The organism is Nonomuraea sp. NPDC054003 (assembly GCF_055585125.1).
The window spans coordinates 112,439-198,734 of record NZ_JBVJKR010000017.1 but is presented as its reverse complement, the minus strand read 5'-3'; the positions used below and the strand labels follow the sequence as shown (position 1 = coordinate 198,734).

77 protein-coding genes (1 of these 77 only partly in view) are annotated in these 86,296 nt (G+C 71.7%); 49 read left to right on the top strand and 28 right to left on the bottom strand.

Annotated features, from left to right (window positions below):
• The first annotated feature begins 381 nt into the window (after positions 1-381).
• From ACZ6YG_RS36740 to ACZ6YG_RS36730, 3 genes are all read left to right on the top strand, one after another.
• Positions 382-2,412, top strand: a complete 2,031-nt coding sequence (locus ACZ6YG_RS36740) for a hypothetical protein (RefSeq protein WP_466020516.1) — start codon at positions 382-384, stop codon at positions 2,410-2,412.
• Between the two features lie 89 nt (positions 2,413-2,501).
• Positions 2,502-3,398 (top strand): glycosyltransferase family 2 protein, encoded by an 897-nt coding sequence (locus tag ACZ6YG_RS36735; RefSeq protein ID WP_148037069.1) that lies wholly within the window; start codon positions 2,502-2,504, stop codon positions 3,396-3,398.
• 2 nt (positions 3,399-3,400) lie between these two features.
• Entirely contained in the window at positions 3,401-4,459 is a 1,059-nt protein-coding gene (locus ACZ6YG_RS36730; RefSeq protein ID WP_364225659.1) for a glycosyltransferase family 4 protein, read from the top strand.
• Here the strand turns inward: ACZ6YG_RS36730 and ACZ6YG_RS36725 are convergent.
• The 3 genes from ACZ6YG_RS36725 to ACZ6YG_RS36715 are packed head-to-tail and all read right to left on the bottom strand — an operon-like array spanning position 4,363 to position 7,530.
• Complete coding sequence (locus ACZ6YG_RS36725; RefSeq protein WP_271276907.1) at positions 4,363-5,319, bottom strand: lysylphosphatidylglycerol synthase transmembrane domain-containing protein; 957 nt, start codon at positions 5,317-5,319, stop codon at positions 4,363-4,365. The two genes, ACZ6YG_RS36730 and ACZ6YG_RS36725, sit on opposite strands and share 97 nt — an antisense overlap.
• Positions 5,320-5,356: 37 nt before the next feature.
• The gene (locus ACZ6YG_RS36720) at positions 5,357-6,418 is read right to left on the bottom strand and encodes a TFIIB-type zinc ribbon-containing protein (RefSeq protein WP_466020515.1); all 1,062 of its coding nucleotides are present in this window, start codon (positions 6,416-6,418) and stop codon (positions 5,357-5,359) included.
• A 50-nt stretch (positions 6,419-6,468) separates the two neighbouring features.
• On the bottom strand, positions 6,469-7,530 hold the full coding sequence (locus ACZ6YG_RS36715; protein WP_148037073.1) for an SPFH domain-containing protein: 1,062 nt from the start codon (positions 7,528-7,530) through the stop codon (positions 6,469-6,471).
• Between the two features lie 94 nt (positions 7,531-7,624).
• Between ACZ6YG_RS36715 and ACZ6YG_RS36710 the strand changes: the two genes are divergently transcribed.
• From ACZ6YG_RS36710 to ACZ6YG_RS36680, 7 genes are all read left to right on the top strand, one after another.
• Complete coding sequence (locus ACZ6YG_RS36710) at positions 7,625-8,452, top strand: class I SAM-dependent methyltransferase (protein ID WP_466020514.1); 828 nt, start codon at positions 7,625-7,627, stop codon at positions 8,450-8,452.
• A gap of 59 nt (positions 8,453-8,511) precedes the next feature.
• Positions 8,512-9,390: a lysylphosphatidylglycerol synthase domain-containing protein gene (locus ACZ6YG_RS36705; protein WP_148037075.1), complete on the top strand. Its 879-nt coding sequence runs from the start codon at positions 8,512-8,514 to the stop codon at positions 9,388-9,390.
• A 93-nt stretch (positions 9,391-9,483) separates the two neighbouring features.
• Entirely contained in the window at positions 9,484-10,602 is a 1,119-nt protein-coding gene (locus ACZ6YG_RS36700; RefSeq protein ID WP_148037076.1) for a glycosyltransferase family 4 protein, read from the top strand.
• Between the two features lie 35 nt (positions 10,603-10,637).
• Positions 10,638-11,717, top strand: coding sequence for a mannose-1-phosphate guanylyltransferase (gene manB / locus ACZ6YG_RS36695; RefSeq protein WP_246639343.1), 1,080 nt, complete (start codon positions 10,638-10,640; stop codon positions 11,715-11,717).
• A 145-nt stretch (positions 11,718-11,862) separates the two neighbouring features.
• Positions 11,863-12,759: a DNA-3-methyladenine glycosylase family protein gene (locus ACZ6YG_RS36690; RefSeq protein WP_466020513.1), complete on the top strand. Its 897-nt coding sequence runs from the start codon at positions 11,863-11,865 to the stop codon at positions 12,757-12,759.
• A gap of 59 nt (positions 12,760-12,818) precedes the next feature.
• Complete coding sequence (locus tag ACZ6YG_RS36685; RefSeq protein ID WP_466020512.1) at positions 12,819-15,377, top strand: bifunctional FO biosynthesis protein CofGH; 2,559 nt, start codon at positions 12,819-12,821, stop codon at positions 15,375-15,377.
• An 82-nt stretch (positions 15,378-15,459) separates the two neighbouring features.
• Positions 15,460-17,208 carry a substrate-binding and VWA domain-containing protein gene (locus tag ACZ6YG_RS36680; RefSeq protein ID WP_466020511.1) on the top strand — a complete coding sequence of 583 codons (1,749 nt, stop codon included), beginning with the start codon at positions 15,460-15,462 and terminating at the stop codon, positions 17,206-17,208.
• Positions 17,209-17,253: 45 nt separating this feature from the next.
• Here ACZ6YG_RS36680 and ACZ6YG_RS36675 read toward each other — a convergent pair whose 3' ends face one another.
• From ACZ6YG_RS36675 to cofD, 3 genes are all read right to left on the bottom strand, one after another.
• A complete protein-coding gene (locus ACZ6YG_RS36675; RefSeq protein ID WP_271276899.1) occupies positions 17,254-17,988 on the bottom strand; it encodes a lytic polysaccharide monooxygenase in 735 nt (244 codons plus the stop codon).
• Between the two features lie 125 nt (positions 17,989-18,113).
• Positions 18,114-19,406, bottom strand: a complete 1,293-nt coding sequence (locus ACZ6YG_RS36670; protein ID WP_271276898.1) for a coenzyme F420-0:L-glutamate ligase — start codon at positions 19,404-19,406, stop codon at positions 18,114-18,116.
• Positions 19,403-20,341, bottom strand: coding sequence for a 2-phospho-L-lactate transferase (gene cofD, locus ACZ6YG_RS36665; protein WP_148037082.1), 939 nt, complete (start codon positions 20,339-20,341; stop codon positions 19,403-19,405). Before cofD ends, ACZ6YG_RS36670 begins: the two co-directional genes overlap by 4 nt.
• Before the next feature lie 159 nt (positions 20,342-20,500).
• Between cofD and ACZ6YG_RS36660 the strand changes: the two genes are divergently transcribed.
• The 4 genes from ACZ6YG_RS36660 (at position 20,501) to ACZ6YG_RS36645 (ending at position 28,064) form a co-directional block, all read left to right on the top strand.
• Complete coding sequence (locus tag ACZ6YG_RS36660; protein ID WP_466020510.1) at positions 20,501-22,690, top strand: hypothetical protein; 2,190 nt, start codon at positions 20,501-20,503, stop codon at positions 22,688-22,690.
• A 318-nt stretch (positions 22,691-23,008) separates the two neighbouring features.
• The gene (locus ACZ6YG_RS36655; protein WP_185088496.1) at positions 23,009-23,269 is read left to right on the top strand and encodes a WhiB family transcriptional regulator; all 261 of its coding nucleotides are present in this window, start codon (positions 23,009-23,011) and stop codon (positions 23,267-23,269) included.
• Between the two features lie 114 nt (positions 23,270-23,383).
• Entirely contained in the window at positions 23,384-26,701 is a 3,318-nt protein-coding gene (locus tag ACZ6YG_RS36650; RefSeq protein WP_466020509.1) for a glycosyltransferase family 2 protein, read from the top strand.
• Positions 26,702-26,759: 58 nt separating this feature from the next.
• On the top strand, positions 26,760-28,064 hold the full coding sequence (locus ACZ6YG_RS36645; RefSeq protein WP_466020508.1) for a DUF5719 family protein: 1,305 nt from the start codon (positions 26,760-26,762) through the stop codon (positions 28,062-28,064).
• A gap of 13 nt (positions 28,065-28,077) precedes the next feature.
• On the opposite strand, the gene ACZ6YG_RS36640 is transcribed toward ACZ6YG_RS36645, so the two are convergent.
• Positions 28,078-28,518, bottom strand: coding sequence for a metallopeptidase family protein (locus ACZ6YG_RS36640; RefSeq protein ID WP_261808834.1), 441 nt, complete (start codon positions 28,516-28,518; stop codon positions 28,078-28,080).
• Between the two features lie 149 nt (positions 28,519-28,667).
• On the opposite strand from ACZ6YG_RS36640, the gene ACZ6YG_RS36635 reads away from it, so the two are divergent.
• The 5 genes from ACZ6YG_RS36635 to ACZ6YG_RS36615 are packed head-to-tail and all read left to right on the top strand — an operon-like array spanning position 28,668 to position 32,667.
• A complete protein-coding gene (locus ACZ6YG_RS36635; protein WP_148034239.1) occupies positions 28,668-29,036 on the top strand; it encodes a DUF3499 domain-containing protein in 369 nt (122 codons plus the stop codon).
• Positions 29,037-29,077: 41 nt separating this feature from the next.
• Positions 29,078-30,427 (top strand): phosphomannomutase/phosphoglucomutase, encoded by a 1,350-nt coding sequence (locus tag ACZ6YG_RS36630; RefSeq protein WP_148034238.1) that lies wholly within the window; start codon positions 29,078-29,080, stop codon positions 30,425-30,427.
• A complete protein-coding gene (locus ACZ6YG_RS36625; protein WP_219543568.1) occupies positions 30,424-30,591 on the top strand; it encodes a Trm112 family protein in 168 nt (55 codons plus the stop codon). The genes ACZ6YG_RS36630 and ACZ6YG_RS36625 overlap by 4 nt, the downstream gene beginning before the upstream one ends.
• Positions 30,588-31,694, top strand: a complete 1,107-nt coding sequence (locus tag ACZ6YG_RS36620; RefSeq protein ID WP_364225701.1) for an SIS domain-containing protein — start codon at positions 30,588-30,590, stop codon at positions 31,692-31,694. The genes ACZ6YG_RS36625 and ACZ6YG_RS36620 overlap by 4 nt, the downstream gene beginning before the upstream one ends.
• A gap of 46 nt (positions 31,695-31,740) precedes the next feature.
• Positions 31,741-32,667, top strand: coding sequence for a cation diffusion facilitator family transporter (locus ACZ6YG_RS36615; protein WP_271276688.1), 927 nt, complete (start codon positions 31,741-31,743; stop codon positions 32,665-32,667).
• A gap of 4 nt (positions 32,668-32,671) precedes the next feature.
• On the opposite strand, the gene ACZ6YG_RS36610 is transcribed toward ACZ6YG_RS36615, so the two are convergent.
• Both ACZ6YG_RS36610 and ACZ6YG_RS36605 read right to left on the bottom strand, forming a co-directional pair.
• Positions 32,672-33,142, bottom strand: a complete 471-nt coding sequence (locus ACZ6YG_RS36610; RefSeq protein ID WP_466020507.1) for a GerMN domain-containing protein — start codon at positions 33,140-33,142, stop codon at positions 32,672-32,674.
• The gene (locus tag ACZ6YG_RS36605) at positions 33,139-33,498 is read right to left on the bottom strand and encodes a MerR family transcriptional regulator (protein WP_271276690.1); all 360 of its coding nucleotides are present in this window, start codon (positions 33,496-33,498) and stop codon (positions 33,139-33,141) included. The genes ACZ6YG_RS36610 and ACZ6YG_RS36605 overlap by 4 nt, the downstream gene beginning before the upstream one ends.
• A gap of 102 nt (positions 33,499-33,600) precedes the next feature.
• Between ACZ6YG_RS36605 and ahcY the strand changes: the two genes are divergently transcribed.
• Entirely contained in the window at positions 33,601-35,028 is a 1,428-nt protein-coding gene (gene ahcY, locus ACZ6YG_RS36600) for an adenosylhomocysteinase (RefSeq protein WP_364225709.1), read from the top strand.
• Between the two features lie 67 nt (positions 35,029-35,095).
• A complete protein-coding gene (locus tag ACZ6YG_RS36595) occupies positions 35,096-36,331 on the top strand; it encodes an adenosylhomocysteinase (protein WP_148034231.1) in 1,236 nt (411 codons plus the stop codon).
• A gap of 2 nt (positions 36,332-36,333) precedes the next feature.
• Here the strand turns inward: ACZ6YG_RS36595 and ACZ6YG_RS36590 are convergent, their stop codons facing one another.
• Complete coding sequence (locus ACZ6YG_RS36590; protein WP_466020506.1) at positions 36,334-36,969, bottom strand: DUF305 domain-containing protein; 636 nt, start codon at positions 36,967-36,969, stop codon at positions 36,334-36,336.
• 221 nt (positions 36,970-37,190) lie between these two features.
• Here ACZ6YG_RS36590 and ACZ6YG_RS36585 point away from each other — a divergent pair, with 221 nt between their 5' ends.
• Both ACZ6YG_RS36585 and ACZ6YG_RS36580 read left to right on the top strand, forming a co-directional pair.
• The gene (locus tag ACZ6YG_RS36585; RefSeq protein WP_271276712.1) at positions 37,191-38,528 is read left to right on the top strand and encodes an LVIVD repeat-containing protein; all 1,338 of its coding nucleotides are present in this window, start codon (positions 37,191-37,193) and stop codon (positions 38,526-38,528) included.
• A gap of 80 nt (positions 38,529-38,608) precedes the next feature.
• Positions 38,609-39,997 (top strand): LVIVD repeat-containing protein, encoded by a 1,389-nt coding sequence (locus ACZ6YG_RS36580; protein WP_466020505.1) that lies wholly within the window; start codon positions 38,609-38,611, stop codon positions 39,995-39,997.
• Positions 39,998-40,048: 51 nt separating this feature from the next.
• On the opposite strand, the gene ACZ6YG_RS36575 is transcribed toward ACZ6YG_RS36580, so the two are convergent.
• On the bottom strand, positions 40,049-40,957 hold the full coding sequence (locus tag ACZ6YG_RS36575) for an RDD family protein (protein WP_466020504.1): 909 nt from the start codon (positions 40,955-40,957) through the stop codon (positions 40,049-40,051).
• A 51-nt stretch (positions 40,958-41,008) separates the two neighbouring features.
• On the opposite strand from ACZ6YG_RS36575, the gene ACZ6YG_RS36570 reads away from it, so the two are divergent.
• Positions 41,009-42,001: a stage II sporulation protein M gene (locus ACZ6YG_RS36570; RefSeq protein WP_148034926.1), complete on the top strand. Its 993-nt coding sequence runs from the start codon at positions 41,009-41,011 to the stop codon at positions 41,999-42,001.
• Here the strand turns inward: ACZ6YG_RS36570 and ACZ6YG_RS36565 are convergent.
• The 5 genes from ACZ6YG_RS36565 to ACZ6YG_RS36545 all read right to left on the bottom strand — a co-directional run bounded on the left by ACZ6YG_RS36565 (position 41,998) and on the right by ACZ6YG_RS36545 (position 47,563).
• Positions 41,998-43,374, bottom strand: coding sequence for a DUF58 domain-containing protein (locus ACZ6YG_RS36565; protein WP_466020503.1), 1,377 nt, complete (start codon positions 43,372-43,374; stop codon positions 41,998-42,000). The two genes, ACZ6YG_RS36570 and ACZ6YG_RS36565, sit on opposite strands and share 4 nt — an antisense overlap.
• Before the next feature lie 10 nt (positions 43,375-43,384).
• Positions 43,385-44,365 carry an AAA family ATPase gene (locus ACZ6YG_RS36560; RefSeq protein WP_148034225.1) on the bottom strand — a complete coding sequence of 327 codons (981 nt, stop codon included), beginning with the start codon at positions 44,363-44,365 and terminating at the stop codon, positions 43,385-43,387.
• A complete protein-coding gene (locus ACZ6YG_RS36555) occupies positions 44,355-45,569 on the bottom strand; it encodes a DUF4350 domain-containing protein (protein ID WP_148034224.1) in 1,215 nt (404 codons plus the stop codon). Before ACZ6YG_RS36555 ends, ACZ6YG_RS36560 begins: the two co-directional genes overlap by 11 nt.
• 117 nt (positions 45,570-45,686) lie before the next feature.
• Positions 45,687-46,304: a DUF4129 domain-containing protein gene (locus ACZ6YG_RS36550; RefSeq protein ID WP_466020502.1), complete on the bottom strand. Its 618-nt coding sequence runs from the start codon at positions 46,302-46,304 to the stop codon at positions 45,687-45,689.
• A complete protein-coding gene (locus ACZ6YG_RS36545) occupies positions 46,301-47,563 on the bottom strand; it encodes a DUF3824 domain-containing protein (RefSeq protein ID WP_466020501.1) in 1,263 nt (420 codons plus the stop codon). Before ACZ6YG_RS36545 ends, ACZ6YG_RS36550 begins: the two co-directional genes overlap by 4 nt.
• A 267-nt stretch (positions 47,564-47,830) precedes the next feature.
• On the opposite strand from ACZ6YG_RS36545, the gene mtrA reads away from it, so the two are divergent.
• The 6 genes from mtrA to ACZ6YG_RS36515 all read left to right on the top strand — a co-directional run bounded on the left by mtrA (position 47,831) and on the right by ACZ6YG_RS36515 (position 55,845).
• Positions 47,831-48,508, top strand: coding sequence for an MtrAB system response regulator MtrA (gene mtrA, locus ACZ6YG_RS36540; protein ID WP_090763607.1), 678 nt, complete (start codon positions 47,831-47,833; stop codon positions 48,506-48,508).
• A gap of 19 nt (positions 48,509-48,527) precedes the next feature.
• Positions 48,528-50,264: an MtrAB system histidine kinase MtrB gene (gene mtrB, locus ACZ6YG_RS36535; protein WP_466020500.1), complete on the top strand. Its 1,737-nt coding sequence runs from the start codon at positions 48,528-48,530 to the stop codon at positions 50,262-50,264.
• Positions 50,251-52,014: an LpqB family beta-propeller domain-containing protein gene (locus ACZ6YG_RS36530; RefSeq protein WP_148034220.1), complete on the top strand. Its 1,764-nt coding sequence runs from the start codon at positions 50,251-50,253 to the stop codon at positions 52,012-52,014. Before mtrB ends, ACZ6YG_RS36530 begins: the two co-directional genes overlap by 14 nt.
• A gap of 897 nt (positions 52,015-52,911) precedes the next feature.
• Positions 52,912-53,703 (top strand): phosphoribosyltransferase family protein, encoded by a 792-nt coding sequence (locus tag ACZ6YG_RS36525; RefSeq protein ID WP_466020499.1) that lies wholly within the window; start codon positions 52,912-52,914, stop codon positions 53,701-53,703.
• A 608-nt stretch (positions 53,704-54,311) separates the two neighbouring features.
• Positions 54,312-54,974: a ribosome hibernation-promoting factor, HPF/YfiA family gene (gene hpf / locus ACZ6YG_RS36520; RefSeq protein WP_148034219.1), complete on the top strand. Its 663-nt coding sequence runs from the start codon at positions 54,312-54,314 to the stop codon at positions 54,972-54,974.
• A 172-nt stretch (positions 54,975-55,146) separates the two neighbouring features.
• Positions 55,147-55,845 carry a response regulator gene (locus ACZ6YG_RS36515; protein ID WP_148034218.1) on the top strand — a complete coding sequence of 233 codons (699 nt, stop codon included), beginning with the start codon at positions 55,147-55,149 and terminating at the stop codon, positions 55,843-55,845.
• A gap of 224 nt (positions 55,846-56,069) precedes the next feature.
• Here the strand turns inward: ACZ6YG_RS36515 and ACZ6YG_RS36510 are convergent, their stop codons facing one another.
• On the bottom strand, positions 56,070-57,284 hold the full coding sequence (locus ACZ6YG_RS36510; RefSeq protein ID WP_466020498.1) for a winged helix-turn-helix domain-containing protein: 1,215 nt from the start codon (positions 57,282-57,284) through the stop codon (positions 56,070-56,072).
• A gap of 173 nt (positions 57,285-57,457) precedes the next feature.
• Complete coding sequence (locus tag ACZ6YG_RS36505) at positions 57,458-57,718, bottom strand: HGxxPAAW family protein (protein WP_148034216.1); 261 nt, start codon at positions 57,716-57,718, stop codon at positions 57,458-57,460.
• Between the two features lie 224 nt (positions 57,719-57,942).
• Here ACZ6YG_RS36505 and secA point away from each other — a divergent pair, with 224 nt between their 5' ends.
• Entirely contained in the window at positions 57,943-60,738 is a 2,796-nt protein-coding gene (gene secA / locus ACZ6YG_RS36500; protein ID WP_219543558.1) for a preprotein translocase subunit SecA, read from the top strand.
• Positions 60,739-60,831: 93 nt separating this feature from the next.
• Here the strand turns inward: secA and ACZ6YG_RS36495 are convergent, their stop codons facing one another.
• The 3 genes from ACZ6YG_RS36495 to ACZ6YG_RS36485 form a co-directional block, all read right to left on the bottom strand.
• Entirely contained in the window at positions 60,832-61,209 is a 378-nt protein-coding gene (locus tag ACZ6YG_RS36495; protein ID WP_148034214.1) for an Rv3235 family protein, read from the bottom strand.
• Between the two features lie 181 nt (positions 61,210-61,390).
• The gene (locus ACZ6YG_RS36490; RefSeq protein WP_466020497.1) at positions 61,391-62,719 is read right to left on the bottom strand and encodes a PTS transporter subunit EIIC; all 1,329 of its coding nucleotides are present in this window, start codon (positions 62,717-62,719) and stop codon (positions 61,391-61,393) included.
• Between the two features lie 24 nt (positions 62,720-62,743).
• On the bottom strand, positions 62,744-63,484 hold the full coding sequence (locus ACZ6YG_RS36485) for a GntR family transcriptional regulator (protein ID WP_219543557.1): 741 nt from the start codon (positions 63,482-63,484) through the stop codon (positions 62,744-62,746).
• Between the two features lie 136 nt (positions 63,485-63,620).
• Between ACZ6YG_RS36485 and ACZ6YG_RS36480 the strand changes: the two genes are divergently transcribed.
• The 9 genes from ACZ6YG_RS36480 (at position 63,621) to ACZ6YG_RS36440 (ending at position 69,764) form a co-directional block, all read left to right on the top strand.
• Positions 63,621-64,643, top strand: coding sequence for an SIS domain-containing protein (locus tag ACZ6YG_RS36480; RefSeq protein WP_378525255.1), 1,023 nt, complete (start codon positions 63,621-63,623; stop codon positions 64,641-64,643).
• A gap of 50 nt (positions 64,644-64,693) precedes the next feature.
• Positions 64,694-64,930 (top strand): PTS sugar transporter subunit IIB, encoded by a 237-nt coding sequence (locus ACZ6YG_RS36475; RefSeq protein WP_148034210.1) that lies wholly within the window; start codon positions 64,694-64,696, stop codon positions 64,928-64,930.
• Between the two features lie 11 nt (positions 64,931-64,941).
• On the top strand, positions 64,942-65,388 hold the full coding sequence (locus ACZ6YG_RS36470) for a PTS sugar transporter subunit IIA (RefSeq protein ID WP_466020496.1): 447 nt from the start codon (positions 64,942-64,944) through the stop codon (positions 65,386-65,388).
• 47 nt (positions 65,389-65,435) lie between these two features.
• Complete coding sequence (locus ACZ6YG_RS36465) at positions 65,436-65,696, top strand: HPr family phosphocarrier protein (RefSeq protein WP_148034208.1); 261 nt, start codon at positions 65,436-65,438, stop codon at positions 65,694-65,696.
• 69 nt (positions 65,697-65,765) lie between these two features.
• Positions 65,766-67,088 carry a beta-N-acetylhexosaminidase gene (gene nagZ, locus ACZ6YG_RS36460; RefSeq protein ID WP_466020495.1) on the top strand — a complete coding sequence of 441 codons (1,323 nt, stop codon included), beginning with the start codon at positions 65,766-65,768 and terminating at the stop codon, positions 67,086-67,088.
• Positions 67,089-67,142: 54 nt separating this feature from the next.
• The gene (locus ACZ6YG_RS36455) at positions 67,143-67,790 is read left to right on the top strand and encodes an HAD family hydrolase (protein WP_271276704.1); all 648 of its coding nucleotides are present in this window, start codon (positions 67,143-67,145) and stop codon (positions 67,788-67,790) included.
• 31 nt (positions 67,791-67,821) lie between these two features.
• Positions 67,822-68,346, top strand: a complete 525-nt coding sequence (locus tag ACZ6YG_RS36450) for a DUF6912 family protein (RefSeq protein ID WP_148034206.1) — start codon at positions 67,822-67,824, stop codon at positions 68,344-68,346.
• A 1-nt stretch (position 68,347) separates the two neighbouring features.
• Entirely contained in the window at positions 68,348-68,974 is a 627-nt protein-coding gene (locus ACZ6YG_RS36445; protein ID WP_148034205.1) for an HAD family hydrolase, read from the top strand.
• Positions 68,975-69,056: 82 nt separating this feature from the next.
• Positions 69,057-69,764 carry an HAD family hydrolase gene (locus tag ACZ6YG_RS36440; RefSeq protein WP_148034924.1) on the top strand — a complete coding sequence of 236 codons (708 nt, stop codon included), beginning with the start codon at positions 69,057-69,059 and terminating at the stop codon, positions 69,762-69,764.
• A gap of 37 nt (positions 69,765-69,801) precedes the next feature.
• Here the strand turns inward: ACZ6YG_RS36440 and ACZ6YG_RS36435 are convergent, their stop codons facing one another.
• Positions 69,802-71,388, bottom strand: a complete 1,587-nt coding sequence (locus ACZ6YG_RS36435; protein WP_466020494.1) for a penicillin-binding transpeptidase domain-containing protein — start codon at positions 71,386-71,388, stop codon at positions 69,802-69,804.
• A 107-nt stretch (positions 71,389-71,495) separates the two neighbouring features.
• On the opposite strand from ACZ6YG_RS36435, the gene ACZ6YG_RS36430 reads away from it, so the two are divergent.
• Genes ACZ6YG_RS36430 through ACZ6YG_RS36420 form a run of 3 tightly spaced genes read left to right on the top strand, consistent with a single transcriptional unit; the run spans position 71,496 to position 75,287 of the window.
• Positions 71,496-72,413: a LysR family transcriptional regulator gene (locus ACZ6YG_RS36430; protein ID WP_148034203.1), complete on the top strand. Its 918-nt coding sequence runs from the start codon at positions 71,496-71,498 to the stop codon at positions 72,411-72,413.
• On the top strand, positions 72,410-73,267 hold the full coding sequence (locus tag ACZ6YG_RS36425; RefSeq protein ID WP_466020493.1) for a serine hydrolase: 858 nt from the start codon (positions 72,410-72,412) through the stop codon (positions 73,265-73,267). Before ACZ6YG_RS36430 ends, ACZ6YG_RS36425 begins: the two co-directional genes overlap by 4 nt.
• A 58-nt stretch (positions 73,268-73,325) precedes the next feature.
• Complete coding sequence (locus ACZ6YG_RS36420) at positions 73,326-75,287, top strand: acetoacetate--CoA ligase (protein WP_466020492.1); 1,962 nt, start codon at positions 73,326-73,328, stop codon at positions 75,285-75,287.
• On the opposite strand, the gene ACZ6YG_RS36415 is transcribed toward ACZ6YG_RS36420, so the two are convergent.
• Positions 75,277-75,834 carry an NADPH-dependent FMN reductase gene (locus ACZ6YG_RS36415; RefSeq protein ID WP_364225760.1) on the bottom strand — a complete coding sequence of 186 codons (558 nt, stop codon included), beginning with the start codon at positions 75,832-75,834 and terminating at the stop codon, positions 75,277-75,279. The two genes, ACZ6YG_RS36420 and ACZ6YG_RS36415, sit on opposite strands and share 11 nt — an antisense overlap.
• A gap of 10 nt (positions 75,835-75,844) precedes the next feature.
• On the bottom strand, positions 75,845-76,741 hold the full coding sequence (locus tag ACZ6YG_RS36410) for an NADP-dependent oxidoreductase (protein WP_271276707.1): 897 nt from the start codon (positions 76,739-76,741) through the stop codon (positions 75,845-75,847).
• A gap of 105 nt (positions 76,742-76,846) precedes the next feature.
• Here ACZ6YG_RS36410 and ACZ6YG_RS36405 point away from each other — a divergent pair, with 105 nt between their 5' ends.
• Positions 76,847-77,794, top strand: coding sequence for an AraC family transcriptional regulator (locus ACZ6YG_RS36405; protein ID WP_148034199.1), 948 nt, complete (start codon positions 76,847-76,849; stop codon positions 77,792-77,794).
• Between the two features lie 108 nt (positions 77,795-77,902).
• Positions 77,903-78,532 carry a GNAT family N-acetyltransferase gene (locus ACZ6YG_RS36400; protein ID WP_148034198.1) on the top strand — a complete coding sequence of 210 codons (630 nt, stop codon included), beginning with the start codon at positions 77,903-77,905 and terminating at the stop codon, positions 78,530-78,532.
• A 3-nt stretch (positions 78,533-78,535) separates the two neighbouring features.
• Here ACZ6YG_RS36400 and ACZ6YG_RS36395 read toward each other — a convergent pair whose 3' ends face one another.
• The 4 genes from ACZ6YG_RS36395 to ACZ6YG_RS36380 form a co-directional block, all read right to left on the bottom strand.
• Entirely contained in the window at positions 78,536-80,017 is a 1,482-nt protein-coding gene (locus ACZ6YG_RS36395; protein WP_148034197.1) for an NADH-quinone oxidoreductase subunit NuoF family protein, read from the bottom strand.
• Between the two features lie 28 nt (positions 80,018-80,045).
• Complete coding sequence (locus ACZ6YG_RS36390) at positions 80,046-80,825, bottom strand: hypothetical protein (RefSeq protein WP_148034196.1); 780 nt, start codon at positions 80,823-80,825, stop codon at positions 80,046-80,048.
• 77 nt (positions 80,826-80,902) lie between these two features.
• Complete coding sequence (locus tag ACZ6YG_RS36385; RefSeq protein ID WP_466020491.1) at positions 80,903-82,351, bottom strand: DUF1996 domain-containing protein; 1,449 nt, start codon at positions 82,349-82,351, stop codon at positions 80,903-80,905.
• The gene (locus tag ACZ6YG_RS36380; RefSeq protein ID WP_261808830.1) at positions 82,348-82,980 is read right to left on the bottom strand and encodes a DUF4142 domain-containing protein; all 633 of its coding nucleotides are present in this window, start codon (positions 82,978-82,980) and stop codon (positions 82,348-82,350) included. The genes ACZ6YG_RS36385 and ACZ6YG_RS36380 overlap by 4 nt, the downstream gene beginning before the upstream one ends.
• 120 nt (positions 82,981-83,100) lie before the next feature.
• Between ACZ6YG_RS36380 and ACZ6YG_RS36375 the strand changes: the two genes are divergently transcribed.
• The 4 genes from ACZ6YG_RS36375 to ACZ6YG_RS36360 form a co-directional block, all read left to right on the top strand.
• The gene (locus ACZ6YG_RS36375; protein WP_246639336.1) at positions 83,101-83,655 is read left to right on the top strand and encodes a sigma-70 family RNA polymerase sigma factor; all 555 of its coding nucleotides are present in this window, start codon (positions 83,101-83,103) and stop codon (positions 83,653-83,655) included.
• A complete protein-coding gene (locus tag ACZ6YG_RS36370; RefSeq protein ID WP_148034194.1) occupies positions 83,655-83,852 on the top strand; it encodes a zf-HC2 domain-containing protein in 198 nt (65 codons plus the stop codon). The genes ACZ6YG_RS36375 and ACZ6YG_RS36370 overlap by 1 nt, the downstream gene beginning before the upstream one ends.
• Before the next feature lie 83 nt (positions 83,853-83,935).
• Complete coding sequence (locus tag ACZ6YG_RS36365; RefSeq protein WP_466020490.1) at positions 83,936-84,199, top strand: hypothetical protein; 264 nt, start codon at positions 83,936-83,938, stop codon at positions 84,197-84,199.
• 24 nt (positions 84,200-84,223) lie between these two features.
• Positions 84,224-86,296: the 5' end (the start) of an NAD-glutamate dehydrogenase gene (locus ACZ6YG_RS36360; RefSeq protein ID WP_466020489.1), read on the top strand. The gene runs 2,799 nt beyond the window's last position; the window shows 2,073 of its 4,872 coding nt (coding positions 1-2,073); its start codon is at positions 84,224-84,226; the stop codon falls past the right edge of the window.

The following is an 86,296-nucleotide window of genomic DNA, read 5'->3' as shown; positions in this document are numbered from 1 at the left end:
CGGAGTGGCCGCCCTCATGTCACATCGATCTTCCCTTACGGGCGCCAAGGTGACGAACGGGTTCAAACCCGTACACCACTCCCGTGGACGCTAACGGGTCTCCTTCTTCTGTTTTCTGCCGTAGTAGGTGGGGTGGACACTCAAAAAGCCTTTTGGGGAAACCCCTCGGGCTGGGCGCCGATAGCAAGCCTTCGGCCTGCCCGACCCGCCGTGAGTGGGGTGAACCCGTGACTCGTCCCTTTGGTCTTGGCTTTCGTCATCGTGTGCTGGGGGTCGGGGTTGGTGTGATCATGATTGACGTGTTCTCGGCGCTGCCTGGCGTGCCGTCGGCGTGAGGTTGGATACGCTCGCTCACCGATGGGAATCGCCTGGTTGGACCCGATGCGGAGGCCGCCGGCGGGCCGGGTGCTCGCGGCGCTCTCGGTGCTGCCCGCGCTGGCCGTGGCCGGGTGGCTGCTGGCCGCGCTGCCGCTGCTCGCGTTCGGCGTCTACCGGCCGGTGGTGGCGATCCCGCTCGGGCTGGCCATGGCGGGGCTGCTGTGCTGGGCGGGCACGCGCGGGCTGGTCAGCGTGGCGGAGGACGCCGACGGACACGGGCCGGTCGACACCGTGCGGGCCACGGTGGGGCAGGTGGCCGCTGCTGTGGCGGTCGCTGTGGGGGCCGGGGTGTTCAACGGGGTCATGCACGGTGAGCAGCTCGCCGTCCGGCGTGACCCGTCCACCTACGCGCAGTACGCGATCTGGCTGGCGCGGGAGGGGTCGCTGCCGATCCCCGCGCGGCCGGAGGCGTTCGGCGGGGCCGACCCGTCGCTGATCTTCGAGAGCGTCGGCTTCTACGCCGTCGGCGACTCCGTGGTGCCGCAGTTCATGCCGGGCGCGCCGATGCTGTTCGCGCTCGGGGAGTGGCTCGGCGGGCTGTTCCTGGCCCCGGTCGTGCTGGGGGCGCTGGCGGTGCTCGCCGTGGCCGGGCTGGCGGCCCGGCTGGCCGGCGGGCGCTGGGCCCCGGTGGCGGCGCTGGCGTTCGCCTGCTGCATGCCGATCATCTACACCTCGCGCGCCACCTTCAGCGAGATCCCGTCGATGCTCCTGCTGCTCGGCGGGCTGGCGCTGGTGCACGACGCCCTGTACGGGCACGGGCGGCGGATCGGGGCGGCGCTGGGCGGGCTGACGCTCGGGCTGGCCGTGCTGGTGCGGGTGGACGGCCTGCGTGACGTGCTGCCCGTGCTGGCGTTCGCCGGCCTGCTCGTCGCGATGGGCCGCCGGTCGCCCGGCCGCCACGGAGGGCTGGGGCCGCCGCTGCTGGCCGGGCTCGCCGCCGGGGCGGGCCTCGGCCTGGCCGCCGGTTACGGACTGTCGCGGCCCTACCTGACGTACCTGTCCAGCTCGATGCGGCCGCTGCTGCTGATCTGCGCCGCCGTCCTGGTGCTGACGCTCGCCGGTACGGTGGCCGCCCCGCTGCTGGCCAGGCTCAGACCGCCGGGCTGGCTGCCGGCGGCGGGGGCGACGCTGGTGGCGCTGACCATGGCCGGGCTGGCGGTGCGGCCCTGGCTGGTGACCGTGCGCAGGGTCCCCGACAACGTCGACGACCGGCTCACCGCCACCTTCATCGAGCAGATCCAGAAGGCCAACGGCCTGCCGATCGACGGCACCCGCCTGTACTTCGAGCACACCCTGCACTGGGTGGCGTGGTACGTGGGCGTCCCGGCGCTCGTGCTCGCCACGCTGGCCGCGGCCGTGCTGACGCACCGGCTGCTGCGCGGCCGCGGCCTGCCATGGCTGCTGCCGCTGGCGGTCATCGGCTGGGCCACGCTCACCACGCTGCTCCGCCCGGCGATCACCCCCGACCACCCGTGGGCCGCGCGCCGCCTGGTGCCGGTGGTGATCCCCGGCGTGATCCTGCTGGCCGTGTGGGGGGCGGAGCGGCTGCGCGAGCGGGCGGGAGAGGGCAGGTGGCGCGGCTGGGTCGTGCCGGTCTGCGCGCTGCTCCTGGTCGTGCCGCCGGCCGTGACCTCGATCGGCACCGCGTTCACGCCCGTCGGGCGGGGCGAGGCGGCCGCGGTCGCCGCCATGTGCGCGCGCATCCCGCCGGACGCCTCGGTGCTCATCGCCGAACGGGTCACCGCCGACCGGTACACGCAGGTCGTCCGCGGCGCCTGCGGCGTCCCGGCCGCGGAGGTGCGCCAGGTGGAGGGCGACACCGCGCCGGAGTCCGACGTGCGCCGCCTGGTCGAGCAGGTGCGGGCCGCCGGGCGCACCCCGGTCGTGCTGGCCGCCGAGGAGGGGCAGGTGGCTCCGTACGGTCCGGTCACGCAGCTGATCGGGCTGGTCACCCGGCAGGACGAGCGGTCGCTCACCGAGGCGCCCGACGGCACCTGGTCACTGCGGATCAACGTGTGGATGGCCCTGCCTTGACCTGTGATGTGCACTCGGCCACGGACCGGGCAGAGTACCCTCGTCCCACGTGAGAACGCTCCGAGCCCCCGCAGCAAGGTGGACCCGCCGTGGATGAGGAAACCCCGTACGTCACCATCGTCCTGCCCTGTTACAACGAGCAGGACCATGTCATCGACGAGGTCGACCGCATCACCAAGGCGATGGACTCGAGCGGCTACACCTACGAGCTGGTCGCCGTCGACGACTGCTCGACCGACGAGACGCTGGCCAGGCTCAAGGAGGCCGCGCCGCTCTACCCCCACCTGCGCATCCGGGCCTTCCACCGCAACGGCGGCTCCGGCACCGTGCGCAGGATCGGCACGCAGGAGGCCAGGGGCGAGATCGTCGTCTGGACCGACGCCGACATGACCTACCCCAACGAGCGCATCCCCGAGCTGGTGCAGATCCTCGACAAGGACCCGACGATCGACCAGGTCGTCGGGGCGCGCACCAGCGAGGAGGGGTCCCACAAGCTGCTGCGGGTGCCCGCCAAGTGGGTGATCCGCAAGGTCGCCGAGATGCTCGCCGGGCAGAAGATCCCCGACCTCAACTCGGGGCTGCGGGCCTTCCGCAAGTCGGTGGCCAAGCCCTACCTGCGGCTGCTGCCGCCCGGGTTCTCCTGCGTCACGACGATCACGCTGTCGTTCCTGTCCAACCAGCACGACGTCTACTACCTGCCGATCGGCTACGCCAAGCGGGCGGGCAAGTCGAAGTTCAGCTTCGTCTCCGACGCCTACCGCTACATCCTGCAGGTGCTGCGGATGATCATGTACTTCAACCCGCTCAAGGTGCTCATGCCGCCGGCGCTCTGGCTGGTCGGCATCGGGCTCGTGAAGGGCGCGTGGGACATGATCCAGCACCCGTTCTACTTCCCGGCCAACACCGTGATGATCTTCCTGTCCGGGATGCTGATCGGTTCGGTGGCGCTGCTGGCCGACCTGATCGTGCGGTCGCGGGGAGACTGAGCGTGCGCGTCGCGATCGTCGGCCCCACCTACCCCTACAAGGGCGGCGGGGCGCAGCACACCACCGAGCTGGCGCACCGGCTGGCCGCGCTCGGCCACGACGTGGTCATCGAGTCCTGGCGGGCGCAGTACCCGTCGTTCCTCTACCCGGGGCAGCAGACGATCGACGCGCCGGAAGGCGTCCCGTACCCGAAGGTGCTGCGCGAGCTCGACTGGCGCAGGCCCGATGGGTGGGTGGCCGCCGGGCGGCGACTGCGCGCCGCCGACCTGGTGGTCCTGGCCGTGCTCAGCCCGGTGCAGGTGCCGCCCTACCTGGCGATCCTGGCCGGGCTGCGGGGCCGGGCCCGGACGGTCGCGCTCTGCCACAACGTGCTGCCGCACGAGCGCAAGCCGTACGACCGGCCGCTGATGAAGGCGTTGCTCAGGCGGGCGGGGGTGGTGCTCACCCACTCCGAGCAGCAGGCGGGGGTGGCCCGCGAGCTGACCACCAGGCCGGTGCGGGTGGCCGCGCTGCCGCCGCACCTGCCGTCCACCCACGGCGCCCGGTCCGACCGGGTGCACCGGCGGCTGCTGTTCTTCGGCATCGTGCGCCCGTACAAGGGGCTCGACCTGCTGCTGCGGGCGCTGCCCGCGGGGGTGTCGCTGACCGTGGCCGGGGAGTTCTGGGGCGGGCTCGACGAGACGAAGGCGCTGGTCGGCGAACTGGGCCTGGCCGACCGGGTGGACCTGAGGCCCGGCTACGTCGCGGCCGAGGACGTGCCGGCACTGTTCGCCGGGGCCGACGCGCTGGTGCTGCCCTACCGCAGCGCCACCGCCAGCCAGAACGTGTGGCTCGCGCACGAGCACGGCGTGCCGGTGATCGCCACCCGGGTGGGGGCGCTCGCCGACCATGTCACCGACGGCGTCGACGGGCTGCTCGTGGAGCCGGGCAGCGCCGGCGCGCTCCGCGACGCGATCGAGCGGTTCTACGCCTCGGGGGAGCCCGAGAGGTTGCGGTCGGGGGTCAAGGCCGTCGACCCCGACCCGTTCTGGGCCTCGTACACCGCCACCCTGCTCGGCTGACGGCCCAGCAGGAACGCCAGCCCGGCGGCCGTCACGTCGGCGAGCGTGAACACCAGCCGCGACACCACCGCCACCGCGAGCGCAGGGCCGGTGCCGAGGATCGGGTGGAGCACCAGCACCAGCGCGCCCTCCCGCACGCCCACCCCGGCCGGCACCAGGAACGCGAGCAGCCCGGTCGACCAGGCGAACGCGTAGGCGCCGGTCGCGATCACGTACAGGTCCCAGCGGCCCGCGAGCATCCACGTGTGGAGCCCGTACACGAGCCAGCCGAGCACCGTCCAGGCGGCCGCGACCAGGACCGTGCGGCCGGGCAGCACGGAGTCGAGCGTGTCGCGGCGGGCCAGCCGCAGCGCCAGGTTGAGCCCCCAGGTGAGGATCTTCGGATGCATGCAGACGGCGATCACCGGCAGCAGGAGCAGCAGGTACCACGCCTGCCGCACCACCTCCTGGGTGGCCAGCGTGGCGGCGGCGATCGCGATGCCGACCCCCAGGTTGATCACCAGCGCCAGCGAGATGCACGCGAACGTGCGGCGCGGCGGGCTGCCGTGGTCGCGGCCCAGGTCCATCATCGCCGCGTACGCCCAGATCGCGCCGGGGATGTACTTGCCCATCTGGCCCACGAACATGATGCGCCCCGCGGTCCGCACCGGCAGCGGCGAGCCCAGCCCGGCCAGCACCTGCCGCCAGGCGAGCAGCATGCAGAACTGGCCGAGCAGCACGGCGGCGAACGCGCCGGCGACCCCCCACAGCGGGATCTCGGCGACCGCCGCCGTGGTGTCGGCCCAGTTGGCCGCCAGGCCGTAGCCCAGGAACCCGAGCGCGACCAGCGCGAGGACGATGCGCAGCAGGCGGCGGAACATCACGCAAGGGTACGGTGTCCGCCCAGGTGAAAGCCAGTTACCGCATCACGAACAGCGAGACGACGAGCGCGACCAGCGCCACCGCCGCCAGCACCGCCATGGTGATCTTCACGGCGCTGTACGGGCGATCGCCCTGCACCTCGCCGCCCACCCCGTTGACCAGCACCTGGTACGGCCTGCCTCCGTACAGGTAGGAGCCGACCCAGACCGGCAGCAGCACCAGCTTGAACGTGACGTCCGCGTAGCGGGTGTCGACGCTGTGCAGGCGCTGCACGTCGCCGCCGATGTCGCGCTTGCAGTCGGCGGCGATCACCTCGGCCATCTTGCCCTTGGCGTTCTCCAGGCCCGCCTCGGGTCCGGCGTCGTAGCGGAGGCTGTGGTGGCCGGCGACGAAGCCGGGCTCGAACGCCACCGCGCGCTCCAGCGGCCACGGCTCCAGCGCGTCCAGCCGCTCCCTCGGCACCCGGGCGGTGGCCGAGACCAGCACGTCGTCGAACGCCCTGGTCACCGAGCCGCTGGCCGGGTACCAGCGGGTCTTGCGCACCCGGCGGGTCTTGGTCTGGCCGTTGTCCGTATAGGTCTCGGTGACCCAGTAGTGGACGCCGCGCTGGCCGGAGTAGTGGGAGAAGGTGCTCGCGTCGAACGTCCAGTGGGGCAGGTAGGTGCTCTTCATCGACTCCGCCTCGGTGACCTTCTTGAGGCGGTTCGGGGCGAACCAGCGGGACCTGGTCCACGTGCGGAGCGCGTCGCGGGCGGCTCCCTTGTCGAGCGCGAACGGCAGCACGGCCTCCGGCGCGATCTCGTCGCCGGTGCTGCCCGCGACCAGCGCGGTGCCGCAGAACTGGCAGTCCTTGGAGATCGCGTCGCTCTCGGTGCGGGCGCCGCACCCCGGGCAGGTGAACTGGTTCGGCGCGATGGCCTGGACGCGGGGCTTGGCCAGGAACGCGTCGTAGGAGTGCTCGCGGACGTGCCGGGTGGGGGCGGCGATCGGCTGCTCGTGGCCGCAGTACGGGCAGCGCAGCACGCTGGTGCCGGGCGCGTACTGGACGCTCGCGCCGCAGCCCCCGCAGGGGTGGGTGGTGGGGGTGAGCGAGGTCATCGCGGGTCTTTCCGTACGGGGCGCCGGGGCGGTGAGGCCGAGGGAGCCGGTCAGGACGGCGGGAGCGGCGGCGGGGTGTTGTGCAGCAGGGCCGCCAGTTCGGGGACGTCGCGGGCGGGCGCCCACTGGGCCATGCCGGCCCGCCACACCAGCGCGTCGAGGGTGAGCCCGGCGGCGGCCAGGCCGGCCTCGTCGAACGGGCCGCGCCGCTCGCCGCCGACCCCGAGGAACCACTGGTGCTGCTGAGGGAGCGGCGGCGGCTGCTGGGCGGGCTGGCTCAGGGAGGCCGCCATCTGCTGGCCGGCCGCGATGCCCATGCCGAGGCCCATGCCCTCGCCGGCGCCGCCCGCGTTCTCCAGCGCGTTGGCCGCCTGGAACCTCGTGTACTGGCCCAGGTCGCCGGCCAGGCCCATCTGGGTGCGCTTGTCCAGCGCCTTCTCCACCTCGGGCGGGAACGAGATGTTCTCGAAGGAGAAGTTCGGGATCGACAGCCCCACGGTGGACAGGTCGGCGGAGAGGATGTCGGCCAGCTTCTGCCCCATCGCGTGCTGGTCGGCGGCCAGGTCCAGCACCGGCACCTGCGCCGCGCCGAGCGCCCCCGCCAGCCGGCCGACGATCATCTGCCGCAGGTAGCCCTCGACCTCCTCGGTGCGGAAGCGCTGGTCGGTGCCTGCCAGCTCGCGCAGCAGGCTCATCGGCTCGGTGACCTGGACCGAGTAGGAGCCGAACGCCCGCAGCCGCACCGGGCCGAACTCCGGGTCGCGCAGCATGATCGGGTTCTGCGTGCCCCACTTGAAGTCGGTGAACCGCCGGGTGCTGACGAAGTACACCTCGGCCTTGAACGGCGAGTCGAAGCCGTACTTCCAGCCCTTGAGCGTGGACAGGACGGGCAGGTTGCGCGTCTGCAGCGTGAACGTGCCGGGCGGGAACGCGTCGGCGATGTGGCCCTCGTTGACGAACACCGCCACCTGGGACTCGCGGACCACCAGCTTGGCGCCCATCTTGATCTCGTTGTCGTGCCGGGGGAAGCGCCACACGATCGTGTCACGGCTGTCGTCGAGCCATTCGATGATGTCGATGAATTCGCCGCGGATCATGTCCAGAAAAGCCATAGAGCACCCGCTTATTGGTGGTTCGCACTGGCGGGCACCGTACCAAAGCCGGATCGACTGATGGTCGCGGCGGGCGCGGGTACTGTTGGGCGTCGTGGGGAAGCAACGGGTCGCGCAGCTGGCCTACTCCGAGTTCCAGGCGGCGATGCTCGACGAGGAGAAGCGCCGGCGCAAGGCCGCGAAGATCATCGCGGTGCTGGAGCACTTCCACGGGCCGCTCGGCGGGCTGACCGTGGGCGACGTCGGCTGCTCGGCCGGGTTCATCGCCGACGAGCTGGCCGCGGCGGGGGCCAAGCACACGCTCGGCGTCGACATCGACGTGCCCGGGCTGCGCAGGGCGGCCGACCGGTTCGGCGAGCGGGTGGCGTTCGTCTGCGGCGACGGCACGGCGCTGCCGTTCCCCGACGGGTCGATCGACGTGCTGGTCTTCAACCACATCTACGAGCACGTGGTCGACCCCGACGCGGTGGTGGCCGAGATGCGCCGGGTGCTCTCCGACGAGGGCGTGCTCTACCTCGGGCTGGGCAACCGGCTGGGCGTCATGGAGCCGCACTACAAGCTGCCGTTCCTGTCCTACCTGCCGCCCTCGCTCGCCGACCGCTACGTGCGCGCGTCCGGGCGGGCCGACCACTACTACGAGCGGTTCCGCACCCGGCGCGGGCTGCGCAGGATGCTGCGCGCCTTCCACGTGTGGGACTACACGTTGCCCGTGCTCGCGACGCCGGAGCGGTTCGCGGGCGGCGAGCTGTTCTCCGGCGTCCCGGGCCGTGTGGCGCGCGCTCTCCTGGCCCGCACCCCCCGGGCGGCGCTCCGGCTGCTGCTTCCCCTCGTTCCCACGTACCTCTGGGTCGCGACCAAGACCCCGCGCCCGCCCGCGGGCCCCGCGCTCCCGCAGCCCCCCGAACGGGTCCGGCCGCTGTGACGGACGTCCCCCGGTCCGAGGCGTCGCCGTCCCTTCCGTCCGGTGGAGAGCCGCGTGCCGTGCCCGCCAGGCGGTGGGGGTGGCGGACGGCCGTGCGGGGCGGGTTCCTCGTCGTGGCGCTGGGGTTCGGGGCCTGGGCGGTGGCGTCGCGGTGGGAGGAGGTCGCCGCCGGGTTCCGGCAGCTGACGCCGGGCATGGTCGGAGCCTCGCTGGCCGCCGTGGTGGCGGCGCTGCTGGGCGCCATGCTGACGTGGCGGACGCTGCTGGCCGACCTGGGGTCGCGGCTTCCCGTACGGAGCGCGGCCAAGGTGTTCTTCGTGGGCCAGCTCGGCAAGTACATCCCGGGAGCCGTGTGGCCGATGCTCGCGCAGATGGAGATGGGCCGCGACCTCGGGGTGCCGCGGGCCAGGAGCGCGGCGGCGTTCTTCCTGATGATGCCGGTCCAGCTCGCAAGCGGGCTGCTGGTGGCGTTCGCCACGCTGGGCTGGGACCGGTTCGGATGGCTGCTGCTCCTGGTGCCGGCGCTGCTCGTGCTGCTGGAGCCCAAGGTGATCAACGCGGTGATCGGCTACGGGCTGCGCAGGCTGAAGCGGCCGCCGCTGGAGCGGCCGCTCACCCGTAAGGGGATGCTCGCCGCGCTCGGCTGGGCGTTCGCGGGCTGGGCCTGTTACGGGATCCACCTCTACTTCGTCGCCCCGCAGGGCGGGGTGGTCTTCGCCGTCGGGGCGTTCGCGCTGTCGTGGTGCCTGGGCATCATGACGTTCGTGGTGCCCGCAGGGGCGGGAGTCAGGGAGGTGGCCATGGTGGCGGCGCTGGCGCCGGTGATGCCCGCCGGACCGGCCATCGCGGTCGCGCTCAGCTCCCGCGTGGTGATCGTGCTGGGTGACCTGATCTGCGCCGGTGTGGCCGGATTGTCAGCGCGGCGTTCCTCCGTGTGATTTGGCGCACGTTTTGGGGGACGCTGGTCATAAGGTGGAAGAAGAGGGGGGCCGCCGGGTCCCACGTTGATCTTGAGGGGAGAAGATCACGTAATGCCTCGAGTGCTCGTCGACGCGGCGGCGGTTCCCGCCGACCGCGGCGCACTGATCAGATATGTCGACGGCTTGGTGGCGGCGCTCGACCGGGCGGGCGCCGACCTGGCGGTGGTCTGTCAGCGGGCCGACGCCGCCCGCTACAGACGCCTCGCCCCGTCCGCGCGCGTCCTCCCCGGTCCCGTCTCGATCACGAATCGCGCGGCCAGGCTCACCTGGGAGCAGACCGGACTGCCGCTGCTCGCCCGCCAGGCCGGGGCCGACGTGATCCACGCCCCCTACTACTCCATCCCGCTCCGCTCGGGCCTGCCGACCGTGGTGACGGTGCACGACGTCACCTGGTTCACCGAGCCCGAGCAGTACAGCCCGGCCAAGGCCTCGTTCTTCCGCTCCGCGACGCGTACCGCCGTGCGCCACGCCAACCGGGTGATCGTGCCGTCCAAGGCGACCAGGGACGAGCTCGTGCGCGTCCTCCACGCCGACCCGACCCGCATCGACGTCGCCTACCACGGGGTCGACCAGAGCCAGTTCCACCCGCCCTCCGAGGAGGAGACCAGGCGGGCGGCCAGCCGGTGCGGGCTGCACGGGCAGCCGTACGTCGCGTTCCTGGGCGCGCTGGAGCCGCGCAAGAACGTGCCCAACCTGATCCGCGGCTTCGCCACGGCGGTCAAGGACCTGGAGACGCCGCCGGCCCTGGTGCTCGGCGGCGGGGTGCACGAGGACGACGTCGACGCGGCCTGCCGCGAGGTGGAGGCCACGGTCAAGGTGGTACGGCCGGGCTTCCTGGGCGCGCCGGACCTGGCGGGGTTCCTCGGCGGCGCGCTCGTGGTGGCGTTCCCGTCGCGGGGCGAGGGGTTCGGGCTCCCGGTGCTGGAGGCGATGGCCTGCGGGGCCCCGGTGCTCACCACCCACCGCACGTCACTGCCGGAGGTCGGCGGCGACGCCGTCGCCTACACCGAGCCCGACGCCGGCAGCATCGCCGCGGGGCTCGCCGACCTGCTGGCCTCGCCCGAGAGGAGGAGGCGGCTCAGCGAGGCGGGGCTGCGGAGGGCACGCGAGTTCACCTGGGAAGCTTCGGCCGAGGCACACCTGTGCGCCTTCCAACGCGCGACGGAATAGTTCGGTAACCTCCCACAACTATGGAGAGCAGCTCTTTGCCAGACCTCGAGGCGATACTCCTGGTCGGAGGCCGTGGCACGCGCCTGCACCCGTTGACTCTCGGCACGCCGAAGCCGCTGCTGCCGACGGCGGGGGTGCCGTTCCTGGCCCACCAGCTGGCGCGCGCCCGCGCGTTCGGGGTGCGCCGGATCGTCTTCGCGACGTCTTACAAGGCGGCGATGTTCGAGCCGGTCTTCGGCGACGGGTCGGCGCTGGGGCTCTCCCTGGAGTACATGACGGAGGAGACCCCGCTCGGCACCGGCGGCGCGATCCGCAACGCGGCCCAGGCGCTCGGCTCGGGGCCATCGGATCCGGTCCTGGTGCTCAACGGCGACATTCTGTCGGGTCACGACATCGGCGAGCAGGTGCGCCTCCACCTGGCGCGCCAGGCCGCTGTAACGCTCCATTTGACGGAGGTGGAAGATCCGGCCCGGTTCGGTTGCGTGCCCACCGACGACGAGGGGCGGGTGACGGCGTTCCTGGAGAAGACGCCCAACCCGGTGACGAACCGGATCAACGCCGGCTGTTACGTGTTCACCCGGTCGGTCATCGACGAGATCCCGCGCGACGAGGTGGTGTCGGTGGAGCGCGAGACGTTCCCCGCCCTGATCGAGTCGGGGCGGCCCGTGCTCGGTTACGCCACCCGCACCTACTGGCTGGACGTCGGCACGCCGGCCGCGTTCGTGCAGGGGTCGCGTGACCTGGTGCTCGGCCGGCTGGAGTCGCCCGCGATGCCGGGGGCCACGGGCGAGTTCCTGGCGCTGCCGGGCTCGTCGGTCTCGCCGGAGGCCAAGGTGCAGGGCGGCACGTCCGTCTGCGAAGGCGCGGTGGTCGGCGCGGGCGCCACGGTGACCGGCTCGGTGCTGTGCGAGGAGTCCGTGGTGGAGCCCGGCGCCGTCGTCACCGACTCGGTCCTGGGCCGGGGCGCGCGGGTCCGCGGCGGCGCGGTGGTGCGCGACGCGGTGATCGGCGACGGCGCCGTCGTGGGGCCGGGCAACGAGCTGCTGGCCGGGGTGCGCGTCTGGCCCGGGGTGGAGCTGCCGGAGCGCGCGATCCGCTACTCCAGCGACGAGTGACCGGCCGTGCGCCTTCGTACGGAGGGTGAACGGGTGCGGGAGGGACGGGCCGTACGCCTTCGTACGGATGAGCTGGTGCGGGAGTGACCGGCCGTACGCCTTCGTGCTGGTGCGCTGAGCTGCGGGGGCACGGCAGACTGGACGGGTGAGGGAGCGTAGCTGGGTTCCGGACGGGCCGCTGGACGTGGGCCTGGCGCTGGCGCCGCACAAGCGGGGCGGCGGCGACCCGGCCTGGCGGCAGACGCCCGACGGCGCGATCTGGCGCACCTGCCGCACCCCCGGAGGGATCGCCACGCTGCGGGTGTCGGTGGCGGGCGGGCAGGTGCGCGGGCAGGCCTGGGGGCCGGGGGCCGAGTGGATGCTCGACGGGCTGCCGGCGCTGCTCGGCGCCGACGACGACGTCTCCGGGTTCGAGGCCAGGCACGAGATCCTGCGCGAGGCGGTGCGCAGGCACGCGGGGTTGCGGATCGGCAGGACGGGCCGGGTCATGGAGGCCCTGGTGCCCGCGGTGCTGGAGCAGAAGGTCGTCGGCCAGGAAGCCTGGCGGGCGTGGCGGTGGCTGCTGGGTCGCTACGGCGAGCCCGCGCCGGGGCCGGCCCCGGAGGGCATGCGGGTGGCGCCGGAGCCGTCGGTGTGGCGCGAGATCCCGGCCTGGCACTGGCATCGGTCGGGCGCGGAGACCGTGCGCGCGAAGACGATCGCGACCGCCGCCTGGCACGCCGCCAAGCTGGAGGCGGCGGCCACCAGCGAGGAGCTGGACCGGCTGCTGCGGGCGCTGCCGGGCATCGGGGTGTGGACGTCGGCGGAGGTGCGCCAGCGGGTCTTCGGCGACCCCGACGCGATCAGCGTCGGCGACTTCCACCTCGCCAAGATCGTGGGGTACGCGCTGACGGGGGAGAAGACCGACGACCCGGGCATGCTGCGCCTGCTGGAGCCGTATCTCGGCCATCGCCACCGGGCCGGTCTGTTCATCACGCTGACCGGCCGCCGCCCGCCGGCCCGCGGCCCCCGGATGGCCGCCAGGGACTACCGGTCGTTCTGACCGCGGTTCTGCGGTACCGGGCGTCCGCTTTGCGAAGTTCCTCTGAGTAAGGTCTGCCTATGACCGTTGTCAGTGATTCGGCCCTTCGCCGCGCTCTCGCCCGCGCCCGTGACGGCAAGGCGCTCGACCTCACCGAGGCCGTCGTGCTGCTGCACGCGCGGGGTGAGCATCTCGACGCCCTGCTCGGGCACGCCTCCCGGGTACGGGACGCGGGCCTGGAGGCCGTCGGCCGTGCCGGGACCATCACCTACAGCCGTAAGGTGTTCATCCCCCTGACCAGGTTGTGCCGGGATCGCTGCGGCTACTGCACGTTCGCCACCGCCCCGCACAAGCTGCCGTCGCCGTTCCTGTCCCCCGACGAGGTGCTGGAGATCGCCCGGCAGGGCGCCGCGCTGGGTTGCAAGGAGGCGCTGTTCACGCTGGGCGACCGGCCGGAGGACCGCTGGCACCAGGCCCGCGAGTGGCTCGACGCGCACGGCTACGACGACACGCTCTCGTACGTGCGCGCGATGGCGATCAGGGTGCTGGAGGAGACCGGGCTGCTGCCGCACCTCAACCCGGGCGTGCTGAGCTGGCGCGACCTGCAGCGGCTCAAGCCGGTGTCCCCGTCCATGGGCATGATGCTGGAGACCACGTCGCGGCGCCTGTTCGAGGAGAAGGGGCAGCCCCACTACGGGTCGCCGGACAAGGACCCGGCGGTGCGGCTGCGGGTGCTGGAGGACGCGGGGCGCAGCAACGTGCCGTTCACCACCGGCATCCTCATCGGCATCGGGGAGACGATCGAGGACCGGGCCGAGTCGATCTTCGCGATCCGCCGGGTGGCCCGCGAGTACGGCGGCGTCCAGGAGGTCATCGTGCAGAACTTCCGCGCCAAGCCGGACACGGCGATGCGCGGGCTGCCGGACGCCGACCTGGAGGAGCTGGCCGCCACCATCGCCGTGACCCGGCTCGTCCTCGGGCCGAAGGCACGCGTCCAGGCGCCGCCGAACCTGGTCGACGCCGAGTACGCGCTCATGATCCGGGCCGGGATCGACGACTGGGGCGGCGTGTCGCCGCTGACCCCGGACCACGTGAACCCGGAGCGGCCGTGGCCGCAGATCGACGAACTGGCGACGCGTACCGCCGAGTCGGGGTTCCGGCTCAGGGAGAGGCTGACGATCTATCCCGAGTACGTCCGGGCGGGCGAGCCGTGGCTGGACCCGCGGCTGGCGGCGCACGTGGCCGCGCTGGCGGAGCCGGAGACCGGGCTGGCCAGGGAGGGCGCGATCCCGGAGGGACTGCCCTGGCAGGAGCCCGACGGCGGGTTCGCCCCAGGCGGGCGGGTGGACCTGCACGTCGAGGTCGACACCACGGGCCGCACCCACGACCGGCGGGACGACTTCGACCACGTGTACGGCGACTGGGAGGCCCTGCGCGACCGCCTCCCCGCCGCGACCGGCGGCGGCGGGACGCCCGCCGAGATCAGGAAGGCGCTGGGCAGGGCCGCGAGCGACCCCGCCGGGCTCACCGACGACGAGGCCGTGGCGCTGCTGTCGGCCGACGGCGAGGCGCTGGACGAGCTGGCCGGGATCGCCGACGCGCTGCGCAGGGAGGCGGCCGGCGACGACGTGACCTACGTGGTCAACAGGAACATCAACTTCACCAACGTCTGCTACACCGGCTGCCGGTTCTGCGCCTTCGCCCAGCGCAGGACGGACGCCGACGCGTACACGCTCAGCCTGGAGCAGGTGGCCGACCGGGCGGAGGAGGGCTGGCAGGCGGGCGCCACCGAGGTGTGCATGCAGGGCGGCATCCACCCCGACCTGCCCGGCACCGCGTACTTCGACATCGCCAGGGCGGTCAAGGCGCGCACACCGGACATGCACGTGCACGCCTTCTCGCCGATGGAAGTGATCAACGGCGCCAGCCGGGCGAACCTGTCCGTCGAGGAGTGGCTGCACGGCGCCCGCGAGGCCGGGGTCGACTCGCTGCCCGGGACCGCCGCCGAGATCCTCGACGACGACGTGCGCTGGGTGCTCACCAAGGGCAAGCTGCCCGCCGCCGAGTGGATCGACGTCGTCACGACGGCCCACCGGGTCGGCATCCCGACCACCGCCACGATGATGTACGGCCACGTGGACAACCACCTGCACTGGGTGCGCCACATCAAGCTGATCAGGCGGCTGCAGGAGGAGACCGGCGGCTTCTCCGAGTTCGTGCTGCTGCCGTTCGTGCACACCAGCGCGCCCATCTACCTGGCGGGCGTGGCCAGGCCCGGCCCCACCGCGCAGGAGAACCGCGCCGTGCACGCGCTGGCCAGGATCCTGCTGCACGGCGCGATCCGCAACATCCAGTGCTCCTGGGTCAAGCTCAGGGACGACCTGTGCCGCCAGGTGCTCCAGGGCGGCGTGAACGACCTGGGCGGCACCCTCATGGAGGAGACCATCAGCCGGATGGCCGGGTCGGAGAACGGCTCGTACAAGACCATCAGCGAGCTGCGGGCCATGGCGGAGGTGACCGGGCGGCCGGTCCGCCAGCGCACCACCGAGTACGGCGTGCCCGGCGCGGAGCGGCTGGCCGCCGCCGCGGCCAGCGACGGCGTGTGCCAGAGCGTGCGCAGGGTGCTGCCCCTGGCGTAGATATAACCAGTTCTAGTTAGACTGGCGTCCGCTCTGGGAGGCACTGGGAACATCGGCACCCCCTTCGGAGAGAGGTTTCACCGTGCGTTTGGGCCGACACCGCGCCGCGCTGTCCCCCCAGCAGAGGCGGAGCCGGGCGCTGTGGCGCGGCGTGCTGGCGGGCACGACCGTGGTGGCCGTGCTCGCGGCGGCGATCGTCCTGGTGTTCGGCGGCGGCGCGGCCGTGTGCGCCACGCGAGAGCCTGTTCTGGTCGACGTGGCGGCCGCGGTGGACGTGGCCCCCGCCGTCATGGAGGCGGCCGGGCGGTTCAACGAGACCAGGACCACGGCCGGCGGCCGGTGCGTGCTCGTCCAGGTGACCGAGCAGCCTCCGGCCACGGTCTTACGCACGCTCATCGGCGACAAGGTGGGCGTGCTGCGCGAGCGGCCGGACGGGTGGGTGGCCGACTCGTCCGCCTGGATCCGGCTCGCTCGCGACCAGGGGGCCGGCGCGCTGCCGGGCGGCGAGACCGTGGTGGCCACCTCGCCGCTGGTGTTCGCCACCCGCTCGTCGCTCGCCGAGCGGTTCGCCATCGGCAAGACGGAGATGAACTGGCGGATGGTGTTCCCGGCCACCGCCCGGGGCCGGCTCGCGCCCACGGAGAACGAGCCCGACGTCGTCCGCGTGCCCGACCCGTCGCTGGCGGGCGCGGGCATCGCCACCGTCGCCGCCGCCCGCGACGTGGTCGGTACGGGCCCGGAGGCGGACAAGGCGCTGACCGCTTTCGTCCGGTGGGCCCAGGCCGGGTCGGCGCCCGACTACCGGAGCATGCTGACCGCGGTGGACGACCGCACGTTCTGGCAGCGGCCGGTCGTCATCGTGCCCGAGCAGTCGGTGTGGCACCACAACCGCGCCCCGTCGGACGACCCGGTGGTCGCGCTGCACCCGCGCGAGGGCACGATCACGCTCGACTACCCGTACGTGGTGACCGCCACCGACCCGGCCGTGGCCGAGGCGTCCAAGGCGTTCGCCGGTTGGCTGGCGGACGCCGAGGCGCAGGAGATCGTGCGCCGGGCGGGGTTCAGGTCGGGGGACGGCGCGCACGGGCCGATCTCGCCGGGCCCGGAGATCCCGCAGGCGACGCCGAAGGTGCGCCCGTCGGTGTCGCCCGAGGACATCGACGAGGCGCTGCGGGCGTGGAGCAGGCTCGCCCCGCCGACGAACATCCTCGTGCTGACCGACACCTCCAGGCACATGGCGGAGAAGCTGAAGGGCACAACCAAGGCCGAGGTCGCGCTGGAGGCGGCCAGGATCGGGCTCCAGCTCTTCCCCGAGTCCACGCACATGGGGCTGTGGGAGTTCGCGCACCGGGCCGGCGGCCTGCACGGCTACCGCGAGCGGGTCGGCCTGGGGCCGATCAACGAGCCGGAGTCCGGCCAGCTCGTCCGGCGCGGCGAGCTGAACCGGCTGACCACCACCATGAAGGCCGACCCCGACCGCGACAGCTCGCTCTACGACGCGATACTCGGCGGCTTCCGCGAGGTCGGCGGCGAGTACCGCGAGGAGATGAACAACACGCTCCTGGTGATCACCGCCGGGAAGGACGACGGCCGCGGCGTCAAGCGGCAGGCCCTGCTGGATCGGCTGCGCGGGGAGTGGAAGCCGGACCGGCCGGTGCAGATCATCGTCATCGCCTTCGGCGACGACGTGGACCGCGACGGCCTGACGGCCATCACCGCCGCCACCAACGGCTCGCTGCACGTGGCCCAGCAGCCCGGCGAGATCATCGACGTCTTCCTCGCCGCCCTGGCCCGCCGCCTCTGCCACCCCACCTGCAAGCCGGGGGCGTGAAGAAGGGGGCGCCGTGCGGGGCGCCCCCTTCGGCTCACGGGATCGTCAGACGCGCTGCCAGAGTGCGGGCACGTTCGGCGGCTCCCAGCCGGTGAGGGCGGTGTGCGCCTGGATGCAGCGGTAGGTGGCGCCGCCGTAGGTCACGGTGGAGCCGACCGCGTACGCGGTGCCGGCCTTCCAGGTGCCGCCCGGGTTCGAGGTGGGCGTCGGGGTCGGGGTCGGAGTGGTGGGCGTGGGGGTGGGTGTCGGAGTCGGGGTGGGGTTGCCGCCGCCGCCGATCTGCAGGTCGATGCAGGCGTAGAAGGCCATGGGGGTGTCGGCGATGTTCCAGATGGCCAGGACCTTCTGCTTGCCGCTGTAGCCCGACAGGTTCACGGTGTGGCTGACCTGGGCGGCGGGCTGCCGGCCGCCGTCGTTGAACACGGCGACGCGGTTGGCGCCGATGTAGTACTCCCAGGTGCTGGTGGCGTGGCGGGCGGTCAGCGTCCAGTTGAAGTTGACCGTGGTGCCGACCGAGGTGACGGGCCAGTTCTTGCTCTCGTCGCTGAGCTGGGCGAAGCGGGCGACGCCGCCGTGGCAGTTGCGCTGGCCCTTCTGGCCTTCCACGCTCTGCGGCTCGTAGATGATGTCGCCGCAGCCGGAGACCCGGCCCTGCGCGCAGTGGGCCTGCCGGCTGGGCGGCGCGTTCACGTACCCGTGGGCCAGGGCGGGGGCGGCGGAGACGACCGTGGTGGCGGAGGCGAGCGCCGCCACCGACAGTACTGTGAGCATCCTTCGCATCGAGTGGCTCCTTTACCTTGGGGGGTGCGCCCAATGTAAAGGAAAGTTTCCTAACAGTGAACCGGTTCGTGACTATTCATGAGAAAGCCAGTCAGTGAGAGATACGTGACCCCTGCCGCCCCGGATCAACGCGTCACCGTGAAGTCCGCGGCGTCGCGCGGCGCCCGGTCGCGCGGGGGAGCGGCGGCGTGGCCCACCGCGACGCACCCCATCGGGTCCCACGCCTCCGGCAGGTCGAGCACCTCACGCACCACCGGGCGGCAGAACATGGTCGACGACACCCACGCCGAGCCCAGCCCTTCGACGGCGAGCTGAACCAGGAAGTTCTGCACCCCGGCGCCCGTCGCCACCACGAACATCTCCCGCTCCGCCGCGTTGCGCCGCTCGTCGCGGTACGTGTGCGAGCCCTCCATCACCAGGCACGGCACCACCAGGTAGGGCGCGTCGCGCAGCACGTCGCCGCGCCTGATCCGCTTGGCGATCGACTCCTCGGTGAACCCGTCGCCGCGCAGGTCGGCGATCCACGCCTCCCGCATGGCGTCGAGCAGCCGCACCCGGGTCTCCGCCGACTCCACCAGCACGAACCGCCACGGCGTCGTGTGGTGCGGCGCGGGGGCGGCGATGCCCGCCGCCACGGCCCGCCGCACCGCCTGCGGATCCACCGGCCGGTCGGCGAACGCCCTGATCGTCCGGCGGGCGAAGACCACGTCGCGCGACCCGTACCGGAACATGTCCTCGTCGGCGGGCCGCACCAGCGGCCGGACCCCCGGGCCGTCGTCCTCGGTCACCAGATGCGACAGCCCGCGCACGATCGCCACGGGGACCCCGTCGAGCTTGCCCTTGACCAGCTCGGCCGCGGCGGCGATCTCGTCGGCCAGGGCCGTCACGGTGGCGCTGAGCGGGTTGCCGTGGGTGTCGGCGCCGCCGCGGAAGTCGGCCAGCGGGAGCATCCCTGCCACGCCGATGGCCACGTCGGTCAGCCCGTTCCGCCACGGCCGGCCGAACGTGTCGGAGACGATCACTCCGACGCGGCGGCCCAGACCGGCCCTGATCCGGCGCGCCGAGGCGTCGGGGTCCTCGGGGAGCAGCAGGACGGTGCCGGCGGCGGTGTTGGACGCGTCGACCCCGGCGGCGGCCATGACGAAGCCGTGGCGGGTCTGCGAGATCACCGTGTCGCCGCGCCTGGCGACCACCCGGACGGTCTCGTCCTCGATGGCCTTGGCCCGGTCGGGGGCCTCGCGGACGCGGCCCTCCGCCTTGCTCACGATCTTGGACGTGACGACGACGATGTCGCCGTCACGCACGTCCGCGTCCGCCAGCAGGGCGGCCAGGTCGTCTCCGGGGCGCACCTCGCCGAGGCCGGGCACGCCGAACACCTCCAGCCGCTCGGCCGCGGAGAGGGTGGGGTCAGCGGTCATCGGGAGAGCTCCTGCGCGAGGTCGAGGGCGGCGCGGGCGATGGCGGCCGCCGCGTCCTGGTCGGTCATGAGAAGGGGACGGGCCGCCACCCGGACGCCTTCCAGCGCCACCCCGGAGTCCTCAGGCGCCACCAGCCAGCCGTCGACCAGCTCGGCGCCGTACAGCTCCAGCACCGCCTGGGCGCTGGTCTCCACCCCGATCGCCGTCAGGCAGGCGTCGGCCATGCCGCGCACCGGGGCGCCGCCGATGATGGGCGAGACGCCCACCACGGTCTTCGCCAGCAGCGCCTCGCGGATGCCCGGGACCTGGAGGATCGTCCCGATGCTGACCACCGGGTTGGACGGCGGCAGGATCACCAGGTCGGCCTCGGCGATGGCCTCCAGCACGCCCGGCGCGGGCTTGGCGGCGTCGACGCCGACCAGCGCGAACGACTCCGCCGGGACCGAGGCGCGCAGCCGGACCCACCACTCCTGGAAGTGGACGGCGCGCCTGCCCCGCTCGTCGGAGATGACCACGTGCGTCTCGCACCGGTCGTCGGTCATCGGCAGCAGCCGCACCCCCGGCTGCCAGCGGGTGCAGAGGGCCTGGGTGATCTGGGAGAGCGGGAAGCCGGCCTCCAGCATCTGGGAGCGCACGATGTGGGTGGCGAAGTCGCGGTCGCCCAGCCCGAACCACTGCGGTTCGACCCCGTACGCGGCCAGCTCCTCCTTGACCACGTGGGTCTCGTCCAGGCGGCCCCAGCCCTGTTCCTCGTTGATGCCGCCGCCCAGGGTGTACATGACGGTGTCGAGATCGGGGCAGACCCGCAGGCCGAACAGGGTGATGTCGTCACCGGTGTTGCCGATCACGGTGATCTGGTCGTCCGGGGCGGTGGCGCGCAGCCCGCGCAGGAAACGGGCGCCGCCGATGCCGCCGGCGAGGGACACGATGTGCATGCGGTCAGTCTTGCATCGTGCCCTTTTGTCCCTTCCCCTGAGCCGGGGCAAGCGGGAGGAAGGGCGCGCATTGAGACCAACGCGCGACCTGTGATCGAAGCGGTCTTTGCCACGATATGGCAAACTCCCTTCGGGCTAAAGGGTCTGATGGGGGTAGTTGTGAACAAGCTTGACGTCGCCCGGTTGAGAGAGCCGGCCGCCTGGATCATGCTGGCCGCCGGCGGTCTGGACATCCTGGTCACGCTCGGCCGGATCTTCATCGGCTCGTCCGGCAGCTTCACGATCACCGAGCGCGCCGCCACGTACTTCGGGGGGCTGACCAGCCCCGTGGTGACCGCGCTGCTGCTCGGCGCGGTGCTGCTGCTCACCAAGGTCGGCCCGCCCTCGCCCAAGGCCAAGATCGCGGCGTACGGCGCCGCGGCGTTCCTGGGGCTGGCCACCCTGTTCGGCGCGCTGTCGCTGCTGCTGGGGCTGTTCGCGGACCGGGGCGCGCGCTCCACCGTGGAGTTCGTGCTCGGCGGCGCGCCCCAGCTCGCGCTGACCGTCATCGCGCTGGTCTACCTGCTGCCCCAGGTCCTGCCCGAGCGCAAGCCCACCGGCTACCCGCAGGGCTTCCCGCCGGGGTACGGCCCGCAGGGCTTCGGCCAGCAGGGGTACGGGCAGCAGCCCGACTTCGGCCAGCAGCAGGGGTACGGCCAGCAGCCTCCCTCCCAGGGCCAGCCGATGCCGGGCTACAGCCAGCAGCCGCCTTCGCAGGGCCAGCCGATGCCGGGGTTCGCCCAGCAGCCGCCGCCCCAGGAGTACGCTCCCCAGCCGCCGTCGCAGGAATACGCTCCCCAGCCTCCGTCGCAGGAGTACGCCCCGCAGCCTCCGTCCCAGGGCGTTCCCGGATTCGCGCAGCAGGGGCAGGAGGCATACCAGCCGCCGCCCCCGTCCCAGCAGCCGAGGGCCGCGCTCCCGGCCGCCCCCGCGGACCGCGACCAGAGCCACGAGCCGGCCTTCCCCCAACAGGCCCCGGCCCAGGACCAGTACGCCGCGCCCGTCCAGGACCAGTACGCTCCGCCCGCTCAGGACGCCTACGTCCCGCCCGTCCAGGATCAGTACGCCGCGCCCGCTCAGGACGCCTACGTCCCGCCCGTCCAGGATCAGTACGCCGCGCCCGCTCAGGACGCCTACGCCCCCTCCGCCCAGGACCAGTACGCCGCGCCCGCCCAGGGCGCGTACGCGACGCCGCCCGCGCAGGAGTTCGCCCCGCCCGCGCAGGACCAGTACGCCCCGCCCCCTCAGGGCGCGTACGCGACTCCGCCCGTCCAGGACCAGTACGCGCCGCCCGCGCAGGCCCCGGACCAGTTCGCGCCGCAGGCCCAGGACCCGTACGCGGCCCCGCCCGCGCAGTCGCAGGAGCAGTACGTGCCGCCCGGCCAGGGACAGGACCCGTACGCCACGCCCGCCCACGCCCAGGACCCCTACGCCCCCCAGGCCCAGCAGGCCGCGTACACCTCCGGTGAGACCTCGCCGGACGCCGGGTTCAAGCCCCAGGAGTACCAGCCCGCCCCGTACGTGCCCGCCGACAGCCAGCCCAACGCGTACCCCCCGCCCAACCCGTACGCCCCGGCCGAGAGCCAGCCCGACGTCTACGCCCAGCCGAACCCGTACGCCCCCGCCGACAGCCAGCCCAACGCGTACGCCCCCGCCGACAGCCAGCCCAACGCGTACGCCCCGTACACGCCGCAGGCGGACAGCCAGCCCCAGGCGGGCCAGTCCGGAGGGTTCGGCCAGCCCTACTCCTCGGGCGAGACCGCGCCGAGCGTCCCCTACCCCCAGGCCGACCAGGCCCAGCAGCCCTACTACGACCAGCCGCCGGCGTTCGACCAGCAGTCCCCGCAGCAGGGTGGCCAGCCGTTCACGGGGTACTCCGGCCACGAGTTCGGGTCCCCCCAGGAGCCCGACCCGCCCGTGGACCCGCGCTCGCAGCAGCTGCTCGACGCCTACCAGCAGGCGGAGACGTACCAGTCAGGCATCATCGGCACCCAGCCCGACCTGCGCGTGCCGGACTACACCAGCCAGCCGAGCCCGTACGACGACCCGTTCGGCCACCCGCAGCAGCCGCCCCAGCAGCAGGCCCACCAGCCCCAGCCCCAGCACCAGGCGCCGCAGCAGGGCCAGCACCAGCCCGGCCAGCCGAACCCGTACGAGCCGCAGGCCTACCAGCCGACCCACCAGGCGCCCGCGGGCTGGAGCGGCGGCCAGCCGGCGGACTCGACGGTCAGGCTCGACCCGAACTCCTACCGCGGGGACGACCCGATCGACCCGACGGCGATATACACCCCCAACGAGCCCCGCAGGTAAGGGACCCGCAAAGGACTGCTAGAGAAGAGGTGGCTGAAGGGCGGAGCTCTATCCCGCCCTGATACGGTTCCGACCGCTGACAGCGTTGAACACGCCCGTCCACGCCGCATCAGAACGGCGCAATTCGGGCGCGAACCACACACGCGAGCTGGACCGGGGCGAGACCAGGTCTTTCCCCGGATACCGGCATGCCGCTTGACGTCACGTACAGCACACGCGTGTAATTACAACCATGTTGTTACGCCTTCCAGTGGGTGGGTAATAAGGAAGGCGTTCCATGGGGGGCTCCATTGCGGGCGGGCGGCAGGGAGGTGTGCAGTGACCGACTTGGTCATCGCACAAGATCAGCTTGACGCTGAAGAACTGGGCTGGCAGGAGCGCGCGCTCTGCGCGCAGACTGATCCGGAGGCGTTCTTCCCGGAAAAGGGCGGCTCCACCAGAGAGGCCAAGAAGGTGTGCCGATCGTGCGAGGTTCGTGCCGAGTGCTTGGAATACGCACTTGAGCACGACGAGCGCTTCGGCATCTGGGGTGGGTTGTCCGAGCGGGAGCGCAGAAGGATCAAGCGCGAGGCCGTTTAGCGATATGCGGACGGAGGGGTCACACGGGAGTTCCCGTGTGGCCCCTTTTTCATGTGGATGACCCGGTTCGGCCTGTAGGGTAAGCGCCGCCGATCATCCGCCCCTTGGAGCCTGATGTCCCGTCCCTACGTCACCGTGGTCGTCGTCTCCCACGACGGGGCCCGCTGGCTCGGGGAGACCCTGCGTGGCCTGCTGGGCCAGAGCCGGCGCCCGGACCGCGTGGTCGGTGTCGACAACGGCAGCCGCGACGGCTCGGCCGACCTGCTGACGGAGGCGCTCGGCCCGGGCAACGTGCGCAGGCTGCCCCGTTCCACGGGTTTCGGCGAGGCCGTGGCCGAGGCGCTGAGCGACCTGCCCGCCGTCGAGGACGAGTGGGTCTGGCTGCTGCACGACGACTGCGCGCCCGACTGGCGGGCTCTGGAGGCGCTGCTGTACGCCGCCGGCCAGGACCGCAAGGCCGCCGTGCTGGGACCGAAGCTGCGCGACTGGCTGGACCGGCGGCGGCTGCTGGAGATCGGCGTGACTGTCGGGCTCACCGGCCGCAGGGACACCGGCCTGGAGCCGCACGAGTTCGACCAGGGGCAGCACGACGGCACCCGCGAGGCGCTGTCGGTGTCCACCGCCGGGATGCTGATCCGCCGCGACGTGTGGGAGGCGGCCGGCGGGCTCGACCCGTTCTTCCCGCTCTTCCGCGACGACCTCGACCTGTGCTGGCGGGTACGGAACGCGGGCCACCGCGTGCTGGCCGTCACCGACGCCGTCGCCTGGCACGCCGAGGCGGCGGCCCGCAGACGGCGGCGCATCACGGTCAGCGGCGACCACCCGCGCCGCCTGGACCGGCGCAACGCGATCTTCGTCGTCATGGCGAACCTGCCGTTCCGCACCATGCTGTGGGCGCTGGTCAGGAACGTGCTCGGCTCGTTCGTACGGACGTCGCTGTTCCTGGTGGGCAAGCAGCCCGCGAACGCGCTGGACGAGCTGGTCGCGCTCGGGTCCATCCTCATCCACCCGCTGCGGCTGCTGCGGGCGCGGCGGGCCAGGCGGGCGGGGCGCAAGAAGGGGTACGCGCGAGTCCGCTTGCTGCTCACGCCCAGAGGGTCGGGGCTGCGTCGGCTGGTCGACATGGTGCGCGGCTTCCTGAGCGGCGACCGGCCGGTCGAGTCCGCCGGCCGGCACCACCACGCCGCCGCCCCCGGCAAGCCGGAGGACCCCGACGAGCTCCCGCCGGAGGACCGCGGCGCGGTCAAGCGCTTCCTCGGCCGGCCGGGGGTGCTGCTCGTCCTGGCGCTCACCCTGGTCACGCTGGTGGCCTCGCGCTCCCTGCTGGGCGGAGACCGGCTCGGCGGCGGGGCGCTCGTCCCGGTGACCGGGAGCGCGGCCGACCTCTGGGCCTTCTACACCGGCGGCTCCGCCGGCTGGGCGCCGCCGTACGTGGCGGTGCTGGCGGCGCTGTCCCTCCCGGCGTTCGGGCAGACGGGTCCGGTGGTGTCGGCGCTGCTCCTCGGCGCGGTGCCCCTGGCCGGGGCGTCCGCGTACCTCGCGACCCGCCGCCTGACCACCCTCCCCGACCTCCCCCCATTCCTCCGCCGCCCGAACCACCCCCCAACCGGCCGCCCTCCGTTCCTCCGCCGCTCAAAACACCCCCCATCCGACCGCCCCTCCTCGTCCGACCGCTCTCCGGCCGCGGACGGTCCTTCGGGCCGTGATCCCGTCTCCTCCTCGGGTCACTCGGCGGTCGCGGACGTTTTTTCGGCTCGTGATCTCTCCTTGTCCTCCGGTCGTTCCCCGGTCGCGGACGGGTCTTCGGGCTTTGATCTCGCCTCGCCTTCCGACCGGGCTCTGGCCGCGAGTGCTTCTTCGCGCCGGGGCCTCTCCTCGACCCTGGACGTCACTTCGGCCGCTGGCCGCCCTGCGGGCGCCGAGCCGGGCAGGCGGCGGCGGGGGCGGCGTGGAGCTGCCGTCGATACCGGGTCGGGGGCTCAGGTTGAGGGTTCGGCTGCCGCTTCTCCGGCGGGGCGGCGCGCGGGCCGGGCCACCGCTTCCGGGGCGGCCGGGTGGGGAGAAGGGGCGGTCACTCGTACCGGGGTGGCGGTTCGGGTGTGGGTCGCGGGCACGTACGCGTTGCTGCCTGTCGTGACCGGTGCGGTCGCGGCCGGGCGGCTGGGGACGGCGGTGGTGCATGTGCTGTTGCCCGCTTACGCGGTGCTCGGCGGGCACCTGCTGTTCGGGGACCCGCGCCGGTCGCGTCGCGCCGCCTGGGGGCTCGGTCTGCTGCTGGCCGTCGGGACCGCGTTCGTGCCGCTCGTCTACGTGCTGGTCGCCGTGCTGGGCGGGGCGGCGGCCTGGCTGCTGCGCGGGGCGCGGCCCGGCGTCCTGACCTCGGCGGGCATCGCGCTGGCCGTGCCGGTCGCCCTGCTGCTTCCGTGGCTGGTGGACCAGGCGCTGGACCCGGGCCGGCTCCTGCTGGAGGCCGGGCTGCACGGCCCGGCGCTGAGCGACGCCCGGCTCGGGCCGGAGTCCCTGCTGGCGCTCAACCCGGGCGGGCCCGGCGTGCCGCCGTTCTGGGTGACCGCCGGGCTGGTCGCCGCGGGGCTCGCCGCCCTGCTCGCCCGCAGGCGGCGGCGGGCGGTGGCCGCCGGGTGGGCGGCCGCCCTGTTCGCGATGCTGGTGGCGGTCGTGATAGCCCGGATCACCGTGTCGGGCGCGGCGGCCTGGCCCGGCGTGCCGCTGGCACTGGCCGCCGCCGCGCTGATCGTGCTCGCGGGCCTGAGCGCGCCGGGCCTCGCCGCGCTGGTTGCGGCAGGCGGGGTGCGCCGGATGGCGGCGGTGCTGGTGGCCGCCGTGGCGATCAGCACGCCGCTGCTCGCCGCCGGTCACTGGGTCGTCCAAGGGGTACGCGGGCCGCTCCGGTCGGACGTGCCCGACCCGACGCCGCCGCTGGCCGCGATCCACGCGCGGCCCGGAGAGCGGATCCTGCTCGTCAACGGTTCGGAGTTCACCTTGCTGCCCGGCCGGGCCCCGCTCCTCGGCGAGGCGGAACTGCCCGCCGACCCCGAGGCCCGCGCACGCGTCCGCACCGCCGCGGAAGGGCTCGTCGGCGGGCGCGGCGGCACGGACGCCGCCACGCTCGCCCAGCAGGGCGTGGCCATGGTCGCCATCGCCCCGCCGGTGCCGGCCGGACTGGCCGAGACGCTGGACTCGCAGCCGTCGCTGCAGCGGATGAGCCTGTCGGAAGCGGGCGGGCTGTGGCGGGTGGCCGAGACGGTCACCCCCGTCCAGCCTCCGCCCGCGCACTTCCTGCACACCCCATGGCTGTGGCTCCAGGGCGCGATGGTCCTCGCCGTACTGCTGCTGGCCGCACCCGGCCGCCGCGACCCCGCCACCGGCCCCGAACCCTCCCACCCGTCCCCGGTCCTGGCAGGCGCCCGATGAGAGCGCGCGTCGTGGGCCCCCGGTGGGTGGTCGGTCGGTCTCGGCTGGGGGGTGGGGTGTGAGGAGGTTCGCGGCCGGGCGGTTCGGGCTGATCTTGCTGGTGGTGGGGGTGCTCGCCGGTCTGTACGGGGTCGCGTACGTGACCAGGCCGGCGGCGGAGCGGCCGGTGGAGGCGCAGCCGAGGAAGGTGGCGGTGGAGGCGGCGACCGCGGCCTGTCCCGCCACACGAGGCGAGGACGTCAGCGTCTACCTGCCCGGGACGCTGTCACGGGAGCCGATGAGGGACGCGGAACCGTACACGGTGAGCGGCCCCGGCGGACTGGAGGCCGGCTACATCACGCGGACGACCAGCGGCGCCGGGCGCGGGCTGGCCGGGGTGCGGTGCGCCGAGCCCGCCGCCGAGAGCTGGCTCGTCGGGCCGGGACCCGCCCGCGCCCGCGTCACGTTGCACCTGGTCAACGCCGACAAGGCGCCCGCCTTCGCCGACGTCGAGGTGTACGCGGCGGAGGGGCCCGTCTCCGGCGAAAGGGGCCTCGGGCTGGAGATCGAGCCCGGCGAGCACCGCCAGATCGACCTCCGCACGCTGGCCGACGCCGCCGACGTGATGGCGGTCAGCGTGAAGACGTTCACCGGGAGGCTGGCGGTCTCGGCCAGGGCGGTGCTGGAGACCGGCGGCGTCGACTGGCTGCCCCCGGCCGCGGCCCCGGCCACCGAGGTCGTGGTGCCCGCGGTCCCCGGCGGCGGCGGGCGTCGTGAGCTGCTGGTCGCCGCGCCCGGCGAGACCGACGCGACCGTGACGATCAAGGCCGTGACCGAGGGCGCCGCGTACGCGATGCGCGGCAGGGAGTCCGTCGACGTGCCGGCGGGCAGCGTGCTGCCGCTCGACGTGACCACCGGCATCGGCGGCGAGTCGGCCGCCCTGGTGCTCACCTCGACGGCGCCGGTGGTGGCGGGCGTGGTGATCACGGGTACGGGGCGGCAGCCGGACGTGGCGTTCACCGCCGGCACGCCCTCTCTCGACCTGGGCAGCGCGGTGGCCGCCAACGGCGCCGGCTCCCGGCTGGTGCTGACCGCGCCGGGAGCCGAGGGGAAAGTGCGGGTGCAGGTGGTGCCGGAGAGCGGCGAACCGCCCGCGCCGATCGACGTGGCGGTGCCGGCGGACCGGACCAGGAACGTGCGGCTGAAGGGCGAGGGCGCGTACGCGGTGGTGGTCACGCCGGTGTCGGGACGGGTGTACGGGGGGCGGGTGATGGAGGAGCGGCTCAGGAGCGGTCTCCTGATCACGGCTCAGCCCCTGGCCCCCGCCCGGCTCTGGACCGTGCTCCGGCCGCTCACCGACACTCCCCGTGCGGTCCTCCCCTGACCTGCCGCGGCTGTCAGCGGCGTTCGTCGTAGCCCGGGTCGACGGTCTCGGGGGACAGGCCGAGGAGGGAGGCGACCTGCTCCACCACGGTGTCGTGGACGAGGGCGCCCAGCGTGTCGCGGTCGCGGGCGCGGGCCTCCAGCGGGCGCCGGTAGAGGACGATGGACGCCGGGTCCTGCCCCCTGGCCGTGTCGGCGCGGCCGAGCGGGATCGGGTCGGCGCCGAAGCCGGGCCCGTCGCCCAGCTCGCTGAGCGGCGGCACCTCCTCCACCGCGAACTCCACCGACGACAGCTGCCTGCCCCACTTCGGCCTGAGCCGGTCGACCGCGTCGAGCACCAGGTCGTCGAAGCGCTCGCTGCGGGCACGGGCCATGGGAACGTAGGAAGGGGCGATCGGGCCGCGCAGGCCGCGGCCGTGCCTGTCGCGCCGTCGAGGACCGCGCTTGCTAGTCACACGGCAAGTGTAAGCCGCCCCCGGCGAAGAACACCGGCATCGGTGCATGTAGGTGGAAAGGCTGCGACAGCTGTCCGAATTGTGGCGACACGCCTTTTAAGAGCGCTCAGATAGTGGCGTCCCGCCCCCTTACCAGATACGGTCCCTCCGTGAGCCCCGTCCGCCGCTGTTCCCGCACCGCCTGCAGTCAGCCTGCCGTCTTCACGCTCACGTACGTATACGCCGATTCGACCGCAGTTCTCGGCCCTCTGGCGACGTACGCCGAGCCGCACTGTTATGACCTGTGCGCCGAACACGCCGAGCGGCTCACCGCCCCCCGCGGCTGGGAGGTGGTGCGTCTGCCCACCGACGGCGCCACACCGAGCACCGACGATCTCGAAGCGCTGGCCAACGCGGTCAGGGAGGCGGCCAGGCCCAGCGGATCCGGCGTGGGGGAGCCCGTCGGCCAGGGAGTCGAGGTCGGGCGGCGCGGACACCTGCGTGTTCTGAGGTCGGCCCAGCAGCACCGCGACCGGTAGGCTCGGCTCTAGCCGGAGTGACGACCTAGGGGCGGAGCTGGATGGGCGATCTCGCCAGGATCTTCAAGGCGTATGACGTTCGTGGCCTGGTGCCCGACGAGTTCGACGAGCCGGTGGCCGAGGCCGTGGGGGCGGCGTTCGTCGAGGTGACCGGAGCCCGGTCGATGGTCCTCGCCCACGACATGCGCGAGTCGTCCCCGGTGCTGGCCGACGCGTTCGTCCGGGGCGCCCGTTCCCGCGGCGCCGACGTGGTGCACGCCGGGCTGGGCTCCACCGACCTGCTCTACTACGCCAGCGGCAGCCTGGGGTTGCCGGGCGTGATGTTCACGGCCAGCCACAATCCCGCGCAGTACAACGGGATGAAGATGTGCCGCGCGGGCGCGGTGCCGATCGGCGGCGACACCGGGCTCACCGAGATCCGCGACCGGGCGGCCGAGCTGGTCGGCGTCACGGCCACGCCCACCGGGTCGCTGATCGAGAAGGACCTGCTGCCGGGCTACGCCGACCACCTGCGCACGCTCGTCGACCTGTCGGGCATCAGGCGGCTCAAGGTCGTGGTCGACGCCGGCAACGGCATGGGCGGCCACACCGTCCCCGAGGTCCTCGCCGGGCTGCCGATCGACCTCACCCCGCTCTACTTCGAGCTCGACGGCTCCTTCCCCAACCACGACGCCAACCCGCTGGAGGCGGCCAACCTGGTCGATCTGCAGCGGGCCGTGGTGGCGGAAGGCGCCGACATCGGCCTGGCCTTCGACGGCGACGCCGACCGGTGCTGGGTGGTCGACGAGCGCGGTGAGTCCGTCTCGCCGTCCGCGATCACGGCCCTGGTGGCGGTGCGTGAGCTGGCCAAACACCCCGGCGCGACGGTCATCCACAACCTGATCACCTCGCGCGGCGTGCCGGAGATCGTCCGCGAGCACGGCGGCGACCCGGTCCGCACCCGCGTCGGCCACTCCTTCATCAAGGCCGAGATGGCCCGCACCGGGGCCGTCTTCGGCGGCGAGCACTCCGCTCATTACTACTTCCGCGACTTCTGGTTCGCCGACTCCGGCATGCTGGCCGCGCTGCACGTGCTGGCGGCGCTCGGCGAGCAGCCCGACCCGTTGTCGCGGGTGGTGTCCGCCTACTCCCGCTACCACGCCTCGGGCGAGATCAACAGCACGGTCGCCGACCAGGACGCGGCCGTGCGCCGCGTGCGCTCGGCGTTCGGCGGCCGGGGCGAGGCCGACGAGCTCGACGGGCTCACCGTGAGCGGCGACGGCTGGTGGTTCAACCTGCGCGCGTCCAACACCGAGCCGCTGCTCAGGCTCAATGCCGAAGCGGCCGACGAGACCACGATGACGGCGGTCCGGGACGAGGTCCTCGACCTGCTGAGAGAGGTTCAACAGTGAAGATCGACGACTGGCTGCTGGAGATCCTGGCGTGCCCGGCGTGCAAGGCGCCGCTCCGCGCCGAAGGCGAGGCCGAGGAGCTGGCCTGCACCGGCTGCGGCCTGGTCTATCCCGTCCGTGACGACATCCCCGTCCTGCTCGTCGACGAGGCCAGGAAGCCGTGACCTGGGAGCCCGAGCGGCTCGACGACACGCATCACCTCACCGAGGGCGACCCCGGCGGCATGCTCCGCGCGGTCGCCGACTCCGCCGCCCAGGTCCGCACCGGCTATCGGTGCGCGGTCGAGTCCGGCGTCGACCGCCTCTCCGCGAACGTGCGGCCGAGAGCGGTCGTGGTCGCGGGCATGGGGGGCTCCGCCCTCGCGGGCGACATCCTGGCCGCGGTGTGCGGGCCCGGCGCTCCGATCCCCGTGGTCACGGTGCGCTCCTACCAGCTCCCCGGCTGGGTGGGCGCGACCGACCTGGTGATCGCCGTCTCCTGGTCCGGAGAGACCGGAGAGACGCTCGCCATGGCGGCCGAGGCGGTGCGGCGCGGCTGCACACTCCTCGCGGTCGGGCCCGCGGGGTCCGCCCTGGAGGCGGTGGCGGTCCAGTCGTCCTCGCTCCACGTGGCGATCCCCACCGGCCGCCGGCCCAGGGCCGACCTGTGGCTCGTGACGACCCCGCTGGTGGTGGCCGCCGCCTCGCTGAGGCTGGTGCGGGCCGAGCCGACGGTCTACGAGCGGGTGGCCAGGACGCTCGAAGACATCGCGCACCGCTGCCGGCCATCCAGCGACTCGTTCATCAACCCCGGCAAGGCGCTGGCGATGGACCTGGCCGAATCCGTGCCGATGATCTGGGGCTCGTCCCCGCTGGCCACCGCGGCGGCCACCCGTTTCGCCCACCGGCTCAACGAGAACGCCAAATATCCCGCGATGGCCGGCGAGCTGCCCGAGGCAGGCCACAACCAGGTGGCGGTGCTCGACGGGCCGCTGGCCGAGCGCGACATCTTCGCCGACACCTCCTCACGGACGCTCCGGCTGGTGCTGCTGCGCGACATGGAGGAGCACCCCCGGGTGACCAGCACGAGGGAGGCGGTCCTACGGGTCGCGCAGGATCGCGACGTGCGGGTCACCGAGCTGGCGTCCGACGGCGACCACCCGCTGGAGCGGCTGGCCTCGCTGATCGGGCTGACGGATTTCGCCAGCACCTATCTCGCGCTGGGTTACGGCGTCGACCCGACCCCGGTGCGGCCGATCACGGAGTTGAGGGCTCGGATTTCCCACTAGGATCCATCCGTCCAGGACTTTGTGATCGTATGACTGGAGACGACCGGTGAGTGCGAGCGGCGGAACCAAAGCAATCATCGCGGCTCTGGCCGCGAACATGTCCATCGCGGTCGCGAAGTTCGTGGCGGCGGCCTTCACCGGGTCGTCGTCGATGCTGGCCGAGGGCATCCACTCCGTCGCCGACTCGGGCAACCAGGCGTTGCTGCTGCTGGGCGGCAAGCGGGCCAAGCGGGCCAGCACCCGCGAGCACCCGTTCGGCTACGGGCGCGAGCGCTACTTCTACGCGTTCGTGGTGGCCGTGGTGCTGTTCGCGATCGGCGCGCTGTTCTCGCTGTACGAGGGCTATCACAAGCTGACCCACGCCGAGCCGCTCACCTCGCCCGGCTGGGCGTTCGGCGTGCTGATCTTCGCGATCATCGCCGAGATCTTCTCGTTCCGCACGGCCATCATCGAGGCCAACGCGGTCCGCGGCGACCAGGGGTGGATGGCGTTCATCCGCCGGTCCAAGGCGCCCGAGCTGCCCGTCATCCTGCTGGAGGACCTCGGCGCGCTGCTCGGCCTGATCTTCGCGCTGTTCGGCGTGACGATGGCCGTGGTGACGGGCAACCCGGTCTGGGACGCCGTCGGCACCCTCATGATCGGCGCCCTGCTCGCCGTCATCTCGGTGATCCTGGCCGTGGAGACCAAGTCGCTGCTGCTCGGCGAGAGCGCCGCCCCCGAGATGGAGGGCCGCATCCGCGCCGCGCTCGAAGCCTCCTCGCAGGTCGACCGCGTCATCCACATGAAGACGCTGCACATCGGCCCGGAGGAGCTGCTGGTGGCCGCCAAGATCGCGGTGACGCGGTCCGACACCGCGCCGGAGATCGCCCAGGGCATCGACGAGGCCGAGCGGCGCATCCGCGAGGCGGTGCCGATCGCCCGCGTCATCTACCTGGAGCCCGACCTCGACCGTGAGGTGTCGCCCACGGTCTGACCGGTCACTCGTGGCCGGTGACGCACGACCTGCCCGAGTCGGTCTGGTCGAACAGGCACCGGCCGTCTCTGGCCAGCGTCACGACCTTCTTGACGGTGGCGAACTGCTTGAGCGTCGCCTCGATCGTACGCAGCGCCCGGGCGTCGGAGCCGACTCCCGAGCCCCAGACCGTGCGGCAGAAGCGGAGCGTGGCGGTGCCCTTGCGGATCTTCAGCGTGAAGTCGGCGCCGCAGTCGGAGCGGCCGCGGAGCTTGCCGGTCAGCTCGGAGTGCAGGCCGCGGCGCCGCTCGGCGGCGGTGGGGCCCTTGATGAGCTGTTCGACGGCGAACCTGGCGACGCCGGCGTGCGGGGAGGTCCTGGTGACCGGCACGACCTTGCCGGGCACCCCGTGCCCCTTGGAGAAGTAGACCTGGACGTCGGCGGCGGTCTGCGCGGGGGTGAGGGCCAGCACGGTGGCCAGCAGCAGCTCTTTCATGCCCTGTTCGACGTATCGCCGGCACCCGGGGTTCGCAGCAGGCGCAGCGCCTTCTCCTTCTCGAAGTCCAGCGCCCTGCGCGGCACCTGGATGCGGCCGATGCGCACGCCCAGCTCGCGCACGCTCGCGGCGACGGCCGGCTCGCTGAGCGCGCGCAGCGCGAACGCCAGCTCGGCCGGTGAGACGTCGAACCGCTTCTCCAGCTCCACCGCGTGGGCGACGGCGGCGAGCTCCTCAGGGCCGAAACGCCGGTGCGCGCCACGACCCCGCACCGGTGGCAGCAGCCCGAGAGCTTCCCGGTAGCGGAGCATCCTGGGAGACATGCCGAGCCGCTTGGCCGCTTCCGTGATTCGCATTCTTACATTCTTACGTCAACTTCCGGGGTCTCGGGGTGCGACCTTGCCGGACTGCCGCCTAGACTCGTCCGCGACCACACGATGACGCGAGGGGTAACGCAGATGGACTTCAAGGTCGCCGACCTTTCACTGGCCGAGTTCGGCCGCAAGGAGATCCGGCTCGCCGAGCACGAGATGCCCGGCCTCATGGCGATCCGCCGTGAATACGCGGCCTCCCAGCCCCTCCGCGGCGCGAAGATCATGGGCTCCCTGCACATGACCATCCAGACCGCCGTCCTCATCGAGACGCTGGTCGCGCTCGGCGCCGAGGTGCGCTGGGTGAGCTGCAACATCTTCTCCACCCAGGACCACGCCGCCGCCGCGGTCGTCGTCGGCCCCGACGGCACCGCCGACGACCCCAAGGGCGTGCCCGTGTTCGCCTGGAAGGGCGAGACGCTCGAGGAATACTGGTGGTGCACCGAGCAGGCGCTCACCTGGCCCGGCGCCGACGGCCCCAACATGATCCTCGACGACGGCGGCGACGCCACGCTCCTGGTCCACAAGGGCGCCGAGTACGAGAAGGCCGGTTTCGTGCCGGACGCCACCGACGCGGACCCCGAGGAGTGGCACGTCATCATCGGCCTCCTCAAGCGCACCGTCACCGACGAGAAGCGCTGGACCCGGATCGCCGAGGGCATCAAGGGCGTCACCGAGGAGACCACCACCGGCGTGCACCGTCTCTACGAGATGCACAAGAACGGCCAGCTGCTGTTCCCGGCGATCAACGTCAACGACTCGGTCACCAAGTCCAAGTTCGACAACAAGTACGGCTGCCGCCACTCCGTCATCGACGGCCTCAACCGCGCCACCGACGTGCTCATCGGCGGCAAGGTGGCCGTGGTGTGCGGCTACGGCGACGTCGGCAAGGGCTGCGCCGACGCGCTGCGCGGCCAGGGCGCCCGGGTCATCGTCACCGAGATCGACCCGATCTGCGCGCTCCAGGCGGCCATGGACGGCTTCCAGGTCACCACGCTGGACGACGTCGTCGGCATCGCCGACATCTTCGTCACCACCACCGGCAACTTCAACATCATCACCGCCGACCACATGGCGCGGATGAAGCACCAGGCGATCGTGTCCAACATCGGCCACTTCGACAACGAGATCGACATGGCCGGCCTGGCCAAGACCCCCGGCATCGAGCGGCGCAACATCAAGCCGCAGGTCGACGAGTGGGTGTTCGCCGACGGTCACTCCATCCTCGTGCTCGCCGAGGGCCGGCTGATGAACCTCGGCTGCGCCACCGGCCACCCGTCGTTCGTCATGTCCAACTCGTTCACCAACCAGGTGATCGCGCAGATCGAGCTGTTCACCAAGACGGAGGACTACCCGATCGACGTCTACGTGCTGCCCAAGCACCTCGACGAGAAGGTCGCCAGGCTGCACCTCGACGCCCTCGGCGTCAAGCTCACCCAGCTGACCAAGGAGCAGGCGGCCTACATCGGCGTCCACGTCGAGGGCCCGTACAAGCCCGACCACTACCGCTACTGATCTCCGGCGTGTTCGATGCTCCGGAGGGGCGGGCGCCCCTCCGGAGCCTTGGTGTCTGAAGGCTTGCATGGATCTGTGGGAGAGCGGGGAGCGGCACATCTCGTGGGCCGCCCGTTCGATGCCGGTGCTGACCGCGCTCGGGGAGCGGTTCGCCGCCGAGCGGCCGCTCGACGGGCTGCGGGTGGCCGCGTGCCTGCACGTCACGGCCGAGACCGCGGTGCTGATGGGCACGCTCAAGGCGGGCGGCGCGGAGATCGCGCTGGCCGCCTCCAACCCGCTGTCGACGCAGGACGACGTGGCGGAGGCGCTGCGCGGCTACGGCGTGGCCGTGCACGCCAGGGCGGGCGTCGACCGGGCCACCTACTACCGTCACATCCACCAGGCCCTCGACGTGCGGCCCGACCTGGTGCTCGACGACGGCTGCGACCTGGTCAACATCCTCCACACCGAGCGCACCGACCTGCTCGACGGAGTTTCGGGCGGGTGCGAGGAGACCACCACCGGCGTCATCAGGCTCCGGCAGATGGCCGCCGAGGGGGCGCTGCGCTTCCCGATGGTGGCGGTCAACGACACCCGGACCAAGCGGATGTTCGACAACCGCTACGGCACCGGCCAGTCGACGCTCGACGGCATCATGCGGGCCACCAACACCATGCTGGCCGGGAGCACGGTCGTGGTCGCCGGGTTCGGCTACTGCGGGCGCGGCGTGGCCGAGCGGGCCAAAGGGCTGGGCGCGCGGGTGATCGTGACGGAGATCGACGCGGTCAAGGCACTCGACGCCACCCTCCAGGGATACGAGGTGCGCCCGATGGAGCAGGCGGCCCCGGCGGGCGACGTGTTCATCACCGTCACCGGCAACCGCGACGTGATCACGGCCGCGCACGTGGCGGCCATGAAGGACGGGGCGATCCTGGCCAACGCCGGCCACTTCGACGTGGAGATCGACGTGCGGGCGCTGGACGAGCTGGCGAGCGAGGTGCACCGCGGGATCCGGCCCAACACCGACGAGTACGTCCTGCCCGACGGCCGCCGCCTGTTGCTGCTCGCCGAGGGCCGGGTGGTCAACCTTACCGCCGCCGAGGGCCATCCGGCCGCGGTGATGGACATGTCGTTCTCCGCGCAGGCGCTCGCCGTCGCCTGGCTCGCCCGCGAGCGGGCGGGGATGGCGCCCGGCGTGTACGACGTACCCCAGGAGATCGACCAGGAGGTGGCCAGGCTCAAGCTGGTGGCCGCCGGCATCGGCATCGACGTGCTCACCGGCGACCAGGAGTCCTACCTCCACTCCTGGCGCAGCGGCTCCTAGCGCTAACCGGCCGCCTGCATCTCGCGCATCCGCCGGATCTCCGAGAGCTGGGTGACGCCCACGTCGTTGGCCAGCTCCTCGATCCGCAGGTGCGAGCCGCCCTTGAGCACCTCGGTCGACATCTCGATCGCGCCCTCGTGGTGCTTGATCATCAGCTCCAGGAACAGCCGGTCGAACGCCTGGCCCGACGCCGCTTTCAGCTGCTCCATCTGCTCGGGCGTGGCCATGCCGGTCATGCCGTCGTGCGCGGCGTGGTGGTCGGGCACCCGCTGGCCCTGCTGCTGCAGCCAGGTCCGCATCCACTGGATCTCCGGGCCCTGGGAGTCCTTGATCCGCGAGGCGAGGCTCTTGAGCTTGGCCGACTCCGCCCTGTTCGGCGCCAGGATGGCCATGTCGAGCGCCTGCTGGTGATGGACGATCATGTCCTGGACGTACGCGACGTCGGCCGCGTTCGCGCTCGCCTGGGGCACGGCGGTGACCGCCTCACCCGGAGCGAGTGTCCTGGCCTCCTCGCCGGGCTTGCCGGGGGCGATGACCGGCGCCGTCGAGTCGGCGCGCGGGGCCTGAGTCTCTGAGGTGCAGCCGGAAACGGCGAATATCGTGAGGGCACCGGTGACGACGACGAGCGCAGCGCGCACTCAGCCTCCTGACGGTTTCGGTCGGAACGTCGCATTCTAAGAGGGAATGGTGATCATTAATAGAGGGCAACCTGCTCTAATGTTTGACATATTGCGTGCTGGTCGTGAGCGGAGTTGAAGGGTGAAAATTTCACCATTTATGCCCCCTTTATAGGAGGACACCTCCCGTGCCGTCCACCCGCAGGTTCCTCGTCCTCGCTGGAGCCGCCCTCACCTTGGTGATGGCCGGCCTCCCCGCGCAGGCTGCGGACATCCCGGCTCCCGGCGAGATCGTCAAGAGCCAGAACATCACGCACGTCACCAACGTGCCCAAGCCCGAGGCGCTGGCCGACATCAACACGGACATGGCCTTCCAGGGTGACTACGCCTACGTCGGCAACTACTACGGCTTCTCGATCTACGACATCAAGAACCCCAAGAAGACCAAGGTAGTCAGCTCCGTGGTCTGCCCCGGCGGCCAGATGGACATCAGCGTCTACGGTGACCTGGTGTTCGGGTCCGTCGACTCCTCCCGCAACGACGACTCCTGCAACAGCACCGGCCAGAGCGCGGCCGTGAAGGAGTCGTGGGAGGGCATCCGGATCTTCGACGTCCGCGACAAGAAGAACCCGCGGTACATCAAGTCCGTCGAGACCAACTGCGGCTCCCACACCCACACGCTCGTCCCCGACCGCCGCGGCAAGAACGTCTACCTCTACATCTCCTCGTACAGCCCGAACGCGGCCTTCCCCGACTGCCAGCCGCCGCACGACCTGATCTCCATCGTCAAGGTCCCGCTGCGGGACCCGGGCTCGGCCTCGGTCATCGCCACGCCGAACCTGTTCCCCGACGGCGGCTTCCCCGGCGTGCCCGGCTCGTACCCCAACGGCAAGTCGGCCACCACCGGCTGCCACGACATCACCGCCTACCCGGAGAAGGGCATCGCCGCCGGCGCCTGCATGGGCGAGGGCATCCTCATGGACATCCGTGACCCGGAGAACCCGAGGGTGACCGCGACCGTCCGCGACGAGACCAACTTCGCCTTCTGGCACTCCGCCACCTTCAACAACAGCGGCTCGCGGGTGATCTTCACCGACGAACTCGGCGGCGGCACCAGGGCGACCTGCAACGCGGCCATCGGGCCGGACCGCGGCGCCAACGCGTACTACGACATCGGCGCCGACGGCCAGATGACCTTCCGCGGCTACTTCAAGATCCCGCGGCACCAGGACGACACCGAGAACTGCGTGGCGCACAACGGCTCGCTGATCCCGGTCAAGGGCAAGGACATCATGGTCCAGGCCTGGTACCAGGGCGGCATCTCGGTCGTCGACTTCACCGACCCGGCCAACGCCCAGGAGATCGCCTTCTTCGAGCGCGGGCCCGACGCGCCCAACCCGCTCAGCGGCGGCCACTGGTCGGCCTACTACTACAACGGCTACATCTACGGCTCGGACTTCAACCTGGGACTCGACGTCCTCAAGATCAACGACCCGCGGACCAACAAGGCCAACGGCGTGAAGTTCGACATCCTCAACGCCCAGACCCAGCAGTCCTACAAGGACCACGGGCACCACTGATCGTCCGTCGGCGGCGGGACCTCACCGGGGCCCCGCCGCCTTCGGCATGAGGAAGACACGAGACCAAGGAGGCTCTCTGCATGTCCCGTATGTTCCGAACGCTGCTCGCGGCAGGCGCAGCCGTCGCCCTGAGCCTTACGGCGTTACCCGCCACCGCGGGTGACATCCCGCCCGCGGACACGATCGTCCACAGCCCGAACGTGAGCCACGTGCTCAACATCCCCAAGCCGGCGCCGCTCGCCGGCACCATCAACACCGACATCGCCTTCCAGGGCGACTACGCCTACGTCGGCAACTACGGCGGATTCTCGATCTACGACATCAAGAACCCGAAGCGGGCCAAGGTCGTCAGCTCGGTCGTCTGCCCCGGCGCCCAGATGGACCTCAGCGTCTACGGCGACCTGCTGTTCGCCGCCGTCGACAGCTCCCGCAGCGACGACTCGTGCAGCAGCACCGGGCAGAGCGCCGCGATCAAGGAGTCGTGGGAGGGCGTCCGGATCTTCGACATCCGCGACAAGCGCAACCCCCGCTACATCAAGTCGGTCGAGACCGACTGCGGCTCCCACACCCTGACCCTGGTGCCCGGTAAGGGCCGGGACCGGAACAAGAACGTCTACGTCTACGTCTCGTCGTACCTGCCGGCGGCCAACCTGCCCGACTGCCAGCCTCCGCACGACAAGATCTCCATCATCAAGGTGCCGCTGCGCAACCCGACGCAGGCGCACGTGGCCGCCACGCCGGTCGTCTTCCCCGACGGCGGCAACGAGACCCAGCCGGGGCTGCTCGTGCCCACCACCGGCTGCCACGACATCACCGTCTACGCGGAGAAGGACATCGCGGCCGGCGCCTGCATGGGTGACGGCGTGCTGTTCGACATCCGCGACCGGCTCAACCCGCAGGTGACCGCCAGGACCACGGACGAGAACTTCGCCTTCTGGCACTCGGCGACCTTCACCAACGACGCCAGGACGGTGCTGTTCACCGACGAGCTCGGCGGCGGCGGCGCGGCCACCTGCAACGAGACCGTCGGGCCGAACCGCGGCGCGGACGCCATCTACCGCATCCACCGCGGCGAGCTGGTCTTCCAGGGCTACTTCAAGATCCCGCGGCACCAGGCCGACACCGAGAACTGCGTGGCGCACAACGGCTCGCTGATCCCGGTCAAGGGCAAGAACATCATGGTCCAGGCCTGGTACATGGGCGGCGTCTCGTTCATCGACTTCACCGACCCGGCCAACCCGCGCGAGTTCGGCTACTTCGAGCGCGGGCCGAAGGCCGACGGCAGCGGCGGCGGTGTCTGGTCGGCGTACTACTACAACGGGTACGTGTACGCGGCCGACTTCGACAACGGCCTCGACGTGCTGAAGATCGACGACCCGCTGGTCAAGGGGGCGTCGCACGTCCGCAGCGACATCCTCAACGTCCAGACCCAGGAGTCCTACCCCGGTGGAGGCCCGGGCCGCCACTAGGCCACGACCCGACCATCAGCGCCGGTCCCGGCTCCCCGGGGCCGGCGCCCCTCACTGCGGCGGCGCGAACCCGCCGGTCCCCTCCGAAGCGGGCGGCGCCGGCGGTCCGTACGGATTCGGCCCGCCCTGAGGACCGGCGGCGGGCCCGTACGAGGTCGGCTGGGCGGGAGGAGGGCCGTACGGGCCGGTCTGCGGCGCGTACGGGAGAGGCGCGGCCTGGCGCATCAGGCGGGCCTGCTCGCGGCGGCGGCGCTCGGCGAGCACGGCGCTGAGGTAGGCGTGCGGCGGCACCCCCGGCGGCGCGGCCGGGGACACGAACGACGCCATCTGCGTGGCGATCCGCACCCCCATCTCGTACTGGATCCGCGGCGACAGGTCGTGCCAGCGCAGGATGTAGTGACGGGCGGCCGTCGCCACCTCGTCCGGCACCTGTGACAGCTCCAGGGACGCCGCCCAGGACACCAACTGCGGCGGCATCACGATGGCGTCGGAGTTGTCGCGCGGCCCCCGCTCCGAGATCACCATCGTCCCGGCGAACAGGTCGCCCAGCCGCTTGCCCTTCTGCGAGACGAGCGAGGAGATCAGCGCCGGCGCCCCGAAGAAGGCCCAGAACTCCACGAGCCCGGCGAGCCCGCGGAACAGCGCCTGCCGGAACCGCTCGGGGCTGCCGTCGTCGCTCACCACCCGCAGCCCGAGCGCCAGTTTGCCGAGGCTGCGCCCGCGCGTGGCCGTCTCGAAGATCACCGGATAGCCGACCATGACCAGGAACAGGAACAGGGTCACCACGGCCGCGAACATCGCCGGATCGGTGAACGCCGCGAGGTACGGCAGCGTGCTCAGCCCTCCGATCAGGAGCAGGATCTGGATGGCGTAGTCGATGAAGAAGGCCAGGGCGCGCGAGGGGAACTGCGCTACCCGTACCTCCAGGACGACGGCGTCACCGGTCACAACCTCTGACATATGTGGAGCCTAACGGCAATGACCGCCCGCGTGAGCGGCCAGAATGGTCACGTGGACATCGACGCGTTCGTCTCGGCCCACCGCCCGACATGGGATCGGCTGGAGCACCTGGTCAAGCACCGCTCCTCCCTGACAGGGGCCGAGGTGGACGAGCTCGTCGACCTCTACCAGCGGGTGTCGACCCACCTGTCGATCGTCCGCTCCTCCTCGTCGGACGCGATGCTGGCCGGCCGGCTGTCGGCGCTGGTCGCCCGCACCCGCTCGGCCGTCACCGGCTCCCGCAACCCGGCCTGGCGGGAGGTCGTCCGCTTCTTCACGGTCTCTTTCCCGGTGGTGGCCTACCGGACGCGCTGGTGGTGGCTCGCCACGTCGCTGGCGTTCGTGGCGGTGGCCTGGGCGCTCGGCGCGTGGGTGGCCGGCGACCCGAGGGTGCAGGCCTCGATCGCCACCGAGGAGGCGATCACCCAGCTGGTCGAGCACGACTTCGCAGACTACTACTCGGAGAACCCCGCAGCGTCCTTCGCCAACCGCGTGTGGATCAACAACGCGCTGGTGTCGCTCCAGGTCATCGCCTACGCCGTCCTCCTGGGCCTGCCGATTCCCTACGTGCTCTGGCAGAACGCCGCCAACGTCGGCATCTCGGGCGGCCTCATGGCCTCCAGGGACAAGCTCGACATCTTCTTCGGCCTCATCACGCCGCACGGCCTGCTGGAGCTCACGGCCGTGTTCCTCGCCGCCGCCGTCGGCATGCGGCTCGGCTGGACCGTCATCGCGCCAGGCCCGCGCAGACGCGTCGAGGTGCTGGCCGAGCACGGCAGAGCGGTGATGGCGGTCGCGCTCGGGCTGGTCGTGGTGCTGTTCGTGTCGGGCCTGATCGAGGCGTTCGTGACGCCGTCCGGGCTCCCCACCGCCGCCCGCGTCGGCATCGGGGTGCTCGCCGAGGTGGTCTTCCTCGGGTACGTGATCGCGTTCGGACGCCGCGCGGCCCGCGACGACCAGACCGGTGACCTGGAGGACGCCCCCGACGTGGCCCCGAGCGGCTAGAGCCGGCCCGCGGCCTTCAGCGCCAGGTAGTGGTCGGCCAGCGCGGGCGCGATGTCGTCGGGCGGCGCGTCGACCACCTCGACGCCGTGGCGGCGCAGCCTGGCCGTGATCCGCCGGCGTTCCAGCCGGGCGTGCTCGGCCGCCGCCGCGTCGTACACCTCCTCGGCCGTGCCCCGTCCGGCGGCCATCGCCGCCACCCGGGGATCCGACACGCCCGCCACCAGCACCAGGTGGCGCGAGGAGAGCTGGGGCAGCACGGGCATCAGACCCTCGTCCATCGCGGCCCCGTTCAGGTCGGTGAGAAGCACCACCAGGCAGCGGCGCTTGGCCCGGGACAGGATCGCGGCCACCATGCCCTGCGCGTCGGCCTCGACCAGCTCGGCCTCGATCGGCGCCATCACGTTGACCAGCGATGACAGCAGCTCGGTGCGGGAGGCGCCGCTCAGCCAGGCGCGCACCGACCGGTCGTAGGCCAGGAAGTCCACCCGGTCGCCGGCCCTGGCGGCGAGCGCGGCCAGCAGCAGGGCCGCGTCCATCGACCAGTCCAGCCGCGGCCACCCGGGCTCGGGACGCGGCGCGGGCCGCACCAGCAGCCCGCCCTGGCCGTCCGCGACCGCCCCGGCCAGCGGGATCGGCGCCGCGCCCACCCGGCCCGCCGAGGTGCGGCCGGTGTCGAGCACGATCAGCACCCGCCGGTCGCGCTCCGGCCGCCAGGTGCGCACGACCACGTCGTGCCGCCGCGCGGTGGCCCGCCAGTCGATCGAGCGCACGTCGTCGCCGATCACGTACTCGCGCAGCGAGTCGAACTCGGTGCCCTGACCGCGCACCAGCGCCGGATGCTGACCTTCCAGCTCGCGCAGCCTGGCCAGCCTGGACGGCAGGTGCTTGCGCGACAGGAACGGCGGCAGCACCCGCACCGACCAGGGGGAGTGGTGGTTGCCCTGCCGGGCGGCCAGCCCCAGCGGCCCGCGCGAGCGCACGGTCACCGCCACGGACTCGCGGTCGCCGCGTCTGGTCGGGGTGAGCGTCACGACCAGCTTGCGGCGCTCGCCGGCCGGCACGTCCAGCGCCAGCTCGCGCGGCGCCGCCCCGGCGGACGGCGGCCACGCGTCGCGCAGCACCCCGCGCACCCGCCTGCTCCCCGGGTTCTCGACCGTCAGCTCCACCGTCGCCCGCTGCCCGAGCCGCACCAGCCGCTCGCCCGACCGGTGGAAGCGCAGCGGCCGCACCGCGCCCGCGAACACCAGGTCCACGAGGATCCCGGCGGCCAGCAGCAGGCACACCCCGGCCAGCGCGGGGCCGGGCTGCGGGGCGAACAGCACCACCACGATCCCGAGCGCCGCGACCAGCCCGGCGCGTCCCGTCAGTGTCATCGGCGGGCCATCAGCGCGGGACCGGGACCGAGGCGAGGATGCCGTCGAGCAGGCCGTCGGCGGTCGCGCCCTCCAGCTCCGCCTCCGGCCGCAGCTGCACCCGGTGCCGGAGCGCGGGCCTGGCCAGCGCCTTGACGTCATCCGGAGTCACGTACGCGCGGCCCGACAGCCACGCCCACGCCCGTGAGGCAGCCAGCAGCGCGGTCGCCCCGCGCGGCGAGACGCCGAGCTGCAGCGACGGCGAGTTCCTGGTGGCGCGGGCGACGTCCACGATGTAGCCGAGCACCTCGGGGGCGACGTGCACCTGCGCCGCCGCCTGGCGGCCCGCCTCCAGGTCGGCGGCCGTCGCCACCGGCTTGATCTCCGACAGGTCGCGCGGGTCGAAGCCGAGCGCGTGCCGCTCCAGCACCGCGATCTCCTGGTCACGCGGCGGCAGCGGCACCGTCAGCTTCACCATGAACCGGTCCAGCTGGGCCTCGGGGAGCTGGTAGGTGCCCTCGTACTCGACGGGGTTCTGCGTCGCGCACACCACGAACGGGTCGGGCAGCGGGCGGGCCGCGCCCTCCACGCTCACCTGCCGCTCCTCCATCGCCTCCAGCAGCGCCGCCTGGGTCTTCGGCGGGGTGCGGTTGATCTCGTCGGCGAGCAGCAGGTTCGTGAACACCGGGCCCTCGCGGAACTCGAACTCCGCCGTCTTCGCGTCGTAGATGAGCGAGCCGGTCACGTCGCCCGGCATCAGGTCGGGGGTGAACTGCACCCGCTTGAAATCCAGCGACAGTGCCGCGGCGAGGGTGCGGACCATCAGCGTCTTGGCCACGCCCGGCACGCCCTCCAGCAGCACGTGTCCCCGGCACAGCAGGGCGATGACCAGCCCGGTCACCACCGCGTCCTGCCCGACCACGGCCTTGGACACCTCGGCCCGGAGCGCGCTCAGCGCCTCCCTGGCCGCGTCCGCGGGGGCCGCCGTCCGGGCGAAATGCTCAGAGCTCACTGACCTTCCTTTCGATGTGGTCCACGTATCCGGCCAGGGCGACCAGCTCGTCGTCCGTCTCCGGCGAAGGCCCGTACAGCGCGGCGCCGACCCGCTGCGCGTCCTCACCCGTCCGTACGGCGATCGCCGCCACCACTTCCCGGCTGTCCGCGCCCTGGCCCAGCCCGAGCCGGGGCGTCAGCCGGTCGATCGCGCCCGCCCGCAGCGCGTCGGCGGCCCTGGCCCTGGCCTTCCTGGCGCGGTAGAGCCTGCCGCGGCCCTCCACCGTCTCGGCGGCCCGCACCACCACCGGCAGCCGCTCCACCACGACGGGGCCGAGCCGCCTGCCCCGCCAGAACGCCACCAGCGCCACCGCCACGCACGCCATCACCAGCGACCAGCCGACGCCGGCGGGCATGAGGTCGTACATGGACCGGCCCTCGGTGCCCGCCAGGTCGCCGGCGGGCGGGGTGTCAGGGGACACCAGCCAGGTCACGGGCTTGCCGGTGTCGAGCAGGTTGAGCGCCAGCGCGGCGTTGCCGTCCTCGGCCAGGCGCAGGTTCGTCATGAACGAGGCGCTGCCGACGACCGTGGTCGTGCCGGACCCGTTCGGGAAGCTGACGAGCGTCGAGCCCTCATGCGACGGATAGCACCCCGTGCCGCCGGCGGGGACCTCGAACGCGACCCCGCCGATGTAGGCGCTCCCCGCGGCGGTCGCGGCGGGCAGCGCGCACTCGGGGTCGCGCGAGCGCTCCCGCACCGCCTCCGGCACCGGGTCGACGTTCGGGGCGAGCGTCGGCAGGTCGTAGAAGCCCACGATCAGCCGGTCGCCGGGGAGCGAGGCCAGGGCGGACGTGTCCACGTACGTCGTGTCGCCGGCGAACAGCAGTCTGTCGCCGCCCAGGGCCCTGGCCGCTTCCGCCGAGTCCACCCGGTCCACCGTGACGCCTCTGGCCCGCAGCAGCTCGGCCAGCGCCTTGGAGCCCTGCAGCGAGGTGTCGTCCGGATCGAGGAAACGCTGGGCGCCCCGGTCGGGGCCGAGCAGCACCACGGCCGTGGCGACCGCCACGACGATCAGGCCGAGCAGCGCGATCAGCCGGCCGCCCCGCCACACGGACCGCACGGTCGGCGACGTCGGCACCGACCCGCCCCCGGCCGCCGGCGCCAGCCCGCCCGACGCCGGAACGCTCTCCTCCGGCCTCACCCGCACGCCTTCACCGGCCATCAGAACCTCCGAACCGCACCCCACCCGGCCTCCCGGCCCGGCGTCCTTCCAGGGGGTGGTGTCCTGCTGGGGTGGCCTGGACGGGGCGGTCGTGCGGGGGCGACGGGCGGGGAAGGGTCATGGGGTGGCTCCCAGGGCGGCCGGGCGGGCGGTCGCGAGGCGGGTGTCCAGCGTGCTCATGGACTCGTAGGCCGCGGGGGTGCCGCGGACGTCGCCGTAGGTGACGTCGTCGAAGGAGCGGGCCGCCGCCGCCAGGTCGGCGGCGAACGGCGGGAGCGCCCGGCCGGCCTCGGCGGCGAGCTCGGCGGCGGTGCGGCCCGGCATGCCGTCGACCAGGGCGCGCTCCTCCAGGTCGCGGGCGATGGCGCGCAGCCGCTCCTGGATCGCCTCGGTCCACCGGCCTTCGGCGGCGAGCCGCTCGGCGGCCTCACGGTGCTCGGCCGCCGTCAGCCGCCGGGTGTCGAACAGCTCGCCGGGAGCGGCGGCCCTGCGCCGGCCGGCGCGGCGGACCTGCCAGACGACCAGCGCCGCGACGCCCACGAGCAGCAGCAGGATGACGATCGCGGCCAGCACACCGCCCGCGGTGCCGCCACCGGCCACCGTGTCGAGCAGGTCGTTGACGAACTGGAAGAACCAGCGCTGCAGCCGGTCGAACAGCGACTCCCGAGCGTACTGAGGGTCGAGGAGCTCGCGCGCCGCACGCCCGGCGGCCTCGTCCCTGCCGATCGGGCTCACGACTTGGCGGAGTTGGACGGGTGCCACAGCTCGTCGGCCGTCGAATGCACCCAGCCCTGCCGTTGCTGCTCGATGGCCGCCGTCTGCAGGACGAGGTCGAAGGCCTCGCCCCGCATGCGGCGGTCCGCGTACAGGAGCCCGGCGACGCCCGCCTCGAACGGGTAGGTGATCATGGCGCCGAGCGTGCCGCCGACGGCGACCAGGATGGAACCGATCACGATCGTCGCCACCGACCCGCTGCCGACCAGCCCGATCACCATTCCGACGATCATGAACGGCACCTGGAGGATGCTGGCGATCAGCCCGACCACCAGCGTGGTCAGGAACAGGATGCCGAGGACGCGCCAGAAGTCGCCGGTCACCAGGTTCCACGAGCGGCGCATCGCGTCGACAGGACCCCTGCCCTCCAGCACCACGGCCGCGGGCGCGAAGGCGAAGCGCGTGCGGAAGAAGAACACGTACCCGATGTAGAGCACGATCATCAGCAGGAACAGCAGGAGCAGCCCGCCGGCCGCCTCGGGCGAGCCCCCGGCGACGGTGCCGAAGGCGACTACGAGCACCGCGGCCATGACGGCCACCGGGGCCAGCATGATGAGGGCCAGCAGCCCGACGACGCCGAACAGGGCGGGCAGCCGCCTCCTGGTCGTCTGCCACGCCTCCTGAGTGGTGATCTTGCCGCCGAACACGGCCCGGCCGAGGATGCGCGTCAGCACCCCGGTCAGCACCGTCACCGCGACGAAGCTGATCGCGTACGAGACGAAGGCGCTGACGTACTGGGCCCCGAGCATGCCGTAGGTGCCGGCCGGGTCCTCGGCCTGGAGGGCGGCGGGGTCGTTCATCAGCGGCGCGACGGCGCCGAACACGAAGCCCTGGCCGACGGCCAGCGGGATGGCGGCGAGCAGCGCCGCGACCGCCGACAGCCCGAGCACGGCCTTCGGGTTGGAGCGGATGAGCTTGATGGTGCCGTCGTAGATGTCGCCCAGAGCGAGCGGGCGCAGGGGGATGATGCCGGGCCGCAGCGCGGGCGGGTGGGGACCGTACCCGTAGGGCTGGCCCTGCGGGTAGGGGCCGTGGGGCGGCCCGTAAGACTGCTGCCCGCCGGACTGGGGGCCGGCTTCGTAGGGAGGAGGACCGGAAGGCGGCGGCTGCTCGCTGCCGGGGGCGGTCCACGGCGACGCCGGAGGCGCGCCGTAGGGCGGGGGCTGCTCCGCTGCCCAGCCCGAAGGCCTCTCTGACGCGGAACCGTGACCGTCTGACATATCCCAATCCTGGCACGCTGGGCGGCTGGGTGGCGTCGCGCCGTCGAGAAGACCGCATCTTGGCTCGCATTCCACGCGTTTCGGCGCGGCGGATCTCGTCCAGGGTGGCCGAAAGACCTTCCGTTACCGCAGACTGAAGAAAGCGGTCGCGGCGCGAGCCTGATACGGACCTTTCGCGGGACTCATGTCACACTCATGGGCCGAGCGGGGGTAACCTTCACCGACCGTGCAGGTATGTCCCAGAATGCGTAGAACGAATGAGGGGCCATGAAAGGTCGCGTGCTGGTCGTCGATGACGATGCCGCTCTCGCCGAGATGCTCGGCATCGTGTTGCGCGGAGAGGGCTTCGAACCATCCTTTGTCAGTGACGGCGACAAGGCGCTGGACGCGTTCCGCGACACGCGCCCCGATCTCGTCCTGCTCGACCTGATGCTGCCCGGCGCCGACGGCATCGACGTCGCCCGCCGCATCAGGGCGGAGTCCGGCGTGCCGATCGTCATGCTCACGGCCAAGAGCGACACCATCGACGTGGTGCTGGGGCTGGAGTCGGGCGCCGACGACTACATCGTCAAGCCCTTCAAGCCGAAGGAACTGGTGGCCCGGGTGCGGGCCAGGCTGCGCCGCACCGACGAGCCGACCCCCGAGATCCTGCAGATCGGCGACATCACCATCGACGTGGCCGGACACTCGGTCAAGCGCGGCGACGAGACGATCAACCTCACCCCGCTCGAGTTCGACCTGCTCGTCGCCCTGGCCCGAAAGCCGCGCCAGGTCTTCACCCGCGAGGTCCTGCTGGAGCAGGTCTGGGGCTACCGCCACGCGGCCGACACCCGCCTGGTCAACGTGCACGTGCAGCGCCTCCGCGCCAAGATCGAGAAGGACCCCGAGCACCCCGAGATCGTGGTGACGGTCCGCGGCGTGGGCTACAAGGCCGGCCCCGCTTAGGGACCCGGCTCTCCCCGCCATGCCCCCGACCAGGACGAGACGCACACGCCGCCGGACCCTCCGCCAGATACTCGGCGGGATCCGGCGGCGGGCTCGTCGTGCGGCGGGCAGGGCGCGCCGGCTGTGGCGGCGCTCGCTCCAGCTCCAGGTCGTCACCAGCACCCTGGTCATCTCGCTGATCGTCGTGGTGGTGCTCGGCATCTTCCTGTCCGACCAGATCAACAACTCGGTCATCGAGCGGCGGCAGCAGTCCGCCGCCAGCGAGGCCGCCGCCGACCGGCTGCAGATCGCCGACGCGCTCACCCGGCGCGAGGACGACCAGGCCAAGTCCTCCGATCCCGGCAAAAGCGTGCCGCCCGACCCGCTCGACGAGGTGATGGACAACATCATCGGCACCGGCAGGGACGGCTGGAAGAAGCGCTACGAGGTGCTGATCCTCAACGTCGACGAGCCCGGCCGGTCCCGCGCGTCGGGCAACGTCAACCAGCAGAACATCCCCGAGGCGCTGCAGCAGATGCTGCGCCGCCAGGCCGAGAAGTTCATCGACAGGCCGCAGCGCTACACCGAGCCGATCAGGCTGCCCGGCGAGAGCCAGCACAGGCAGACCCTCGTCATCGGCGCCATCATCCACGTCAACGGCAGTTACGAGGTCTACCACTTCTTCCCGTTCGACGAGGAAGAGCAGATGCTGTCGAACGTCCGGCTGGCCATCGTCGTGGTCGGCTTCGGGCTGGTGCTGCTGCTCGCCGCCATCGCGTACCTCGTGGCCCGCCAGGTCGTCACGCCGGTCCGGCTCGCCCGCCAGGCCGCCGAGCGGCTGGCCGCCGGGAAGCTCGACGAGCGGCTCAAGGTCCGCGGCGAGGACGACCTGGCGAGGCTCGCGACCTCGTTCAACGAGATGGCCGCCAACCTGGCGCTCAAGATCCACCAGCTGGAGGAGCTGTCGCAGGTGCAGCGGCAGTTCGTCTCCGACGTCTCGCACGAGCTGCGCACCCCGCTCACCACCGTCCGCATGGCCGCCGACCTGCTGTACGACGCGCGCGAGGACTTCGAGCCGATGGCCTCGCGCTCGGCCGAGCTGATGCAGGCCCAGCTCGAACGGTTCGAGTCGATGCTGGCCGACCTGCTGGAGATCAGCCGGTACGACGCCGGCGCCGCCGACCTGGACCTCGACTCCGTCGACATCCGCGACGTGGTGCTGCGCGCCATCGCCGACTCCGAGGCGCTGGCCGAGCGCCACAGCACCCGCTTCGAGCTGCGGTTGCCCAACGAGCCGTGCATGGCCGAGGTCGACAACCGCCGGGTCGAGCGCATCCTGCGCAACCTGCTGTTCAACGCCATAGAGCACGGCGAGGGCCGCGACGTCGTGGTCACCGTCGGCGCCGACAGGGACGCGGTCGCGGTCGCGGTGCGCGACCACGGCATAGGGCTCAAACCCGGTGAGGACACGCTGGTGTTCGACCGGTTCTGGCGGGCCGACCCGTCGCGGGCCAGGACCATCGGCGGCACCGGGCTCGGCCTGGCGATCTCCCGCGAGGACGCCGGCCTGCACGGCGGCTGGCTGCAGGCATGGGGCCAGCCGGGCGAGGGCTCGCAGTTCCGGCTCACCCTGCCCAGGAAGGCCGGCACCGACCTCAAGGGCTCCCCGCTGTCGCTGGTCCCGCCCGAGATCGAGATGCGCCGCACCTGGCGCGGCCAGATGACGCCGGTCCTGCTGCCGGCCACCGGAGACGGGGGCGGCCATGACGAGGATTAGGCGGCTGGGCGGCGCCGCCGCCTTCGCGTTCACCATGCTCCTGGCCGGCACCGGCTGCGCGGTCATCCCCGTGGGCGGGCCGTTCCCGGTGGACGACGCGGGCAGCGGCGACTCCGTCACCGTGCCGTTCCAGCGCATGCTCGCCGTCGCGCCGCAGCCCGACTGGGGGCCGCAGCAGGTCGTGGAGGGCCTGCTGGCCGCCATGGCCGCCTACGACGACGACCCCTCCGTGCTGCCCAAGTACCTGACCGAGGAGGCCAGGCGGGTCTGGAAACCCGACGGCGCCATCACGGTGATCGACAACTCGTTCCGGTTCGGCGAGCTCGTCGAGAACAAGGAGAAGAACGAGACCGTCCTCTCCATCCAGGGCAACAAGATCGCGCAGATCAACGAGGACGACACGTACGTGCCGGTCGGCTCGTCCGACGACCCCAAGATCAACCGGCCGATCACCCTGGTCAAGGACGCCAACGGGGCCTTCAAGGTCAACGGGTTGCAGCAGGGCCTGCTGCTCACCGACGCCGACGTGCGGCGCGCGTACCGTCCCACCAACCTCTACTACCTCAACGGCAGCTCCGGCGCCGACCCGCAGCCCGACCGGCTGGTCGTCGACCGGCTGCGGCTGCGCGTCGACCCCGACAAGAGCTTCGCCCAGACCATCGTCGAGCGCCTCGCCGAAGGGCCGACCAGCGGGCTGCAGGGCGCGGTCGGCAACGAGTTCCCGGAGGGCGCCAGGGTGCGGTGGATCCGGTCCACCGAGGACCGGGTGGTGATCAACATGGGCGGCCCGTTCAACCCGCTCGACACCTACACACAGGGCCTGCAGGCCCAGCTCAGGGCCAGCCTGAGCAGCAACAACCTGGCCAACGGCCGCACCCTGGAGGTGCTGCTCGACGGCGAGCAGTTCTTCTCCTCCGGCCCGCTCACCGTGCCGGCCAACCTGCCGGAGAGCTGGCTGGGCAGCGAGGACAAGCAGGTGTTCTACAGCAGCGGCGGCGCGGTCTTCGTGCTGGGCAGCGACGGCGAGGGCCACCCCGTGACCGGCCCCGCCGGACAGCCCAGCCAGGGCTACACCGGCTTCGCCGTCTCCAAGGACCGCGACCGGATCGCCGCCAGGTCCGCGGCGGGCGGCATCTGGGTGACCCGGCACTCGCCCGACGGCCGCTGGCAGGAGTCCATCCCCGGCGCCGACCTCACCGACCCGTCCTGGCATCGCGACGGCAGCCTGTGGACGTTCGACCGGCAGAACGGCGAGGTCATCCGCTCCCACCCGGTCGTCGGCCGGGGCCCCGAACGCGTCGCCGCGCCCGCCCTCCAGGGGCTGAACGTCACCTCGCTGCGGATGGCGCGCAACGGGGTCCGCGTCGCGGTCGAGATCGGCGACAACCGGGTCCAGGTCGGCGCGCTCACGGGCGGCGGCGGCAACGCCATGCTGAGCAACTTCGAGACGCTGACCACGGTCTCGGGCGGCGACGAGATCGTGGACATCGCCTGGAGCGACGGCGGCCACCTCCTGGTCCTCGTCCAGACCAAGGCGGGCCAGGTCGTCAAGGAGATCAACGTCGGCGACGGGGAGACCACCCAGCTCCCGACCACCAGCAAGCGACTGGAGCGCCTGGCCGCCCTGGGCGACGCGATCCTGGCGACCACCGAGGACAGCAACGAGATCCTCGAATACAGCCGCGACAAACAAACCTGGACCCCGAAGCCCGCCACCGCCGTCGACCAGCCGATCTTCGCCCTGGGCTGACTTTGGGGGATCGCTCCGGCGGCTCTCGATTGGTTTGGCCGCCTCAACCACGAGCCGGAAGGTGCTTGGGGCGCGAGCCGGAGGTTTCTTGGGGCGCGGGCGTGAAGTTTCCTGGAGCGTGAGCGGAAGTCCTTTGGTGCGGCGCGAAGCTTCTTGCGGCGCGAGCCGGGCGTCTCTTGCGGGCGCGGATGCGAAGCTTTGTGGGGCGCCAGCTGGACGTCTCTCGCGGGCGCGGGCGCGATGCTTTGTGGGGCGTTAGCGGGAAGTCTTTCGGGGGCGCGGGCGTGAAGCTTCCTGGGGCGCAGCTGGACGTCTCTCGCGGGCGCGGGTGCGAAGCCTTGTGGGGCGTGAGCCGGATGTCTTTTGGGGCGTGGGCGTGAAGCTTCTTGGGGCGTGCGCCGGGCGTCTCTTGCGGGCGCGGGTGCGAAGCTTCCTGGGGCGCGAGCCCGAATTTCTCGCGGCGCGAGCGCAGAGGCACGCGCCTCTCTTGATCTTTTCTGTGCGGGCCCGAGGGACGCACGCTCGGTCAGCGTCTTGGGTTCAAAGGAAAGATCCAAAAGCGAAAATCCTTTTGGGAACCCCCTCGGGCTGGGGGCCGATAGGCGTGCCTGACGGCCCGCTCAGCCCGCCGTAGTTCCGTAGAGAGTCTCGTGACAGGTGGCGCCTCTGGGTGCTTGTTCGGCTACCGAAAGTGTCGGTGGGTGACGGCATGCTGGGGCCGTGTTCGCCGGTCTGCTTGATGTCGTGCTGCCGCAGCCCTGTCTTGGCTGTGGCGCTCCGGGGGTGCGTCTGTGCGAGGAGTGTCTGGCGGGTGTGGTGGTGCCCTCTCGCCGGATGCCCGTGCCGTGTCCCGATGGGCTTCCCGTGTGCTGGTCCGCTTCTCCGTACGGGGGCGTGGTGCGCAAGGCCGTCATCGCCTACAAGGAACGGGGTGAGGCGGCCCTGGCGGCGGCCCTCGCCGACCTTCTGGCCTTCGCCCTCGTGGCGACCCTCCGGTCGCCGCAGGAGGGCGCTGAGGGCGCTGTGGAGAGGTTCCGTGGCCGGGGGAGCGCTCGGTCGTCGGTGGGGCTTCGTGGGGTGGGGGAGTGCGGGCTTCTTCTGGGAGGGGAGGGGGTGATCGTGGTGCCGGTGCCCAGTGGGCGGGCGGCCGTCAAGGGGCGGGGTCACGACCACGTGGGGGCGCTGGCGGAGCGGGTGGTGCGCCGGCTGCGCGGACGGGGGATGGCCGTCACGCTCTGGCCCGCGCTGCGGCAGCGCCGGAAGGTGGCCGACCAGTCGGGCCTGAGCTCCGCCGACCGGGTGTCGAACCTGGCCGGGTCCTTCTCCGTATCTGAGAGCGCTGTCCGCGATCTCGAAGTCGCAGGGAGAGGAGGGGTCCACGATCTGTCGGTCGCAGGAAGAGGACGTGCCCACGATCTGTCGGTCGCAGAGAGAGGAGGTGTCCATGATCTGCGGGTCGCAGGGAGGGGTGGTGTCCGCGTACGTGGGAGTTCCGCAGGCTTCGTGCGGACAGCCGGGGATGTGTTCGATCGTGCCCGGGTGGTCGTCGTGGATGATGTCGTCACGACGGGAGCCACGCTCGCGGACGCCGCGAGGGCGCTGCGGGCGGTGGGGGCGACGGTGCCGCTGGCCGTCACCGTCGCCGCGACACGCCGGATCTCACGAAATGGTCACGGTGACAGTCAGTAAAGAAAGGCCCAGGTGTGTTGCCTTCCGGAGGGCCACATGTCCGTAGCGGGAAGCGCCCGGTGAGGCAGCTCAGAAGGCTTGCCGCCCTGTCCTGTAAGGGGTGCCGTGGGACCAAACGGGGCATTCAGCCGGCCCGTAACCCCGCGCGAAAATCACGGAAAGTGATCCTTTGGAGCTTCCTCCGGCTGACATTCGCCGCCGATCCGGATAGCGTTCTGAACATGGCACCCGTTCGGGTCCGTGGTTGCGCAGAGCCGGGGCTCCCGGCTCCGCTAGCCGATGCCAGCCGCAGGCGAAACGGCCCACGTAAGGCGACTTTTCGTCGTCCGATCACGGTGCGGCTTAGGGGTAAGTCCTGCCTCCCCGGGGGTCCAGATGTCCCCCGCCAGGAGAGAAGGGCGGTAGTGGCATCAGAGCTGCGAAACCCTCAGCAGGCGGATGTGGGGTCGAAGACCAGGTCGGCCGGACGGGTGCCACCCGCGTTCCCGGTGACGAGGCGTCGGAGGAGGGTAACCCTGAAGGACAGGCGGACAGCAGAAAACCCTGCCCGGCACCACGCGAGTCGTCGGGCGCTCTATCTCAGTCGTTAGACGAAGGGGGGCTGTTGCATGGACATCATCGTCAAGGGCCGGCACACGGGAGTGAGTGATCGGTTCCGAGACCAGGTGACAACCAAGCTGGCCAGGATCGAGCGTCTGGACAACAAACTCATCCGAGTCGATGTGGAGGTGTCGAAGGAGCGTAACGTTCGCGCGGCCGACCAGCGAGAGCGGGTCGAGCTGACCATTCACACCCGCGGCCCCGCCATCCGCGCGGAGGCCAGCGCCGACGACCGTTTCGCCGCCCTGGACATCGCGATGGACAAGCTGGAGGGCCGCCTCAGGCGGCTGGCCGACCGGCGCAAGATCCATCACGGCAACCACAAGCAGCCGTCCATGGCGGAGATCACCGCCACGATGCCCGACCTGGCCGCGCCCGCGCCGTCCAAGGTCGAGCCCGCCCGCGAGGAGGCCGAGCCCGAGGAGGATCGGCTGCCGGAAGACAAGCAGTACGACGACATCGTCCCCATCCAGATGGACGGCGAAGGCCCTCTGATCGTCCGGGAGAAGCACCACAAAGCAGAGCCCATGACCATCGACCAGGCCCTCCTCGAGATGGAGCTGGTCGGACACGACTTCTATCTGTTCCGTGACAAGGAGAGCGGCCTGCCATCCGTCGTCTACAACCGGCGTGGGTACAACTACGGTGTGCTGCGGCTCGTAGAGCCCTGACGGCCGCCGGAAAGATCTTCTCGACCACCCGAGAACCGCGGCACACGTGCGATCATGGCGGTTCGACGGCTCTGGCCCCCCGACGAGGAGGAGACGTGAGCGAGCTCAGTCAGGCGAGGACGAGCGAGCGAACCGGAGACACGACGGTCGCGAGGCGCATCAAGGAGGCCTTGTGACGGAGTCCGGCGAGGCGCGCCCCTCCGGCGGCGAGCCGATCCGCGTGCTGATCGTGGACGATCACGAGCTGATCAGGCGCAGCCTGGCCCTGGCGCTGGCCGCGGAGCCTGACATCGAGGTGGTCGGGGAAGCGAGCGACGGTCAGGAGGCGGTCGAGCTGGCCGATCGCCTCATGCCCGACGTGGCGTTGATGGATGTGCGCATGCCGCGGCAGGACGGCATCGAGGCGACCAAGGGCATCAAGGCCTCGGTGCCGAGCACCCGCATCATCATGCTGACGGTGAGCGACGAGGAAGAAGACCTCTTCGAGGCCATCAAGGCCGGCGCGACCGGCTACCTCCTCAAGGACGTCCAGATCAACGACGTGCCCGCGGCGGTCCGCGGCGTCCACGAGGGGCAGTCGCTGATCAACCCGGCCATGGCGGCCAAGCTCATCAACGAGTTCGCCAGCATGAGCCGCAAGGAGACCGAACGCCCGCCGCAGGTGCCGGTCCCGCGGCTGACGGAGCGCGAGATGGAGGTCCTGCGGCTCGTCGCCAAGGGCATGAACAACCGGGAGATCGCCAAGCAGCTGTTCATCTCCGAGAACACGGTGAAGAACCACGTCCGCAACATCCTGGACAAGCTGCAACTGCACTCGCGCATGGAGGCCGTGGTGTACGCGGTCCGCGAGCGCATGCTGGAAATCACCTGATCCGCCCCAGCCTCGGCCCGCCCCTCCCCTGAGGGAGGGCGGGCCAAGGCGGGTTCGGGCCCGGCGGCTCGCCGGCCCGGGAAACTCAGCGGGCCAGGGTCCCGAGAAGGGCGGCTCGCCGGCCGGGGAACCTCAGTGGGGCCGAGGTCCCGCGAGGGGTGGCTCGCCGACCTGGGCAAGTCAGCGGGCCAGGGTCTTGGTCGGGTGGCTCGCCAGCCTGGGAATCAGCGGGCCAGGGTCGTGTTGAGTGCCTCGGCGAGCTCGGGTGGGTCGGCGCGTTCGACGCGTACGGTGTCGCAGCCGACCCAGGTGGCGGCCGATCGGAGCGCGTCGCCCATCGCCTCGACCCAGCGGGCGCTGGTCAGGCCCGGCTCCAGGCTGACCTTCCTGGCCACCAGCGTGGTGCCCTCGCGCGCCGGGTCCACCCTGCCGATCAGGCGGCCGCCGGCCAGCACCGGCATCGTGAAGTAGCCGTGGACCCGCTTGTGCTTCGGCACGTACAGCTCAAGCTGGTAGGCGAAGCCGAAGACGCGTTCGGTGCGGCCGCGGTGCCAGATCAGCGAGTCGAACGGCGAGACCAGGGTCGTGCGGTGGCGTCCGCGCGGCTCCGACTCCAGCGCGGCCGGGTCGGCCCAGGCGTTGGGCACGGATCCGGACGCCGAGCCGTTGCGGCCGGCCCTGACGGCGGGCCAGCCGGCGACGCGCACCGGCGTCAGCCCGGCGGCGCCGCTCGCGAGGGCCTCGTCGAGGATCGCGGCGGAGCGTCCCTTGAGGCGGAGGAAGTCGATCAGGTCGGCCCGCGTGGCGACCCCGAGTGACCGGCCCGCGATGCCCGCGAGCCGCACGACGCACTCCTCGTCGGTGAGGTCCTCGGCCAGCAGTCCGGCGGGCACCACGCGCTCGGCCAGGTCGTAGACCCTGCGCCAGCCCACCCGGCGGGTGCAGACCACCTCGCCGATGTCGAGCAGCCACTCCAGGCCGATCTTGGAGTCGGACCAGTCCCACCACGGGCCGCCGTTCTTGGCCCCGCCGACGTCGGCGGTGGTGAGCGGGCCGTGGTCGCGCACCTGCTGGAGCAGCTTGTCGACGCTGTCGGGCACCTCGTGCCAGCGGAAGCGGCGCTCGCGGTAGGCGCGCCGCCGGAACACGAAAAGGGGCCAGTTCTCGATCGGCAGGATGCAGGCGGCGTGGCACCAGTATTCGAAGCTGCGGGCAGGGGCGTCCCAGTAGGCCTGCTCGACGGCGGGCCTGCCCACGGCGCCGAGCCGGGCGTAGGCGACGAGCTCGTGGGAGCGGGCGAGCACCGAGATGGTGTCGAGCTGGACGGCGCCGAGCCTGCGGAGCATGCCCTGCACCCCGCCCTGACGGCCGTCGGAGCCGAGCAGCCCCTGGGCGCGCAGGATGAGCCGGCGCGCCTCGTCGGCGGTCAGTTCGGTCATGTTCGCGATTCCGTACGGGGGAGCATGGCCGGAATGCTAGCCGCGGCCACTGACAGAACGGGGCCCGGGAATTACCGTCAGCGGGCCCGCGTTCATCATGGGACGAACCCGTCGCCGTCGGGGGTGCTTCTCGGAGGGGCCGCCTCGACGGTGCCCGCTCCGAGGGGGAAACGTCAGCGGTGGTCTTCGGCGTTCAGCCCCACCCGGGGTGCGTCGATCACCACATCGGTGAAGATGTCGAACACGAGGGCGAGGATGCCGCCCACCACGAACAGGCCGACGCCGATCCAGACGACCATCCAGTTCTCCATGGTCAGGCCGAATCCGGCGACGACGCTGCCGAGCAGCATCACCGTCACGGCCAGCCATGAGGACGCGCGGCCGCCGTGGCTACCGAGATTCTCGGTCTGCTCCGACTTCTGTCCCTCAACCATGACAAATCCCTCCTTGCCCGGATATCCCGGTTATCGGGGCGAACCGGCCTTTGACCGGCGTACTATCAGCCCGCCTGACATTCTCCCAGACATGTCTCGCGCCCTTGTCGGCACGGTGGCTGTGTCTGGTTGGAGAACCGCCTACGATGGCAGCGGGGAAGTTTGTCTCGGCCTCTCCTCCTGGCGGCGCCGCCGGGGTAGACCTGCGAGGAGCTTTACATAAAGTGGCAGCCATTCTCGACAAGATCCTACGTGCCGGCGAGGGCAAGACTCTGCGTAAGCTCAAGCGGATCGCAGACCAGGTCAACTCCATCGAGGACGACTTCACGAGCCTGTCCGACGCGGAGTTGCGCGCCCTGACGGACGAGTTCAAGCAGCGCCATGCCGATGGCGAGTCGCTCGACGACCTGCTTCCCGAAGCGTTCGCCACCGTACGCGAGGCCGCGCGCCGCGTGCTCGGTCAGCGCCACTTCGACGTGCAGATCATGGGCGGCGCCAATCTCCACATGGGCAACATCTCGGAGATGAAGACCGGTGAGGGCAAGACCCTCACCTGCACCCTCCCCGCCTATCTCAACGCGCTGTCCGGCAAGGGCGTCCACGTCGTCACGGTCAACGACTACCTGGCCAAGCGCGACGCCGAGAACATGGGCCGCGTCCACCGCTTCCTCGGTCTCGAGGTCGGGGTGATCCTGTCCGGCCAGGCGCCCGACGAGCGCCGCAAGCAGTACTTCGCCGACATCACCTACGGCACCAACAACGAGTTCGGCTTCGACTACCTGCGCGACAACATGGCGTGGGGGCTCGACGAGTGCGTGCAGCGCGGCCACAACTACGCCGTCGTCGACGAGGTCGACTCGATCCTCATCGACGAGGCCAGGACCCCGCTGATCATCTCCGGCCCGGGCGAGCAGTCCGGGAAGTGGTACCAGGAGTTCGCCAAGATCGTCCCGCGCCTCCGCCGCGGCGTCGAGGCGAAGAACCCCGGCGAGGAGAGCACCGGCGACTACATCGTCGACGAGAAGAAGCGCACGGTCGGCATCCTCGAGTCCGGCGTCGAGAAGGTCGAGGACTGGCTCGGCATCGACAACCTCTACAAGGCCGAGCACACCCACCTGGTCGGCTTCCTGAACAACGCCCTGAAGGCCAAGGAGCTGTTCAAGAAGGACAAGGACTACATCGTCACCGACGGCGAGGTCCTCATCGTCGACGAGTTCACCGGCCGCGTCCTCCACGGCCGCCGCTACAACGAGGGCATGCACCAGGCCATCGAGGCCAAAGAAGGCGTGAAGATCAAGGACGAGAACCAGACTCTCGCCACGATCACCCTGCAGAACTATTTCCGCCTCTACACCAAGCTCGCCGGCATGACCGGCACGGCGACCACCGAGGCCAACGAGTTCCACCAGACCTACAAGCTCGGCGTGGTCCCCATCCCGACCAACCGGCCGATGGTCCGCAAGGACCAGGCCGACGTCGTCTACAAGACCGAGGACGCCAAGTTCAACGCGGTGGTCGACGACATCAAGGAGCGCCACGAGCACGGCCAGCCCGTCCTCGTCGGCACCACCTCGGTCGAGAAGTCGGAGCGGCTGTCCAAGGCGCTCAGGCGCCGAGGCGTCACGCACGAGGTCCTCAACGCGAAGAACCACGCGCGTGAGGCGTCGATCATCGCCGAGGCGGGCCGCAAGGGCGCCGTCACCGTCGCCACCAACATGGCCGGTCGAGGCACCGACATCATGCTCGGCGGCAACCCCGAGTTCCGCGCCGACCAGGAGCTGCGCCAGCGCGGTCTCGACCCGGTCGAGACGCCCGAGGAATACGAGAAGGCCTACCCCGAGGCGCTGGAGAAGGCCAAGGCCGCGGTGAAGGCCGAGCACGACGAGGTCACCGAGCTGGGCGGCCTCTACGTGCTGGGCACCGAGCGCCACGAGTCGCGCCGCATCGACAACCAGCTCCGCGGTCGCTCCGGCCGCCAGGGCGACCCGGGCGAGTCCCGCTTCTACCTGTCGCTCGGCGACGACCTGATGCGTTTGTTCAACTCGGTCAGGGTCGAGGCGATCATGACCCGCCTCAACATCCCCGACGAGCAGCCGATCGAGTCCGGCATCGTCTCCAAGGCCATCGCCTCCGCCCAGCACCAGGTCGAGCAGCAGAACTTCGAGATCCGCAAGGAAGTTCTCAAGTACGACGAGGTGATGAACCGCCAGCGCAAGGTGATCTACGCCGAGCGCCGGCGCGTGCTGGAGGGCGCCGACCTGCACGAGCAGGTGCGCGGCTTCATCGGCAACGTCGTCGACGGCTACGTCGACGGCGCCACCTCCGACGGGTTCTCCGAGGAGTGGGACCTCGAGAAGCTGTGGAAGGCGTTCGCCGGCCTCTACCCGATCTCCGTCAAGCTTGAGGACCTCCTGGAGGAGGCCGGTGGTCAGGAGAACGTCACCGACGACCTGATCAGGGAGCGGGTCAAGGCCGACGCGCTGGAGGCGTACGCCAGGCGCGAGGAGGAGTGGGGCGCCGAGGCGACCCGCGACCTCGAGCGGCGCGTCATCCTGTCCGTCCTCGACCGCAAGTGGCGCGAGCACCTCTACGAGATGGACTACCTGCGCGAGGGCATCGGCATGCGGGCCTACGCGCAGAAGGATCCGCAGATCGAGTACCAGCGCGAGGGCTTCGAGATGTTCAACGCGATGCTCGAGGGCATCAAGGAGGACTCCGTAGGCTTCCTGTTCAACCTGGAGGTGGAGGTTCAGGAGAACCCCATCGTCGAGGAGCAGGAAGACCCGGTGCTGGCCGAGACGCGCTCCATCATCGCGCGCGGCCTCCGCGGTCCCGACCGCCCGGCGGAGCTGGAGTACACCGCTCCCGGCGAGCAGGGCGACGTGGAACACACCCGCGTCCGCACCACCTCGGCCGAGCGCGCCGCCTACGGCAACGTCGAGCGCAACGCCCCGTGCCCGTGCGGCTCGGGCAAGAAGTACAAGCGCTGCCACGGCGACCCGAAGAACGCCGGCAACTGACGCGTGACACGAGGACCCCTCGCCCGGCGGACGGGCGGGGGGTCCTCGTGCGTCCGGCTCAGAGGTGGGAGCTCGGTTGGAGCCGGCTTGCCGTCAGGCGGTCTCGAAGTCCGTGCAGAGCCACTGCACGCCCCTGCGTTCCAGTCGCAGGGCCAGGACGCGGTCGCGCTCGCCGCAGTGGACCAGGAGGCACATCTCCACCACGCCGTCGCTGGGCTCCTTGACGTGCGGGACGCCGACGAAGGGCGGGCGGCGGGTGTCGAGCATGCGACCGGCCCGTACGAGCTCGCGGTAGGCCTGGCCGGTGAGGCGGTCGGCGACGGTCTCCGGGGGCCGGCGGCCGGAGAGGACCTCGGCGAGCGCCTGGCCGAGGTGGCGCAGCCGGCGCTCGTCCGGGAGCGCGCCGGGCGGGCCCCAGACGAGGGGTGTGTCGAGCGCGAGCGAGCCGTGGACCTGGGGAGAGGGCGACATCGGGAGCCTCCGGGGGGCGTTCCTGGTGAGAGACGGTACTAAGAGGTTCCGGCCGGGCCCCGGGATACACGGCACGCCAACTTCCCCGATCCATGCCCTGGTTCGCGGTGGATGGCGAAGAAGGTCAGCGCGAGTTGGGGTGGCCGCGTCCGGGTTGCGGACCCTCGGCCACGCCGCGATGTCACGACCGGATCGGGGTGGCCTCGCCCGAGTCCACATCCGGTTCCGGCTCGCGGCCCGGGGTCATGATGTTCAGCCGTCTGATGAGGAAGCTGAACACGACGTAGTAGACCGCCCCGTACACCACCCCGAGCAGCAGGATGCCCGGCAGGTTCTGGGTGTTGGACTTGCTGGCGTTGAGCAGCATGTCGAGCAGCCCGGCCGAGAAGCCGAAGCCGAGCTGCCCGCCGATCAGCGTGGTCAGCGCCATGGCCAGCCCGGTGAGCACGGCGTGCACGGCCAGCAGCAGCGGCGCGACGAAGATGAACGCGAACTCGATCGGCTCGGTGATGCCGGTGACGAACGAGGCCAGCGCCGCCGACAGCATGATGCCGCCCACCGTGGCCCGCCGGTGCGGGGGCGCGGCCCGCCACATGGCCAGCGCGGCGGCCGGCAGCGCGAACATCATGACGGGGAAGAACCCGGCCATGAACTGCCCCGACTCCGGGGCGCCGCCGAAGTAGCAGTTCCAGTCGCCGCCGAGCACCCGCCCGCCCACCTCGCAGGTGGGCACCACGTGCCAGACGATCGAGTTGACGAAGTGGTGCAGCCCGAGCGGGATGAGCAGCCGGTTGATCAGCCCGTACAGGCCGGTGCCGAGCGGCCCGAGGGTGGTCAGCGCCTCACCGGCGTGGCCGATCCACTCGCCGAGAATCGGCCACACCCAGCCGATGAGCACGCCGAGCCCGAGCGCCACGAAGGCGGTGAGAATGGGCACGAACCGCCGCCCGCCGAAGAACGCCAGCCACGACGGCAGCTTGATCCGGTGGAAGCGCTGCCAGAGCAGCGCGGTGACCAGCCCTATCAGGATGCCGCCGAGCACCTTGGTGGGGTTCTGCATGCCGTGGTTGATGATCTCGATGACGCCCTGGTCCGCGGCCTGCCGCAGGGTCACGGTCTCGCGGATGGCCGAGCCGGCGAACATCACCTTGCTCACCCGGTCGAACACCAGGTAGCCGACCACGGCGGCGAGCGCCGTCGTGCCGTCGGACTTGCGCGCGAAGCCGATGGCCACGCCCACCGCGAACAGCAGCGGGAGGTTCTCGAACAGCGCCTCGCCGGCCGCCGCCAGCACGGCCGCGACCTCGGTCATCCAGGCGAAGCCCGCCAAGTCGGCGAGCCCGCCGGGCTCGGCGCCGTTGGCGCCCAGCATGTCGGGCTGGCCGAAGCGGAGCAGCAGGGCGGCCGCGGGGAGGGCGGCGATGGGCAGCATGAGCGAGCGGCCCAGCCTCTGCAGCACGTTCATCAGGCGTGAGAACGGCGAAGGCCGGGCGGCGGTGGTCTCGTTCACCGGGTGTTCCTCCGGGTCGGGCCCTCAACCCCGTCTTGCGGGCATTTCGAGTATGGTGCGCAGCTGGTAGCGGTCCGCCCGGTAGGTGGACACGCCCAGCTCCGCGCAGACGCCTCCGGAGAACGACCTGCGCTGGAGCAGCAGCACGGCGCCGCCGCGGGGAAGTTTGAGCAGGTCGGCGTCGCTCGGATCGGCTATCCCCCCGTCTATGGTCAGCTCGCCCGCGTCCATGACCAGCCCGTAGCGGCTCTCCAGGAGCTCGTACAGCGATCTGCCGGTCAGGTCGTGGTCGGCCAGGTCGGGGGCGAGCTTGACCGGGATGTGCGCGCGTTCGATCGACAGCGGTTCGCCGTCGGCGGTGCGCAGCCGTTCGATGAAGTGGACCTCCTCGCCCGGCTGGATGCCCAGCTCCTTGGCCAGGTGGGCGCTGGCGCGCATGGTGCGCCGGTCGAGGTCGCGCGAGCCGGGCGCCATGCCCCTGGCACGCATGTCCTCGGTGAACGACGTGAGCTGCAGGGCCAGCTCGATCTTGGGCCGGGCGACGAACGTGCCCTTGCCCGGCACCCGGTGCAGGCGGCCCTCGGAGACCAGATGGTCGACCGCCTGCCGCACGGTCATCCGCGACAGGCCGAAGCGCTGGCACAGCTCGCGCTCGGACGGGATCGCGGCGCCGATGCTCAGCTCGTCGCTGTCGATGAGGTCGAGCAGGATCTCGCGGAGCTGGAAGTACTTGGGCACCGGGCTGTCCGGGTCGATGTGGGCCACGGGATCCTCCCTTCGCTCGGGCCAGTCTGATGGGTTATGGTTCTCACTGGTCTAGTCCGGACTAGACCACATGTCCTGAAACAGGGTCAAGTCCGGAACGCTAACTCCCCGAGGAATGAGCCCCCAGATGACCAAGATGCGCAGCGAGATCGCCGAGCAGCCCGAGGCGCTGCGGGCCACGATCGACTCCCTGTTGCCCAGGATCGACGAGGTGCGGGCGCTGGGTGAGCGGACCCGGCAGTTGTTGTTCGTCGCACGTGGCACCTCCGACAACGCCGCAGTCTACGGCCGCTATCTGGTGGAATCCCACGCCGGGCGGCTGTCCGCGCTCGCCGCGCCGTCCATCGCCACCACCTACCGCCGCAAGCTCGACCTGGAGGGCGTGCTGGCCGTCGCGATCTCCCAGTCGGGCCGTACGGAAGAGATCGTGGAGACGCTGGCCTGGGCCAAGGACTGCGGGGCCGCCACCGTCGGGGTCACCAACGGCGGCCCGGACAGCCCGCTCGCCCAGGCCGCCGACCTGGCGCTGTGCACGGTCGCGGGGACGGAGGAGGCGGTTCCCGCCACCAAGACCTACACCACCCAGCTCGCCGCGCTGGCCGTGCTGGCGATCGGGCTCGGCGCCGACGTGGACCGGGCCGACCTGCTGCGGGTGCCCGAGGCCGTGGAGAAGCTGATCGCCGAGCCCGGTGACGTGGACGCCGTCGTGGACGGGCTCGCGGACAAGCACGGCGTGGTCGTCTCCGGCCGCGGCCTGGCCTTCTCCACCGCGCTGGAGACCGCGCTGAAGCTCAAGGAGGCGTGCTACCTGCACGCCATGGGCCTGTCGTACGCCGACCTGCTGCACGGCCCGATCGCCGTGGTCGACCACGCCACCCCGGCGCTGCTCGTCGCCGCCGAGAGCGGCCCCACGCTGCAGGGCACGGTGGCGCTGGCCGAGCGGGTCGTCTCGGCGGGCGCGGCGGCGTACACGATCGGCGGCGGCAGGGCGCTGGCTGCGGCCGGCACGGCCGCGATGAACGGCCCCGACCTGCCCGAATGGGTGGCCCCGATGGGCCTCATCGTGCCGGGGCAGCTGCTCACCGAGGCACTCGCCCGGCGGCTGGGCATCGACCCGGACGCGCCGCGCGGCCTGAACAAGGTCACCCAGACCGACTGAACCCGGCGCCTGAGTAGCCTGGTCGCACAGCCACGGACGAGGAGGGCCTGATGGCGGCGGACGTGAACGCGCTCATCGCCGGTCTGGGCGGAGCCGGCAACATCATCGACATCGAACCCTGCATCACCCGCCTGCGCACGGAGGTGCACGACACGTCCAAGGTCGACCAGGCGGCGCTCAGGGCCGCGGGCGCCCACGGCGTGATGGCGGCGGGCAACGTGATCCAGGTCGTCGTCGGCCCGGAGGCGGACACGATCGCGAGCGACATCGAGGACATCATCGGCTAGAGGGCGGGGCCATGACGACTGTTCTCGCCCCGGTGGAGGGCGCGGCGGTGGGGCTGGCCGCCGTGCCCGACCCGGTGTTCTCGGCCGGCATGGTGGGGCCGGGGACGGCGATCGACCCCAGCAGGGGGCCGGGCAAGGCAGTCGCCCCCATCACTGGAAAAATCATGAAACTGCATCCGCACGCGTACGTCATCGTGGGCGATGACGGCAGGGGCGTGCTGGTGCATCTGGGCATCGACACGGTGCAGCTCAAGGGGAGGGGGTTCCGGTTGCTCGCGGCGGAAGGCGACCGGGTGAGCGCCGGCCAGCCCGTCGTGGCCTGGGATCCCACCGAGATCGAGGCGGGCGGGCGCTCACCCGTCTGCCCCGTGGTGGCGCTGGACGCGCTCGACTCGGCGGTGACGGCTCTGGCCGAAGGCACGGTACGGGCCGGCGACGAGCTGTTCCAATGGACGTGACGCGACAGGGGTCCGGCTGGTCCGGACCGGAGAAGAAGGAGGAGCCCATGGGCGAACGGAAGGCGACCGTGGCCGCGGAGGTGGGGTTGCATGCCCGCCCGGCGGCCACGTTCGTGCAGATGGCGATGAAGGCACCGATGGACGTCACGGTGGCGCGGTCGTCGGGCGGCGATCCGATCAACGGCAAGAGCATCCTGCAGATCATGGCGCTCGACGTCCGCAAGGGCGAGGAGATCGTCATCAGGGCGGAGGGCGACGGGTCGGAGGAGATCCTCGACCGGCTCGCGGACATCGCCTCGACCCCCTGACCCCCGTCCCTGGCGGTCCTGTGGAAAAAGGGGACGGCGCATCCGCCGGTCATGGATAGCGTGGGATTCATGTTGCGACGGATCGGTACGGCGAGTCTCCTGGCGGTGGCACTCACGGCATGCGGCGGCGGGGCGGCGGACGTCGCCCCCGCCGCGAAGCCGCCCGCGTCCGAGGCGAGTCCCGCCACCGAAGCCACCGGCCGGCCCGCCGAGCCCACCGCCACCGAGCCCACCGCCACCGGATCCAGAGCCGCCCCGGCCGCCGACCCCGTCAAGCGGGCGCTGGCCGGGATGAGCGTGCGGGAGAAGGTCGGCCAGCTGTTCATGCCGGTCGTCTACGGCACCGCCGCCGACACCGTCTCCGGCGAGAACCAGGCCCGCTACGGCGCCCAGACCCCGGAGAAGGTCGTCGCCAAATACCATCTGGGCGGCGTCATCCTGTTCCCGGCCAACGTCAAGAGCGTCGGCCAGGTGGTCGGGCTGACCAACGGGCTGCAGAAGTCCGCCGACCTCCCGCTGCTGATCGGCACCGACCAGGAGAACGGCCTGGTGTCGCGGATGTCCGCGGTGATGACCCGCTTCCCCGGCGCCGCCAGGATCGGCGCCACCGGCAAGCCCTCGGTGGCGCGCGAGGTGGCCCAGGCCACCGGCGAGGAACTGCGGGCTCTCGGCGTCAACCTCGACTTCGCGCCGGTGGCCGACGTCAACATCGATCCGAAGAACCCGGTGATCGGCGAGCGCGCGTACGGGAACCGGCCCGGCGAGGTGGCCAAGATGGTCGGCGCCGCCGTCAAGGGCTTCGAGGCCGCCGGGGTGGCCGCCACCGCCAAGCACTTCCCCGGCCACGGCGACACCCGCATCGACAGCCACACCGGCCTGCCGGTGATCAAGCACACCAGGGCCCAGTGGGAGCGCCTGGACGCGCCGCCGTTCAAGGCCGCCATCGCCGCCGGGGTCGACGCGATCATGACCGCGCACATCGTGTTCCCCAAGCTGGACCCGTCGGGCGACCCGGCCACGCTGTCCAAGCCGATCCTGACCGGGCTGCTCAGGAAGGAGCTCGGCTTCAAGGGCGTCATCTCCACCGACGCGCTCAACATGGCCGGAGCCCGGGTGAAGTACGACGACGGCGAGGTCGCGGTCCGCGCCGTGCTGGCCGGCGCCGACCTGCTGCTGATGCCCAACGACCTGCCGAAGCAGTATCAGGCGGTGCTGAAGGCGGTCGAGTCGGGCCGCGTCTCCAAGGCCCGGCTGGATGAGTCGGTCACCAGGCTCCTCACGCTCAAGAAGGAGCGCGGCCTGCTCGGCGAGCCGCCCGTCGTCTCGGCGGAGAAGGCGTCCGAGGTGGTGCGCTCGGCCGAGCACCGCAGGCTGGCCGCCCGCGTGCGCTGACGCCGGCGCCCGACCCTTTACTCTTTAACCTGATTTCCGTGAGGAGGAGGCAGTGTGGTCACCGGGGTGCTGATCGACTGGGGTGGTGTGCTGACCACCAGCATGGCCGACTCCATCGCCAAGTGGATCGACGCCGACCGCATCGACGGTGAGCACTACCGTGCGGTCATGCGCGAGCTGGTCGAGGTCGCCTACAGCGGGGAGGACGAGGAGAACGCGATCCACGCCCTGGAGCGCGGCGAGCTCGACGGGGCCGCCTTCGAGCGCGACCTGGCGGCCCGCCTGCTGACGCTCGACGGCATGCCGCCCGTGGCCGAGGGCCTGCTGACGCGCATGTTCGCCGGGTTCGAACGGGCCGAGGCCATGTACGACATGCTGCGCGAGGTGCGCGGGCACGGCGTCAAGACGTGCCTGCTGTCCAACTCCTGGTCCAACACCTACGAGCGCGACGGCTGGGACGAGGTCTTCGACGCGGTCGTCATCTCCGGCGAGGTGGGCATGCGCAAGCCCGAGCCGCGCATCTTCCACCACGCGCTGGACCTGATCGGGCAGCCGGGCGAGTCGTGCGTGTTCATCGACGACATCGAGGCCAACATCGTGGCCGCCCGCGCGCTCGGCATCGCCGGCATCCACCACCGCGAACCGGACACCACCATCCTGGAACTCGAGTCTCTCCTCCGGCTCCCGCTGCGGCGGGCATGATGGTGCCCGTGCAAGCTGCGAAAGGTTCCTGATGCGCGTCTACCTGCCGTGCACCCTGCCGGCGCTGGCCAGGGCGGTCGAGACCGGTGAGCTCGGCCCCGCCCCGCTGACCGGCTACGCGGTGACGCCCGCGCTGGTCGAGTGGTACGCCTCGGGCGACACCGAGGAGCTCGAGTACGTCGCCCTCACCGAGGCCGCCCGCGCCTCGCTGCGCATGCTCGCCGCCGATCTGGCCGACGGCGTGCACGCCGCGCCCCGCCGCGTCGTGGTGGCCGCCGAGGTGGCCGACGGCGCCATCCAGGCGAACGCCGACGTGGAGGAGAAGGGCAGGGTACGGGTCGCCGAGCCGGTCCCGCTGGCCAAGGTGGCGGCCGTGCACGTCGACGACGAGTACGCGGTAGCCGACGTCAAGGCGGCCGTCGCCGCGCTCCCCGACGCCGACGGGGGCGACGACGACGCCCGGTTCGTCGTCGACGGCGCCGAGGCCCACGAGCTGATGTGGTACGCGACGCAGGAGATCCCCGACCTCCTGACCCTCGACCAGGCAGGCGGGTGACATGACGAAGCACATCGTGTGGGACTGGAACGGCACCCTCTTCCACGACATCGACGCCGTGGTCGGAGCCACCAACGAGGTCTTCAAGGCGTACGAGCTGCCCCCGCTCACCGCCGACGGGTTCCGCGCCGTCTACACCAGGCCCATCTGGGTCGCGTACGAGCGGATGCTGGGCAGGCCGCTGACCGAGGGGGAGTGGGAGCTGCTCGACGACGGCTTCCACGACGCCTACTACCGCCTGAGCGGCGTCTGCGGGCTGGCCGCCGACGCCGAGGTGACGCTGACCACGTGGACGGGCACGCAGTCGCTCTGCTCCATGGCGCCGCACTCCCATCTCGTGCCGAAGGTCGACTCGTTCGGCATCACCCGCCACTTCAACCGGGTCGACGGGCTGCTCGGCGTGACGGGCGGGGAGAAGGCGGCCCACATGGAGGCCCACATCGCCTCGGTCGGCGTGCGCCCGCGCGACGTGCTGGTGATCGGCGACAGCGTCGACGACGGGGTGGCGGCCCGCCATGTCGGCGCCCGCGCGGTGCTCTACACCGGGGGCATGTCGACCAGGGAGGAGCTGGAGTCGACCGGCTTCCCGGTCGTCGACACGCTCGCCGAGGCGCTCGACCATACCTGAAACCGGCGGAGGGCGGCCCCGGCGGCGGAGTTGGCCGTAACCTGGCAGGGTTCGCTTTCAGGAGGCTGCCATCAACCGCTTGGTGCTGTGGAACGTCGACCTCACGCTGGTCGACGTGGCGATCGTGACCAGAGACGCCTACGCCGAGGCGTTCCGCGCCGTGACCGGGCGGCCGCTGGTCAAGCTGGTGCCGCCGATGGGCCGGCCCGACTCCGAGATCATCTTCGAGACGCTGGCCGTCAACGGCGTCGTCGCCGACGACGACCACCTGCCGCGCTTCCTCGACGCGCTGTCCGCGGCCTTCGCCGACCGGCGCAAGCGGCTGGCCAAGGAGGGCCGGATGATGGCCGGGGCCAAGGACGCGCTCAGGTCCGTGGCCCGGCTCGACGGCGCGATCCAGGCCGTGCTGACCGGCACGATCAAGAGCAACGCGGTGCTCAAGCTCAAGGCGTTCGGGCTCGACAAGTACGTCGACTTCGAGCTCGGCGGCTACGGCGAGGAGCCCTACCCGAAGGCGAGCCTGCTGCAGGTCGCCCAGGGCCGGGCCAAGGAGCGCCTGGGCGTCCCGTTCACCTCGGCCAACACGGTGATGATCGGCGACTCGGCGCGTGACGTGCAGGCGGCCCGCATCGGCGGGGCCGGGATGGTCGCGGTGGCCTCGGGGCGCGCGACGGCGGCCGAGCTGCGCGAGGCGGGGGCCGACATCGTGCTGCCCGACCTGTCGAACGCCGCCGAGGTGGTGGCGGCGGTCGCCGCGCTGACCAGCCCGATGGACCGCAAGGCGGGCTGATCAGGGCGACCAGGCCGGTCCCGAAGGCGCGGGATGATCAGCTCAGCTCACGCAGGAAACGGGCCGCGACCGGGGCCGCCACCGCGGAGCCCGCGCCCCCGCCTTCCACCACGACGGCGAAGGCCAGGTCGCCCCGGTAGCCGATGAACCACGCGTGCGAGGGCGGCTCCTTGCCCGAGCCGTACTCGGCGGTGCCGGTCTTGCCCGCGGTGCCGGGCGGGAAGCGCACGGCGTGCGCGGTGCCGTCGGTGACGACGGCGGGCATGAGGTCGCGCAGCGCGGCCACCACGTCGTCCTCCAGAGGCCGCGGCCGCAGCGTGCGGTCGGGCACCGCCTCCTCGGCCACGAGCCGGGGCGGGCGCCAGGCGCCGTCGGCGATCGCGGCGGCCACCGACGCCATGTTGAGCGGGCTGGCCAGCACCCTGCCCTGCCCGATGGAGGCCGAGGCGAGGTCGGTGGCGTCCTTCGGGGCGGGGAAGTCGGCCTTGACCGCCGGCACCCCCGGGGTGATCTTCTCGCCGAAGCCGAAGCTCCGGGCCACCTCCGCCAGGCGCTCGGCGCCCAGGCCCGACACCGTCATGTCGCCGAACGTGGTGTTGCACGAGTGCGCGAACGCGTCACGGAACGACAGCGTGCCGAAGTCCTTGAACCCGGCGTTGTGGAACGGGAAGCCGCCGATGTTCTGCTCGGCCGGGCAGGACACGTCCGCGTCCGGCTCGGCCCCGCCGGCGACCAGCGCGGCGGCGGTCACCACCTTGAACGTCGAGCCCGGCGGGTACTTGCCGAGCAGCGCCCGGTTGAACCCGCCGGGCTTGTTCACCGCGGCCAGGATCTCCCCGGTGGAGGGCCGCAGCGCCACCAGCGCGGCCGGCTTGTCCACGTCCTCCAGCGCCGCGGCGCCGGCCGCGTGCACCTTCAGGTCGACCGTGATGCGCACGGGCTCCTTCTCGCGCGTTCCCGACAGGGTCTTGACCGGTTTGCCTCCCTCGTACAGCCGCACAAGGTTGCTCTTGGTCTCGGCGAACCGGTCGGGGTAGGTCTCGCGCAGCCCCGCGACGAGCTGCTGCACCGAGCCGGGGGAGCCGGGGGCGTCGACCCGGGTGCCGTCGGCGGCGAGCACCGGGGTGGCCTCGTCCTCGACCCGGATGAGCCTGATCGACCGGTTCCCGGTCAGCTCGGGGTGGAGCGCGGCCGGGCTCCAGTCGATCTTCCAGGTGCGGTCCCGCTCGACGACCTTCAGCTCCCCGCCGTACCTCCAGTCGCCCGCGCCCTGCACGGCGGCGGTGAAGTTGACCGAGCCGGTGTCCTCGGCGCTCGCGGCGAAGACGCCGTTGGGCACGTGCCGCCGCAGCGTGATGTGCTCGGCCTTCAGGTCGGCGAGGAAGCGGCGGTGTCGGCGTTCGAAGTCGGCGGGCGGGTCGGCGACCAGCTCCCGCATCGCCGCGTAGTCGCCCCCGCTCCACGCCGTCAGGTAGGCGTCGGCCACCTCTTCCGGCGAGCCCGTGGTGCGCAGCGCCCATACGGTCCCCGCGGCGACCACCGGCACCATGATCGCGGCCCCGATCCACGGCCACCTGCGTCTCCTGCGCCGGGGAGCGGCCTCCGGCTGCAGATATGCGTACATTTCCCCCATATGCGAAGCCATGCGACGAGGACAGCAGAGCCCGACACAGCCTGTCCAATACTGATATATGGCCCTCATCGATATAAATCTAGATATAGTGGCTGGCCATGGACCTGGTCCGCCACCTCCGCTACTTCACCGTCGTCGCGGAGGAGCTCCACTTCGGCAACGCCGCGATCCGGCTCGGCATGGCCCAGCCGCCCCTCAGCCAGCGCATCAAGCGCCTGGAGGAGGAGCTGGGCGTGCGGCTGTTCGACCGGGGCGGCCGCCAGGTCCGGCTCACCGAGGCGGGCAGGCTGCTGCTCGGCGAGGCGAGGGAGATCGTGGCCAGGGTCGACCGGCTGCACGAGCTGGCCCGCCACGGCGAGGGCGCCGTGCTGAAGGTCGGCGTGCCGCCCGACCTGGCCGCCGCCGCGATCGCCGCCCTGGTCGAGGGCTTCCGCGAGACCAGTCCGGGCGTACGGCTCGCGCCGGCGGAGATCTGGACGGCCGACCAGGTGACGGCGCTGGCCGGCGGCACGATCGACGTGGGCCTGGTGCGCCACCCGGTGAACGCCCCCGGGCTCGGCTTCGGCCCGCTGCTGGTGCAGCCGCAGGGCGTGCTGCTGGCCGAGAGCGACCCGCTGGCCCGCGCGGGCGAACTGCACCTGGCCGACCTCGGCGGGCGCGAGCTGCTGATGCCGCCCAGAGAGGGGGAGCCCGGCATGCACGCCGAGACGCTGGCCGAGTGCCGCCGCCACGGCTACGTGCCCGGCCAGGTCCACCAGGGCGCCGGGCTGGGGATGGTGCTGGCCGGGATGGCGGTGGCGTTCGCGCCCAGGGCGGAGGTGCCGGGCCTGGCCTGGCGGCCGCTGCTAGGCTCCCCCATCGCCTATAAGGTCTCCACGGCCTGGCGGGCGGAGACGGAGGCGGTCAAGGGCTTCTCCGCGCTGGCCGTACGGATTCTGAAGGAGCGGGCCGGGATGACGGACGAGGCGGCGGCCCCCGTGCGGCGGGTCAGCCGGAGGCCGGGGATGCTGGCATGACCGGGCCGGCGTTCGCGGAGCTGTTCCGGGTGGCGGGCGTGACCGGCTGGCTGTTCGCCGCCGATCTCGACTCCGGGCGGGAGGTCGGCCACGACCCCGACGAGTGGCTGCCGATGGCCTCGATGTTCAAGGTGGCGCTGATGGTCGAGCTCTGCCGGCAGGCCGACGCCGGGCTGCTCGACCTGACCGGCCGGGTGACCGTCACCGCCGCCGACCGGGCCGTCGGCCCCACGGGGCTGTCGGCCATGCACGACGACGTCACCATGTCGCTGCGGGACCTGGCCTACCTGATGATCGCGGTGAGCGACAACACCGCCGCCGACGCGCTGCTGTCCAGGGTCGGCATGGACGCGGTCAACGCCATGCTGGAAGGGTTCGGGTTCGAGGCCACCCGCGTGCTGATGACCGCGGGGGAGACCAACGGGAGCATGGCGGTCGACACCGGGCACGGCTGGCCGTACCTCGACCCGGAGGACCTGGCCAGGATGCGGGCGCTCGACCCCGCCCGCACCAACCGCAGCACCCCGCGCGAGCTGGCCCGCCTGTTCGGGCTGATCTGGCACGACGAGGCCGCCTCGCCCGAGTCCTGCGCGTGGATGCGCACCGTGCTCAACCTCCAGGTCTGGCCGCACCGGCTGGCCGCCGGCTTCCCGTACGACGACGTGGCGGTCAGCGGGAAGACCGGCACGCTGCCGACGATGCGCGGCGAGGCGGGCGTGGTCGAGTATCCCGACGGCGGCCGCTACGCCGTGGCGGTCATCACCCGCGCCTTCAGCGCCGCACTCAACCATCCGCGCGCCGACGCGGTGATCGGCACGGCCGCGCGTATGGCGGTGGACCACCTGAGGCGCTAGCAAGTTATGTGGGAACGCGGGTATGAATCCCGCCCGGCCTGCCGACAGGATGGGGCACATGGTTGCTGAAGGTGCACTTCTCTGGGAACCGACCGACGAGATCGTGGCCCGCGCCGAGCTGACACGCTATCTGGCGTGGCTGGGCCGCCCCGGCGAGGCGTACGAGGACGTGTGGCAGTGGTCGGTCGACCACCCGGCGGAGTTCTGGTCGTCGATCTGGGACTACTTCCAGGTGGTCGGAGAGCGTGGCGACGGGCCCGTCATCTCTGGGACGATGCCCGGCACCGAATGGTTCACCGGGTCCGCCGTCAACTACGCGGAGAACGCCCTGCGGCGCACCGAGGGCACCGCGGTCGTGTTCGTCTCGGAAGACGGCGCCCGCCAGGAGATCTCGTACGCGGAGCTGCGTGAGGAGGTCGCCCGGGTGCGGGCCGGTCTGGTGCGGCTCGGGGTCGGGCGCGGCGATCGGGTGGCCGGCTACCTGCCGAACATCCCGCAGGCGCTGATCGCGTTCCTGGCGACCGCCTCGCTCGGCGCGATCTGGTCGGCCGGCTCGCCCGACTTCGGGGTGCCGAGCGTGGTCGACCGGTTCACGCAGATCGAGCCCAAGGTGCTCATCGCGGTCGACGGCTACCGCTACAACGGCAAGAGCTTCGACCGCTCGGACGCGGTCAACGAGATCGCCGCCGCGCTGCCCAGCCTGCGCGCCACCGTGTGGATCCCGTACCTCGCCGCCGCCGAGGACGGGCGGCCGCCGCAGCACGCCGAGCCCGCGGGGCAGGACACCGCCGAGGTGCCGCACGGCGAGGTGATCGGCTGGGAGGGGCTGCGCGCGGTGGCGGGGCCGCTGGAGTTCGAGCGGGTGCCGTTCGGCCACCCGCTGTGGATCCTCTACTCCAGCGGCACGACCGGGCTGCCCAAGCCGATCGTGCACGGCCACGGCGGCGTCGTGCTGGAACACCTCAAGTCGCTCTCCTTCCACCAGGACCTGGGTGAGGGCGATGTGTTCTTCTGGTACACCACGACCGGCTGGATGATGTGGAACTACCTCATCGGCGCCCTGCTGGTGGGGGCCACCCCGGTGCTCTACGACGGCTCGGCCGCCCATCCGTCGCCCGCCGCGCTGTGGCGGATCGCCGCCTCCGAGGGGGTGACCTACTTCGGGGTGGGGGCGCCGTACCTCATGGCCTCCATGAAGGCCGGGGTCGTCCCCGAGGGGCTGGAGCGGCTGCGCGGGGTCGGCTCGACCGGGTCGCCGCTGCCGCCGGAGGGGTTCGCCTGGGTGAGCGAGCGGTTGCCTGGGGTGCCGATCGGGTCGTTCTCCGGCGGCACCGACGTCTGCACCGGGTTCGTCGGGGCCACCATGCTCCATCCGATCAGGGCCGGGGTCATCCCGTGCCGGTCGCTGGGGGCGAAGGTGGAGTCCTTCGACCCCAGCGGCAAGGCGGTCGTCGGCGAGGTCGGCGAGCTGGTCATCACGGCGCCGATGCCCTCGATGCCGGTCGGGTTCTGGAACGACCCCGACGGCGAGCGCTACCGGGAGAGCTACTTCGACGTCTACCCGGGCGTGTGGCGCCACGGCGACTGGATCAAGCTGAACGACGACGGCAGCTGCGTCATCTACGGCCGCTCCGACTCGACGCTGAACCGGGGCGGCGTCCGGATGGGCACCAGCGAGTTCTACCGGGTCGTGGAGCGGTTCGGCGAGGTGGCCGACAGCCTCGTCATCGACACCGGTCAGCTCGGGCAGGAAGGGCGGCTGCTGCTGTACGTGACGCTCGCCGACGGGGCCGACATGACCCCCGAGGTGGAGCGGGCGATCCGCACGGCGCTGCGGAAGGAGCTGTCGCCCCGCCACGTGCCCGACGAGATCCACGCGGTGCCGGGCATCCCGCGCACGCTGTCGGGCAAGAAGCTCGAGGTCCCGGTACGCAAGATCCTGCTCGGCACGCCCGTCGAGCAGGCGGCCAACCCCGACGCCATGGCCAACCCCGAGGTGCTGCGCTACTTCACACCCTGAGCGGGCGCAGCGCCTTCGCCCACGAGCCGACCTGGTCGAGCATGACCGTGACGCGTTCCTCCTGGTGCGGACCGGGGGTCAGCACGCTCATGTTCTCGAAGTCGGTGTAGAGCGAGAGCGTGACCTGGGCCGGCACGTCGGCGATCTTGACCTGGCCGAGCACCTGCCGCAGATGCTCGGCCGCCCGCGCCCCGCCGTCGACGCCGTAGCTGACCAGGCCCGCGGACTTGTCGCCCCACTCGTGGAAGAGGAAGTCGATGGCGTTCTTCAGCGCCCCCGTGTACGAGTGGTTGTACTCGGGGGTGACGAACACGAAGCCGTCGAGCCCGGAGATCCGCTCCGACCACGCCTTCGTGTGTTCACGCGCGTACTGGCCCATGGCGGCGGGCACCGCCTCGTCCAGGTGCGGCAGCGCGAAGTCCTGCAGGTCGACCAGCTCGTAGTCCGCGTCGCCGCGCTTGACCGCCAGGTCGTGCACCCAGCGGGCGACGGTCTCGGCCGCCCGTCCGGGCCTGGTGCTGCCGATGACGATGCCAATCCTGATCACGAAGTGCTCCTCAGAAAGTGATGATGATCTTGCCGCGGATCTCGCCGGCCTCGGCCCTGCGGTGCAGCTCGGCCGACGCGGTGAGCGGGTGGGTCTCGGCGATCTCGACGACGAGCTCGCCCTTGTCGATCAGCGCCGCCATCTCGGCGAGCTGGCCCGGGTCGGCGCGGCTGACGAAGTGGCGGGCGTTCGGGGCCTCGACCGGTGTGGCCACGGTGATGACCAGGTCGCCGAGCGAGGCCAGCGCCGCCGCGTCCGCGGGGGCCACGGCCGCCAGGTTGAGCACCACGTCCATGCCGCCGGGCAGCGGCTCCGCCGTGTAGTCGACGATCTCGTCAGGGCCCAGCCGGGCCACCGCCTCCCGGCTGCGCGGGCTCGCCGTGGCGGTGACGGTCGCCCCCGCCCGCTTGGCGAGCTGCACGGCGAACAGGCCGATCCCGCCGCCCGCGCCGTTGACGAGCACCCGCTGCCCGGCCCGGATCCCCGCCTCCTCGTACACCGCCTGCCAGGCCGTCAGCCCGGCGACGGGGATCGCGGCGGCGTGGGCCAGCGGGATGCCCTCCGGCGCGGCCGCCAGCTCGGTCTCGGACGCGACCGCGTACTCGGCGGCGCTCCCGCTCACCAGGCCGAACACCCGGTCGCCCGGCGACCAGCGGGTGACGCCCCGGCCGGTCTCGGCGACGGTGCCCGCCAGGTCCCAGCCCAGCGTGAGCGGCAGCGTCAGGTCGAGCACGTCCTTCAGGTAGCCCGCCCGCAGCCCCACCTCCGAAGGGTTGAACGAGGTGGCCGCCATCCGGACGAGCACCTCGCCCGGCCCGGGAGACGGTCTCGGCACGGCCTCGTAACGGATCACGCCGGCGTCGCCGTACTCATGGATGCGCGCGGCGCGCATCAGGGTCGTGGTCACGGAATCCTCCTCTGCCGCAAGCAACGGTAGGAGGGATGGGTGCGCCTTCCAATGCGTGAATGTCTGTCGTTTATACGCGATCGTCTTCCGGGCTAGACTCGCCCTGTGGACGTACTCAGCGATGTGATCGCCGGCATGCGGGTCGGGCTGCCCCACTCCGTCCGCGTCGCCTGGCACGCGCCGTGGGGTCAGCGGTTCCCCGCGATGCCCGGCTCCGCCGGTTTCCAGGTGATCCTGCAAGGGTCCTGCTGGCTGCTCCCCGACTCGGGCGAGCCGATCCAGCTCCACGTCGGCGACGTGCTCTTCTTCCCGCACGGCCATGGCTACGTGCTGGCCGACTCGCCGGCCACCGAGATCGCCGACAGCCACTGCGGTCCCGACGGGGAGATCGAGCTGTTCGCCTCCGCCTCGGCGGGCGGGTCCGGCGCGGTCACGGTGACGCTCTGCGGCGGCTACCGGCTCGACCAGACGCTCGGCCACCCGATCCTGCGCGATCTGCCCGACCTGATCCACCTGCCCGCGCGCCTGGGCGAGCAGCGGGAGCTCCGCGCGGCCGTCGACCTGCTCGCCGCCGAGATCGCCGACCCGCGGCTGGGCGCGGACACCATCGTGGCGTCCCTGCTCGACACCCTGCTCCTCTACATCATGCGCGCCTACCTGGACTTCGACGTCGAGCGCTGCACGGTCGGCCGCTGGGCTGCCGCCCTGGCCGACCCCGGCATCAGCGCCGCCCTGGAGGCCGTCCACGGCGACCCCGCCCGCCCGTGGACGGTCGCCTCGCTCGCCGAGCTGGCCGGGCTCTCCCGGGCGGCCTTCGCCCGCCGCTTCGCCACGCTGGTGGGGCAGCCGCCGCTGGGCTACCTGACCTGGTGGCGGCTCGCCACCGCCGCGCGGCTGCTGCGCTCGACCGACGCGCCGCTGAGCGAGGTCGCGCGCCGCGTGGGCTACGGCTCGGAGTTCGCGTTCGCCAACGCGTTCAAGCGCGCGCACGGGGTCGCTCCGGGCAGGTACCGGCGGGAGTCCTGCCCGCTGACACCGGCCCTTGCCGAGTGAAGTCCATCATGTACGGACGACGGGCCGCTTTTCAGCGTTTCGCGGGTTTTTGACAGTCGAGAGAAAAGCGTTCGCTGACGCGGCCTTTCGGTGGAAATATACGGAACTATGCGTAGTTGGCCGTTTTTTCGACTTTCCATCACGACGCCGCGTCTCGAACTCCGCTATCCCTCACTTGAGGACCTGGACGAGCTCGCGGAACGGGCGGCCGAAGGCGTGCACGAAGCCGGCGTGATGCCGTTCCTGTTCCCCTGGTCCGAGGCGGCCCCGGCCGAACGGGCCCACAGCACGATCCAGTACCACTTCCGGCAGTGGGGCGAGCTGTCGCCGGCCAAGTGGTCGCTGGACTTCGTGGTGGTCTTCGAGGGCCGGATCGTCGGCACGCAGGCGCTGGCCGGCCGGGACTTCACGCTCCTGCGCGAGGTGTCGTCGGGGTCCTGGCTGGGCCGCCGGTTCCAGGGCATGGGCATCGGCACCGAGATGCGCGGCGCGGTGCTCCACCTGGCCTTCGCCGGCCTGGGCGCCGAGTACGCGACCACCGAGGCGTTCGAGGACAACCACTCCTCGATCGCGGTGACCAGGAAGTTCGGCTACCACGATGACGGCATCACCCTGCACAGGCGGCAGGGCAGGCCGGTCGTCACCCGCAACTTCCGCCTGCCCCGCGCCGATTGGACCCCGGTGGAGGGGATCGAGATCCACCACCTGGGCCCGTGTCTCCCGCTGCTCGGCCTGTAGCGGTCAACCCGCCTCCGCCAGCCGCAGGGCGAGCGCCGGGCACATGTCCACGGCCCGGTTCGCCTCCTTCAGCATCCAGCCGGGCACCGTCTTGAACGACGGGAACCCGTAGTCGTCCAGCGTCACGAACTCCGGCAGCAGGTGCGCGCAGAGGCCGTGCCCCTGGCAGCGGGTCCAGTCGACGTCCAGGCGGTACTCCGGCTCGTCCTCGCGCTCCGGCAGCGGCAGCACGCCGCGCACCGGCCGCCCGCAGGAGCCGTGCTCCAGGTGGAGCGCGATGTCCTCCTCGAACGCGTCCAGCGACGACAGCACGAACCTGGCCGTGCCGTCCGGGTGGAAGCAGGCCCCCCGCCGCTCCACCGCGCGCACCGAGCGGCGCACCGCGTCGATCGAGCCCGTGCCGTCCGCCAGCGCCGTCAGGCCCCTGGCCACGTCGGGCAGGCCCAGCCGGCACGGGCCGCACTGCCCCGACGACTGGGCCGCGAGATACGCGGCCACCCGGGCCGCCTCGCCGACCGGGCAGGTCGACTCGCCCAGAGGCACCACGATCCCGGCGCCCAGGCTGCCGCCCGCCTGCTTCATGCCCTCGCGCGAGACGATCGCCGACATCGCCGTGCGGGAGTCCAGCCAGGCGCCGTGGTAGCCGCCGATGAGCACGCCGTCGCCGATCTCCGACTCGCACACGTCGAGCACGTCGATCAGCCTGGTGCCCGTCGGGGCCTCCACCACCGCCGGGTTCGCGGCCCCGCCGCTCACCGTCAGCAGCACGGTCCCGGGCTCCCTGCTGGTGCCCACCTTCGCGTACTGCTCGGCGCCGAGCTCGGCCAGCACCGCGAGCTGCGCGTACGTCTCGGTGTTCGACAGCAGGGTGGGCAGGCCGTCCACGCCGCTCGTGCTGGCCCGCCGCTTCCGGCCGGGCGGCACCGGCTCCAGGCCGTTGACGGCGCGCACCAGCGCGCCGCCCTCGCCCGAGATGAACCGCTCCTGCAGGCCGACGACGCGGATCCCGATGCGGCTCTCGGCGGCGCCCGCCACGTTGGCGGCGCGCCGCTCGGCCACGGCGGCGGTGATGGACGACTCGGCCACCTCGCCCGCCACGGTGGCGACCACCACCTCACGGGCGTTGAGCGCCTCCGCGGCCAGCACGGCGCCGTCCAGCACCAGGTGCGGGTTGCGGACGAGCAGCATCGCGTCCTTGGAGCTGGCGGGCTCCCCCTCGGCCCCGTTCACCAGGACCACGCACTCGCCCGAGCCGGCGGCGTCGGAGACCGCCCGCAGCTTGCGCGCGAACGGGAACGCCGCGCCGCCGCGCCCGCGCATGTCCACCTCCTCCACCTGGGCGATGATGTCGTCCAGCGTGCGGGGCACCTGGTCGCCGTGGAGCGTGCGATGCGCCGGCAGGTCCAGCCGCCTGGTGTGGTCGAGTCCGGCGGTGAGCCGGGCCGGTCCCAGCCGCAGCACGCGCGGCACCGAATGGGGGATCACGGCTTCTCCTGGTCGATCATGGGCGGGGTCATCCCGCCTCCCGGTACTTCCGCCGGGCCTCGGCGAGGCTCACCGGCGCGTTGACCCCCGCGGGCACCTCGACGGGTGCGTCACTGGCCTCGGGCGCGTCGACCCACTCCGCGGTCTGCGGAGGCCGCAGCATCGTCGCGAGCAGGCGGACGAGCAGCGCCGAGGCGACGGCGGCCAGGCAGGCGATGTACGACCAGGAGACCCAGCTCGCCGCCCACCGGCCCGCGGTGAGTCCGTGCAGGATGGAGACCGGCCAGGCCACGTAGGCGGAGGCGTGCATCAGCCGCCACACCCACGGCCTGCCGGTCACCGCGAACCTTCCCCGTACGATCCCCGTGATCACGACCACGACCATCGCGTCGAAGGCGATCGTCCCGAACCCGACGTAGATCCCCTCGACGGGGATCACGGCGGCGGCCGGCGAGACGTGCTCCAGCGAGATCATGAGCGCGACGTGCGTGAGCAGGAACGCCGTCCCGGCGAACGCGGCGGCCCGGTGCGCGAGCTGCGCGCGGACCCGGTTCGCCGGGGACAGGAAAACGCGTTCGGTGGTGAGCAACCCCAGGGCCACCGTCGCTGTCAGGGACACCAGCGCCAGCACGCCCGCGTAGTACTCGAGGAAGCTCACCCCTCGGCCGAGCATCTCCATGCCGCGATCCGTCAGTGTCAGTGCGAAGACCGACAGAAGGACCGCGGCGATCGACGCGCTCGCCCCGAGCCGGATGTTCCTGGTATCCAGCTGAGTGGGGGCGTGCCGGGGGTGTCGTCTGTGGAGCATCCATTCCCTCCAAGGTCGGATGAGGGTGCGACTCGGGAGGGCCTACTCGGCCTCGTTGCTGTTCCCGGGGACGGAGGTCAGCAACGACGGCCTCGGTTGATGCAGTTCACGACGTTGGACATGAGCCGCTCCGGCATCACGTTCACGAAGTCACCGTGGTCGGTGACCGGGTTGTGCAACTGCTCGGGGAAGGCGTCGAGGGCGAACGAGGGGCCCCTCGGCACCGAGTAGGCCAGAGTCATCCGCAGCTGCGGGACCGGCTGCGTGCCCTGCGGGCAGGCGCCGCTCTGGTCCGGGAAGACGATGTGCGTGCGGTGGTTGGCGCTGTCGTTGTTCTGGCCGTCCCAGCAGCTCGGGAAGTCCATGATCCGGAGGACCTGGCTGCCGCGCGGGCACAGGGGGTACTTGTCGGAGCTGATCCGGTTGGTGAAGCCGCTGCAGGACCAGCCGGCGCGGGCGTTGGCCGGGCCGTTGGTGGCCGCCTTGGCGTCGCCGGTGATGATCCGCAGGAAGCGCGGCATCGCCACGACCCGGGCGCGCGCGTTGCCGCGGAACTGCAGGGTCACCGACCGCGGACGGAGCACCTGGCCGACGTTGCGGTCGGGGTCGTCGACGTTCTCGTCGACCGTGCGGTCGCGCAGCACCGGCCAGAAGTACGTGGACTTGTCGCCCAGGCGGCACGTGGTGCCCGCGGCTTCCAGGCTCTCGTCGGTCGAGAAGGCGTCTGCCGACAGGTTGCCCACGTAGTCGTGCAGGTGGTGTGCCCCATTGCGCACTCCGGGAGCGACGATGAAGTTGTCGGGGTTGAAGTGGCCTTCACCGTTGGTGCCGCAGCGGGACACGAACGTGCCGCGCGAGCCGCCTCGGCCGATGCGGGCGTCCTGCCGGCTACGCGGGATCTGCCTGATGTCCACGAAGTCGGTCACGAACGGGCCGATGTTCAGGCAGTCCGACTCCTGGCCTCCGGTGGGCGACGGTGAGGCGGTGCTGGACGGCTGCTGACTGGGCCTGGGCCTGTTCCGGCGGCGGTCGCGGTCCTGGTCCCGGTTCCGCTGCCCGAAGGTCTCAGCGGACGCCTCAGGGTCCGCCGGCGGGTCGACGAGGGCCCCGCCCCCGTTCTGGTCCTGCTGGTCCTGCTGGGCCCCTTGGTCCTGGCCCTGCTGGTCGTTCTGGTTCTGGTTCTCCTGGTTCTGTTGCCCGTCGCCGTTCTGGTCCTGCTGGGCTCCCTGATCCTGGCCCTGCTGGTCGTCGTCCCGGCCCTGGTTCTCCTGATCCTGCTCCTGCGGAGCCTGGCTCTGCTGCGGCTGGTCCTGAGGCTGGTCTTGGGGCTGGTCCTGCTGCTGGTCTTCAGGCTGGTCCTGAGGCTGGTCCTGCGGTTGGTTCTGCTGCTGACCAGGAGGCCGCTGTTCGGTGATCTCACAGTCGGCGAAGGCCGGTTGAGCGCCGCCGACGACCACTGCGGACACCAGCCCGCCGGCCACCACCGCTAAGGCGGATATGGCCGCGGCCATGCGTCTGGATCTCATGGTTGTCTCCTCGGGTCGACCGCCGCTGGGGCGGGTGCTGCCTGTGAGGGCAACGGGGGCTCCGGAAGCTCGTCGTAATTGACCAGGCCGGTGGACTCCAGCAGCGTCATGTGCCGCATGACCACGGTCACGGCCGTCCCGGCGAACTTCCTGATCTCGGCGTTGCGGGTGCCCGCCCTCACGTTCGCCACGACGGCGAACACCTTGCCATGTGCCGCACGCAGCAGGCGGGCGAAGTCCCTGTCGAATGCCGGACCGGTCTCGGACGCCAGCTGCGCCATCCACCGTTGCTGGTCAGGGCTCGGCCGATCGGGAAGCGGGACGTTGAGCTTCGCCGCCACCCGGCGTACCTGCGCGTCCAGCTTCGTGTGGTCCTCCACGAGATGTTGCCCGACGTCCTTGACCCGCGCGGAGTCCGCGCGCTTCTGGGCCCATTGGCCGACGGGGATCTCCCAGAGGCCGGCTTGCCGCACCTTGACGAGGAAGTCGCGGTCCGCGGGCCCGAGCGGGCCCGTGGACGTCTGCGTCACCTCTGTCAGCACGGCCGTGTTCGCCTGCGGCATGACCAGGAGGATCGTGACCGCTGCCGCGAGGGCGAAGCCGCCGAACATCACTACTTCGCCACGCAAAAGCCTGTGCATGGTGGGAGGTACGCGGCCTTATCACGGCCGGTTCACCCATCCTGAGGAATAGTTAGAAATAACTGGAGTTATCGGAGTGGCTACCGGACTGATAACGAAGGTGTAAAGATGTGCCCCGTGCTGAGTCACCTCGACGGCAGGTTCGAGAGTGCTGATGCCGAGGCGGAGCACCGCATCGCGGTGCTGTACCAGGAGTTCGGCGGCCCTCTACTGCGCCATGTACGTAAGTCGACCGGTAACGATCTGCAATGGGCTGAGGATGTGGTGCAGGAGACGCTCGTCCGGGCCTGGCGCAACTCGGCCAGACTGCAGTGGGAACCGGGCCTCCTCTGGGCGTGGCTGCTGACCGTGGCCCGCCGGATCGTCATTGACGGACGTCGGCGAAAGAGTGTTCGGCCTCATGAGGTCGAGCCCCCGGAAGTCGACATGATGGCGGTGCCCGACGGCTCCGAGAGAGCGCTGTCCGCGATCGTCGTGGCGGACGCTCTGCGCAGCCTGTCGGACGAACACCGCGAAGTTATTGAGCAGACCTACCTACGGGACCGTACGATAAGTGAAGCGGCGGCGATTCTGGGGATCCCGCCGGGCACGGTGAAGTCCCGGCTCTACTACGGCATCCGGGCTCTCCGTGAACTTCTGCGGGACAAGGGGGTAGCCGGCTGATGCATGACGGGGTGGCCGCCTACGTCCTCGGCGTGCTCGATGATTCGGAGCACGAGGCGTTCGAGCGCCACCTCGAGGTGTGCGAGCAGTGCCAGGCTGAGCTTGTCGAACTGGCCGAAGTGCCGGACCGGCTCGACGAGCTCAAGCAGGCGCCCTCCGCATCCGAAGACGACCCGCCGATGTCGATGTCACGTTGACGTCTTTGCCCTTTTCGGGTGGTATCGGTACGGCGAGGCGTGCGCCCGGTTTCGCTTCACCGGGGATGTGGGGGAGGTGTGCGGTGGGCATCGACGACGATGCGACCGTCCCTCGCGACAGGCAGTTCGGTGAGGAGGGCCGCCGGTTGTCCTACGGCGGCCGCCTCCGGCTGGTCGAGCAGGTCGAGGTCCTGGGAGACGATGACGCCCCCAGGGCTTTCTTGCGTTCGGGGCCGATGTCCCGCCGGCCGGAAGTTTTCAGTCCATACGGGCATGTCCGTAGTGAAATGTACTATTTCCCGCTGTCGTGGGAACTCAAAGCCTGGCTCCAACCCCGCCATGGCTAACCCTCACAAAGGAGTGAGAGCGAAATGCCGCTCGACGAGGCCAAGGATGAGCTGCTCCAGCGAGCCGCGCAACGGTGCGCGGTGGGCAGCGACCATGTGAGCCCCGAGGAGGCACTGACCTTCCTGCGCGTCTACTACCGGCACGTGCCCCCCGACGACCTGCTCGACCGCAATCTGGTGGACGTGTACGGTCCGGCGATGTCGCAGCGGCAGCTGGCCGAGACCCGCCCGCAGGGCAGGCCGGTGGTCCGGGCCTACACCCCCACCCTGGACGAGAACGGCTGGGACCCCGGCCGCTCGGTGGTCGAGGTGGTCACCGACGACATGCCGTTCCTGGTGGACTCCGTCACGATGGAGCTCGACCGGCACGGCATCGGCGTCCACCTCGTGGTCCACCCGCAGATCCGGGTCCGCCGCGACCTGACCGGCAAGATCCTCGGCAGCGGCCAGGAGGACGTCACCGGGCAGATGCTGGTCGAGTCGTGGATCCACGTCGAGATCGACCGCCAGTCCGACCCCGCGCTGCTCAAGGCCCTGGAGACCGACCTGCAGCGGGTGCTCACCGACGTGCGCCACGCGGTCGAGGACTTCCGCAAGATGCGCGCGCTGGCCCTGCAGACCGCCGAGGACCTGGCGGTGAACCCGCCGCCGCTGCCGCCCGCCGAGGTCGAGGACAGCCTCGACCTGCTGCGCTGGCTCGCCGACGGGCACTTCACCTTCCTCGGCTACCGCGAGTACCGCCTGGAGAGCGGCGAGGAGGGCGAGACGCTGCGCGCCCTGCCGGGCGCCGCGCTCGGCATCCTGCGCGACGACAAGGTGCACTCCGACAGCTTCTCCGCGCTCCCCGCCGAGCTGCGCGCCAGGGCCCGCGAGAAGCAGCTGCTCATCATCACCAAGGCCAACTCCCGCGCCACCGTCCACCGCGACGCCTACCTCGACTACATCGGCGTCAAGCTCTTCTCGCCCGAGGGCGAGGTCGTCGGCGAGCGCCGCTTCCTCGGCCTCTTCACGCACGTCGCGTACAACGAGTCGATCTCCCGCATCCCGGTGCTGCGCCGCAAGCTCGCGGCCGTGATCGAGGCCGCAGGGCTGACCGCGGAGAGCCACGACGGCAAGGACCTCATCGAGATCCTGGAGACGTTCCCCCGCGACGAGCTGTTCCAGACCTCGACCGAGCAGCTGCTGCCGATCGCGCTGGGCGTGCTGCGGCTGCGCGAGCGCAAGCAGGTCAAGCTGTTCCTGCGGCGCGACGACTACGGCCGCTACATCTCCTGCCTGATCTACCTGCCGCGCGACCGCTACACCACCATGGTCCGCCTGCAGATGCAGGAGCTGCTGCTCAAGGCGCTGGGCGGCAAGGGTCTCGACTACCGGGCGTCGATAGGCGAGTCCGCGCTGGCCCGGCTGCACGTCGTCATCCGCGGCGAGCGGGGCAAGCAGCTCCCGGCGCCGGGCGTGGACGTCGAGGAGCTGGAGGCGCGGCTGGCCGCGATCACCCGCTCCTGGGAGGACGACCTCGGCGCGGCCATCAGGGAGATGACCTCCGAGGAGGAGGCCCCGGGGCTGGTCAAGCGCTACCACGTCGCCTTCCCCGAGGCGTACAAGGCCGACTTCCAGCCCCAGGTGGCCGTGGCCGACCTGCGTCGGCTGGAGCACCTCGACGGCGCGGGCGGCGACGAGATCGACCTCAACCTGTACGAGCCGTACGACGCCGCGGAGGGGGAGCGGCGGCTCAAGGTCTATCGGCTCGGGTCGTCCATCTCGCTGTCGAAGATGCTGCCGATGATCCAGCGCCTCGGGGTCGAAGTGGTGGACGAGCGCCCGTACGAGATCGACCGCGACAACGACCCGGCCACGAAGAACGCCTGGATCTACGACTTCGGGCTGCGCTACACCCCGTCACCCGAGATCGAGCGGGGCGACTTCAAGCGGCTCTTCCAGGACGGGCTGATGGCGCTCTGGCACGGGCGGGCGCCGGCCGACGACTTCAACGCGCTCATCCTGAAGGCCGGGCTGACCACGGAGCAGGTCGAGATCCTGCGCGTCTACGCCAAGTACCTGCACCAGGCCGGCAGCAACTTCTCCCAGCGCTACATC

Excerpts from the sequence above, each read along its gene's own strand:
- ACZ6YG_RS36475 (WP_148034210.1), top strand. The coding sequence starts at position 64,694 with ATGGCGGCGGACGTGAACGCGCTCATCGCCGGTCTGGGCGGAGCCGGC.
- ACZ6YG_RS36425 (WP_466020493.1), top strand. The coding sequence starts at position 72,410 with ATGACCGGGCCGGCGTTCGCGGAGCTGTTCCGGGTGGCGGGCGTGACC.
- ACZ6YG_RS36580 (WP_466020505.1), top strand. The coding sequence starts at position 38,609 with ATGTCCCGTATGTTCCGAACGCTGCTCGCGGCAGGCGCAGCCGTCGCC.
- ACZ6YG_RS36370 (WP_148034194.1), top strand. The coding sequence starts at position 83,655 with ATGCATGACGGGGTGGCCGCCTACGTCCTCGGCGTGCTCGATGATTCG.
- ACZ6YG_RS36720 (WP_466020515.1), bottom strand. The coding sequence starts at position 6,418 with ATGACCTCGCTCACCCCCACCACCCACCCCTGCGGGGGCTGCGGCGCG.
- hpf (WP_148034219.1), top strand. The coding sequence starts at position 54,312 with ATGGACATCATCGTCAAGGGCCGGCACACGGGAGTGAGTGATCGGTTC.
- ACZ6YG_RS36505 (WP_148034216.1), bottom strand. The coding sequence starts at position 57,718 with ATGGTTGAGGGACAGAAGTCGGAGCAGACCGAGAATCTCGGTAGCCAC.
- ACZ6YG_RS36610 (WP_466020507.1), bottom strand. The coding sequence starts at position 33,142 with ATGAAAGAGCTGCTGCTGGCCACCGTGCTGGCCCTCACCCCCGCGCAG.
- ACZ6YG_RS36435 (WP_466020494.1), bottom strand. The coding sequence starts at position 71,388 with ATGTACGCATATCTGCAGCCGGAGGCCGCTCCCCGGCGCAGGAGACGC.
- mtrB (WP_466020500.1), top strand. The coding sequence starts at position 48,528 with ATGCCCCCGACCAGGACGAGACGCACACGCCGCCGGACCCTCCGCCAG.
- ACZ6YG_RS36670 (WP_271276898.1), bottom strand. The coding sequence starts at position 19,406 with ATGACCGCTGACCCCACCCTCTCCGCGGCCGAGCGGCTGGAGGTGTTC.
- nagZ (WP_466020495.1), top strand. The coding sequence starts at position 65,766 with ATGTTGCGACGGATCGGTACGGCGAGTCTCCTGGCGGTGGCACTCACG.
- cofD (WP_148037082.1), bottom strand. The coding sequence starts at position 20,341 with ATGCACATCGTGTCCCTCGCCGGCGGCATCGGCGGCGCCCGTTTCCTG.
- ACZ6YG_RS36445 (WP_148034205.1), top strand. The coding sequence starts at position 68,348 with ATGACGAAGCACATCGTGTGGGACTGGAACGGCACCCTCTTCCACGAC.
- ACZ6YG_RS36565 (WP_466020503.1), bottom strand. The coding sequence starts at position 43,374 with ATGACACTGACGGGACGCGCCGGGCTGGTCGCGGCGCTCGGGATCGTG.
- ACZ6YG_RS36375 (WP_246639336.1), top strand. The coding sequence starts at position 83,101 with ATGTGCCCCGTGCTGAGTCACCTCGACGGCAGGTTCGAGAGTGCTGAT.
- ACZ6YG_RS36385 (WP_466020491.1), bottom strand. The coding sequence starts at position 82,351 with ATGAGATCCAGACGCATGGCCGCGGCCATATCCGCCTTAGCGGTGGTG.
- ACZ6YG_RS36430 (WP_148034203.1), top strand. The coding sequence starts at position 71,496 with ATGGACCTGGTCCGCCACCTCCGCTACTTCACCGTCGTCGCGGAGGAG.
- ACZ6YG_RS36470 (WP_466020496.1), top strand. The coding sequence starts at position 64,942 with ATGACGACTGTTCTCGCCCCGGTGGAGGGCGCGGCGGTGGGGCTGGCC.
- mtrA (WP_090763607.1), top strand. The coding sequence starts at position 47,831 with ATGAAAGGTCGCGTGCTGGTCGTCGATGACGATGCCGCTCTCGCCGAG.
- ACZ6YG_RS36650 (WP_466020509.1), top strand. The coding sequence starts at position 23,384 with ATGTCCCGTCCCTACGTCACCGTGGTCGTCGTCTCCCACGACGGGGCC.
- ACZ6YG_RS36630 (WP_148034238.1), top strand. The coding sequence starts at position 29,078 with ATGGGCGATCTCGCCAGGATCTTCAAGGCGTATGACGTTCGTGGCCTG.
- ACZ6YG_RS36510 (WP_466020498.1), bottom strand. The coding sequence starts at position 57,284 with ATGACCGAACTGACCGCCGACGAGGCGCGCCGGCTCATCCTGCGCGCC.
- ACZ6YG_RS36555 (WP_148034224.1), bottom strand. The coding sequence starts at position 45,569 with ATGGCCGGTGAAGGCGTGCGGGTGAGGCCGGAGGAGAGCGTTCCGGCG.
- ACZ6YG_RS36495 (WP_148034214.1), bottom strand. The coding sequence starts at position 61,209 with ATGTCGCCCTCTCCCCAGGTCCACGGCTCGCTCGCGCTCGACACACCC.
- ACZ6YG_RS36480 (WP_378525255.1), top strand. The coding sequence starts at position 63,621 with ATGCGCAGCGAGATCGCCGAGCAGCCCGAGGCGCTGCGGGCCACGATC.
- ACZ6YG_RS36585 (WP_271276712.1), top strand. The coding sequence starts at position 37,191 with ATGGCCGGCCTCCCCGCGCAGGCTGCGGACATCCCGGCTCCCGGCGAG.
- ACZ6YG_RS36740 (WP_466020516.1), top strand. The coding sequence starts at position 382 with ATGCGGAGGCCGCCGGCGGGCCGGGTGCTCGCGGCGCTCTCGGTGCTG.
- ACZ6YG_RS36420 (WP_466020492.1), top strand. The coding sequence starts at position 73,326 with ATGGTTGCTGAAGGTGCACTTCTCTGGGAACCGACCGACGAGATCGTG.
- ACZ6YG_RS36605 (WP_271276690.1), bottom strand. The coding sequence starts at position 33,498 with ATGCGAATCACGGAAGCGGCCAAGCGGCTCGGCATGTCTCCCAGGATG.
- ACZ6YG_RS36465 (WP_148034208.1), top strand. The coding sequence starts at position 65,436 with ATGGGCGAACGGAAGGCGACCGTGGCCGCGGAGGTGGGGTTGCATGCC.
- ACZ6YG_RS36685 (WP_466020512.1), top strand. The coding sequence starts at position 12,819 with ATGACCGTTGTCAGTGATTCGGCCCTTCGCCGCGCTCTCGCCCGCGCC.
- ACZ6YG_RS36595 (WP_148034231.1), top strand. The coding sequence starts at position 35,096 with ATGGATCTGTGGGAGAGCGGGGAGCGGCACATCTCGTGGGCCGCCCGT.
- ACZ6YG_RS36575 (WP_466020504.1), bottom strand. The coding sequence starts at position 40,957 with ATGTCAGAGGTTGTGACCGGTGACGCCGTCGTCCTGGAGGTACGGGTA.
- ACZ6YG_RS36715 (WP_148037073.1), bottom strand. The coding sequence starts at position 7,530 with ATGGCTTTTCTGGACATGATCCGCGGCGAATTCATCGACATCATCGAA.
- ACZ6YG_RS36725 (WP_271276907.1), bottom strand. The coding sequence starts at position 5,319 with ATGTTCCGCCGCCTGCTGCGCATCGTCCTCGCGCTGGTCGCGCTCGGG.
- ACZ6YG_RS36700 (WP_148037076.1), top strand. The coding sequence starts at position 9,484 with ATGCCTCGAGTGCTCGTCGACGCGGCGGCGGTTCCCGCCGACCGCGGC.
- ACZ6YG_RS36450 (WP_148034206.1), top strand. The coding sequence starts at position 67,822 with ATGCGCGTCTACCTGCCGTGCACCCTGCCGGCGCTGGCCAGGGCGGTC.
- ACZ6YG_RS36400 (WP_148034198.1), top strand. The coding sequence starts at position 77,903 with ATGCGTAGTTGGCCGTTTTTTCGACTTTCCATCACGACGCCGCGTCTC.
- ACZ6YG_RS36530 (WP_148034220.1), top strand. The coding sequence starts at position 50,251 with ATGACGAGGATTAGGCGGCTGGGCGGCGCCGCCGCCTTCGCGTTCACC.
- ACZ6YG_RS36545 (WP_466020501.1), bottom strand. The coding sequence starts at position 47,563 with ATGTCAGACGGTCACGGTTCCGCGTCAGAGAGGCCTTCGGGCTGGGCA.
- ACZ6YG_RS36390 (WP_148034196.1), bottom strand. The coding sequence starts at position 80,825 with ATGCTCCACAGACGACACCCCCGGCACGCCCCCACTCAGCTGGATACC.
- ahcY (WP_364225709.1), top strand. The coding sequence starts at position 33,601 with ATGGACTTCAAGGTCGCCGACCTTTCACTGGCCGAGTTCGGCCGCAAG.
- ACZ6YG_RS36675 (WP_271276899.1), bottom strand. The coding sequence starts at position 17,988 with ATGCGAAGGATGCTCACAGTACTGTCGGTGGCGGCGCTCGCCTCCGCC.